Annotated in this window: 92 protein-coding genes (2 of these 92 cut by a window edge); 48 read left to right on the top strand and 44 right to left on the bottom strand. The window is 53.9% G+C overall.

The features are described 5' to 3' along the window. Nucleotides 1-36, top strand: the 3' end of a protein-coding gene (locus ACSHSR_RS05100; RefSeq protein WP_432513833.1) for a DUF4124 domain-containing protein. 408 nt of this gene lie to the left of the window's left edge; only the last 36 of its 444 coding nucleotides appear in the window; the start codon falls outside the window, past its left edge; it ends in the stop codon at nt 34-36. Between the two features lie 78 nt (nt 37-114). On the opposite strand, the gene mdh is transcribed toward ACSHSR_RS05100, so the two are convergent. Continuing rightward, entirely contained in the window at nt 115-1050 is a 936-nt protein-coding gene (gene mdh, locus ACSHSR_RS05095; protein WP_025012092.1) for a malate dehydrogenase, read from the bottom strand. Nucleotides 1051-1335: 285 nt separating this feature from the next. Here mdh and argR point away from each other — a divergent pair, with 285 nt between their 5' ends. Beyond that, complete coding sequence (gene argR, locus ACSHSR_RS05090) at nt 1336-1806, top strand: transcriptional regulator ArgR (protein WP_025012091.1); 471 nt, start codon at nt 1336-1338, stop codon at nt 1804-1806. Nucleotides 1807-1866: 60 nt separating this feature from the next. On the opposite strand, the gene ACSHSR_RS05085 is transcribed toward argR, so the two are convergent. The 5 genes from ACSHSR_RS05085 to ACSHSR_RS05065 all read right to left on the bottom strand — a co-directional run bounded on the left by ACSHSR_RS05085 (nt 1867) and on the right by ACSHSR_RS05065 (nt 8544). Next, nucleotides 1867-2802, bottom strand: a complete 936-nt coding sequence (locus tag ACSHSR_RS05085; protein ID WP_025886988.1) for a Dyp-type peroxidase — start codon at nt 2800-2802, stop codon at nt 1867-1869. Nucleotides 2803-2900: 98 nt separating this feature from the next. Then, nucleotides 2901-4544: a gamma-glutamyltransferase gene (gene ggt / locus ACSHSR_RS05080; protein WP_226685229.1), complete on the bottom strand. Its 1644-nt coding sequence runs from the start codon at nt 4542-4544 to the stop codon at nt 2901-2903. A gap of 272 nt (nt 4545-4816) precedes the next feature. Beyond that, nucleotides 4817-5860, bottom strand: a complete 1044-nt coding sequence (locus ACSHSR_RS05075; RefSeq protein ID WP_025886986.1) for an ABC transporter ATP-binding protein — start codon at nt 5858-5860, stop codon at nt 4817-4819. Then, nucleotides 5857-7488 (bottom strand): ABC transporter permease, encoded by a 1632-nt coding sequence (locus tag ACSHSR_RS05070; protein WP_144167990.1) that lies wholly within the window; start codon nt 7486-7488, stop codon nt 5857-5859. The genes ACSHSR_RS05075 and ACSHSR_RS05070 overlap by 4 nt, the downstream gene beginning before the upstream one ends. Nucleotides 7489-7527: 39 nt before the next feature. Next, nucleotides 7528-8544, bottom strand: a complete 1017-nt coding sequence (locus ACSHSR_RS05065) for a Fe(3+) ABC transporter substrate-binding protein (RefSeq protein WP_101096618.1) — start codon at nt 8542-8544, stop codon at nt 7528-7530. Between the two features lie 215 nt (nt 8545-8759). Here ACSHSR_RS05065 and ACSHSR_RS05060 point away from each other — a divergent pair, with 215 nt between their 5' ends. Next, nucleotides 8760-9215, top strand: coding sequence for a hypothetical protein (locus tag ACSHSR_RS05060; RefSeq protein ID WP_181316387.1), 456 nt, complete (start codon nt 8760-8762; stop codon nt 9213-9215). Here the strand turns inward: ACSHSR_RS05060 and ACSHSR_RS05055 are convergent. From ACSHSR_RS05055 to ACSHSR_RS05045, 3 genes are all read right to left on the bottom strand, one after another. After that, a complete protein-coding gene (locus tag ACSHSR_RS05055; RefSeq protein WP_028780128.1) occupies nt 9177-9767 on the bottom strand; it encodes a glutathione S-transferase N-terminal domain-containing protein in 591 nt (196 codons plus the stop codon). The two genes, ACSHSR_RS05060 and ACSHSR_RS05055, sit on opposite strands and share 39 nt — an antisense overlap. A 13-nt stretch (nt 9768-9780) precedes the next feature. Beyond that, nucleotides 9781-10530, bottom strand: coding sequence for a ferredoxin--NADP reductase (locus ACSHSR_RS05050; RefSeq protein WP_218997134.1), 750 nt, complete (start codon nt 10528-10530; stop codon nt 9781-9783). A gap of 114 nt (nt 10531-10644) precedes the next feature. Further along, nucleotides 10645-11223, bottom strand: a complete 579-nt coding sequence (locus tag ACSHSR_RS05045) for a DUF5610 domain-containing protein (protein WP_144162249.1) — start codon at nt 11221-11223, stop codon at nt 10645-10647. Between the two features lie 137 nt (nt 11224-11360). Between ACSHSR_RS05045 and ACSHSR_RS05040 the strand changes: the two genes are divergently transcribed. From ACSHSR_RS05040 to ACSHSR_RS05030, 3 genes are all read left to right on the top strand, one after another. Then, complete coding sequence (locus tag ACSHSR_RS05040) at nt 11361-11867, top strand: phosphoglycerate mutase family protein (RefSeq protein ID WP_115389134.1); 507 nt, start codon at nt 11361-11363, stop codon at nt 11865-11867. 9 nt (nt 11868-11876) lie between these two features. Then, a complete protein-coding gene (locus ACSHSR_RS05035; protein ID WP_025011511.1) occupies nt 11877-13367 on the top strand; it encodes an FMN-binding glutamate synthase family protein in 1491 nt (496 codons plus the stop codon). 117 nt (nt 13368-13484) lie between these two features. Beyond that, nucleotides 13485-13697 (top strand): hypothetical protein, encoded by a 213-nt coding sequence (locus ACSHSR_RS05030; protein ID WP_174840162.1) that lies wholly within the window; start codon nt 13485-13487, stop codon nt 13695-13697. 13 nt (nt 13698-13710) lie between these two features. Here the strand turns inward: ACSHSR_RS05030 and ACSHSR_RS05025 are convergent, their stop codons facing one another. Next, on the bottom strand, nt 13711-13980 hold the full coding sequence (locus tag ACSHSR_RS05025; protein WP_115389135.1) for a hypothetical protein: 270 nt from the start codon (nt 13978-13980) through the stop codon (nt 13711-13713). Between the two features lie 60 nt (nt 13981-14040). Beyond that, nucleotides 14041-15846, bottom strand: coding sequence for an ABCB family ABC transporter ATP-binding protein/permease (locus tag ACSHSR_RS05020; protein WP_144191206.1), 1806 nt, complete (start codon nt 15844-15846; stop codon nt 14041-14043). 319 nt (nt 15847-16165) lie between these two features. Between ACSHSR_RS05020 and ACSHSR_RS05015 the strand changes: the two genes are divergently transcribed. After that, complete coding sequence (locus tag ACSHSR_RS05015; RefSeq protein ID WP_096142315.1) at nt 16166-16339, top strand: hypothetical protein; 174 nt, start codon at nt 16166-16168, stop codon at nt 16337-16339. Nucleotides 16340-16377: 38 nt separating this feature from the next. Here the strand turns inward: ACSHSR_RS05015 and aroG are convergent, their stop codons facing one another. After that, the gene (gene aroG, locus ACSHSR_RS05010) at nt 16378-17433 is read right to left on the bottom strand and encodes a 3-deoxy-7-phosphoheptulonate synthase AroG (RefSeq protein ID WP_025886981.1); all 1056 of its coding nucleotides are present in this window, start codon (nt 17431-17433) and stop codon (nt 16378-16380) included. Between the two features lie 291 nt (nt 17434-17724). Between aroG and ACSHSR_RS05005 the strand changes: the two genes are divergently transcribed. The 3 genes from ACSHSR_RS05005 (at nt 17725) to ACSHSR_RS04995 (ending at nt 20856) form a co-directional block, all read left to right on the top strand. Beyond that, nucleotides 17725-18468, top strand: a complete 744-nt coding sequence (locus tag ACSHSR_RS05005) for a substrate-binding periplasmic protein (protein WP_479631311.1) — start codon at nt 17725-17727, stop codon at nt 18466-18468. A gap of 230 nt (nt 18469-18698) precedes the next feature. Next, on the top strand, nt 18699-19556 hold the full coding sequence (locus tag ACSHSR_RS05000; RefSeq protein WP_025011517.1) for a lipase family protein: 858 nt from the start codon (nt 18699-18701) through the stop codon (nt 19554-19556). 10 nt (nt 19557-19566) lie between these two features. Beyond that, nucleotides 19567-20856 (top strand): DUF4785 domain-containing protein, encoded by a 1290-nt coding sequence (locus ACSHSR_RS04995; protein WP_342188597.1) that lies wholly within the window; start codon nt 19567-19569, stop codon nt 20854-20856. Between the two features lie 158 nt (nt 20857-21014). Here the strand turns inward: ACSHSR_RS04995 and ACSHSR_RS04990 are convergent, their stop codons facing one another. From ACSHSR_RS04990 to glnK, 4 genes are all read right to left on the bottom strand, one after another. After that, on the bottom strand, nt 21015-22169 hold the full coding sequence (locus tag ACSHSR_RS04990; protein WP_071238608.1) for a tetratricopeptide repeat protein: 1155 nt from the start codon (nt 22167-22169) through the stop codon (nt 21015-21017). 166 nt (nt 22170-22335) lie between these two features. Beyond that, nucleotides 22336-22707, bottom strand: coding sequence for a hypothetical protein (locus ACSHSR_RS04985; RefSeq protein ID WP_236574467.1), 372 nt, complete (start codon nt 22705-22707; stop codon nt 22336-22338). A 269-nt stretch (nt 22708-22976) separates the two neighbouring features. Then, the gene (locus ACSHSR_RS04980) at nt 22977-24227 is read right to left on the bottom strand and encodes an ammonium transporter (protein WP_044733846.1); all 1251 of its coding nucleotides are present in this window, start codon (nt 24225-24227) and stop codon (nt 22977-22979) included. 10 nt (nt 24228-24237) lie between these two features. Continuing rightward, entirely contained in the window at nt 24238-24576 is a 339-nt protein-coding gene (gene glnK, locus ACSHSR_RS04975; protein WP_025011521.1) for a P-II family nitrogen regulator, read from the bottom strand. A gap of 301 nt (nt 24577-24877) precedes the next feature. Here glnK and ACSHSR_RS04970 point away from each other — a divergent pair, with 301 nt between their 5' ends. Next, on the top strand, nt 24878-25420 hold the full coding sequence (locus ACSHSR_RS04970) for a hydrolase (protein WP_167716816.1): 543 nt from the start codon (nt 24878-24880) through the stop codon (nt 25418-25420). A gap of 93 nt (nt 25421-25513) precedes the next feature. Here ACSHSR_RS04970 and nrfA read toward each other — a convergent pair whose 3' ends face one another. Further along, the gene (nrfA, locus tag ACSHSR_RS04965; RefSeq protein ID WP_062793833.1) at nt 25514-26917 is read right to left on the bottom strand and encodes an ammonia-forming nitrite reductase cytochrome c552 subunit; all 1404 of its coding nucleotides are present in this window, start codon (nt 26915-26917) and stop codon (nt 25514-25516) included. A gap of 315 nt (nt 26918-27232) precedes the next feature. Between nrfA and narQ the strand changes: the two genes are divergently transcribed. Together narQ and ACSHSR_RS04955 are read left to right on the top strand one after the other, a co-directional pair. Further along, nucleotides 27233-28942, top strand: a complete 1710-nt coding sequence (gene narQ, locus ACSHSR_RS04960) for a nitrate/nitrite two-component system sensor histidine kinase NarQ (protein ID WP_028780137.1) — start codon at nt 27233-27235, stop codon at nt 28940-28942. Beyond that, nucleotides 28935-29564: a response regulator gene (locus ACSHSR_RS04955; RefSeq protein ID WP_345858399.1), complete on the top strand. Its 630-nt coding sequence runs from the start codon at nt 28935-28937 to the stop codon at nt 29562-29564. Before narQ ends, ACSHSR_RS04955 begins: the two co-directional genes overlap by 8 nt. Before the next feature lie 55 nt (nt 29565-29619). Here the strand turns inward: ACSHSR_RS04955 and ACSHSR_RS04950 are convergent, their stop codons facing one another. After that, nucleotides 29620-29994 carry a YacL family protein gene (locus ACSHSR_RS04950; RefSeq protein ID WP_025011525.1) on the bottom strand — a complete coding sequence of 125 codons (375 nt, stop codon included), beginning with the start codon at nt 29992-29994 and terminating at the stop codon, nt 29620-29622. A gap of 405 nt (nt 29995-30399) precedes the next feature. Here ACSHSR_RS04950 and ACSHSR_RS04945 point away from each other — a divergent pair, with 405 nt between their 5' ends. Beyond that, nucleotides 30400-31368 (top strand): zinc transporter ZntB, encoded by a 969-nt coding sequence (locus ACSHSR_RS04945; RefSeq protein WP_345857814.1) that lies wholly within the window; start codon nt 30400-30402, stop codon nt 31366-31368. Nucleotides 31369-31457: 89 nt separating this feature from the next. On the opposite strand, the gene fkpA is transcribed toward ACSHSR_RS04945, so the two are convergent. Next, entirely contained in the window at nt 31458-32234 is a 777-nt protein-coding gene (gene fkpA / locus ACSHSR_RS04940) for an FKBP-type peptidyl-prolyl cis-trans isomerase (RefSeq protein ID WP_107006055.1), read from the bottom strand. A gap of 205 nt (nt 32235-32439) precedes the next feature. On the opposite strand from fkpA, the gene ACSHSR_RS04935 reads away from it, so the two are divergent. From ACSHSR_RS04935 to ACSHSR_RS04900, 8 genes are all read left to right on the top strand, one after another. Next, the gene (locus ACSHSR_RS04935; protein ID WP_335908780.1) at nt 32440-33414 is read left to right on the top strand and encodes a WD40 repeat domain-containing protein; all 975 of its coding nucleotides are present in this window, start codon (nt 32440-32442) and stop codon (nt 33412-33414) included. A gap of 3 nt (nt 33415-33417) precedes the next feature. After that, a complete protein-coding gene (locus ACSHSR_RS04930) occupies nt 33418-33630 on the top strand; it encodes a SlyX family protein (protein WP_025011529.1) in 213 nt (70 codons plus the stop codon). Nucleotides 33631-33652: 22 nt separating this feature from the next. Next, on the top strand, nt 33653-34141 hold the full coding sequence (gene def, locus ACSHSR_RS04925; RefSeq protein ID WP_025886974.1) for a peptide deformylase: 489 nt from the start codon (nt 33653-33655) through the stop codon (nt 34139-34141). Continuing rightward, nucleotides 34138-35493, top strand: coding sequence for a COG3014 family protein (locus ACSHSR_RS04920; protein WP_335908779.1), 1356 nt, complete (start codon nt 34138-34140; stop codon nt 35491-35493). The genes def and ACSHSR_RS04920 overlap by 4 nt, the downstream gene beginning before the upstream one ends. Nucleotides 35494-35515: 22 nt before the next feature. Next, nucleotides 35516-36109: a penicillin-binding protein activator LpoB gene (lpoB, locus tag ACSHSR_RS04915; RefSeq protein WP_170946744.1), complete on the top strand. Its 594-nt coding sequence runs from the start codon at nt 35516-35518 to the stop codon at nt 36107-36109. Nucleotides 36110-36321: 212 nt separating this feature from the next. After that, nucleotides 36322-38967 carry an aminopeptidase N gene (pepN, locus tag ACSHSR_RS04910; RefSeq protein ID WP_144165113.1) on the top strand — a complete coding sequence of 882 codons (2646 nt, stop codon included), beginning with the start codon at nt 36322-36324 and terminating at the stop codon, nt 38965-38967. 365 nt (nt 38968-39332) lie between these two features. Continuing rightward, nucleotides 39333-39545 carry a coiled-coil domain-containing protein gene (locus tag ACSHSR_RS04905; protein ID WP_025886971.1) on the top strand — a complete coding sequence of 71 codons (213 nt, stop codon included), beginning with the start codon at nt 39333-39335 and terminating at the stop codon, nt 39543-39545. Nucleotides 39546-39730: 185 nt separating this feature from the next. After that, nucleotides 39731-41020 carry a glycerophosphodiester phosphodiesterase family protein gene (locus ACSHSR_RS04900; RefSeq protein WP_129979271.1) on the top strand — a complete coding sequence of 430 codons (1290 nt, stop codon included), beginning with the start codon at nt 39731-39733 and terminating at the stop codon, nt 41018-41020. A 67-nt stretch (nt 41021-41087) separates the two neighbouring features. Here the strand turns inward: ACSHSR_RS04900 and ACSHSR_RS04895 are convergent, their stop codons facing one another. After that, the gene (locus ACSHSR_RS04895; RefSeq protein WP_025011535.1) at nt 41088-41654 is read right to left on the bottom strand and encodes a phosphoribosyltransferase; all 567 of its coding nucleotides are present in this window, start codon (nt 41652-41654) and stop codon (nt 41088-41090) included. A 413-nt stretch (nt 41655-42067) separates the two neighbouring features. Here ACSHSR_RS04895 and ACSHSR_RS04890 point away from each other — a divergent pair, with 413 nt between their 5' ends. The 4 genes from ACSHSR_RS04890 (at nt 42068) to ACSHSR_RS04875 (ending at nt 45859) form a co-directional block, all read left to right on the top strand. Next, the gene (locus ACSHSR_RS04890; RefSeq protein ID WP_025011536.1) at nt 42068-42793 is read left to right on the top strand and encodes a basic amino acid ABC transporter substrate-binding protein; all 726 of its coding nucleotides are present in this window, start codon (nt 42068-42070) and stop codon (nt 42791-42793) included. Between the two features lie 6 nt (nt 42794-42799). Continuing rightward, a complete protein-coding gene (locus ACSHSR_RS04885) occupies nt 42800-43477 on the top strand; it encodes an amino acid ABC transporter permease (RefSeq protein ID WP_146508338.1) in 678 nt (225 codons plus the stop codon). Beyond that, nucleotides 43470-44195 (top strand): amino acid ABC transporter ATP-binding protein, encoded by a 726-nt coding sequence (locus tag ACSHSR_RS04880; protein WP_146508339.1) that lies wholly within the window; start codon nt 43470-43472, stop codon nt 44193-44195. Before ACSHSR_RS04885 ends, ACSHSR_RS04880 begins: the two co-directional genes overlap by 8 nt. Nucleotides 44196-44293: 98 nt before the next feature. After that, nucleotides 44294-45859, top strand: coding sequence for a CehA/McbA family metallohydrolase domain-containing protein (locus ACSHSR_RS04875; protein WP_208165848.1), 1566 nt, complete (start codon nt 44294-44296; stop codon nt 45857-45859). Between the two features lie 13 nt (nt 45860-45872). Here ACSHSR_RS04875 and ACSHSR_RS04870 read toward each other — a convergent pair whose 3' ends face one another. Together ACSHSR_RS04870 and ACSHSR_RS04865 are read right to left on the bottom strand one after the other, a co-directional pair. Beyond that, nucleotides 45873-46619, bottom strand: coding sequence for an RES family NAD+ phosphorylase (locus tag ACSHSR_RS04870; protein WP_054744620.1), 747 nt, complete (start codon nt 46617-46619; stop codon nt 45873-45875). 36 nt (nt 46620-46655) lie between these two features. After that, complete coding sequence (locus ACSHSR_RS04865) at nt 46656-47018, bottom strand: MbcA/ParS/Xre antitoxin family protein (RefSeq protein WP_025011540.1); 363 nt, start codon at nt 47016-47018, stop codon at nt 46656-46658. Nucleotides 47019-47249: 231 nt separating this feature from the next. Between ACSHSR_RS04865 and nfsB the strand changes: the two genes are divergently transcribed. The 3 genes from nfsB (at nt 47250) to ACSHSR_RS04850 (ending at nt 49553) form a co-directional block, all read left to right on the top strand. Then, nucleotides 47250-47903, top strand: coding sequence for an oxygen-insensitive NAD(P)H nitroreductase (gene nfsB, locus ACSHSR_RS04860; protein WP_045283714.1), 654 nt, complete (start codon nt 47250-47252; stop codon nt 47901-47903). Between the two features lie 130 nt (nt 47904-48033). Further along, a complete protein-coding gene (locus ACSHSR_RS04855; RefSeq protein WP_479631507.1) occupies nt 48034-48675 on the top strand; it encodes a DNA-J related domain-containing protein in 642 nt (213 codons plus the stop codon). 140 nt (nt 48676-48815) lie between these two features. After that, on the top strand, nt 48816-49553 hold the full coding sequence (locus tag ACSHSR_RS04850) for a DsbA family protein (protein ID WP_045283713.1): 738 nt from the start codon (nt 48816-48818) through the stop codon (nt 49551-49553). Between the two features lie 382 nt (nt 49554-49935). On the opposite strand, the gene mrcB is transcribed toward ACSHSR_RS04850, so the two are convergent. From mrcB to ACSHSR_RS04835, 3 genes are all read right to left on the bottom strand, one after another. After that, nucleotides 49936-52263 carry a penicillin-binding protein 1B gene (mrcB, locus tag ACSHSR_RS04845; RefSeq protein WP_109248964.1) on the bottom strand — a complete coding sequence of 776 codons (2328 nt, stop codon included), beginning with the start codon at nt 52261-52263 and terminating at the stop codon, nt 49936-49938. Between the two features lie 17 nt (nt 52264-52280). Continuing rightward, complete coding sequence (gene hrpB, locus ACSHSR_RS04840; RefSeq protein WP_479631310.1) at nt 52281-54833, bottom strand: ATP-dependent helicase HrpB; 2553 nt, start codon at nt 54831-54833, stop codon at nt 52281-52283. A 135-nt stretch (nt 54834-54968) separates the two neighbouring features. Beyond that, entirely contained in the window at nt 54969-57158 is a 2190-nt protein-coding gene (locus ACSHSR_RS04835) for a putative bifunctional diguanylate cyclase/phosphodiesterase (RefSeq protein ID WP_144165121.1), read from the bottom strand. A gap of 143 nt (nt 57159-57301) precedes the next feature. Between ACSHSR_RS04835 and thpR the strand changes: the two genes are divergently transcribed. Continuing rightward, on the top strand, nt 57302-57850 hold the full coding sequence (gene thpR / locus ACSHSR_RS04830; RefSeq protein ID WP_109248967.1) for an RNA 2',3'-cyclic phosphodiesterase: 549 nt from the start codon (nt 57302-57304) through the stop codon (nt 57848-57850). A gap of 1 nt (nt 57851) precedes the next feature. Here thpR and ACSHSR_RS04825 read toward each other — a convergent pair whose 3' ends face one another. Beyond that, nucleotides 57852-58310, bottom strand: coding sequence for a GNAT family N-acetyltransferase (locus tag ACSHSR_RS04825; RefSeq protein WP_109248968.1), 459 nt, complete (start codon nt 58308-58310; stop codon nt 57852-57854). A gap of 92 nt (nt 58311-58402) precedes the next feature. After that, complete coding sequence (gene pepB, locus ACSHSR_RS04820; RefSeq protein ID WP_025886963.1) at nt 58403-59680, bottom strand: aminopeptidase PepB; 1278 nt, start codon at nt 59678-59680, stop codon at nt 58403-58405. Nucleotides 59681-59842: 162 nt separating this feature from the next. Between pepB and sfsA the strand changes: the two genes are divergently transcribed. From sfsA to ACSHSR_RS04780, 8 genes are all read left to right on the top strand, one after another. Then, nucleotides 59843-60565, top strand: coding sequence for a DNA/RNA nuclease SfsA (gene sfsA / locus ACSHSR_RS04815; RefSeq protein ID WP_025010052.1), 723 nt, complete (start codon nt 59843-59845; stop codon nt 60563-60565). Nucleotides 60566-60715: 150 nt separating this feature from the next. After that, nucleotides 60716-61159 carry an RNA polymerase-binding protein DksA gene (gene dksA, locus ACSHSR_RS04810; protein ID WP_025010051.1) on the top strand — a complete coding sequence of 148 codons (444 nt, stop codon included), beginning with the start codon at nt 60716-60718 and terminating at the stop codon, nt 61157-61159. A 67-nt stretch (nt 61160-61226) separates the two neighbouring features. Next, on the top strand, nt 61227-62096 hold the full coding sequence (gene gluQRS / locus ACSHSR_RS04805; RefSeq protein WP_025886961.1) for a tRNA glutamyl-Q(34) synthetase GluQRS: 870 nt from the start codon (nt 61227-61229) through the stop codon (nt 62094-62096). 113 nt (nt 62097-62209) lie between these two features. Then, nucleotides 62210-63595: a polynucleotide adenylyltransferase PcnB gene (pcnB, locus tag ACSHSR_RS04800; RefSeq protein ID WP_243893934.1), complete on the top strand. Its 1386-nt coding sequence runs from the start codon at nt 62210-62212 to the stop codon at nt 63593-63595. A 1-nt stretch (nt 63596) separates the two neighbouring features. Then, nucleotides 63597-64085, top strand: coding sequence for a 2-amino-4-hydroxy-6-hydroxymethyldihydropteridine diphosphokinase (gene folK / locus ACSHSR_RS04795; RefSeq protein WP_101058258.1), 489 nt, complete (start codon nt 63597-63599; stop codon nt 64083-64085). Between the two features lie 77 nt (nt 64086-64162). After that, entirely contained in the window at nt 64163-64957 is a 795-nt protein-coding gene (gene panB / locus ACSHSR_RS04790; protein ID WP_028780165.1) for a 3-methyl-2-oxobutanoate hydroxymethyltransferase, read from the top strand. Nucleotides 64958-64976: 19 nt separating this feature from the next. Then, a complete protein-coding gene (panC, locus tag ACSHSR_RS04785) occupies nt 64977-65822 on the top strand; it encodes a pantoate--beta-alanine ligase (protein WP_208159684.1) in 846 nt (281 codons plus the stop codon). Between the two features lie 163 nt (nt 65823-65985). Beyond that, nucleotides 65986-66492: a DUF4124 domain-containing protein gene (locus tag ACSHSR_RS04780; protein WP_051472735.1), complete on the top strand. Its 507-nt coding sequence runs from the start codon at nt 65986-65988 to the stop codon at nt 66490-66492. A 1-nt stretch (nt 66493) separates the two neighbouring features. Here the strand turns inward: ACSHSR_RS04780 and ACSHSR_RS04775 are convergent, their stop codons facing one another. From ACSHSR_RS04775 to mpl, 5 genes are all read right to left on the bottom strand, one after another. Further along, nucleotides 66494-67264 carry an ABC transporter permease gene (locus tag ACSHSR_RS04775; protein WP_025010045.1) on the bottom strand — a complete coding sequence of 257 codons (771 nt, stop codon included), beginning with the start codon at nt 67262-67264 and terminating at the stop codon, nt 66494-66496. Continuing rightward, entirely contained in the window at nt 67261-68199 is a 939-nt protein-coding gene (locus ACSHSR_RS04770; protein WP_208159683.1) for an ABC transporter ATP-binding protein, read from the bottom strand. The genes ACSHSR_RS04775 and ACSHSR_RS04770 overlap by 4 nt, the downstream gene beginning before the upstream one ends. A 126-nt stretch (nt 68200-68325) precedes the next feature. Further along, nucleotides 68326-68856, bottom strand: coding sequence for a hypoxanthine phosphoribosyltransferase (gene hpt, locus ACSHSR_RS04765; protein WP_025010043.1), 531 nt, complete (start codon nt 68854-68856; stop codon nt 68326-68328). A 7-nt stretch (nt 68857-68863) separates the two neighbouring features. Further along, nucleotides 68864-69505: a flavin prenyltransferase UbiX gene (locus ACSHSR_RS04760; protein WP_025010042.1), complete on the bottom strand. Its 642-nt coding sequence runs from the start codon at nt 69503-69505 to the stop codon at nt 68864-68866. Further along, nucleotides 69502-70884 carry a UDP-N-acetylmuramate:L-alanyl-gamma-D-glutamyl-meso-diaminopimelate ligase gene (gene mpl, locus ACSHSR_RS04755; RefSeq protein ID WP_208159682.1) on the bottom strand — a complete coding sequence of 461 codons (1383 nt, stop codon included), beginning with the start codon at nt 70882-70884 and terminating at the stop codon, nt 69502-69504. The genes ACSHSR_RS04760 and mpl overlap by 4 nt, the downstream gene beginning before the upstream one ends. Nucleotides 70885-71138: 254 nt before the next feature. Between mpl and ACSHSR_RS04750 the strand changes: the two genes are divergently transcribed. Both ACSHSR_RS04750 and ACSHSR_RS04745 read left to right on the top strand, forming a co-directional pair. Beyond that, nucleotides 71139-74273: a DUF2339 domain-containing protein gene (locus tag ACSHSR_RS04750; protein ID WP_479631309.1), complete on the top strand. Its 3135-nt coding sequence runs from the start codon at nt 71139-71141 to the stop codon at nt 74271-74273. Between the two features lie 102 nt (nt 74274-74375). After that, complete coding sequence (locus ACSHSR_RS04745; RefSeq protein ID WP_054744608.1) at nt 74376-74837, top strand: DUF1090 domain-containing protein; 462 nt, start codon at nt 74376-74378, stop codon at nt 74835-74837. Between the two features lie 38 nt (nt 74838-74875). Here ACSHSR_RS04745 and ACSHSR_RS04740 read toward each other — a convergent pair whose 3' ends face one another. Next, nucleotides 74876-76153: an O-acetylhomoserine aminocarboxypropyltransferase/cysteine synthase family protein gene (locus ACSHSR_RS04740; RefSeq protein WP_479631308.1), complete on the bottom strand. Its 1278-nt coding sequence runs from the start codon at nt 76151-76153 to the stop codon at nt 74876-74878. Nucleotides 76154-76442: 289 nt separating this feature from the next. On the opposite strand from ACSHSR_RS04740, the gene ACSHSR_RS04735 reads away from it, so the two are divergent. From ACSHSR_RS04735 to ACSHSR_RS04720, 4 genes are all read left to right on the top strand, one after another. Beyond that, entirely contained in the window at nt 76443-77780 is a 1338-nt protein-coding gene (locus ACSHSR_RS04735; protein ID WP_208184447.1) for a Na+/H+ antiporter NhaC family protein, read from the top strand. A 99-nt stretch (nt 77781-77879) separates the two neighbouring features. Next, nucleotides 77880-78554, top strand: a complete 675-nt coding sequence (locus ACSHSR_RS04730; RefSeq protein ID WP_025886954.1) for a hypothetical protein — start codon at nt 77880-77882, stop codon at nt 78552-78554. A gap of 66 nt (nt 78555-78620) precedes the next feature. After that, the gene (locus tag ACSHSR_RS04725; RefSeq protein ID WP_479631307.1) at nt 78621-79334 is read left to right on the top strand and encodes an RNA pseudouridine synthase; all 714 of its coding nucleotides are present in this window, start codon (nt 78621-78623) and stop codon (nt 79332-79334) included. Nucleotides 79335-79461: 127 nt separating this feature from the next. Continuing rightward, nucleotides 79462-80082 (top strand): LysE family translocator, encoded by a 621-nt coding sequence (locus ACSHSR_RS04720; RefSeq protein WP_028780178.1) that lies wholly within the window; start codon nt 79462-79464, stop codon nt 80080-80082. 21 nt (nt 80083-80103) lie between these two features. Here ACSHSR_RS04720 and ACSHSR_RS04715 read toward each other — a convergent pair whose 3' ends face one another. From ACSHSR_RS04715 to ACSHSR_RS04705, 3 genes are all read right to left on the bottom strand, one after another. Further along, a complete protein-coding gene (locus ACSHSR_RS04715; protein ID WP_234503566.1) occupies nt 80104-81711 on the bottom strand; it encodes a hypothetical protein in 1608 nt (535 codons plus the stop codon). Nucleotides 81712-81836: 125 nt separating this feature from the next. Beyond that, nucleotides 81837-82346 carry a hypothetical protein gene (locus ACSHSR_RS04710; RefSeq protein WP_025010031.1) on the bottom strand — a complete coding sequence of 170 codons (510 nt, stop codon included), beginning with the start codon at nt 82344-82346 and terminating at the stop codon, nt 81837-81839. Further along, entirely contained in the window at nt 82339-83085 is a 747-nt protein-coding gene (locus ACSHSR_RS04705; protein WP_028780179.1) for a winged helix-turn-helix domain-containing protein, read from the bottom strand. Before ACSHSR_RS04705 ends, ACSHSR_RS04710 begins: the two co-directional genes overlap by 8 nt. Nucleotides 83086-83511: 426 nt before the next feature. Here ACSHSR_RS04705 and ACSHSR_RS04700 point away from each other — a divergent pair, with 426 nt between their 5' ends. Further along, nucleotides 83512-84333 carry a cytochrome c3 family protein gene (locus ACSHSR_RS04700; protein ID WP_025886951.1) on the top strand — a complete coding sequence of 274 codons (822 nt, stop codon included), beginning with the start codon at nt 83512-83514 and terminating at the stop codon, nt 84331-84333. A 10-nt stretch (nt 84334-84343) separates the two neighbouring features. After that, nucleotides 84344-84889 (top strand): hypothetical protein, encoded by a 546-nt coding sequence (locus ACSHSR_RS04695; protein ID WP_479631306.1) that lies wholly within the window; start codon nt 84344-84346, stop codon nt 84887-84889. Here the strand turns inward: ACSHSR_RS04695 and ACSHSR_RS04690 are convergent. The 7 genes from ACSHSR_RS04690 to ACSHSR_RS04660 all read right to left on the bottom strand — a co-directional run bounded on the left by ACSHSR_RS04690 (nt 84886) and on the right by ACSHSR_RS04660 (nt 91536). Next, nucleotides 84886-85506: a hypothetical protein gene (locus ACSHSR_RS04690; protein WP_071238555.1), complete on the bottom strand. Its 621-nt coding sequence runs from the start codon at nt 85504-85506 to the stop codon at nt 84886-84888. The two genes, ACSHSR_RS04695 and ACSHSR_RS04690, sit on opposite strands and share 4 nt — an antisense overlap. Continuing rightward, the gene (locus ACSHSR_RS04685; protein WP_071238556.1) at nt 85499-86287 is read right to left on the bottom strand and encodes a winged helix-turn-helix domain-containing protein; all 789 of its coding nucleotides are present in this window, start codon (nt 86285-86287) and stop codon (nt 85499-85501) included. The genes ACSHSR_RS04690 and ACSHSR_RS04685 overlap by 8 nt, the downstream gene beginning before the upstream one ends. A gap of 111 nt (nt 86288-86398) precedes the next feature. Next, nucleotides 86399-87853, bottom strand: coding sequence for a sodium:proton antiporter NhaD (gene nhaD, locus ACSHSR_RS04680; RefSeq protein WP_479631305.1), 1455 nt, complete (start codon nt 87851-87853; stop codon nt 86399-86401). A 221-nt stretch (nt 87854-88074) separates the two neighbouring features. Then, on the bottom strand, nt 88075-88812 hold the full coding sequence (locus ACSHSR_RS04675; protein WP_044733810.1) for a DUF481 domain-containing protein: 738 nt from the start codon (nt 88810-88812) through the stop codon (nt 88075-88077). A gap of 150 nt (nt 88813-88962) precedes the next feature. After that, nucleotides 88963-89055, bottom strand: coding sequence for a DUF2474 family protein (locus ACSHSR_RS04670; protein WP_223828965.1), 93 nt, complete (start codon nt 89053-89055; stop codon nt 88963-88965). A 73-nt stretch (nt 89056-89128) separates the two neighbouring features. Continuing rightward, on the bottom strand, nt 89129-90136 hold the full coding sequence (gene cydB, locus ACSHSR_RS04665; protein WP_115389150.1) for a cytochrome d ubiquinol oxidase subunit II: 1008 nt from the start codon (nt 90134-90136) through the stop codon (nt 89129-89131). 2 nt (nt 90137-90138) lie between these two features. Next, nucleotides 90139-91536: a cytochrome ubiquinol oxidase subunit I gene (locus ACSHSR_RS04660; RefSeq protein WP_025010022.1), complete on the bottom strand. Its 1398-nt coding sequence runs from the start codon at nt 91534-91536 to the stop codon at nt 90139-90141. Nucleotides 91537-91677: 141 nt separating this feature from the next. On the opposite strand from ACSHSR_RS04660, the gene ACSHSR_RS04655 reads away from it, so the two are divergent. Then, nucleotides 91678-93093 (top strand): aminotransferase-like domain-containing protein, encoded by a 1416-nt coding sequence (locus ACSHSR_RS04655; protein ID WP_115389151.1) that lies wholly within the window; start codon nt 91678-91680, stop codon nt 93091-93093. 18 nt (nt 93094-93111) lie between these two features. Here ACSHSR_RS04655 and ACSHSR_RS04650 read toward each other — a convergent pair whose 3' ends face one another. Next, entirely contained in the window at nt 93112-93792 is a 681-nt protein-coding gene (locus ACSHSR_RS04650) for an ArsR/SmtB family transcription factor (protein WP_479631304.1), read from the bottom strand. Between the two features lie 115 nt (nt 93793-93907). Here ACSHSR_RS04650 and ACSHSR_RS04645 point away from each other — a divergent pair, with 115 nt between their 5' ends. Continuing rightward, nucleotides 93908-94298, top strand: partial view of a DUF2938 domain-containing protein gene (locus ACSHSR_RS04645; RefSeq protein ID WP_045283701.1) — the 5' portion only. The gene runs 101 nt beyond the window's last position; the window shows 391 of its 492 coding nt (coding positions 1-391); the start codon lies at nt 93908-93910; the stop codon falls past the right edge of the window.

The following is a 94298-nucleotide window of genomic DNA, read 5'->3' as shown; positions in this document are numbered from 1 at the left end:
CAGGAGAGAATTCGGCTGTTTTGCCAAAGAAACTAGCCAGCAAGGCCAGAGTCGAATAAGTTCAAGTAGCAAAAAGGAGCGCCGCGGCGCTCCTTTTTATTCACTGAAGTTGACTTACTTAACGAAGTCTACACCCAGTTTGATATCCGCCTTCAAGGTATCCAGCATGGCGTCACGGGCATTGGTTTCAAACGCACTCAGCTCTCCATACGGCAGAACCTTTTCGATACCATTCTTGCCGAGTACCACTGGCTGGGCAAAGAATTCAGCGTGCTCGCTACCACCATCAACATAGGCGCACTCGATCACATTGGCTTCACCCTGCAGACCGCGGATCAGCGACAGACCGAAACGGAAAGCGGCCTGGCCCATGGACAGAGTCGCGCTGCCGCCACCGGCTTTGGCTTCAACCACTTCAGTACCAGCGTTTTGAATACGCTTGGTCAGGGCAGCAACTTCTTCATCAGAGAAGCTGACACCTTCAACCTGAGACAACAGAGGCAGAATGGTCACACCGCTGTGGCCGCCAATCACATTGACTTTAACATCGGCAACGTTCAGCCCTTTGGCTTCGGCGATAAAGGTTTCAGAGCGGATGACATCGAGAGTCGTCACACCGAACAGACGGTTCTTGTCGTAAACACCGGCTTTTTTCAGTACTTCAGCAGCAATGGCCACAGTGGTGTTCACTGGGTTAGTGATGATACCGATCAGCGCCTTGGGACAAGTCGCGGCCACTTTTTCAATCAGGTTACGGACGATACCGGCATTGATATTGAACAGATCAGAACGATCCATGCCCGGCTTACGGGCAACACCGGCAGAAATCAGCACCACATCGGCACCTTCCAGTGCAGGCGTTGGGTCTTCACCGGCAAAACCTTTAACTTCAACTGCTGTCGGGATATGACTCAGATCCACGGCAACCCCAGGCGTTACGGGGGCGATATCATAGAGTGACAGCTGAGAGCCGGCAGGCAATTGGGTTTTCAACAGAAGGGCAAGAGCCTGGCCGATACCACCAGCAGCACCAAGTACAGCAACTTTCATAGTTATCTCCGTCAATTCTCGGAATTATGTGTGACATAGATCTAATTCTGTGATGGCGCAACATTAAAGGATCGTCACAAAAATAGCAATTATCCCTTAGTCATATGACTCTGTTTCATCAAAAGCTGAATTAACTTCAGCATTTTCTACTGCCCACTGAGGCTTCTTTTACCCACCAAATGACCTGCATTGCATTTTTATGCAGACATCTTGGGTATTTGTTGACACTTATCCGTTTGATATGCAGAATGACCGGGATTTTCTGAATAACGACAGAAGAAGATAATGCAAGCAAGCAAAAATCAGGATGAGCTAATCAGAACCTTCAAGGCTCTGCTTAAAGAGGAGCGCTTCGGCTCCCAGAGTGAAATAGTCAATGCACTGCAAGCCGAAGGCTTTGCCAATATCAACCAGTCCAAAGTCTCGCGCATGCTGAGCAAGTTCGGTGCCGTGCGCACTCGTAACGCCAAGCAGGAGATGGTCTACTGCTTACCGGCTGAACTAGGGGTACCTACCGCCGGCAGCCCGCTGAAGAATCTGGTATTGGATGTGGATCATAACCAAGCCATGATAGTGGTGCGTACCAGCCCGGGGGCGGCGCAGTTAATTGCCAGGCTGTTGGACTCCATCGGCAAGCCAGAAGGTATTCTGGGCACTATCGCCGGTGATGATACTATTTTCATCTGCCCTTCCAGCATCAAGACCATAGATGAAACCCTGGAAACAGTGAAGTCGCTGTTCAATTACACAGACTGAGTTGAAAATGCCATAAAAAAACGCCCTTCAATGAGGGGCGTTTTTGTTTTTATCGCGCTATTAATCATCAAACTGGATCATGAAATCCAGAGATGGGGCAAAGAAAGAGGAACCAGTTACCGCCTGAGTAAAGTGCATCAGGTGATCATGGTGTCCTTCTCCGTCACCGAAAACCATACTGTGAAGCATCTTTTCAAAATGGTTAGGTGTCTTACAGGTGGAAATAAACATCAAACCCTGCTGTTTTACAGAACCATAGGGCATGCTCTGACGCAGGATCTCCATCGACTCACCATTGTCATACTTGAGATTTACCCGCTTGATATGTGCCGTCAGCGGTTTGTCTTCCGAGGCGTACTCTATGTTGTCCTGCTTGGTGCGGCCTATGATGTCTTCCTGCTTTTTCTGCGGCAGTCTGTGCCACTTACTCAGATTATGGACATATTTCTGTACATGAATGTAGCTACCGCCGCGAAATGCATCGTCTTCATCACCTACCAGGGCCACAGCTTGACGGCCTCTGCCCTTGGGGTTTTCTGTGCCATCGACAAAACCGGTCAGATCGCGGCTGTCCATAAAGCGGAACCCGCGCTCCTCCTCTTCCAGTTCAGCCAACCCTTCCAGCATTTCGTTGACCTCATTGGCTACCAGATGAAGAATATCCAGGCGATCACAACGCAGGTGAATAAAAATATCGAACTCTATCGCAGGCGCATCCCGGTTACCCGACTCCATCGCAGGGAATGGCCTGAGTTCAGCCGGTCTGCTTCCCGGATAGAGGTGATCCCAAAAGTTGGCACCAATCGCCACAAAGGCGTTAAAGGCACTGTCGGCATACTGATCTGCCAGCTCATACAAATACTGGGCGACATTGGCCAGGCAAGGACGCAGTTGTGACTCCCCGCCTTCGTTGGCATTGAACATCAGATAAACGCTGTGCAGATTTCCCTCAGCGCAGATTCCCAGTTGTTCCCGTGGCATAACCTGTGTATCCATTTGCAATCTACCCTTTCAGATTAATTCATCTTCGGCCTTATTATCCGCAACTTGAGCATTAATTTGAATTAGCTCACGCACGTTTTTGCCGATTGCTTTCAATAACCTGATGCCTGCCCGTCTTTTCGGGACTCGGACGCTCCCCGATAAACGCCGCTTTCAACATTGACGCCTATGGCCTGATAACCACCAAAAGCTCCGAGAGAATCACTCAAAGTATGCCCCTTTTTCATCAGCTCACGGCGGGTCTCCATGGAAAAGCCCGACTCGAGACTGATATAACCGCCATCTGTCATCTGCTCGCCGGTCGGTTGGCTAGAACCTGTATGCAGTATTCTTGGAGCATCGCCCGCCTCCTGCAGGTTGAGGCCAAAATCAATCAGATTAATCATGATCTGAGCGTGCATCTGGGGTTGGGTGGCTCCCCCCATGACGCCAAAGCTGAGCCAAGGCTTGCCATCTTTGGTGACAAAGGCCGGAATTATGGTATGAAACGGTCTCTTACCCGGTGCATAGGAGTTAGCACGCCCGGGAGTGAGATCAAACAGCTGGCCCCTGTCCTGTAACACAAATCCCAAATCCGGAGGCGTCATGCCTGAGCCCATGCCACGATAATTGCTCTGGATGAGAGACACCATATTGCCTTCTTTATCAGCGGTAGTGAGATAGATGGTATCACCGTGTAAAAGATTGGGATTACCCGGCTCAACACTGGCGGCGGCTTTGTCAGCATCGATAAGCTTGGCTCTGGCGTAGTTGTATTCTTTGGAGATAAGTGAGGCTACCGGCACTTTGGCAAAGTCCATGTCGGCGTAGAACTTGGCTCGGTCGGCAAACGCCAGCTTTTTTGCTTCCACGAAATGATGCACATATTCGGCGCTGTCCAGCCCCATGGCCTTGAGATTAAATGGCTCCAGGGTTTTAAGGATCTGCAGTGCCGCTATTCCCTGGCCGTTGGGCGGCAGCTCCCAGATATCATAGCCCCGATAATTAACCGATACAGGCTCGACCCACTCACTCTTGTGAGAAGCGAGATCTTCATAGGAAAGATAACCGCCCTGTTGTTGCATATAAGCGGCAATACTGCGGGCTATCTCTCCTTTGTAAAAGACATCCCGGCCCCCCTTGGCAATTTTTTCATAGCTGTTTGCCAAAGCTGGGTTTCGAAACAATTCACCGACGGCCGGCATGCGGCCGCCTGGCATATAGGTTTCTTTAAACCCCGGGTATTTGGCCAGCTTGTCACCGCTGCGAGCCAGATAGAAGGCTATGAGCTCGGAAACCGGAAATCCTTCACGGGCATAATGAATAGCCGGTGCCAGGTTATCCTTCATGGGCAATTTGCCGAACTTGTCATGCAGTTCATACCAGCCATCCACGGCACCGGGCACGGATACGGGCAAAGGCCCATAAGGCGGCAGATGCTCAAGCCCTTTGGCCTTGAGCATCTCCAGCGTCAAAGAAGCCGGACTGCGGCCAGACGCATTGAGCCCATAGAGCCGCTGCTCTTTGGCGCTCCAGACAATGGCAAAAAGATCGCCGCCTATGCCTGAACCCGTAGGCTCAACCAACCCCAGCATGGCATTGGCAGCAATAGCGGCATCTACGGCACTGCCTCCTTGCTTAAGAATATCGACCGCCACCTGAGTCGCCAGTGGTTGGCTGGTTGCCGCCATGCCATTGACCGCATAGACTTCAGAGCGGCTCGCAAAGGCCGCGCCCGTGATTCTGTCCATCGCCATGCTTCCCGTGCTGCAGAAAACAGCCAAACTCCCGATGACGCCGAGTAACAGCTGACGACATGAGTTGTTGCTGATATTCCGTATCCCTTGTGCGTCCTGCATTTTATTATTGCTGTAGTTATGCATCTCGCCTCCGCTCTCATCCCGGAGCGGCGCATGGGCGAGTCCGGGGTTCAGTGAATACCTATGATGAGTTCAATCAAACCGATTGCTTGGTATAACACAGAGACAAACAAATTATCACCCACAGCAAACTTATGAAACAATTGTTGTTAACAGCCATTACCGAACAACACCAACGGATGTTCCAGTGCCGACAGCCTGACTCTCTGCCCTGGAGAAAACTGTACCTGATGACTACGAACCTCGAGTATGACGCCCTCTTGCTGCACATCATAATGGCAAACATTGCCCAGAAAACGCCGCTCGGTAACCACGGCCAGGCCCTGTTCGTCGGGTCGTAACTCCAACTGCTGTGGCCGCAGCAACAACTCGCCCTGCCAGTTCAGTGGCAAACCATGGGGCAAAGAGCTTTTAAGTCGACCGATTTGAGTATCGACACAGTGTTCGCAGCTGACCAGGGCCTTAAGATAATTACCGCTGCCGAGAAAGTCCGCCACATAGCGATTGACCGGGTTGGCATAGAGAGTTTCAGCACTGCCTTGCTGCACTATTTTTCCATCTTCAAACAGCGCCAGGGTATCGGCAAAAACAAAGGCTTCATCCTTACTGTGGGTCACAAATACGGCGCTGACGTTACGGCTCTTGAGGATCGCGCGAATCTCCAACATCAGCTCGCCACGTACCTGGGCATCTATGTTGGAGAAGGGTTCATCCAACAACAGCAGTTCAGGCTCATAGGCAAGCGCCCTGGCAATCGACACCCTTTGCTGTTGACCACCGGACAACTCGTGGGGATAACGTTCAGCAAGCCCCGGGAGCTTGACCAGATCCAACATCTCCTCAAGTCTGCTCAGACGCTGCGCCTTATTCAATCCCTTGACACCAAAGAGGATATTCTGCGCGACCGTCAAGTGGGGAAACAGGGCATAGTCCTGAAAGATCATCCCCACGCCACGCTCCTCTCCCGGAACCTGCAGCTTATCCGTGGTTACTGCACTGCCGCTGATATGAATTTCACCGGCGGAGACCGGCTGCAGTCCGGCAATGGCTCTGAGCAAGGTCGTTTTGCCACAACCACTGGGTCCGAGCAGGGCGGCAATTTCACCGGCTTGCAAGGTAATGCTCAGCCCTTTGAGCACCTGTTGGGCGCCATAATGGCTGTGGAGTTGCTTGACACTCAGGGTCGACATCAGTTGTTTTGCTCCAGCGAACGGTTGAGATAAATCAAGGGCACCAGCCCCACCAACACAATGACAATAGCCGCCAGCGCCCCCTGCTCCAACTGCTCATCGGAGACGTATTGGAACACTTGGGTAGCCAGGTTGTGAAACCCGACAGGGCTTAGCAGCAAGGCAGCCGGCAACTCTTTCATCGCCTCGATAAATACCAGTAGCAGAGCCGCAAAAATACCGCTGCGCAGCAATGGCAGATGGATTAATGCCAGTACTTTACCCGGTGTCTTGCCCAGGCTGATGGCCGCCATGTCGAGAGAAGGCGACAGCCGTTTGTAACTGCTCTCTATGCTACCGATGGCGATGGCGGCAAAGCGAATACAAAACGCCAGCACCAGGGCGGCGATACTGCCGGTGAACAAGAGCCCCGGGCCTTGGCGCTCGAACAGGGCATAGAGATCATCGATTCTGAAATCGAGCCAGGTCAGCGGAATAAGCACGGCAATCGCCAGCACAGTGCCCGGCAGAGCGTAGCCGGTACTGACCAGACGGGATGGCAGTATGTCCCACTTTCGCGGACTCAGGCGGCGAATGAACATCAAGAGGATAGCCAAGAGCAAACACAATACACTGCTGATGGCGGCGACTGTTAGGCTGTTGAGGCTGTACTGCCAAAAGTCACTGTTCCAGCTCTGTTGCCAGTAATCCAAGGCGTAACTGCCGAGAATGACAAATGGCAAAACAAAGGCCAACAGCAGCAACAGCGAGCAGTAGCCGAGCGCCAACCACTCACGCCAACCTTTGAGCCGGTAAGGCTCTGGCGCCTCCAGCAACAGCTGCTTTTGAAACAATTGCTGTTTGCGCCTCGCCATACGCTCCAGCGCAAACAGAGTAAAGACACCAAGCAACATCAATAGCGAAATTTTAGCCGCGGCCGCCAAGTCACCATAGGCTCGCCAGGTGTCGTAAACAGCCGTGGTCAGAGTGGATACCGCAAAATAATTGACCGTCGCCAAGTCAGCCATGGTTTCCATGGCCACCAGGGCGACACCGGCCGCCAGCGCCGGGCGCGCCATTGGCAGCGACAAACGCCAGAAACTCTGCCATGGCGAGCAGCCCATCACCTTGGCTGCATGCTGCAAACTTAAGGATTGCTCCAGAAAAGCGGTGCGCCCCAAGAGGTAAACGTAGGGGAAGAGCACCAGCGACAACATCACTGTGGCGCCGCCCAGAGTTCGAATATCGGGAAACCAGTAGTCGGTTACCGATTGCCAACCAAAACTTGCGCGTAAAAACCGCTGCACAGGCCCGGCATAATCCAGTAAATCGGTATACACATAAGCGACAATATAGGCCGGCATGGCCAGCGGCAACAACAGAGCCCACTGGAACAGGCGCCGGCCCCGAAACTCACAGCGCGCCACCAGCCAGGCAACAGGCACCGCCAAAAGCAGACTGCCGACACTCACCCCCAACATCAGCCAGAAGGTATTGGCTATGTATGACGGCAACACAGTGGCAAACATCTGCCCAAAGCGGGTTTCACCCGGTTCGAACGCCTGCATGACCAGCGCCAGCAAAGGCGCCACCATAAGGCCGCAGACGGTAAACCCCGCCCACGACCAGCCCTTGGAGAAGGTCAGGATCACCGCTATTCCCCTACAACCTTTGCAAAAACGCCTTCAAGCTCAGAGATCAAACTTAACCTCATCGAGCAGTCTCAGCGCCGCCTGATGGTGCTCTGCCAATTTGTAGACAGGCAAGTCATCGGCTTTGAAGTCACCCCAGGATGCCACCAGTTCTGAGACAGGCACATCGACCTTGACCGGATATTCCATATTGACCTCGGCATAACTCTGTTGGGCGGCATCCGAAGACAGATACTCCATCAACTTGAGGGCATCGGCCGAGTTAGGTGCATGCTTGGCCAGCGCCATACCCGAGACATTGATATGGGCACCGCGATTTTCCTGGTTCGGGAAGTTGATCACTGCCGCTTCGGCCCATGGCCGCTGTTTGGGGTCTTGCAGCATCTTGCCATAGTAATAGCTGTTACCGATGGCGATATCACACAAGCCTTCTTTCACCGCCTGCACCTGCGCCCTGTCGTTACCCTGAGGCTTACGGGCCAAGTTACTCTTCAGTCCCTGAAGCCAACTCTTGGCATCGGCTTCACCGTGGTGGGCTATCATTGAGGCCACCAGCGCTATATTGTAGGGATGCTTGCCACTACGCATACAAACCTTGCCCTTGTAGCGGGCATCGGCCAGGTCTTCATAGTTGATCGCCAGCGGCCCGAGGCGCTCCTTGCTGGAATAGAGATTACGCACTCTCATGGTTAGGGCGTACCAGTTTCCTTCTGGATCCCGGTATTGGGCCGGAATATTCTGCTTGAGTGTGTCGCTTTCCACCTGTTTGACCAACTGCTTGTCCACCAATTCCTGCAACCGGGAAAAGTCAGACGTCAGCACCAGATCCGCCGGTGATAAGCGTCCTTCACGGGCCAATCTATCGGCGATGCCATCTTTGGCAAACACAAAATTAACCTTCACCCCGGTAGCCTGACTGAAGTCATCCAGAATGGGCTTGACCAAAAACTCCTGACGATAGGAATAAACCGTCACCTCTCCGGCGGCGGCCACCGGCAGCGTCAGGCTGGATGCGGCCAACGCACTGCAAAGTATCAGACCTGTTTTGTAGCTCATATTCTTCGGCACTCCATGTTGGGATGAGTAATTTAATGAGAACTATTTCTAATCCACTTTGTTTTCAGCCTAGTGCAAAAATTCTGGCAAGGGGAATACAAATGAAATAGACAGAATGGCAGCGGCTGGGAGCAAAGCGATTGGAATCGGCCGAATTGTCGCAAACTAAACTAAACTGAACCTTAAAACCCATGCATGGCGAGGGGGAAAACGCCTTGGATATGTTGGAAATCTTGCTGGCTGTGGTGTCTTTGCTGCTGATCTTGTTTCTGTTCCGCCACAGATTAAGGCCAGGAAAGCGACGGCTGGCCAAGCCTGTTACGCCGCAGGAAAAGCAGTATCACTGTGTCTCCATAATGTTGACACCAACTGCCTGCCAGGCGATAAGAGCGCTTGAAGGCAAGCGTTTTTTGTCGAAGGAGGCGCCCAGGCTTCCCTTGCCTGAGTGCGATTGCAGCCAATGCGACTGCAAGTATCAACATCATGAAGATAGAAGGGTTCCCTTCAGCGACCGACGGCTGGATTATGGCATGAGCCATGATCTCTACGGTGCCTTCGGTGAAACCAACCGCAGGGACAACCCCAAAGGTAGGCGTTACTCCGACTTGGCCAAACCGCAAATTACCGAGAAATCATCCAGGACGAGTATCTCGGAAACTCTGCCTGAGTGACGCCGATTCCTGCCAGTGTGCCAAGGCTGGCACTACTTTACGCCAATCGAGATCCGGATGACGAAAATCAAGGTATTCGAGTAGCACCAATAGCAGCACCTGCCTGGCATCGAGTGGACCGCTTGCGATGATTCCCTGACGCTCCACCTCCATCAAGGCTCTGAGCAGGGCCTGCTCGAAACGGCCGCTCCAGAAAGGAGAACGAACCCCCTCCTCTTCACGCATCTGTTCCTGCCTTAAGCCAACGGCGCTATCCAGCGCGCCTTTGAGCAGTGAGAACTGACACTCATAGGCCCAGTTTCTGGATGGCCCAAAGAAACGATCCTGGCCGAATTTGTCGTCCAGAAAGCGGACAATGACTTCGCTGTCGAACATTGCGGCGCCATCGTCCAAAAGCAGACAGGGAATTTTCCCCAAGGGGTTAACTGACAGTAACTCGTCACTGTTATCGAAGGGATTGACCAGCTTTTCATCCAGCGCCAAACCCAGCTCGCGGGCAATGACCCTGACCACGCGGGCATAAGGCGAAGCTGTAGAGTAATAGAGCTGCATCCAGACTCTCCTGTTACCAGTATTTTTCGACTGTTATCTGTCCGGGGGCCCGGCGCAGGTTTTTGGTCAAGCCTTTATCGATAAGTGCCGCCGTAGCCCCCTGGATCATTCCGGGATTACCACAAAGCATCAATTGCGAGTCCTTTGCACTTATGCTCAGCCCGGCCTTGGCCTCTATCTCACCGCTTTGCAACCCATCCGGGATGCGACAACGCAGCGCACCGTCAAAGTCTTCACGAGTGACACTGGGCACAAACACAAATTGCTCGTGATAGGTCTGTTGATAGCCGCGGATCTTATCGAGATAGGCGAGATCCTGCACTTCTCTTACCCCGTAAACCAGAACCACTTTATCAAACCGTTGCCAAGGCTCCTGAGTATCCAGCATGGAAAGAAACGGCCCCACAGCAGTACCTGTTGCCAAAAACCACAGGTGGCGCCCCTGTAATTCCCCTTTAGGGATCTCATCCAGGGTCATAAAGCCGGTGGCTTTGTCTGTCACACTAATACTGTCACCCGGCTGCAAAGATTGCAGGTCTGGCGACAACTGGCCTTGATCTACCGCCACCGCCAGTATTTCAAGATAGTCAGTCCCGGGGGCATTCACCAGAGAATAGGCCCGGGCGATACGTTTATCATCCCGCACCTGACTGAGCTTGATAAACTGGCCGGCAATAAACGGCGCTATCTCGGCGGCTATCCTCAGGCTGAATAACTTGCTGTTCCAATCGATACGCTCAATGACCCGGCCTTCAGTCCACATAGCTTCTCCTTAGGTAACACAAGACGATTATTGCAGCATAACTCCATATTCAGCCAACAAAAACCCCTCATAGTGAGGGGTGTTATCTGCAGGTAAGGTTTCGCGTGAGCTCAATTATTCCTGCTCTGTGCCAAAGCTGTCTCTGAATGCCTGCAACCCTTGCTGTACCAGGGAGTAAGTTTCATCTACCCCGGCCTTGATATCGCCTTCCAGCACCTTGAGCCCGGAGAGAATATCCGTCGCCTCTTTAAAGCCCTGATCTATGGCGCCGCCTATAACGTCCATAAAACCGGACAGCTGACTGTCAAAGTCCATGCTGGAATTTTGCTGCTGGTAGACACTGAAGAACTGAGTGGCAAAACTGACAATTCTGTCGGCCGTGGCCTCGGGAGAAGTATCTATCTGCTGATCCTGCACCTGCTGCAGGGCATTTTCCCCCATGTAAGGTGCCAGTTCTTCATTGATGGCCTCAATCGCGGCGCGATATAAGAGACTCATGGGTTCGTTGCCGCTATTGAGGCTTACCTCCTCCTGCGCCGCCAGAATAGCGTTATTCATCAACTGCTGGCTGACATGGCGGGCGCTCTTGCTGCTGGCGACTTCAGATACCGCCTTGCCATGATTCCCGTCCAGTTGTTGGGTCTTGTCCTTGGCCACCTCAGATACCTGAGCGCCATGATTGCGGATTTCCATCTTGGTTTCCTCGTATGAAAAGCGTATCTCAGGTTAATTATCGACCAGTTCAGTAATTAGTTTAGCGATTGTTTACCCAGACCGATAGTCTGAGCTATGATCCCGCATGCTATTTAAGTATTTGATAGGAAATAAAAATGGTAAGAATTTTCCTACTGCTTTGTCTTTCTGTGTTTTTTAGCTTGCCATCCCTTGCCGCTGACACCAATCAAACCATATTTCTGGTTAGGCACGCGGAAAAAGCCCAGGGAACCGATCCCGGGCTGACAGCCGCCGGTAAAGCGCGAGCCGAGGCTCTAGCCGAGGCATTACGGGACACCCAACTGCAAAGGCTAATGTCGAGTGAGTTTCGCCGTACTCAGGAAACCCTGGCGCCGATTGCAACAGCCAAACAACTCAGGATAGAAGTGTTTCCAGCCAAAGCCGGCTTGGAGGCTCACATCAATGCCATAGCTGATGCGGTTAAAGCCAACCAAGGCAATGTGCTGATCGCCGGCCACAGCAATACAGTTCCGGCCATCATTAAGGCTCTGGGTGGCCCCCTGGTTAGCCTGAATGAGCAGCAATACGACCAACTGTTTATTCTCACCTTGGGAGAACAGGGGCCCACAGGCCTGGTAACCACCCACTTTGGCAGTCAATAAGGATAGAAGATGCGCGAGCAAAACTGGTTTATGTGGGGGCTGGAACTGTTTTCCGGCCTGTTTCTGATAGTCGTCGGCTTAGGGCTTTTGGTGATCACTTACATGTATATCGCCGATGTGATGCAAACCAAGCAGGCGGTGCGGCATAACTACCCTGTTGTAGGCCGATTCAGATATTTCTTCGAGAAAATGGGCGAATTCTTCCGCCAGTACTTTTTTGCCCTCGATCGGGAAGAACTTCCCTTTAATCGCGCCGAGCGTAGTTGGGTATATCGGGCGGCGAAAAATGTTGATCGCACCATAGCCTTCGGCTCCACCAGGCCACTGGAAGCCAACGGCAGTATCATGTTTATGAATACGGCCTTCCCAACGCTGGATCAAGACGTTGTGCCACCAACGCCTGTGGTTATTGGCCCGGACTGTGAACATCCCTTTGCCACCAGCGCCATTTGCCATATTTCCGCCATGAGCTTTGGCGCCCTCTCCCGCCCGGCTGTTACCGCCCTTTCCCATGGTGCGGCTCAGGCAGGATGCTGGCTCAACACAGGGGAAGGCGGCCTCAGCGCCCACCATCTCAAGGGAAATTGCGATCTGGTGTTTCAGATAGGTACCGCCAAATACGGTGTTCGCAATGCCGAAGGCCACCTGGATGATGACAAGCTCAGGGAAGTGGCCGCTCACTCTCAGGTGAAGATGTTCGAAATCAAACTCAGTCAGGGAGCCAAGCCAGGCAAAGGCGGAATTCTTCCCGGGGTGAAAGTAACCGAAGAGATAGCCACCATTCGCGGCATCCCTGTCGGACAGGACTCCATCAGTCCCAATGGTCATATTGAATTTCACCATGTCGGCGACATTCTCGACATGATAGCCAGAGTCAGGCAAGTGACAGGCAAACCCACAGGGATCAAGGCAGTCTTGGGTGATATCCACTGGTTGGAAGATTTTCTGGAAGAGATTAACCAACGCGGCCATGAATCGGCTCCCGACTTCTTCACCCTCGACAGCGCCGATGGCGGCACAGGCGCGGCGCCGCAAACTCTGATGGATTACGTTGGCCTGCCGCTGAAAGAGAGTCTGCCATTGCTGGTGGATCATCTTCGCCGCCATGGATTGAAGCAGAGGATTAAAGTGATTGCCTCGGGCAAGCTGATCACCCCTTCCAGAGTCGCCTGGGCACTGGCTCTTGGCGCAGACTTCATCGCCTCTGCCAGAGGTAACATGTTTGCGCTGGGATGTATTCAGGCATTGCAGTGCAACAAGGATACCTGCCCTACCGGGATAACCACCCACAACAAGAAGCTGCAACAGGGTTTGGATCCCAGAGACAAATCCACCCGAGTCGCCAACTACAACAAGGCATTACACCATGACCTGGGGATGCTGGCCCATTCCTGTGGAGTCAGTGACCCAAGACAGCTCAAGCCACATCATGTCAGAGTCGTCACTCAAAATGGTCTGTCTGTGTCCTTGGATAAATATTACGCTCACTTCGATCAATAAAGATAATTTAGCTGTCACTAAAGTATAATAGTGGGTAGATTGTGCGTTATGTCACAAAAGTGGTAAGATCTTACTCCTAGTCAAGACTTGCCACTTCCAGAGGATTTTGAAGTGAAAATGACATTTGTCAGTCAGGTCCCCAAGCCGGAAACGAGCAAAACTGCATCGCTCAGCTGCAAGAATTGCAGCCGTTTGATTGAGATTGAGGGAGAGATGCTCTGTTATCGCGGCGGTAAAATAACTGAACTGACGCCGGTAAACGAAGCGAAAAATGGTTTCAACCTACTGTGCGACGGCTGGCAAGCCGACCGCAACCAAACCAAGAAATAGGATCAACTCAGGCTCAGCTGCGCAAAACCCCTTGCGACTGAGCCTGCTTTCTTGACTCACTGATAATCCCTTCCAACGCCGCATTAAAGGTTTCCGCAGATACCATAGACAGAGTCAGGCCGCGGGTGGAAACTCTCAGTCCAGCACATAACTCAGTATGCAGTTGATTGAGGGCAACTTCGTCCATACCCCGCTTTTTCAGATTATCTGCCAAACTGTTCCAGTCTGTACGGACTTTGTCCTGCATTCCTTCGATATTGACCTGCAATACAATGTTTTCCATCTGTGCTGCCCCCAGGCTGACGCTACTTCGGAGCATCAAGTATGCGGCAGCCAGCCTGAATCAATGCTGAACTTGCACCGACTCATCTGCCTGTTTTGTGTGCTGGATCCGCCACAAACGAGCATAATATCCATCGGCGGCCAACAGGTGGTCGTGGGTGCCTGACTCAACCAACCGACCTTGATGCAACACTAAGATTTTATCGGCATCCACCACAGTCGACAGCCTGTGGGCAATCACCAGACTGGTATGGCCCTTGGCAACTTCATCGAGCGCCTTGAGAATAGCCCTCTCGGAGCGGCTATCCAGTGACGAGGTGGCTTCATCGAAGATCAGTATCGGCGAGCGCTTCAATATCGCCCTGGCAATAGCCACTCGCTGCTTTTCACCGCCGGAGAGTTTCATACCTCTCTCACCCACCTTGGTCTGAGCCTGCTGTGGTAATGTCTCAACAAACTGCTTCAGATGGGCCAACTCTATCGCCTGCCAAATCTCGGCGTCAGAAGCATCGGGGCGGCCATAGCGAATGTTTTCAAACAGAGTATCGTTAAACAGTACCGTATCTTGAGGAACTATGGCGATGGCCCGGCGCAGTGCATCTTGGGTCATGTCGCGAATATCTATACCATCGACCCGAATCGCCCCTTGGCTGACATCGTAAAAACGGAACAGCAAGCGTACCAACGTCGATTTACCGGCGCCGCTTTCACCCACTACAGCCACCTTCTGCCCGGGTTCTATCTCAAAACTCACGCCCTTGAGTATCTCCCTGTCACCATAGCCAAAGCCAACCGACTCAAAACTGACTCGGCCCTCTGTCGGCACGATATCCTTGGCCGCTGGGTTGTCTTTTACCAGCGGAGTCTTATCCAGCAGCGAGAACATCCTTTCAATATTGGCCAAGGCTCCACGAATTTCACGATACACAAAACCCAGGAAGTTGAGCGGCATAAAGAGTTGCATCATAAAGGCGTTGATCAACACAAAATCACCCACTGTCATCTGTCCCCGGGTCACTTCAAAAGCCGCGAGCCCCAGCATCAAGGTCATGGCAACGGCAATAATTGTGGCCTGACCGGCATTGAGAGCAAACAGCGACAGGCGATTCTTGCGTTTGGCCACCTCCCAATCCGCCAAAGCCTTGTCATACTCATTCGCCTCATAGGCTTCATTATTGAAGTACTTGACGGTTTCATAGTTAAGCAAACTGTCGATAGCACGGGTATTGGATACAGAATCGGCCTTTGCCGCCTCACGTACATAGGCGGTGCGCCACTCGGTGGCTATCACAGAGAACAGGCCGTAGGCCAACACGGAGCAGAAGGTAATCAGCGCAAACCAGATGCCGTAATTCCACAGCAAAATGGCCACCACCATCAGGATTTCCAGCAGGGTAGGCACTATATTGAACACCATAAAGCGCATCAGAAAACTGATGCCGCTGGTGCCACGTTCTATGTCCCTCGATAATCCGCCGGTGCGTCTGTCGAGATGAAACCCAAGATCCAGCCGGTGCAGATGTTCAAATACCTGCAACCCAAGGCGCCGTATCGCTCTCTCTGTTACCCTGCCAAAGAGGGTATCCCTGATCTCCCCCGTGAGTGCATTAACCAATCTCAAGCCGCCATAAGCCAAAACCAGCGCCAAGGGCACGGCCAACAGCTGCGCAGTTTGTTCGCCGCCAAGGCCATCTACCAAATGCTTCAACAGGAAAGGCAAGCCGACACTGGCGAGCTTTCCCACAACAAGACACAACAACGCCAGGATAATCCGGCCCTTGTATTCCAGCAGATAGGGCCAGAGAAGTTTGAGCACTTGCCAGTTGAGCTTATCGACGGGACCTTCAAAGTAGAGAGTTGGACGCATACATCTTGCCAGGGGAAAAGAGTGACTCGAGTGTAGCAGTGACCAGGACTCAAGTCTGCGATCTGTTTGGCTGCCCACTCGGAAATAATCACAGCAACTAGCACTTTAGAATGACAAAAATAACATTAGACCTAGACTAAATGACTAGTAACGGAATTTTTATCGCCAAAATCACCTCAAAGAAGCGAAAGATGGTTATGCATGAAAAAAGAATTTGGTACTCTTTCCAGCTATTGAGTGCGGGCAGCAACAAGTGTTCAAAAAATGTCAAACAAACCGGCCCGCACCGATTTTTACCGTATATTTTGAAGGAAATCTTATGTTGGATTCAAAAGTTCAATACCCGCCCCTGCCGCTGATCCAAACCTGGGTATGGATGATGATCGAATCAGGCAACCCCGAGATCCAGGAAAAAGGCCGTAACAACCTGATAGCTTCCTTTGGCAGTCTGGCCAAAGCCAACGAATACTTGGCACAGCAAGCCCAAAAATAAAGGCGCCGATGGCGCCTTTATCTATGTAGCAGAAACATTCAACCCTGACGGCGTTTAAGCACGCTGTCGTTGAGCATTGACAGCAGCCTCTCTGTATCATCCCAACCTATGCAGGCATCGGTAATGCTCTGACCATAACAAAGAGGCTGTCCGGGTTTGAGATCCTGACGTCCTTCCACCAGATGACTCTCCACCATCACCCCAAAAATTGCCTGCTGTTTGGCGGCAATCTGGCCGCAGACATCTTCAGCTACCAACATCTGACGCCGGAAGTCCTTACTGGAGTTGGCATGGCTGAAATCAATCATCACCTTGGGTTTCAGACCGGCACTCTCAAGCTGAGAACATATCTGGGCCACATGGGCCGAGCTGTAGTTGGGCTCGCGTCCACCGCGCAGAATGATATGGCAGTCGTCATTCCCCTTGGTTGACACAATCGCCGAATGGCCAAACTTGGTCACAGACAGGAAATGGTGTGGCGCACTGGCGGCCCCAATGGCATCTATCGCCACCTTGATGGTGCCGTCTGTACCGTTTTTGAATCCCACAGGGCAAGAAAGGCCCGATGCCAACTCCCGATGAACCTGGGACTCTGTGGTACGGGCTCCGATAGCGCCCCAACACATGAGATCGGCCATATACTGCGGGGTGATCATATCGAGAAACTCACCCGCGGTTGGCACCTGGCTGTCATTCAATTCGAGCAGTAGTTTGCGGGCCGTTCTCAGGCCATCGTTGAGCTTGAAGCTGTTATCCATGTAGGGATCGTTAATCAGCCCCTTCCAGCCCACTGTCGTTCTGGGTTTTTCAAAATAAACCCGCATCACCACTTCCAGTTGATCCTGATAGGCCGTTCTGAGCTTGGCCAGACGCGCACCATACTCCAACGCCGCTTCAGGGTCGTGAATAGAGCATGGCCCTATCACCACCAGCAGGCGATCATCCTGTCCCTGAAGAATTCTGTGAATATTTTCCCTGGCCTTAAAGACAGTTGAGGAAGCGCGCTCGGTTGCCGGAAATCGTTCCAGAATGGCTATCGGTGGCAGTAACTCTTTAACTTCATTAATCCGTACATCATCATTCTGGTAATACATAAATGTCACACTACTCCGGCTATTGATAAGAATCTCTTGTTTTGGATAACAGTTTCAATCTATCCGTTATATTCAACCAATGCAATTGACTTATATGGGTTTACAGGCAAATCTGCCCTTTTATTGTTTTTTGTATGGCAATCTTATGATTTAATAAAAAATTCTTTAAGTGTGGTATTGCAAACGAAAGAGATGTTCAGCAACCAATGGGCAGTAAAACAGGCAAACAGCCTATAGGCCCCAGGAACCGAATTATAATTACACCTGATACCCAGTAACCCAAGGCCAACTGTGATCCGACTCTGTCTGTTATCTGTACTCTTGCTGATGCCTCTTGCCCAAGCCAAGTCGCAGGCCAATCGGTCAGTGACCTTTTCCACCAGTTTCTCCATCGCGCCTTTTTTTACCGAAGACCGCCACAATGGCATCCAATACCAGTTACTGAAACAGGCCTTACAACACAGGCAACTCACCTTGGGAGATATCGCTTTTACGCCCCCCAAACGCGCCTTGCGGCTGCTGTTGGCCGGCCAGGTCGATTGCCTTATCAATGCGCTGCCCGGACTCAAAGGGATGCACTACACCCCGAGCCTACTCAGTTACCAAAACAGCATCTTTCTGCTCGCCGATAACCAGAGAATCATTGAACAAGTATCCGATCTCTCCAATATGCGCCTGGCGGCCTTTCAAAATGCCAGCCATTACCTGGGAGCGGAATTTGCCAAGATGGCACGCCTGAATCCGGATTACAGTGAAATTGCCAATCAGAGTAATCAGGTGGCTATGTTGCTGGGTAATAGAGTTGAGGCAATAGTGTTGGAAAGGCGAATTTTTGCCTATAACTATCAAAAACTTGCTGAGAAAAAGGACTCAATTCCTCCTGTAAGGGAAGTATCGCTGTTCGAAGAGGCCCCACGCTTTCTGGCTTGCCGGGATCCTGAGATAGCCGCCGAAATAACCGCCGGTATCGAGTGGCTTTATGAGCAGGGAGTTGCCGAGCGTATTCTGGCCGAACCACCACAGTTTGATGACTGACAATATTCAAACCCGTGTAGTTTTCCATCAGGCTTTATTTATCTGAAAAAGCAGCAGATAAATAAAGTCAAAACTGAAATTCAAACACAATCCCACATTAAACCCTCTTCAGGCAATCAAATATTCCGCATAAAGTCTTGCCGCCTTAACATATCGAAGTTAGCTTAATTAGCGGATAGGCATACTTATCCGTTCAACAAAATAATGACAATCAACAAGAGAAATGCGACATGAAAATATCCACCACCCTTATGATGTTGGGTCTTTGTAGTGTCTGCTCCCTGAGTCATGGCGCCACCGGCGTCGCCTTTGTCCATGGAACAGGAAAACAAACCGATGCCCTGAACGATTACTGGACCCGCGAGTTTGTCGATTCAGTTCGTCAAGGTATCAGCACCCCGAGTAACTATCAGGTCATCAACTGTGACTTCGAACAATATATGTGGGATGAAGCCGCTGCCGGCTGTCTGGTCGATCAGCTGCAGAGCTTTATCAACGCCCGCAATCTGGATCAACTGATCCTCATCACCCACTCCAATGGCGGCAACATAGTGCGCTGGGTCTTGTCCAATCCCACCTGGGATGGACGTTATCCTGCTGTAATCAACAGCATCAGCCGAGTGATAGCGCTGGCTCCTTCCAGTGCCGGTACACCACTGGCCGATGCCGTCACTCAAGGCAATGTGTTTGAAACCAGTCTCGGCTGGCTGCTCGGTTACGACAGCGATGCCGTCAAACAGCAGCAAGTGGGTTGGATGGCACAATACAACAGTCAATGGCTGTACGGCACAGCCGGGCGCCCTTCTCTGGGTAAGCCTTTTGAAGCTGTTGTCGGCTCGGACGTGGAGTCGGCAGTTTGGGACAGCGACAGCTATTGCGGCGGCTATCAGTATCAGGTCGGGTTGGAGACTACCCAAAACTGGCTGGATAACTGCTCCGACGGTTTTCTTGAGTGCAGCTCCCAGAGTGCCGCCGGCAGTGTCTGGTTTACCGATAAGCAGAAAACCCGTGACAGAGAACCTTTGAGTCACCATCAAAGCCGCCGGGCCTGTTTTAATCTCGACACCCTTCTGCGCAATCATATCTGAGGACGTAAGTATGAAGATGCATATCAGCAAGACACCGCTGCTGGCAGCGATACTCCTGAGCCTCGCGGGTTGCCAGGATGATACCAAGGTAGAACAAACCCAGCAGCCCAAAAGCCTGACCTTGGCCATGGTGCCGCCCCAGGCAAGCGATATCAAGGCTTCAGAAGAGCTAGATACAGGGCAATTGCCGCCCTTGAATACCTCCAGGGAAGATGTCAGCTTTGTCAGGGCGCTGTCAGGGGAGTATCAAGCCCAGCTGCCGGACAAAACCGCCAATGCCAGCAGTGATGAATACTGGTTGATGGTTACAGGCGCCGAGCTTAACCAAGGCATAGAGCTGCCATTAACCCAAGGCAGCAGCGTTATCCGTCTGGCTCCTCGCTGGGATACAAGCAGCGACGCCCCTACTGCCCCCAAGAGCATTGCTCCGGACGCAGTTCAACTCAGCTCGGCCGCAGGCAAAACTGAGAACAAGCGTCTTATCCGCCGCGCCGTAGACTCTGAGTCTCTGGCCAGCGCCGGGATGGATGATGACTCCAGTGCCCTGTTGCTGAGCTCAGATATCAAGCCCGGTCTCTATCGCCTGCAGGTCGCCGCAGCGCTGACCGCCACTGACAACTATCTGGTTAATGTCAAAGAGAAAGGCTCTGCCTATCGTCTCAAGTTAAGCACCCCATCATCACTCGAGGCCAACACCCATCTCGAGTTGGAACTGGCGCTTGAGAACGATAAGGCCATGGGTTCACCTCGTTTGGCCAGTGCCCGGCTGCAGCAAGCAAGCGGTGAGCAAACCCCACTGCGACTCAGCCAAAGTGGCAACAGCTGGCGACTGCAAAATGAGCAGCTGCCCATGCCCTCAAGCAATGCGGGTTTCAGTGAACTGGTGGTCGATATTGAGACACAGGTGGATAACACCTTAGTACGACGTACCGTCAAGACCGCCTTCAAGCAGTTCTATCCATCGGCGCGGCTGGCACCCGAAATCAAAGTTGGTTGGCAAAATGGTCTGCCAAGCGCCCTCAACTTTACGCTGGAGCTGGCCCAAAGTGGTCGTTTTGGGGTGTCGGCAATACTCACAGGGATGGACTCCCAGGGGCGGGAAATCGCCATACTGCAGAGTGAGACTGCGGCCTGGCTGACACAAGAGCAAAACAGTCTGCAGTTGCCTCTAAACCTTGAGCTAATCCAAAATTCAGGCTTAAAGCCGCCCTATGGTGTCAGGGCAGTTGAGCTCAAGGATATGGGGCAGATGGCGCGCTTGAGTTACCGCGACAAGGCGCTGAGTTTCGATGCCCTTTAAGGCCAGCTTTCAGGCAGAGAGAAACTTATAGCCAAAAAGCAACTTATAGCCAAAAAGTAAAAAGCCCGATGCAGATGTCAGCATCGGGCTTTTTACTCTGCTGCTTGGCTTAACCGATTGCGCCTTTATAACCCCACTCTTTCAGCCAAGCTTTTGAATCAATGCCCTTCCATCGCATGCAACTTGGCCTGATAGCGTTTTTTCTGCTCGCCGTCACCGGCCAGCGCCAACGCCTTTTGCAGATTGCTCTTCGCTCGGTCGGAGTCCCCTTTTGCCCAATAGGTTCTGGACAAACCAAAGTAAAACTCGTGGCGATAATCCGCCTTCTCAATCGCTCTTCGATACCAACTCAGCGCCTCATCATATTGGCGATCCATGTAGGCTTGCTGCGCCATATCATAGTAGTAATAAGGATTCCGGATCCGGGCAAGCTCCAGTACCTTGTGCACTTCGGCCCATTCATCCAGTCTATCCTGGCTACTCAGCATGACCGCCAGGTTATAGAGGGTAGTCATGTTTTCCGGCTCAAGCGTCAACGCATAGCGGTAGACCCGCTCGGCCATCTGTTCCATGCCCCTGGCGCGATAGAGCACCGCCAGGCTGTTGAGCGCCGGAATAAACAGACTCTGCTGTTGCAAGCTCTTTTTCAGCAAGCCGTATGCGAGATCCCAATTCTCATTGATCAATGCCTCGGCCGCCGCATTGTTGTAATACATGGCGACCACAGTACCTTGGCTGATCTTATTGACCTTATAGCTGCGCACAGCACGCTCGGGCAGGAAATCCACCAGAATGGAACGCTCGGTGACATGGAAGACATGATTATTCTTGGGCGGGTATAGCTTGAGATTGATATGACCATTGACCAGATAAAAGGCGCCTTGGCGATCCCAGACCGGGGGCACTTCCACATCACGAAATTCAACTTCTATCCCCAGTTGTTGCGCCATGGCCGCCGTCAGGATCACCAGTGACATGCAGTTTCCGGCCCTGTCGTGAAAGGTTTCGGCGGCGGTGCGGGTGTAGTTGTCCTGATAGCGAAAGCCGCCCTTGTCGGCATGGATATAGTCAGCCAACCACTCGTGGGCCAACTCCTGATTGGACATGAGTGCGCTGCGGCTATAGGCACCTCTGAGCAACTGCACCGCCTCGGGAGGCAAGGCGAATAACTCGGCGGGCTCGGGGATATTCCCAACCTCTTTGAATTGGTTATCCTGAAACAGGCTGCCAAGGGCCATCTTGCTTGGCACCGGGGTACTGCTGCAACCGCAAAATAGCAGCAGCAAAACCGCACCAATTAAGCGACTCAACATGGTAGCGGATAGAGCGCCAGAGAGAGCACGAATGAGAGGGCCGGAGAAAGCGCTTGAGAAAGTGCCTGAGAACATAGGGCCTCCTGAGTTAAGGCTTCTTTACTGAAAGCTTAAGTCAGACTGGCCACTCCTGCCGCGCCAAAGGGTGACAAAATGTGAATATCCCCTAGTTCAAGCCTTCATTTCCGGGAGCGATAACTTCGGAACCCGGCTTGGGGATCCCAATATAGAGCTGCTGTTGCCGGTAAAGATAGGGGCGATAAAAATGGCCATCGCAGGAAAAGTAGCGATAGGGGCGCATGTAAGGAACACATATAGCAGGCAGGCTGCGCAGGATCTCCAGTTGCTGCTGCGAGCGCAGTAGTTCCTGCCACTCATGCTGACGCAGTAATTCATCCCTGACGGCAAAGGCATCGAAGGGCTCACTGGCATCACGAACCACCACTTGTCCTGCCTCGGCATTGCCAAGCCACAGCAAGGTACTGAACAAAGTGCAGAGAAAAGTACCGGTCAGCTTCATTACACTGAGAGTCTTCATCGCCATCCCCTTAGGCTCCAGGCTGTTTCTGCTTTCAGTCTGCCCCCAAGAGCGTCTGTCATCAAGCGCCATAGCCCCAAAATGCGCTTTTCCTGGCCGACTCCCGCCAAGCCAGGTAACAACAAGGCCGGTAATCCCAAAGCCAGCTCTAACCAAAAGCCATCTCACAAGAGATGGCTTAAAGATTAAGGAAGCTTGCTTGATCTCTCAAGAACACTCATGGCCTCTCAGTTGGCGTTCTTGGCTTATCAATTGGCGTTCTTGGCTTATCAATTGGCGTTCTTGACAGTCACAAACTCAGGATAGGCATCGATACCGCAATCCGACGCGTCCATACCGTTGTACTCTTCCTCTTCGGTCACCCGGATCCCCATGGTCACTTTCAAGGCGCCCCACACCAGCAATGACGCCAGGAACACCCAGGCAGAGATCACCGCAGCGCCAAACAGTTGCCCTGTCACACTGGCATCGGCATTGGACAGAGGCACCATCATCAAACCGAAGAAGCCGGCGACCCCGTGCACCGAGATAGCCCCGACAGGATCATCTACCTTGATGCGGTCAAAGCCCACGATGGAGAACACCACCAAACCGCCGGCTACCAGGCCTATCACACCCGCCATAGGCAGAGAGGGCGACAATGGATCGGCCGTGATAGCCACCAAACCAGCCAAAGTACCATTGAGTATCATGGTCAAGTCGGCCTTGCCCCACACCATCTTACAGACGATCAGTGCAGATACCGCGCCGAAGGCCGCCGCCGAATTGGTGTTGACGAAGACTTTGGCCACGGCACTGGCATTCTCGGCATCAGAGACCAGTAACTGAGAACCACCGTTGAAACCGAACCAGCCCATCCAGAGGATAAAAGTCCCCAGGGTTGCCAGCGGCAGGTTGGATCCCGGGATAGGGTTAACCTGGCCATTGGCGCCATATTTACCTTTACGGGCCCCCAGCAGCAAGACACCGGCCAAGGCCGCGGCTGCACCGGCCATATGCACTATGCCGCTACCGGCAAAGTCGACAAAGCCGGCTTCGGAAAGGAAACCACCGCCCCAGGTCCAGTAACCTTCCACCGGATAGATGACTGCCGTCATTACCAGGCTGAATGCCAGGAAAGCCCACAGGCGCATGCGCTCGGCCACGGCGCCGGAAACAATCGACATGGCTGTAGCCACAAATACCACCTGGAAGAAGAAATCAGACTCCAGCGCATGGTCGGCGTCGGCAGCTTGAGATCCTATCAAGGTGCTGATGCTCGGCAGCCAGCCGCCCTCGCCATTGTCCACATACATGATGTTGTAACCCACAATCAGGTAGGTGATACAGGCGATTGAATAGAGACAGATGTTTTTGGTGAGTATCTCTGTGGTGTTTTTGGAACGCACCAACCCGGCCTCCAACATGGCGAAACCCGCCGCCATCCACATCACCAGCGCGCCGGAGATCAGAAAGTAAAAGGTGTCCAGCGCAAAACGCAACTCTGTGACCGTAGTACCCAATTTGCTCAGTTCTTCCATCTTCTCCTCCTTACAGCGCTTCTGTGTCTGTTTCGCCCGTACGAATACGGATAACCTGTTCCAGATCTGTCACAAAGATCTTGCCGTCACCTATTTTGCCGGTATGGGCGGCGTTGGTGATGACCTCCAGCAGGTGCTCAAGATTCTCCGCCTTGGTGGCGATCTCGAGCTTAACCTTGGGCAGAAAGTCCACCTGATACTCGGCTCCCCGATAGAGCTCTGTATGCCCCTTTTGTCGGCCAAAACCTTTGACTTCGGTGACCGTCATCCCCTCAATGCCTATGCCCGCAATCGCTTCGCGGACATCATCAAGCTTGAACGGCTTAATGATTGCGCTGACTAATTTCATCCAGACCTCCAGAATCGCCTTGCTGTATTGGTGTTATGCCAAAAGCAATTCAAGCATCAGGCCAAAATGTTAATTTTTTGTTTTATAAAGAGTTAGCTTTTACGGGCCAGGTTGAGAGCTGCAGATATGCACCAATTAAGTGCAAGTAAGGCTTGGGCGCACAAAAAAAGCGCAATCATCTACGACCTAAGGCCTATTGGCTTAAGCCCTGTACTGACGTTAACTGAATGTCCTGTCGTTGACTGAAGTGAAAGAAGGACTCGTTTGCACCTGTCCTAAGACCAACCTGAAGGAGAACAAGATGCTAAAAGCGGAAGAATGTGTGCTGGTCATAGTGGATGTTCAGGGCAAACTGGCGCAGATAATGGACAAGAGTGAACAGTTGCATCAACAACTGGCCATGCTGATAGAAGGCACGGCCTTGTTTGATATCCCAGTGCTCTGGCTGGAACAGTTGCCGCAGAAGCTCGGCCCCACTACAGAGTCGCTGGCCGCCCTGCTATCCAAGACCAATTCGCCGATTGCCAAGCATCACTTCAGTGGCTGGCACTGCCCGGCGTTCCGTGAGGCACTGTTGAGCACGGGCCGCAAACAGGTACTGCTGGCCGGGATAGAGACCCATGTCTGTGTCTATCAAACCTGTGGTGATCTTATTGAGCAGGGTTTCGATGTGCACTTGATAGCCGATGCCGTCAGCTCCCGCAGTGAAAGCAACAAACGCTTGGGAATAGAGATGATGAAGCAGCAGGGAGCCAGGCTCAACAACAGCGAATCTTTACTGTTTGAACTGCAACATCAGGCAGAAGGTGAACGCTTTAAGGCTCTGCTTAAGCTGATCAAATAAGCCTGTAATCACTCACTGGCTACCACTGCTGGCTTGTAAGATAAAAAAATCCCCGCGGTGCGGGGATTTTTCATTTCGTTATGTTAACGACTGTTACTTGTAGGTTGCTTCACGCTTCTTGGCTTCAGCATCCCACTTAGGCAGAACATTTTTCTTGAAGTCTTCCTTGTCGGAAACCATCTTCTTCATGTCCATACCCAGAGCAGCCTGAGCCTTGGCCTTGGTGGAGATATCAGGCAGAGCGACAGGCTCAACGATACCTTTCTTGGCCAGCAGCTGCGCCAGTTTCACCCGGGCATTGGCAGCCTTGTCAACCGCAGTACCCAGTACCCGCAGCGCTTCATCAGGAGCGTGAGCCGCGACACCGTGAGAGGCGATAGCATAATCCCAGCGCCATTGAGCATGACGGATATCAGTCAGGATTGGCTTCATCTCGGCTTCTGTCGCACCGGCTTTCCAGGCGGCAGCAGCTTCGAAGTGTGCCTTGACGATTTGATCTTCAGCCTTCAGCTTCAGCTCTTTAACTTTGGCTTTACGCTCGGCAGTCAGGTTCTCCATAAACTCTTTGCTCTGTGTGTGGCACTGAGCACAGGTTTCTTCGAAGCGGTCGAAAGGATTACCCACTTTGTGATCGGTGAACTTACGACCCTTGTCGTTGGTTACTTTCGGCATGTGACAGTCAACACAGGTCACGTTGTTCTTACCGTGAACCCCCAGCTGCCAGGTTTCATAACCTGGGTGCTGTGCCTTCAGCATAGGAGTCTTGGACAGAGCGTGAGTCCAGTCGGCAAACTCGATGGCATCGTAGTAAGCTTCCATGGACTCCACTGTAGTGCCTTGATCCCATGGGAACTTAACAAAGCCCTTACGGCCTTCCACTTTCTCAAAGTAGTATTCTACGTGACACTGGCCACAAACCATGGATTGCTTGTCTTTGCGGGAAGCCTTATCAAATGGCGTACCCAGGGTCTCCATGGCGCGCTCGGCAAAAGGACGGCCCAAACGCAGCTTGGGCGAACCTTTCTCGTGACAATCGCCACAACCTATGGCGTTAACCACTTCAGGGCCACCTTTGGCCCACTTGCCGGTGAAGTAACCATCTTCACCCTGCTCTTCAATCAGGCGAGGTACATCCGGGCTCTTACAGCTCCAGCAAGCCATTGGCATTGGACCATCTTCGGCACTCTTTGGCGCACCGGTACGCAGGGTGTTGCGCACATCGGTCACGGCATAAATGTGGCCACGAGGAGCATTGTAGTCCTTGGCGAAACCATAACCGGCCCACAGGATCACCAGGTTGGGATCTTCTGCCAATACGTCAACAATTTCAGAACTCTTTGCAGTGTCATGCCAACTGGCATATTGATTTTTGAACTTGTCTTTGTAGACTTCGTTGCGAGGCTCGGTCTTGTCACTCGCAAACGCACCGGCAGCCATTACGCTTGCCGCGACCAATGCACTGAGTGCAAAGGATTTTTGGCTTAATTTTTTCACCATCTCATCTCTGTGTTACTTTATCGTTATTTGCAATAACCACGACATCTCCAAAGTCAAAAGTAGCCGCTTGAATACGCCAAAAATATACCTCTTAGGGGGTATCCGGAGCGAAGTTTGCGCCAGATCAAAATGTGAAGGCGATGTTGTTCACATTTTTGTACTCTTGTTAATGTATTCAAGCGCTGGCTAATGTAGAACTCTGAGACCCAAGTCCTTTTTTATTCTCGACAATCTTATCGGCGCGTTTTCTTTCCGATAATCGAGAGTAATGCTGCAGGGACTGAGGAAATCTTAGCAAAAGTGAGTGAATATTTCATGAAACGAGGCAGTTTGACCTCTACCATTTTAGGCTTAATGCTGACCCTTATCCTGCTCTCAAGCGGTCTGGCCACTTTTGCCATTATCAATCTGTCTTACAGCCTGGGAGATGCCAGGGCGATCAACGCTTCCGGCTCCCTGCGAATGCAGAGCTACCGGCTGATGTTTTATGCCAACTCCGGCAGTGAAGAAGCGCTGCAAAAAATTCGCGAATTTGAAAACACCCTCTACTCAGATGCCTTGGTACGCTCTATGGACTGGTCATCGCCGGCCAGGCTCGGGCAGCAATACCAACTGGTGATCAGCAAGTGGAAGGTCATGAAGTACTACATAGAGCAGGAAGACTCGCGCAACTATGCCTCCTCGCTGAAAGACTTTGTCGATACCATAGATTTGCTGGTATTGGAGATGGAGCACCACGCCGCCTTCAAACTAAGATTGCTGGCCGTCAGCCAGATAGTGGGCTTGGGGTTGATGCTGCTGATTGCCTTTATCGCCGTGCGCTTTACCAAACGCAAGGTGGTGGTGCCGCTGCAACAGATGATGGAATCGGCCAACACTATTTCCAAGGGTAACTTTGCCGTCGAAATGCCGAAGACGGAATATATTGAGCTCAGCGCTCTTTCCGATGCCCTCGACAGTACGGCTCAGGAGCTGGCAACTCTCTACGGCAACCTGGAAACTCAGGTGAAGGAGAAGACCCTGGCGTTGACCCGTGCCAACCGTGAGCTCAAATTTCTTTATGACAATCTGGTGTTGCTGCATTCGGGCAAACTCAATTTCGAGGTGATGCGGCAGTCGCTGCTGCAACTCAAGGAGTATGAGCACCTGCAACATCTGCGGCTGATTATTCAGCAGGATGAAGATGCCATGGAGGTGATCGCCACCGACGAGGATATCTGGCCGCAATCCGGACAGACCATGCAGTTTCCGCTCAAGTTTGAACAACAGGAACTCGGCTTTCTGGAAGTGATAGGCGAGCACGATATCAATGTGCCCCTGTTTGAAAACTTCGCCATCATGCTGGCTCGCTCGATAGTGATTCACAACGCCTCCGAACAACGCCAACAGCTGGCCCTGCTGGAAGAGCGGGCGGTTATCGCCAGGGAGCTACACGATTCTCTTGGGCAACTGCTGTCCTTCCTGAAAATCCAGATAAGTTTGCTGCGTAAAGGCCTCGACCAGAGCTGCAAAAGCCCGGCGGTGACCCAACAGCTCGAAGAACTCAATGAAGGGGTGACCACAGCCTACGCCCAGCTCAGAGAACTGCTGTCTACCTTCCGCCTGACTGTTAAAGAACCCAATCTGCGCAACGCCCTCGAGGCCATGCTGGAGCAACTGCGCAGCCAAACAGACACGGAGCTGGAACTCAGCTATCGCCTGCCGCCACAGTTACTGGCGGCGCACCAACATATTCATATTCTGCAGCTCACCCGAGAAGCCACCCTCAATGCCATTAAACATGCAAATGCGAGTCGTATTTGTATCAGCTGCGAAAAGAACTCTGATAACATGGTGGTTATCAGTGTCGAAGACAACGGCATAGGCCTGGCGCATATCAAGGAAAGGGATCAACATTTCGGCATAGGGATAATGCACGAGCGAGCCAGCCGCCTCTCGGGTATGGTTGAATTTTCCAGCAATGCGTCGGGAGGCACCAGTGTTGTCCTGACTTTCCCACCTCAGCAGGAGCCACATCATGGGTAAACCTTATTCAGTTCTGGTAGTCGATGACCATCCCTTACTGCGTCGCGGTATCTGTCAGTTACTGGCATCCGATCCTGACTTTAGTTTCTTCGGTGAAGCCGGTACCGGGCTCGACGCCTTGGCGGCTACCGCCGAAAACGAGCCGGACATTATCCTGCTGGATCTGAATATGAAAGGCATGACGGGTCTCGATACCCTGAACGCCCTGCGTCAGGAGGGAGTCACCTCCAGAATCGTTATCCTGACGGTTTCCGATGCCAAACAGGATGTTATCCGTTTGCTGCGAGCCGGCGCCGATGGTTACCTGCTCAAGGATACCGAACCCGATCTGCTGCTTGGGCAGCTGAAAGAAGCCATGTCCGGCCACCGAGTGATCAGCGCTGAAGTGGAAGACTATCTGTTTGAATTGAAAAATGCCGCCGACGAGGAAGCCTGGCTTGATAGCCTGACACCAAGAGAGTTGCAGATACTGCAGCATCTGGCTGAAGGCCAGAGCAACAGGGTGATCTCCGAAGAACTGCATATCAGCGAAGGCACGGTCAAGGTGCATGTCAAAAACCTGCTTCGCAAGGCCAATGCCAAGTCCCGCACCGAAATGGCGGTGCGTTATCTCAACCGTTAAGCCACGAAAAAGGGACGCCACTGCGTCCCTTCTCATTGCTGCCAATGCCGCTTGTTCAGCGGCTCTGGTGCAGAAAGTCACACCAACTCTCAAGCACATCCTGAAAGTCTTCCAGGCCGCACCAGGCTTCTGACTCGGCATCATAAAGAGAGAGGGACTCATCCAACTCCTGACTCTCACCGAATTCGAGCACATTGGCGTAAACCCGCACCTGCTCCTGATCCAGTTGCAGCGTCAGATCCCGGCCAATCAACTGCCATTCGCGAATGCGCCCTGACTGTAAATCCGCCAATGCCTGTTTGACCTGAGTGCAGATCTCGGCGTTATCCGCCAACTCTTCAGAGAACCATTGCCCCAGTACATGATGCTCCATACTGAAGCGGGCCATTGCGGTTCCCGTCAGTGAATTGCGCCGAAATTCGTATTCCATGGTGCCACTTCTTTTGCTGTAATCAAACCTATCCTAATTTTAACCCAGAGCCCAGGGGATTGCCCATAGTTATGCCTGGGCTTTACTTTCTATCGTAATATCATTCCCTATAGAAGTTTGACTTGCTCAGAACTGTGTCAACCATTGGGGGTCAAGCCAGATTGGCGATGGCATAGTAATGCTACGGCGAGACAAGTTGGTGTAGTCATCGGGTGGCTGACAAGCTCCCCAAGGGCGAGTTGAAAAAGCACGTATGCGGCGCAAGCCAATGTCGCTTTATCCCGATATCCTTCCATTACTTTACTTGCCTGCCCAGCTTTTCATTGTCACTGAGTGAGTAAATTCCTATGCCCAGTGGTATAACTAGGTTAGCTTGAACTAAAGCAAACCTATGAGAGTGAATCTATGGCCGAAAAACAGTTTTGTGCCTTGCTGCTCAGCGGGGAGATGGCAGGCAAGGAGTTGACGCAGCAACAGGTCAGCGACTGGCGCCCGGAGCAGGGCATACTCTGGCTGCATCTGGACTATAAGAAGAAATCCAACCGTCAGTGGTTGCAACAACACAGCGGCCTGGACGCGCTGGAAGTGGCTGCCCTGTTGGCGCAGGACACTCGCCCCAGGGTGGTACAATCCGGCCAGGGCTTCCTGCTGGCGCTCAGAGGGGTCAATCACAACCCCGGGGCCGACCCTGAAGACATGGTGTCGATACGCCTCTACCTGGACAATCACAGAATTATCAGCACCAGCAGTCGCGAGCTGTTATCGGTCAAAGACATCATCCAGAGCGTCAGCCAGGGAGCTGGCCCCGGCAATACCGGGGAGTTTTTGCTGACGCTGACGCAGCGTCTCACCCAACGTAAGACGGAGTTTATCGACCGGCTGGAAGAAACTGTCGACGATCTGGAAGACAAGGTCATGGCCGGTAACGACAGGGATCTACGCAGCGATATCGCCGAGCTCAGGCGCCAGATAGTGGTGGTCCGGCGCTACCTGGCGCCGCAGCGGGAAGCCTTTACCCGCCTGCTGACAGACTCGGCCAAGGTATTTGATGAACAGCATCGGCTTAAATTCAACGAAATCAATGATCAACTCATTCGTTGCATCGAAGATCTGGACGCAATCAGAGACAGGGCCAGCGTCACCCAGGAAGAGTTGCAAAACCGTCAGGCCGAGGCCGTCAATCGCCGCCTCTATTTCCTGTCGCTGATCAGCGCCGTCTTTCTGCCACTGGGTTTTCTTACCGGTCTGCTCGGGGTCAATATCGCCGGGATCCCGGGCGCCGATGTTGGCTGGGCCTTCGGAGCCTTTTGCCTGTTCCTGTTGCTATTGGTAGGGGGACAGTTGTGGCTGTTCTATCGTTATAAATGGCTTTAGGGTCAATGCCCTAGAAGTGGCTGTAAAAAGAAAGGACGCCGACGGCGTCCTTTTCAATATCGGGTATCCACTTTCCGTGAAACAAGGGATTACTTGGCAGAAGCCTCGGCTTCGGTAGGCTCTACGGGTGCATCGGCCTTCTTGACTTTGAGCAACTCGACTTCAAAGATGAGTGTGGAATTGGCAGGAATAGTGCCCATATCACGCTCGCCATAGGCCAGCTCTGATGGGATAACGAAGCGATACTTGGCACCGACCGGCATCAACTGTACACCTTCGGTCCAGCCCGGGATCACCCGGTTCAGAGCAAATTCTGCCGGTTCACCGCGGGAGTAGGAGCTGTCAAACTCAGTGCCGTCAATCAGAGTACCACGGTAGTGAACAGTCACTATATCTTCGGCGGCTGGCTTCTCACCCTCGCCTGGAGTCAATACTTCATACTGCAGACCTGACTCAGTGGTGATCACACCCTCTTTGGCCTTGTTCTGTTCCAGATAAGCCTTGCTTTCCTGCATCGACTTGGCCGCCATCTCCTGAACCTTGGCCATACGTTTTTCATTCAGCTTCTGGTCCAGACCTTCAAGCACTTTCTGCATCTCGTCTTCAGTTAGTTGCAGCTCGTCTTTCAGCCCCTGTTGGAAACCTGTCACAATCAAAGCACGATCGACTGAGAAACCCAGCTCTTCCTGCTCCTTGATATGGCCGGCCATGTAGCGGCCAATAGAGGCACCCACGCTATAGGCTTCTTTCTGCTCGACAGAGCTCAGTTCCACTTTGTCGGCACTCGCTGTTTTTTGTTCTTGGTTACAGGCGGAAAGGCCGATCAGGGCCAGTGCGACCAGTGAAATTTTGTAAATCGGTTTCATTAAAGGCATCCTCAGGATCTTCAAATGGTTACAATTAACCCAAAATATGTAAGACGACTCACTTTATACCAGTTAACTTTGAGATACAAAGCAGATTATCCATACTGGTTAACAAGGGAAAGCGACCGACAAACCGTTAACCCTTGCATGGAAGCGACAGCGTTTTACCCTTACTCAAAATGACAAGTCGAGGCGGTATAAGTTCATGGCAATAAACAGATTGCTACTTATTTGCACGCTCAGTTTTACTTTGCTTGGCCTTGGTGCCTGCCATCCAGGCCCCAATAGCAGCCAATCCCTGGCGGCAGATCCCAGCTACAGCGCCAGCATCTCTGCCGATGGCCGCTACGCTTTGATAAGCAGCCAGGAGGGGATCAGGCTTTGGGATCTCAAACAAGGCGCAGTCAAGTATCAGTGGGCTCAAGGCAGTGAAGCCAATGATGTCATCGCCACAGATATTTCGGCCAATGGAGAATATGCGGTGACGTTAAGCCGCGATTCAGTTGCACTGTGGAAAATCGCCGACGGCCAGGCGGCGGGTTGGTGGTCACTGCCGGCAGTAGCCCAGACTGTGGCCGTGGCCGACAACGGCCAGTTGCTGGTGGGGCTGGCCGATGGCGCGGTGATGTCGCTGACCCCGACCACAGGTGTGCTGGTGAAATTTCTTGGCCACAGCGAAAAGGTCAACAGCGTTGCCCTCTCTGCCGATGGCCGCCTGGCATTGACCGGCGCCAACGACGCCACCGCCCTGCTGTGGCGCACTCAGGATGCTCAGGTACTGAGGCGTTGGCAGATGGACTCCAGGGTACTGAAGGTTGCCCTCAGCCGCAGCGGTAACCTTAGTTTAGTGTCCGACAGTACCGGCAATGCCGACATTTGGCACAATGACTCAGGGAAACTGGCCAGCTCGCTGGCGATAGTCCGGCGGCAAATGAACTTTTCGGCAGCGCGCTTTATCCAACAGGAGCAGGCCTTGTTGACCGGCACGCCGGCCAGAGAATTGAGTCTGTGGCAAGTCGATTCGGGGAAAAAAGTCGCCAACTGGCAAGTTTCACTGCCAAAAAAGCCTTTGCCCCAAAGCGCCGTAGTATACTCAGTGTCTGAATCCGACAACGGCCAACTTCAGAGTATCAGCAGTGCCAGCTTGCTGGAACGCTGGTCGGCGCCAACACAGAGGTAAGTAATGCAAGCAATCCCGGACAGGATCGAAGAGCTCGAAACCAAGCTGTCATTTCAGGAAGCCACACTGGAAGAATTGAGTCAGGAGATTTTCGAACTCAATAAGGTAGTGGCCGAGCAGCAGTTTCAGATCCAGTTGTTAATCAGTAAACTCAAAGCGGTAGAACCGAGCAATATCGCGTCTCAATCGGAAGAAACGCCGCCGCCTCACTACTGAGTCGAATAAAGGGGGGATAAGGATGTTAGCCATAGCAACCTACGGAGAACGTATTCTGGGGCAGGCTGCCCAGCCGGTTCAACAGTTCGATGAACCTTTGGCGGCCCTGGCCGAGAAAATGCTCGAGACCATGAAACTGGCACAGGGGGTTGGCATAGCCGCGCCTCAGGTAGGCCAAGGTATCCGCTTGTTTATTATGGCATCCCATCCCAACGACAGATATCCGGATGCGCCTTTGATGGCGCCCCAGGTGGTGATCAACCCGCAGATACTCAAACGCTCAGGCAAGATGCTGGCCGGAGAAGAGGGTTGCCTGTCTCTGCCCGGTGAAAGAGTACAGATTCTGCGCCATGAAAGCATTGAGGTACGTTATCAGGATCTCAGCGGCGAGTGGCAGCAAGAATGGTTACAAGGCTTTGTCGCGCGCATTTTTCAGCATGAATATGATCATCTGGAAGGACTCACCTTGAGAGAACGACTGGAGATCCAAAACCAAGGAGCCGACTCTTGAAGTCAGGCAAGTTACTGCTGCCACTGTTGTTGTCTCTGAGCCTCACTGGCTGCGCCTTCAACAGTGTATTGGTCAACTATCCATCCCAACTGGCCGGCGTTCGCGCCGAACTCAACTCATCAATGCCGGGCAATGCCGCCAAGGAATTGGCAGGCGGGATCAACAGCCGAGATGGCCTGCTCTATGCCCAGGAAGCGGGGCGCGCCGCCCAGATAAGCGGCGATTTCACCGCCAGCAAAGACTATTACCAAAGCGCCATAGCCGCCTATCAGGCATTCGACGACAAGGCCAAGCTCAGTTTGTCCGAGCTGGGTTCACTGGGCGGCAGCCTGCTGCTGAACGACAATATCATTCCCTATCGTGGTCCCGGGTATGAGCGCATCATGCTGCACCAATATCAGGCTCTCAATTATCTGTTTGCCGGCGATGCCGAAGGCGCGTTGGTGGAGGTGCGTCGCAGCAATGAACTGCAATCGCTGGAACAGCAAAGGTACGAAAAATCCAGCAGTGCGGTGCAACAGATGGCCAACGGCACTATCAGCGCTGAAATGGATAAACTGGGCAAGGCGGCCGGCAGTGTCACCAGCTCGTTTTTGAACGCCTACAGTTACTACACCACAGGGGTACTGCACGAAATCCTTGGTGAGCGCAACGATGCCTTTATCGACTATCGCAAGGCGGCGCAGATTATGCCGGATAATCCTTATCTGCAGCAGGATCTGGTGCGCTTGGCCAAAGAGCTTGCCATGCCTCAGTATGATGAGTTCAAACGCCGTTGGGGAGAAGCGCCCACGCCCGCCAAGGGGCAAGGTCAGGTCATCTTGCTGCTGGAGCGCGGCTTTGTGCCCGCCAAGGAGAGCCTAACGGTTCCCTTCACCATTCACGGCAACTGGCAAACTGTCTCTCTGCCCACCTATATGCCCTCCAGAGTGCCGGTAAGCAGTGCCAATATCCGCGGCTTGTCAAAACCTATGACTGCAGCCCCGATAGCCAACATAGATGCCTTGGCCATCACGGCGCTCAAGGAGGAACTACCCTATCTGCTGGTGCGCCAGGCCGCCAGGGTCTATGCCAAGTCGGAAATGGCCCGCAAGGCCGAACGCAAAGACGGTTCGGACCTTGGGGTGATCGCCATGCAGATATTCAACGTGGTCACAGAGCAGGCCGATCGCCGCAGTTGGCTCACGTTACCTAGGCAGGCACAGATAGCGAGGCAGTTTGTCGATGCCGGCAGCTATCAACTGACCCTGGACAATCAGGGCACGGAAATTCAGGTTGAGAGTGGCAAGACCACTCTGGTCTGGGCAATAGACACTGGCAATGTCACACGTTTTTATACAAAATTGATTTGATAACCTTGAAATGGAACTGACTATGAAACACTTGAAGCTGATACTGATACTGGCAATGGCTATGGGCATGGCAGCCTGTCAATCCAAAGTGGAATACGGTGATGCCACTGAGGTAGAGACAGTGAATGAAAACTTCGGTTCGACAGATCTGCAAGCCATTGCCGCCAAAATGGTCGACAGCATGCTGACTTTCCCGCCTGTGGTGGCCATGACAGCCAACGACAGACCTATCATCTTTGTCGACAAGATCAAGAACAAGACCTCTGAGCATATAGATACTGAGTCAGTGACCGACTCCATCAGCAACAAGCTGCTGCGCTCAGGCAAGTTCCGTTTTATCGATATGACCAAGGTGGATTCAGTGCGCAAGCAACTGGACTACCAGAACAACGCCGGCATGGTTGACCCATCCACCGCCATCAAGTTCGGTCGTCAGATAGGCGCTCAATACATGCTCTACGGCAACCTTTCCAGCATAGTCAAACAAGATGGCAGCACCCGTGATGTCTACTACAAGATGACCATGCGCCTGATGGATCTGGAAACCGGCTTGATCGAATGGTCCGATGAAAAAGAGATCCGCAAAGTGAAGTCCAAGTCCTTCCTCGGGCTCTAACCAAGCATCACACTCCTTCCCAAAAGCCGCTGTCACAGCGGCTTTTTTGTAACATTTCTCCTTTGTTCTTTGTCGGCAAATAGCGTAATTTATGCCGCGGGCGCCAAGCCTGACAGGGTATTAACTTAAGGCGTATCCCTCCCTTTCATTCCTGTTGTGAGGGAAAACACCGACACCCAATGGTAAAACAATAAAAAGCAAGGAATCTGTTTGTGAAATCTCTTCCCCGGTTGTTTGGTCTCAGCCTGTTGGCTGCCGGACTGCTATCACTCAGCGGCTGCAGCAGCACTCAATCCTCTGCCGGTGTGCGGGATGGCAGCGGTTATATCAGTGAGCAACAGGCGATGGCCCGCTCTGCCAGAGTCAGCAATGTCAGCTATGAACTGGACTTTACCTTGGATGGCAGCGAGCGATTTGCCAACCGCACCCTGGTACGTTTCAGTCTCAGCGATAACCAACAGCCCCTGACATTGGACTTGAGCAAGGCGCAGATCACCAGCCTTAAGATCAACGGCCACAGGCTCTATCCCAAATACAATGGCGCCTATCTGGAGATCAGTGCCAAGTTGCTGCTCAAAGGCGACAATGAGATAGAAGTCAGCTTCACACGCCAGCATTCCAGCAATGGTGAAGGGCTGCACCGCTTTGTGGATCCCGTCGATGGCAAGGTCTATCTCTACTCCCACTTTGAGCCCGCCGCCGCGCAGCAGATGTTTGCCGTATTCGACCAACCGGATCTCAAGGCCAGCTACAAGTTAACTGTCAGAGCCCCCAAAGACTGGCAGGTGATCAGCGCCACCCAAGAATTGAGTGTGACCCCGGAGGGTGACAACCAGCTGTGGCAGTTTCCGGCAACACCCAAGTTGAGTCCCTACAACTTTTCCATGCATGCAGGCCCTTACCATGTCTGGCAAGACAACAGCGGCAAATACCCCATGCGCCTGTTTGCCCGCCAATCAGTGGCGGCCCAGGTCAATGCCGCCGACTGGTTCAGATACACAGACGCCGGGCTTAAGTTTTTTGACGACTATTTCGGTATCGACTACCCCTTTAAAAAATACGATCAACTGCTGGTGCCTGACTTCCTCTATGGTGCCATGGAAAATGCCGCCGCCATCACCTTTGCCGAAGGGCGTTTTCTTGGCAGTGGTGAGATGACAGCCAATCAGCGCCAGCGCTTGGCGTCGGTGATCATGCATGAAATGGCGCACCAGTGGTTTGGCGATCTGGTGACCATGAAATGGTGGAACGGTCTGTGGCTCAATGAAAGCTTCGCCTCCTTCATGGGCATGCTGGCGAGCGCAGAAGCCACTGAGTTTGACAATACCTGGCGCAGTTTTTACGCCAGGGGCAAACAGAGTGCCTATCAGCAGGACTCTGGCGTTACCACCCACCCCATAGAAGTGCCTGTAGCCAGCAGTGCCAACGCCTTCGATAATATCGACGCCATCACTTACCAGAAAGGGGCCGCGGTTCTCATTCAACTGCGCCACCTGCTTGGGGAGCAAACCTTCCGCCGTGGCGTCAGTGAATACCTCAAACGCTACTCCTGGCAAAACGCCACACTGGAAGACTTCATTACCAGTCTCGGCCAGGCCGCCAAGCGGGATCTGAGCCAGTGGACCCGGGATTGGCTCTACAGCGCCGGTGTCAACAGCCTCAAGGCTGAGTTCCAGTGCCAAGATGGCCGCATTAGTGAATTTGCCCTGTTGCAGTCGGCAAGCGATCCCGCCTATCCGACTCTCAGAGAGCAAAAAGTTCAGTTGGCCTTACTGAGCAAGGGCCGCCATGAGATGCACCTGCTGCAAACTCTGGCCGTTACCTACCAAGGTGAAAAGACCTTGGTGCCGCAACTTAAAGGCGCGTCCTGTCCTGATTTGGTTTATCCCAACTATCAGGACTGGGGCTATGTCAAAGTCGAGCTCGACCCACGCTCGTTCGACACCGCCTTCAATCACCTGGCCAAGGTAGAAGATCCCCTGCTGCGCGCGATGCTCTGGCAAAGCCTGTGGGACAGTGTCCAGAGCGGTAACTTGCCCTTGAACAAGTATCTGGAAACAGTGCTTATCAATGCTCCCAAAGAGAGCGATTACACCCTGCTGGGGCAAATTCTCGGCAATATGCGCTACAGCAAGGCCTTACTCGAGTCGATGGCTCCGATTCACTCGGCCTATGCCGAGCGCGCCATCAGAGCGCTGGCGCAGATGAGCCTGCGTCTGACCATGCAAAACGCGGATAATAAAGATCTGCAGCGGCGCTGGTTCGATGCCTATGTGGACTTTGCCCGCGACGGGGACTCGCTGGATCACCTGCTGTCACTGCTGCAAGGCCACAGCAAGATAAGGGGAGTGGAGCTGGATCAAGATACCCGCTGGCAGCTTATCTATCAGTTGAACCGTTACGATTACCCCACCAGCAAACTTCTGTTACAGCAAGAAGCCAAGCTTGATAACAGCGACTCGGGGCAAAAGGCGGCCATCGCCGCCGAAGTGGTGCGCCCGGAAACCGCCGGTAAACGCCGCTGGCTGGAGAAAATCAACCATTCGGCGCTGCCGTTTGCCAAGCTGAGGGTGGCAATGGAAAACCTCTATCCCAGCAGCCAAGGGCAACTCCAGGCCAGCACCGCAGAGCAGCGCTTGAGTCAGCTGGCCACCCTGGACGCCGAAAAAGGCCCGGTATTTATGCGCAGTTACGCACCGGCATTATTACCGCGTCAATGCAGTCACGCCTCAGTGCTGCAGCTCGAAAAAGCCTTACAGGCCAACCCTGAGCTATCGGCCATGACCCAGCGTAATCTCAAGCAAGCCATAGAGAGAGAGCAGCGCTGCGTACTGATAAAAGATACCCTGAAACCTTAGCCGAAAGACAGGACAAGGGTCTCAGGAAGGTGCGAATAAGTCCTCGTGGCACTCTGGCTTGCACAGCAATTGGCGTTCAAGGCATCTGACTGAAGGCATGCCGGGGCATGTCGAAGTCGGATAACGCAGAGAGCCGGTGGCTGTGAAAGCCCCAAAGGGCGTGGCTTACAGGCCTGTCTGCTGTGTTGTGCTTCTTGCAAAGGACTAAGGCCATTTGCGGCGAACCACGCCTTCCATCCAGCCCTGTAAGCCGACGCAGAGCACACATGGGACTTGTGCGCACCTTCCCTCATAGAGGCCCTTGATTTTCCTGTCCCTCTATACTGTGCCAGAATGTTCAACATGCTTAACACCAAGGAGTCGTTATGGGATTAATCAGTCTGATGCTTGTGATAGTCATAGGCATCTTTGCCGTGATACTCATCAAGGATTACAACCGCAAGCAGCAATACCACCAAAATGGCGAAGTTGAAAAACTGCAACGGGAAGTGGATGAATTGAGGCAGCGAATTGCCAATCTGGAAACCATAGTCACGGACAAAAGCTACGATCTGAAGGACAAGATCAATCGGCTCTAAGACTAACGCAATAGGTTTCTCTTCAGTATATCCGGAACAAGATACTGTATTAATTAAGTTAATTGTCATGATTTTGCTATCCGGCTGTCATCAACCGTCTTTAGCTTAAGCGGCCTGTTTATGACTAAATACCATTCTCGCCAAGTGAGTAAACTCCTGTGCGAAATAGTATAAGGATCTGCTTAATGAAGGCTTTTCACTCCAAAACAACGTCGGTATTACTTGGCTCTGTACTGTTTGGCCTGTTGCTCGGTGGCTGCAACAGCAATGACAACAACGCCAATACTTCAACCCCGACACAGGATCAGCAGGAGAAAGTTGGCGCCAATCTGGGCCCCCGCCCCCTGTTTCTGGTAAATGACATGGATGAAGGGCCGCTCAAAGATAAACTGGCACAATGCAGCCAGGGGCCCTTTTATCGCACCGACTTCAGCATAGGCCACCGCGGCGCCTCCATGCAGTTCCCTGAGCACACCAAAGAAGCCTATTTGGCAGCCATAGATGCCGGTGCCGGAATAGTGGAATGCGATGTCACCTTCACCGCCGATAAACAGCTGGTTTGTCGGCACTCCCAATGCGATCTGGCCACAACAACCAATATCTTGGGTATCCCTGAGTTGGCAGCAAAATGCCGTCAGCCTTTCTCTCCCGCCGATGCTGCCAATGGTGTTAACGCCAGCGCCGAGTGCTGTACCAGCGATATAACCCTGAACGAATTCAAACAGCTTTGCGGCAAGATGGATGGCTTTAATCCCAAGGCCACCACGGCGCATGAATTTATGGAGGGCACTCCTGCCTGGCGCACGGATCTCTACGCCAGTTGTGGCACATTGATGACCCACGCCGAGAGCATAGCTCTGTTTAAAGAAGCCAAGGTCAAGATGACGCCTGAACTCAAGGCCGCCAGTGTGCCCATGCCCTTCGATGGCTTTAGCCAACAGGACTATGCTCAGAAGATGATCGACGAATATCAGGCCGCCGGGGTGCCGGCAAAAGATGTCTATCCCCAGTCATTTAATCTGGAAGATGTGCAATACTGGTTGGCCAATAACGCCGATTTTGGCAAGCAGGCCGTCTATCTGGATGACAGGTATGACTCAGACAGCAGCTTTAACCCCAATGATTTGACCCATTGGCAGGCCGATATGCAAAGGCTCAAGGCGCTGGGAGTCGAAATCATTGCGCCGCCCTTGTGGGTATTGGTGGCTCTGGATGACAGCGGCAAGATAGTTCCCTCGGCCTATGCTCTGGCGGCCAAGGAAGCCGGGCTTAAAATAATCACTTGGTCACTGGAACGTTCTGGCCCCCTGGCGCAAGGCGGTGGTTGGTACTATCAGAGCATCAGCGATGGCATCAACAACGATGGCGATGTCTATCAACTGCTGGATGTACTGGCCAAAGAGGTAGAGGTCTTGGGTGTCTTCTCCGATTGGCCGGCAACTGTGACTTATTACGCCAACTGCATGGACATATAACGAGTGTGAGCAACAAAGAGGGCGCCCATTGGCGCCCTCTTCAGTATTTGATGATAGAAACCCTTTATCAGAGGAACAACTCTTTGATATTTCTCAAATCGCCCTTACCTTCAGCCAGTTCTTGCGGGCTCAAACCGGAAACTTCATGGGGGAATACCAGCCATTCATCCGAGGCATGGATATAGTAGTCGGGCTTCAGTGGCACCGCAGTGTTCTGTGGCTTGTAGTAAGGACAAGCGATACGGATATCCTTAGGCATGTTCAGTCGCATTAGCTGACCGAGTTTCTCCTTCAGTGCAAAGATACTGCGGCCGGAGTCAAAAACATCATCAACAATCAGCAAACCATCATCGGCATTGGCATTTTCAACAATGTAGTGCAGACCATGAACCTTGATCTCCTTGCTCTGCTTGTCTGTGCCTATGCCGTAGTAGGATGAAGTACGCACCGCAATATGGTCGGTCTCCACTTTTTTGAAGTCGAAAAACTCCTGTACCGCAATCCCTATCGGGGCGCCGCCACGCCAGATCCCAACAATAAACTGCGGCCGAAAGCCACTGTCATAGACCTGTGCTGCCAGACGAAATGAGTCCTCCAGCAATTCCTGTGCGGTAATAAAGCGTTTTTCTGTCATAGGTATGCGACCCCATCTTGTTCTATTTTGTGTGCTTCGCTGTCTGCTTTTGGCAGGTACTGAATTGGAGGCCGGTTCCAAAATCCGGAGTGGCTTCCACCATTGTAGGCAGGCAGAGGATTTTGGGCGCGCATTTTATAACAAATTTTTCTTTGGCGCTGTGCCAAATGCACATTCTTGTGTCTCAGGCGACAAAAAATCTTCTCTAGTCGCTCAGTCCTAGTTGAGCAATATCTACTTTATTCACTTAAGCATGTTCAATTAATAAATAACAAACTAATTAACAAAGATTTTCTAACAAGACAAAACCAAAAAAAATGAATAATTAGTCATTTTTTATGATTAGTTATTGATTGATGCGTTCGAACTGGCTATAGTGCCAGCCATACGGTTCTTCAAGAGTATCTTCAATGATGAAAAAATCCCTGCTTCTGGCCACTGTCACGGCTTTGCTGTTGACCGGCTGCGGTAAAGATCAAGATGTACTGGTCGTCGGTACCAATGCTGCCTTCCCTCCATTTGAATATATGGGGGGTGCCAATGGTGATGAGGTAAAAGGGCTGGATATCGATATTGCCAAGGCGATTGCCGCCGACGCCGGTAAAACCCTCAAGGTAGAAAACCTCAAGTTCGACTCTCTGATAGTGGCGCTGAACTCAGGCAAAATCGATTTTATCGCCTCCGGCATGACAATCACGGATGAGCGGCAAAAGAGCGTCAACTTCTCCACGCCTTACTACGAAGCCACCCAAGTGGTGATAGTCAATCAGGATAGCCAGATATTCAGCACTCCGGCTGATCTTGCCGGCAAGAAGATTGCGGTGCAGCTGGGCTCTACCGGCGACATCATGGCCAAGGAACTCAAGGCCGAAGTCGTGGCCTTCAATACGGGTTTTGAAGCCTTTATGGAGCTGAAAAACCACAAGGTAGACCTGGTACTGTTCGACAGCCAACCGGCGGCCACTTATCTGGCCAAGAACCCCACTCTCAAACAGCTGGATATCGACTTCTCACCCGAGTTTTACGGTATTGCAGTCTCCAAGAATCAACCCGAACTGCTCGGCCAGATCAATGCCACCCTGTCACGGCTGCAAAGCTCAGGCGAATACCAACAACTCCTTGAAAAGTATCAGAAGTAATCTTAAATGGATGCAATAATCTCTTCGCTGTTTACCCCCATAGGGGAAGACGGCATGATCGGTATTTTGCTGATCCTAAGCGGCCTCAAGGTCACCTTGACTGTGACCTTCTTCGCCATGCTCCTCGGTGCCATTCTCGGGGTGCTCACCACCTTGATGGGTATGTCCGAGCGCTGGTATCTGCGCTGGCCGGCCAAGCTGTATGTCGGGGTGATCCGCGGTACCCCTGTAGTGGTTCAACTGGTGATCCTCTACTTTATCGTGTTGGCCGCCATGGATGTCGACAAGGTGACCGCCGCCATCATCGCCTTTGGCCTCAACAGTGGCGCCTATATCAGTGAGATCATCCGTGCCGGCATCCAGGCGGTCGACAAGGGCCAGGCCGAGGCCGCCCGCTCTCTGGGGATGAGCCATTCACTGACCATGCGTGAGGTAGTGTTGCCACAAGCAATCAAGAATATTCTGCCGGCACTCGGCAATGAATTTATCGTGCTTTTGAAAGAAACGGCCGTCATCGGCTTTATCGGTGGTGTGGATCTGATGCGTGCCGGTGAAATCATCCGCAGCCGAACCTTCGAAGATGTGGTGCCGCTGCTGACTTGTGCCCTTATCTATCTGTTGTTGACCTACAGCTTCACCTGGCTGTTGGGTAAGTTTGAAGCGAGGCTGAAACAAAGTGATTGAGATAACCAACCTGCATAAGTACTACGGCAAACTGGAAGTACTCAAGGGCATAGATCAGCATATCGCCAAGGGAGAAGTGGTCAGTATTATAGGCCCCAGTGGTAGTGGCAAGAGTACTTTTCTTCGCTGTATCAACCTTTTGGAGCAACCGACTGAAGGCGAAATACGGATAGCCGGTGAATCGATAACGGCGCCGGGGGCCTGTGTCGACAAGCTCAGACAGAAAGTGGGCATGGTATTCCAGCACTTTAACCTGTTTCCCCACAAGACAGTGTTGGCCAACCTGACGCTGGCACCGGTCAAGCTGGGGTTGATGAGTTCGGCCGAGGCCGAAGCCAAGGCTTTGGGACTGCTGGGTAAGGTTGGCCTGGCAGATAAGAAAGATGCCTATCCATCCAGTCTTTCCGGCGGCCAGAAACAGAGGGTGGCCATTGCCAGAGCCCTGACCATGTCTCCCGAACTGATGCTGTTTGACGAACCCACCTCGGCGCTGGATCCGGAAATGGTCGGCGATGTGCTGGACGTGATGCAATCCCTGGCTCGCGACGGCATGACCATGGTGATAGTCACTCATGAAATGGGATTTGCCCGCGAGGTGTCTGACAGGGTGATCTTCATGGATGAAGGAGTGATCCAGGAAGCGGGCACGCCGGAGCAGATTTTCAATGCGCCGCAAAATACCCGTACTCAAGGCTTCCTTGCCAAGGTGCTGCGCTGATCCCAGGGTAACTTTTTAGTACAAAAGTGCCATAAATCTGCCATCTTTGTTCTCTATGTTGGGTGCTTTCCCAAACGCCCAATATAGAGAGGTTATTCGTGCGTCAATCCCATCAAGTCGCAGCATTGTCACTGTTGTCTCTGGCCCTGCTGGCCGGCTGTAACTCAGATAACGACACTCAAACTCCCGAGCCGGTAACGGGTCGCTGGCTCAAAGGCGATCTTCATGTTCACACTGCGGTTTCCCAGGATGCCAGAGAGACCCAGGCCGATATTCTCAAGTGGGGCTTCGAGGACTTTGGTCTGGATTATATGAGCCTGACCAACCATATGCGCAACAACAGCCAGGACAATGAAGATAACGATCTAGGCGGCATTCTCTTCTATGATGCCCTCACCCGCTACGAAAAACCCGGACTCGCCAGCCTGATGCCCAACTACCCGGGCAAGTTGGTTTACTCCGGCTTTGAGTGGGATATGCCGACTCACGAACACTTCAATATCGCCATCTTGGCCGATGAACAGCAGACTCTGGATGCGATTAAAACCTTCGAGTACAGCTTCAGTGCCAAGAATGAGCCGAAGGATTTCGCAGCCGAAGATCTCGCCGCCTGGGAGGCCGCCGGCGTCAAGCGTCAGAATCAAACCCATGCAGATGCCGTAGCGGCGCTCGCCTGGCTGCAGCAACACTTCCCCAAACAGAGCTACGGCATGCTCAATCACCCCAGACGCTATCTCGACAGCTACACCATAGCCGAAGTCAGGGAGCTTCACGATGCCGCGCCTGAGGTCTTCTTCCTGGTGGAAGGCATGGTTGGAGGCCAGTTCAGTGGCAACCGCGGTGACTATGGTGACAGATCGAGCGGTGTTTACGGCGGTGTCGATCCCGTCGTGGCCGAAGTCGGCGGTTGGTGGGATGCGCTGCTGGGCGAAGGGCGCAGGATTTGGAACATGGGTAACTCGGATATTCACTTCAAGACCAGGCCACCTTACGCCAGCAGTTATTATCCCGGCGAATACGCCAAGAATTACACCTGGGTTGAGGGTGAAGGCACCCAGGCCCTGCTGGAAGGGCTACGCTCGGGGAACAGCTTTGCGGTATTTGGCGATCTCATCGATGGGCTGGATTTCCAGATGAATAGCGGTAAGCAAACCATCACTATGGGACAAACCTTGAGCGCCAAGGCCGGCGACAAGGTCACTATCAATATCAGGTTCCGCAGCCCTGAGCTGAATAACAAGGAAAGCGATATCGGCAATGAACACTACGCAGGTATTAATCCGGGAGTACATCATATCGATTTAATTGCCGGCAATATCGGTGAGCGGGCCAAGCCGGGAACGGCTGCCTGGCAAAAGGAAACCAACGACAGCACCCGGGTGATCAAGTCATTCACCCAGGCCGACTGGCAAAAAGACAGCGATGGCTTCTACAACATGAGCTTCAGCTTTATCGCCGATGGCAAGCAGTATTTCCGCCTGCGTGGTACTAACCTGGATTACAACGTCAGCGGCTTGACCAACAAGGGCACTCCTCTGCGTTCAGAGGTGTTGCCACAGGCCGAAGGGGAGCAGGTGCAGCAATGGTACAACGACATCAATGAGCGTAACTACGGCGATCTCTGGTTCTATTCCAACCCGCTGTTTATCACCACGCAATCCTGACTAAGTTCTGCACTCAGGCAGGACGCGGCAACTGCCCGTCCTGCAAAAAGTCTTTTAAAAACCAAGTCAATGGCATGCTGCGGCTATTACGACGACTGAAAGCCACCTTGTCGGCCGAGCTTTGGCAGATCCAGTATTCACACTCCTGCGGCTCGGTTGATTGCAACACCAAAGGATCGTGCAGCGCCAGGTTAACGCCCTCTTCGGCTCTGGCCGAAGTGTAGCGGATCATCTGCGCCTGCTGTTGCAGCAGCCAGGCCCCCATAGCCTGGGTATAGGTATAGTTCGACTTGTGAGTCAGTTGCTGCTGCACTTCCTGCCCCTGCAATAGCGTCAGGTCGGCACAATCGCGGGCATTGATATCCACAGAGTACAGCATATGCTCAGAGCGCAGCGGCTCCAGATAAGGCTCCAGCATGTCGGCCATAAAGACAAAACGATAGTAAGCAACTTCGGCCAAACAGGTCTGCCAGGATTCACTGGCATAAAAGAAGCTTTCCATTGTGATACTGCCAAAGCGCGAGCCATGGCGCAGCGGCGGATAACGAAACGGGGTCTTGAGCAGATAATGCAAGTGCTCTGTTCCACTTCGGTAAGGCGGTTTAACCTCATCGAGCAGAGACTCAAGCAGCATCTGTTCGTCAAAATCATCCACCAGGCTCAGGGTGGCGGCTTCTTCCTGGGACTCGACCAGGCGATAACCGCGGCCAAGGTAAGGGCGAGGGAAAAAGTCCTGCGGCTCTAACGCGCTAAAATCCATTTTCAGTTATTTGTCTCCTGTCACCGGCTATGGCTGTCAGACCTTGCCTCGCATCGCATCCAGATATTGGTTAACACTCACCAGGCCAACCACGGTTTGCAATAAAGTCTTGGGGGTCCCATTCAGCGCCTTGTTGGGGCTGTTGAGCCAGTGACGCATAAAGGCTTTCTCACCACCCGCTATGGCATACAACGAGCGATACAGGCGGATAAGCTGCAACTGCAGTTCCCCCTGCTTGGAATCGGGTTTAAACCCCTTGCCGCTGTTACGGCTCAAGGTGCTGGGATTAACACCTATGATACGGCTGGCCTCGGCCTGGGTAAGTTGTAACTCGCTGCAAGCATTGGAAAACGCCTTGAATAATACCTCGGCTGCATTGGCTTTCTCTAGGGTATTCATCTTTGCTGCTCCGCCATAAACCTGTCCATATATTAACCAAGATATACAGCAAACGCAATTTAATAGCCAAAAACATGCAAACGCAATCTTGTTGGCACCGAGAGGTGGTTCCCCACCAGCGTACTTTCAATTTATTTTTGATATAGCTTGCAGCAGAAACACTGTTGTAAAGCGCAACAAAGATCGTAGAATGCCAAAACAATTTCAGCCTCATTTGTCCGGAGCAGTGACATGACAGATCTGACATACCTTGCCAAAAAGCGCTATACCACTAAGGCTTTTGATCCCAACAAGAAGATCCCCCAGGATAAAATTGAAGATCTGCAGAGTCTGCTGCAGTTCAGCCCCTCCTCGGTGAACTCCCAGCCATGGCACTTTGTACTGGCCGCGACAGATGAAGGCAAAGCCAAAATTGCCGAGTCTACCGCAGACTATGGCTTCAACACGCCAAAGATCCTCAACGCTTCCCACGTGGTAGTACTCTGTACCCGCAACAACATGGACGAAGCCCATCTGCTGCGTCTGCTTGAGCAAGAAGATGCCGATGGCCGCTTCGCCGACGAAAACGCCAAGCAAGGCCAACACAACGGCCGCTCTTTCTTCACCAATATGCACAAGTTCGAACTTAAGGATCTGCAGCACTGGATGGAGAAACAAACCTATCTGGCGCTGGGTACTCTGCTGCTGGGCGCCAGCGTATTGGACATAGATGCAACCCCAATTGAAGGCTTCGATGCGACTAAGCTCAACCAGGTGTTGGGTCTGAGAGAACAGGGCCTGACCGCCAGCGTGGTTGTGGCTCTTGGCTACCATGACGAGTCTGACTTCAACGCCAAGCTGCCCAAGTCTCGCCTGCCTCAAGAAGAGCTGTTTACCAAGATCTAACGAGGAACGAGTTTACATCATCCCTTTCAGAACCCGGCTCCACGCCGGGTTCCATTATTTTCACCTTGCACCCACGGACACCTGTGGCATAGTAGATTTTATCGTCAGTTCAGGATGAATGATTGCTACCATGCTGCTTGCCAAACCCGCGCTGGCCCAGCCAGAGACCACTGAGGTCAAGCCGACCCGACTCAAGGGCGATAACCCGCTTATCTGGCCGCTGCTCAGCTTGCTCAAACGCAGCAACCGCTCCTGGAAGGTGCATCACCTCGCCACCGAATTACAGCAACAGGGACTGATGCACAACTTGGATCCTCTGCCCGAGAAAGATCTGTTCAAACGCAACTTCCTGTTGATGAATGCCCTCTACGAACTGCAACACATGCTGTTGCCGGGCCAATGGCTGCAGGTACAGGCCATGGATATCATATTGCTGCGGATCCCACCGGCCAATGTGCTGCAACTGCAACAGGATGACTCGGCACTTAGAGACTACTACCTCGACTGGAACAACTACGACACCTGCGTCAATGTTGTTCGTGAGATGCTGGAGTCCTTCTGGAACAGTTATCAGGATTATATTGGCGTGTGTCCCGGCCGTTTTGCCCAACGAGAGGCACTGCGGGTATTGGAGCTGGAAGCCGACGCCAGCGACAAGGAGATCCGTCGCCAGTGGCGTAAACTGGCGCTGAAGTGGCACCCGGACAGGCAAGGTGGTGATGCCGCCAAATTCAGACAGATCTGCGAAGCCTGGCAAGCCCTGCGAGGTTGAATAACCAGGCAAACCGTCAAAGCTTAGCCTCGCTCACAGAAATGGCCGCCAAAGGCGCCGACGCTTAAGTCATAATTAAGCCAGTCACACTAACCTGACAGCAAAGGGCGCTGCGCCCGGTCAATTCTGAGGAGATTATTTTGCTCAAGCCACTGGTTGCCGCAATGGCACTTACCCTGATCCCGCTGGCCGCCAACGCCGCCGACTTTATCGAAGGTAAACACTATACCCAGATAGCCAAGAAAGGCAGTGAAGAACCCAAACTCACCGAGTTCTTCTCTTTCTACTGTCATAACTGCTTCAGCATGGAAACCCAGTATCTGCCGGACATCAAGGCCGGTCTCAATAAAGAAGTCAGCTTTGACAGCAAGCATGTCGACTTTATGAACAGCGATCTGGGCACTGAGGTGATGAAGTCTCTGGCCATCATGCAAGAGCTGGGCGCGACTGATAAGCTGGTTCATCCTATGTTTGCCGCCATTCAGGGCGAGGAAGGGGCCCATGGCCATGACCATTCCGCCCCTGGACACAAGCACACCTCTGCTATCAATAGCCGCGACGATATCAAGCAATTGTTTGCCGCCAACGGCGTCGATGTCAGCCAGTATGATGCCTTGGCCGACAGCAAGAAAATCAATGATGTCATCGCCTTGTGGCGTAAGCAGCAGAATGAATTTGCCATTCAGAGCGTGCCAAGCTTCGTGGTAAACGACAAATATATGGTTAACCTGGGAGAAATTCGCACCCTGGGCGAACTGACCGATCTGATCAATTTCCTGGCTACCGAAAAAGATGCCAAGCAAGATGAAGGCGGCAGCCTGGGTTGGTTGTTCCTGGCCTTTGCCGGTGTCGCCGCCGTCACCAGACGTCGCCGCTGAAATCAGACGGTATAACGATAACACGCTATATTCTCAAACAAGTCAAAGGCCACCCGGAGGTGGCCTTTTTGCTATCTAGTGTCTATTAGGGAAGGTGCGAATAAGTCCTCGTGGCACTCTCTTTTGTAGAGAGTGGCTTGCACAACAATTGGCGTTCAAGGCATCTGACTGAAGGCATGCCGGGGCCTGTCGAAGTCGGATAACGCAGAGAGCCGGTTGCTGTGAAAGCCCCGAAGGGCGTGGCTTACAGGCCTGCCTGCTGTGTTGTGCCTCTTGCAAAGGGCTAAGGCCATTTGCTGCGAACCACGCCTTGCATCCAGGCCCGTAAGCCGACGCAGAGCACACATGGGACTTGTTCACACCTTCCTTAGCCTCTACACGGTTAACCACCGAGGATCCGCTTCCACCAAGGCAGAGGTTCACCGCAGTTGGGCGCCGGGTGATAACTGTCGGCCAGCGCAGGTACCGCCACCACATTACGGCAATCGGCTTGTTTCGCCGCGCCTGTATCCCGGTCGAAATAGCCCTGCACCACGCCGTTGACCGGCGGCAACCTCAGCCCCAGTGGCGGCCGCTCGGCGAGGAAGCGTTGATAAACCGTCATGGCACCACTGCTGCCATAGAACTGGGTCTTGCCGTTGTCATCGCGGCCAACCCAAACGGCGGCAACGTTACGCTCGTCAAACCCGGCAAACCAGGAGTCGCGGCGGTCGTTGCTGGTGCCCGTCTTGCCCGCCAGCATCACGCCGGGGAAGGCCGCCCCTAGACGCGAAGCCGTGCCGGACTCCACCACCTTGGTCATGGCGTACTGCACCAGATAGTTGGCCGCAGGCGTTATCGCCTCATGGCGTGGCATACTGGCCACAGGCAGGGGCTGGTTGTCGCTGTCCAGCACGGCAGTCACCGCATTGAGCTGACGATAACGGCCACCGTCCGCCAGGGTCTGATATACCTGCGCCACCATCAAGGGGGAACCGTTCACGGCGCCGAGCAACATGGAAGGATAAGCCGATACAGCTTCATTCCAGCCGGCCTCTTTTAGCGTCGCGGCCACGGCATCGACGCCGACATTCATCCCCAAATTAACGGTCGGCACATTCATCGATTTCTTGAACGCCGTCAACAGTGGCACCTGGCCACGGAACTTGCGATCCACATTCTGTGGCGACCAGGTCTTGCCCTGCTCATTCTTGAGGGTAATGGCCTCATCTTTGAGGGGGCTGGCGAGATTGAACTTGCTGCCCTGAGCCAGCGCCGTGGCATAAACAAAGGGCTTGACCAGTGAACCTATGGGACGGCGAATTTCCACCGCCCGGTTGAAACCCTCGTAGCCAGGTACCTTGTCGCCCACCATGGCGGCGATACCGGCGCTGTACTTGTCGGTCACCACCATGCCTACCTGCAACTCTTTATCTTTCTTGCCAAGCTCCTTCAGGGTTCGCTCAACGGCGTTTTCGGCTGCTTCCTGCGCCATGGGGTCCAAGGTGGTATAGACCTTGACACCGGACTGCTTCAGCAGCGCCGCACCGTAGCGATCCTTGAGTTCCTGTTTGACCACGGCAAAGAAGGCCGGCAGTTTCTGGTGCACAGGTTTGTCCGAGCGCCTTAATCCCAGCGGCGACTCCGCTGCCGCCTTGTATTGGTCGACAGAAATTTTGCTGCCTTCCATCAAGAGCCGGAGCACCAGATCGCGCCGCTCCTGAGCCCTGTCAGGATAGCGCCAGGGGTTGTAGTAAGATGGCCCCTTGATGGCGGCGACCAGGAAGGCTTGCTGCGCCAGGGTCAGCTCTCCTACGGGGCGGCCAAAATAGAATTGCGATGCCAGCCCCATGCCATGCACGGCTCTGGATTTGTCCTGTCCCATGTAGACCTCATTGAGATAGGCCTCGAGGATTTCATCCTTGCTGTAACGAAAATCGATAATCAGCGCCATCAAGGCCTCTCTGGCCTTACGGATCAAGGAGCGCTCACTGGAGAGGAAGAAGTTCTTCGCCAGCTGCTGGGTCAGGGTAGAGCCGCCCTGTACCGTGCGACCGGCGCTGATATTGACCAGCAGGGCACGGGCGATGGCAAAGGGGTTCACCCCGTGGTGCTCATAGAAGCTGCGGTCTTCCACCAGAATAAGCGCTTCGACTATGTTTTCGGGGATCTGTTCGGTTGGTACAAAAAGCCTGTCCTCACCATCGCCGGCGATGATCCTGTCCAGCAGTACAGGTTCGAGATGAAACACCGCCAGTTGGCGTTTGTCGCTCATGCGCGCCACTGAAGTGACGCCGTTGGAGTCGAAACTTATCATCACCCGCTGCTCTGCCTGGCTACCCTCAGGATGCAGGAAGGGGCGACGCCACAGCTCGATTCGGGTACTGGAGGCAGAAAACTCCCCCACCTGGCGCGGATTGGCCACCTTGCGATAGCCCAGCAGCTTAAGTTCGGCCATCAGCTGGGCATGGCTCACCGCCGCCCCGGGATAGAGTGCCATGGAGCGACTGAACACCTGCGCCGGCAGGTGCCACTTCTGCCCTTCAAACTTACGGGCGATGATCTGATCCAGGTAGATACAATAGATAGTCAACGCCGCTACCAGAATAAGGGCCAGCTTCCAGGTTATCGACCATAACCTGCGACATAGCCCGGGGTTTTGCTGCGCCGGCTTGCTCTTGCTGCTGGTTTTTCTGGTACTTTTTTTCGTGGTACTTTTCTTGGTGGTCATGCTTATCCCAAAATTTACTACTGGATATTCAAGGTCTTTTTCTTGGTGAATTTAGTCGGCAAAGTATTGGCCGGGTCGTCGGGCCACAGGTGTTTAGGGTAGCGCCCACGCATCTCTTTTTTCACCTCGACATAGGGCCCTTGCCAAAAACTGGCCAGATCGGCCGTCAGCGCCAAAGGGCGCTGCGCCGGAGACAAGAGTTCCATGGTTACGGTCAACTCCCCTTGCAGCAGCCGCGGGCTTTCGGCCATGCCCAGCGCTTCCTGCAGACGCACACTCAGCAGCGCCCTGCCGCCGGCATCATAGCGGATCGGTGCCCGGGTGCCCGTGGCCATTTTCCAATGACTCGGCAGCCATTCATTCAGTGTCTGCTGCGCCTGCCACTCGAGGCGATTGAGCAGCAGCTGCTTGATATCCAATGCCATTAATCCCTTTAGCTGCTTGATATCGCTCAAAAATGGCTCCAACCACTCTTCGAGAGAATCCAGCAGCGCCGGATCGCTGCTGTCCGGAAATAGGCTCGGATCTTTGGATCTTGCCAGTGCCAGCCTGAACTGGAGCTGCCTGACATCCTCATCCATATTGAGCAGTGCCAAGCCTTTACTGCGCAGCAACGCCATAATCGCCTGAGCCCTCAGCTTGGGATCCGCCTCTTTCTCGGCCTCCCGCTTGAGTACTATCTCCCCCAGACGCAGTTGGCGCTCGGCAAAGAAACGTCCCTTGGACTCATCCCAGCCCGCCTGCTGTTGCCATGTACAGAGAAAGGCCAGCTCATTTTCCAGCAACCCCACCGGTAATTCGGCCGCCAGGTAGATACGGCCGGCGCTGCGGCCCTCGGTTTCCTGATAGTCGGCCACCACCAGAAACTCGCAGCCGCTGAGGCTGTCACCGGCATCGAGCACCACGCCGCTGCCATTGGCCAACTGGTAACCCTCGATGCCTCTTGCCTTGGCTATCCTGTCAGGAAATGCCAACGCCAACAACAGAGCACAATCGGCACGATTCGCCAATTTCAGAAAATCCGCCGCCTTGCCATTAAGCCCTAAGCGTCTGAGCCAGTTGCCGACTTGTCTGGTTTCAAGGCCTTGAGTGGCCTGAGAAAGTTTATCCATGATATCGGCGCCGTTGCCCGCTAGGCTTCTGGCCTCCAATAAGGCAGCCAGCAGACAAGCCAGACCGGCGAGCTCAGGCTCGCCGCGCCCCTGCCCCAAACTCTGCGCCCGGAGCAGCATGTGCGCCAACCGCGGCTGCGCCCCCAGTGCATAGGCCGCGCGGCCATGGGCGGTAAGCTTACGTTGCGGGTCAACCAATTGCAGCGACTGTAACAGCTGCCAGGCCACCGCCTCATTGGCTCTGGCCGGTGGTGTCAGTAAAGGCAAGTCACTGAGGCTGCGCACACCCCAGCAGGCCGCATCCAGGGCCATGGAGAGCAAGTCGGCATGCAAGATTTCCGGTTCATCCGCCTGCGGCAAGCGGCCGTGCTCCTCCTGGCCCCAAAGCCTTAAGCAAAAACCCGCACTGGTGCGCCCAGCCCGCCCGGCTCTTTGAGTGGCCGATGCCTGGCTGATACGCTTTAGTCCCAAACGGGTCACGCCGCTGCGGGGGTTGAAACTGGCCTGGCGCTTGTAACCACTGTCCACCACCAGAGTAATCCCCTCTATGGTCAGACTGGATTCCGCCAGGTTGGTGGACAGTACCAGCTTACGCTCACCGGCATTGGCCGGGGCAATCGCCGCATCCTGCTCTTTTGCACTCAATGAGCCGTAGAGAGGACAAATGCGCACATTGGCTGCAACTCTGGATTGCAGATAGTGCTTGAGGCGCTGAATTTCCCCCTGTCCCGGCAGGAAGGCGAGTATCGAGCCCTGTTGCTGCGCTTCGCTAACCCCCAAAGCGCAGGCCTGCTGAGGGTCCAGCAGCGCCAGCAACTGCCGCCCCATATGTTCAAGCCAAGGTGCCATGCCAGAGCCGGAACCCGAACCGCTGCGCCTCTGCGCCGAAGCGGCGCTGTAGGCGATAGTCACAGGGTAGCTGCGGCCCTCACTGACAAGCAGCTTGGCATCCGGCATCAAGGTTTGTAACGGCAAGCCTTCGAGCGTTGCCGACATGGCCAGCAAGTGTAAATCGTCCCGCAATGAGGCCTGCACTTCCAGTGCCAGCGCCAGACCGAGATCTGTGCTCAGATGGCGCTCATGGATCTCATCGAAAATGATCATGGCAACGCCCTTGAGCTCAGGGTCCTGCTGGATCATGCGGGTCAGTACCCCCTCGGTGATGATCTCGAGTCGGGTGTTGCCGCTGACCTGACTCTCACCGCGAACCCTGAACCCCACCTCTTGCCCCAGTGCCTGCCCTCTTTGGCGCGCCAAAAAGCCGGCGATGGCCCGCGCTGCAACCCGCCGGGGCTCCAACATGAGGATCTTGCCGTCGATTTCCGGCCAGTCGAGCAGTGCCAAGGGCAGCGCGGTGGATTTACCGGCTCCGGTAGGCGCCTCGAGGATAACTTGCCGACAAGTGGCCAAGGTTTGGCGCAGTTGAGGCAACAGGGATTGAATGGGTAAGTCGTTCAAGATTCAGGGCATGGCTTACAAAAACAGGCGCTCAGTGTAACCAGTTTCAGCCGCCGTGGCTAACAGGAAGGCCCTGAGCATGTCCTGCAAACTACACCAGGTATCCTGATGTCAGTCTGTGCCAGCCTGTATGAATCAATAAGCATTGGCACAACTGCGGTTGGACTCACTCAGCTCAAGTAAGGGCCTGGGCTTGCCTATGGCGTAGCCCTGAGCATAATCCACCCCCAGCTCCTGCAGTTTCGCCACTATGGCCTCGGTTTCCACAAACTCGGCAATAGTTTGAAACTCCATCTGCCTTCCCAACTGGCACATGGCGGCAATAATCGCCTGATCCACCTTGTCTTCACAGAGATTGAGCACAAACTGGCCGTCAATCTTCACATAATCCACCGCCAACTGTTTAAGGTAAGCAAAAGAGGAAAAGCCGGCACCAAAGTCATCCATCGCCAGCTTACAACCCAGGGGTTTAAGCAGCTCAATCAACCTGTGGGCCTGCTCTAGCTGGCTGAGAACCGAAGTTTCGGTGATTTCGATACACAGCTTATCGACCAATTCGGGTTCGGCCAGCAGGCGCATCTCAAGCCAGTCCATAAACTCCTCATCCTCGAGCGAGGACGCCGAAAGGTTCAGCGACACCAAAGACAGGGATTGCCACAACTCAAGATGCCTATTGCCCCAGAGCAGCAGATGATCTATCACCCAGCGATCCACCCTGGATGCCAGGTTATAACGCTCGGCCGCTGGCAGAAATATCGCCGGAGACAACATCTCTCCCTCCTCCTGATACATACGCAGCAAGATCTCCAGATGCATGCCGCTATCTGTAGCCTCCAGCGGGCGGATCTCCTGGAAATAGAGCTCAAATCTGTCATTGGCAAGAGCCCCGAGGACATCGACAGAGGCGGTCATTTCGCTGTAGAGCCGCTTGAGGCGGGGATCGCTGCTGTCGTAGAGTAACCAGCCGTTGCGCCCCTGCTCCTTGGCCAGGCGGCAGGCGGCATCGGCCTGGCCCATGACGGTATAAATGTCCTGGGCTGCCGGATCCAACTGGGCTATGCCTATGCTGGCCGAGACCCCGTGTTTGCGGTTTTCCCAGTTGAATTCGTGATTGAACAGCTGCTGACAGATACGCTCGGCGATATGTTTAGCCGACTCTGGGTTGCAAAAATGCATCAGGATCCCGAACTCATCGCCGCCGAGCCTAGCCACCACATCCCCCTTGCGCACCAGCTGCTTGAGCCGCTGCGCCACCTGACACAAGAGCCTGTCACCCGCGATATGACCGCTGACATTGTTGATCACCCGAAACTGGTCCAGATCCACAAAGGCAATACACACAGGCGGCGCCTGTTCCTCGCCGAGCACTTTGGCCAGCAGGGCTTCGAAATGCACCCGGTTGGGCAGGCCGGTCAGCGCATCATAATTGGCGTGAAATGACAGCTCGCTGGCCAATCTGTGGCGTTCACTGACATCCTCAGCCATCAGCACCAGGGTACGCTTATCAGCCTTACTGCGGCTGAAACTGAGTTTTTGCCAAGAGAGCTCCTGTCCATGCAGAAAACCAACCTCACACCAGGCCTGATTCAATACCCCATCGCGTACCACGGCCAGGGTATCAAGCAAAATCCCCTTGTCATCCTCACGCACCAACGCCAGCAGATCCTTGCTGTCACCGGCCACCAGTGTCTGCTTGGCTATCCGGTTCATCATGGTCAGTTGGTTGCTGCTGTCCAACTGCCCGCAAGCCAGGGGTAACTGTTGGAACAGCTCCTGATACTTGCGCTCACTGGCCAGCAGCGCCAAGGCGATACGGGTCAGCTCCATTGCCGAGCCTATCATGGCCGCCGCATGGCTGAGTTCATTGACAAAGTCTTCCTGCCAGCGCTTTTCGCCGCCGCATTGCAGGGCGCCAACGGCGATATGGGTATCCCCCAGATGCAGTGGCGGCAGCACCAACAGGCTGCGCACCTGCCATTGGCGTAAGAAACGTTTCTCTTCCTGAGCTTCCTTGGGAAGCTCTTCAATACTGTCCAAGGTCAGGAGTTTGGGGTGGCGTAACAGATTGCGAAAAAAAGGCATGTTCCCCAGCCCCCACTCCCGGGAAGCTTGCTGAGTCTTGAATTGGGGTTTGAGGTAGAGATTGCGGGTCTTGAGTCGCCCCGGTGTCTTACCGGCCGCCAGCACAAACACCCCGTCACAATCCAGTTGTCGGGTGATGATCTCCAGGGCGCGATCAACATTCTGCTCCAAGGTGATCAGCGGAGAATCGCTGAAGACATCCACCAGAGCATGTTGTAATTGATTGGCAAGACTCGCGGGCATAATGGGGTCATTTCCTTACGACTGTTTTTTGATCCGAAGAATCCATCCGATACCATTGCTTTTCATTCTCACCGAGTGAATCGACTCCTGTGTACAATGGTACAAGTCACAGTATAGGCCAAGGTCTTAACCGGGAACGAAAAATGAGCTCAATTACGCCTAAAAGGCTATTTCTGGGATTCGCGCCAACCACGGCAGAAAGAGCGAGCTTACTGACGTTGCAGCAAGCATGTGAACAAGCTGATGAACCGTCAGCCCCCGGTCTCAAGAAAGTGACTGAGGCCAATCTGCACCTAACCCTGGCGTTTCTCGGCCAGGTGACGGCAGAACAGCTCGGGGATTTACTCGCCGCCATTCCCGACTTGCCCTTGAAACGCTTTCGGGTGCGGCTCGAGCATCTCTGTTTCTGGCCCGGGCCGAAAATACTCTGCCTGGCCGGCACAGCCGAAGATCCGGCACTAATGGCGCTCGCCGGGGCGGCACAACAACTGGCGACAAACCTTGGGCTGCATAACAGCGAATATGATTACCGGCCCCATATCACCTTGATGCGAAGGGCCGGCAACCTACCGAAACTCGAACATATTCCAACGCTCGATTTAACGCCAAGCGAGCTGCAACTCTACGAGTCTTTGAGTACTCCAACCGGCGTCGAGTACCGGATATTGGCCAGCTGGCCGTTAAGCAACTGAATCACTTAAGCGCCTTGTGCATCACCACGCAGTCGAGCACTATACCTCTTGGGGAGTGATATTGGCTTATCCCCTCACCGCAAAAGCCACAGCTACGATAGAAGTCGGCGGCATTGAGGGTAGACTCCAGCGTCAGCGCAGTCACGCCTCTTTCACGCGCCAAAGACTCGAGATGAGCGAGCAAGTCACGCCCGAGCCCTTGGCCCATGGCTTGTGGATGCACGAACAGGGCTTCAATTCGGTTGTTATCCAGCATGCCGGTCGCCAGTATTTTTCCCTGATGTTCGAGCAGATAAAAGTCTCTCTCCACCATGGTGATAAAGACAGAGGGCATCTCGCCTTGGGTCCAAATTCTGAGCTCTTCATCTGCGTAAAATCCCCGGCAACCGGCTTGAATAGCCAGATTGCGGATATCCCAGGCAGCTTGTGCGTCTTCCTTTCTTGCCTTGCGTAACTTCATCCTGCACTTCCCTTTGTTGAAAAAATAGCGATACACCGGCATTAAAAAGCCGCCCAGTGGGCGGCTTGGTTTGGGCGTTAATTCCCTATGACTCAGTCCGCCAGCAGTTCGGCTATGGTCAACATACCATGAGTCGTGGCGCCTGCAGCCCAGAGGGCTGAAGCATTGTCTTCAAATGCGGCGGCCAGATCGATATGCAGCCAATCCACACCTTCATTGACAAAACGCCACAGGAAACCGGCGGCATTGGAAGCGCCACCGGCGCCGCCACCTTTTACCGGGCGGCTGTTGGCGGTATCGGCATAGGCAGAAGGGCACATCTCTTTATGCCAAGGCTCCAGCGGCAAAGGCCAAACATTTTCGGCCACTAGAGCCGCCTTTTGCTGCGTCAACGCCAGCAGAGGCTGGCTGGGGGAGAAGATGGCGTTATAGTTGCGGCCAACGGCCATCACAGCGGCGCCGGTCAGGGTGGCGGCATCAATAACCCGAGTCGCACCGCTGGCGCAGGCGGCCTGCAGACCATCGGCCAGCACCAAGCGTCCCTCGGCATCGGTATTGACCACTTCAACCGTGGTGCCGTTCTTGTAAGTCAGTATGTCTCCCAGCTTATAGGCACGACCACTGATCAGGTTCTCGGCGCAGCAGAGATAGAGTTTGACCCGCTTGTCGAGACCGTTCTGAATCGCCAGCCCCAGCGCCGCAGTAACAGTTGCCGCGCCGCCCATATCCGCCTTCATGCCCAGCATGCCTTCGGAAGCCTTGATGCTGTAACCGCCTGAGTCAAAGGTGATCCCCTTACCTACCAGCGCGACGGACACGGGAGCATCTTCACCCAGAGGGTTGAAGTCCAGTTCCAGCAATGCAGGTGGCCTTTCGCTGCCGCGGCCAACCGCATGAATGCCTATCCACTGCTCCTGCAACAAGGCCTCCCCTTCAACTATCCGGTAGCTGACCTTGTCACCGCCGAGTTCGGCCAGCCAATTGGCCGCCTGCTGCGCCAGTTTCAGTGGTGGCAGGTTTTCCGGGGTTTCATTGATAAGACTGCGGGCAAACGATGCGCTGTAAGCCCTGCTGGTCAGCGCGCCCTTGAGTGCCTCATCACCGGCCCACTGGATCTCATGTCCGCCTTTGGCAGTGACAAAGCCCTGGGCAAAGGCCCACTGACTGTTGAGGTCCCAACCCTCTCCCACCAAAGAAACCTGATTGATCCCCTGGTTACGCAGCTTACGGGCAGCCATCTGGATTTGTCGCAGGGCATCGTTTCCCTGCAGGTGGATCTGAGCCTGCTCAGCATTGTAGGTTACATCGGCCTTGCCCCAATGGGCCGCAGGGGCCTCATGGGTCAGCACTATCTTCATGGATTGACTCATTTCGATTCCTTCTTCTTTATGCAGTGAGCGCCTTCGCGCCACAATTGGTCCCAGTGTACTGCATTCCTGCCCGGCACTTGAAGCCCCGCGCCGAATGAGAATTGTTGCCAACTGTAAAGCCTGCTAGGCTTTGGGGTTTTCAACAACTTCAGGGAGATGGGGATGGAGTTTATCCCGCCACTGCAATCCGGCATTTTGATCCAAAGGTATAAACGCTTTCTGGCCGATGTCAGGCTGGATGATGGGACTGAGATTACCCTGCACTGCCCCAATACGGGTTCAATGAAGAACTGCCAGTTCCCCGGCGAGCGGGTTTGGTTCTCCTGTTCGGACAATCCCAAGCGTAAATACGCCCACACCTGGGAGCTGATGCAAACCCCTGAAGGCGACCTGATCGGTGTCAACACAGGGCGGGCCAACGCTCTGGTAGAGGAAGGGATCCAAACGGGTGTCATCAAGGAACTGCAGGGGTACCAAAACCTCAAGCGGGAAGTGAAGTACGGTGATGAAAACAGCCGTATCGATATCTTTCTCAGCGAAGGGGCAGAGGCTGATTGCTATATCGAAGTGAAGAACACCACACTCTTGGAAGAGGGTCATGGTTACTTTCCCGATGCTGTCACCAGCCGTGGTCAAAAACACTTGCGGGAACTGATGTCAGTGGTCAAAAGTGGCCAACGTGGGGTATTGGTGTTTTTAGTGCAACATACAGGGATAAAAACCGTATCAGCGGCCCGCCATATAGATTCAAAATATGCCGACTTATTGAACGAAGCCATAGATGCCGGGGTCGAAGTACTGGCCTATGCCACAAGCCTTTCACCTGAAGGCTTCTGGGTGGAATCAAGGCTCGAATTTGTTCGTCAGACAAGCCCCAAAAAGTGATAAAAAGTTGATTTAATCGGGTTTAGCAGACATATTCAAATAATTAGCAATAAGTAAATCGAAATATTTGCCTAGGTAGAGAGATTCTGATATAGATAGCGGCCGTTCATAAGAATGCCCTACGACGCAAATGGAAACAGGAGATGCGTTATGCCTGAAGGCACTAAAAAACTTGGTGTACTCGCTATCGCTGGTGTAGACCCTTACCAGGAAAAACCCGGTGAGGAGTACATGAACTCACAACAACTGAGCCACTTCAAGACCATTCTTGAAGCATGGAGGAATCAGTTGCGTCAAGAGGTGGATCGCACTCTTACCCATATGCAGGATGAAGCTGCAAACTTCCCGGATCCGGTTGACCGTGCCGCCCAGGAAGAAGAGTTCAGCCTCGAACTGCGCGCCCGCGACCGCGAACGTAAGCTGATCAAGAAGATCGAAAAGACACTGCAGAAAATTGAAGAAGATGACTTCGGTTTCTGCGAATCCTGCGGCGTCGAAATCGGCATCCGTCGTCTGGAAGCCAGACCGACAGCCGATCTGTGTATCGACTGCAAAACGCTGGCAGAGATCAAAGAAAAACAGATGGCAGGTTAATCTAATCTGCCGCAGCGCGGGGCCAAGTGTTACACTGGCCCCGCGTTTTTTTGTCACTCAGCCCTTGATGAACAACACTTCCTACATAGGCCGTTTCGCCCCCTCGCCTTCAGGCTCTTTGCATTTCGGCTCTCTTGTTGCCGCCCTCGGCAGTTATCTACGCGCCCGCTCAAAGCAAGGGCAGTGGTTGCTGCGAATAGAAGATATCGACCCCCCGAGAGAAGTCAGCGGCGCAGCCGATGACATAATGCGCACCCTGGAAGCCTTCGGCCTGCACTGGGATGGCGAAGTGCTGTACCAGAGCCGGCGTCTGCAAGACTATCAGCAACATATTGATGCCTTACTGGAATCCAATCAGGCCTACTATTGTCAGTGCACCCGCAAACAGATCCAGCAAAGAGGTGGTGTTTACGACGGCCGCTGCCGGGAGTTGCAACTCAAGCAAGGTGCCATTCGCATTCACAACCAACTGGCGGTTGCCCGGTTTATCGATGGTCATCTGGGTAAAGTCTGTGTCGACCCAGCCTTCGCCGCAGAAGACTTTATTATCAAGCGCAGCGATGGTCTGTACGCCTATCAACTGGCGGTGGTACTGGACGACGCCTTTCAGGGCATCACTGAGATAGTCCGCGGAGCCGACCTCTTGGAGGCCAGTTGCCGACAGATAAGCCTGTTTCGCCAATTCGGATTTCAGGAACCGAGCTTTTTTCATCTGCCACTGGCCAGCACCCAGGCAGGGCTCAAGCTTTCCAAGCAAAACCATGCCACACCGGTGGATAAACGCCATCCACAACCGGCGCTGCTGGCGGCACTCGAGTTTCTCGGCCAGACGGCTGTCACGCCCCAAGCCGATGTGACTCAGATGTTGGCCCAGGCGGTGGCTCAGTTTGATCCAGACAGCATTCCCAAGCAGACAGAGATCCTCATCGGCCGCTGATATACTCATCGCCTGCTATTTGGTATATCATAGCCGCCAGTTTTTAACCCTTATTTTGCGTTAACGTTCCGAGGTGTCCCATTTTTCGCCGTATCAGTCAGTTTTGTAAGCAGTTGTTTGACGATGGTCAGACAGCCAAGGCTCAACAAGAAGACAACACAGACACAGGTTTGAGCCTGGAGGTTATCCCGCGCGATGGCCACAGCATTTCCCGCAGACAGATTAGCGAGAATGCGCTCAAGGTTTTGTACCGCCTGCATAAGTCTGGCTTTAACGCCTATCTGGTTGGTGGCGGCGTACGCGATCTGCTGCTGGGACTGGAGCCGAAAGACTTTGACGTGGTCACCAATGCCACTCCGGAAGAGATCAAGAAGCTGTTTCGCAACTGCCGCCTGGTTGGCCGTCGTTTCCGCCTGGCCCATATCGTCTTTGGCCGGGATGTTATTGAAGTGGCGACCTTCCGCGGCCACCACGGCAACAGCGAAGAGAAGATTTCCAAGGTCAATTCGGCCGGACGACTGCTGCGCGACAATGTTTATGGTGACATAGATGAAGACGCCGAGCGCCGCGACTTTACCGTCAACGCCCTCTATTACAATATTGCCGACTACTCCATTCGCAGCTATGGCGGCGGTATTCATGATCTTAAGGCCAGAACCCTACGACTGATTGGCGATCCCGAGACCCGTTATCGGGAAGACCCGGTGCGTATGCTGCGGGCCGTGCGCTTTGCCACCAAGCTTGGGATGTCCATCGAAAAACGCACTGCGGCCCCCATCAAGAGTTTGGCTCCGCTGCTGAAAGATATTCCGGCGGCGCGTATGTATGAAGAAGTGCTCAAGCTGTTTTTCGCCGGTAAGGCGCTGAACAACTATCAGATGATGCGCGAATATCAACTGTTTGCGCCCATTTTCCCTCTGGTGGAAAGCCTGCTGCGGGACGACCCCAAGGGCCCGGCTGCCAGACTGCTGAGCGAAATGATGCACAACACAGATGTGCGCGTTGGTGAAGACAAGCCTGTGACTCCGGCCTTCTTCTATGCCGCACTCCTTTGGTATCCGCTGCAAAACCGCGCCCAGGATATCGCCTTGGAGAGCGGTCTCAGCCCCTATGATGCCTTCTTTGCCGCCATGGGCGATGTGCTCGAACAGCAGTGCCGTTCGGTAAGCATTCCCCGCCGCTTCAGCACTCCGGCGCGGGATATCTGGCAGTTACAGATGCGCTTTGAACGCTCTCAAGGGGGCCGCGCCTTTAAACTGATGGAACATCCCAAGTTCCGCGCCGCCTACGATCTCTTGCTGCTCAGAGCCAATGCCGAAGGCGGCAATCTGGCCAAGCAGGCCAGTTGGTGGCAACAGTTTGTCGAGTCTGATGACGAACAGAAGCAACAACTGGTGCGCAGCGGCAGTAAGTCCAACGGCAGCCGCAACCGTAACGCCAATCAACGCCGGCGCCGCAAGCCTCGTCGCCCAAGCGAAAAACCACAGGCGGCCGAGTAAGATGACCGGAGTCTATGTGGCGCTGGGCGCCAACCTGGACTCTCCCGAGCGCCAGCTTGACAGTGCTTGCCTGGCGCTGCAACAGCTGGCGCGGCAAAACAGCTTTCGCGTTTCATCCTACTATCGTTCGGTTCCCATGGGCGATGTTCCCCAGCCGGACTATGTCAACGCGGTGGCCTATTTCGAGACCGAGCTGGCGCCGCTGGAACTCCTTGACGCCTTGCAGGAAATCGAGTTACAGCAAGGGCGACAACGCCTGGTGCGCTGGGGCCCCAGAACCCTGGATCTGGACCTGTTGCTCTACGGCGATAAGCAGATACAGACCCCAAGGCTCACAGTGCCCCACTACGGCATCAAGAGCCGCGAGTTTGTCCTCATTCCACTGGAAGAGCTCAATCCTTCGCTGGTGTTGCCCTGCGGCACCGGCATAGCCACGCTGATCACCAATGCCATGCGCCAATCGCTGCAACTGATCCACCCCTCAGGCTGAGAACCTGAGCCGGATCGTTGCAGTCCAAAGCCGCATGGCATATAACACCACTTCACTCGGTTAATAAGAAGAGCATTATGTCTAAAATCACCACAGCTACCCTGCGTAAATTCAAGCAGGAAGGTAGAAAGTTTACCGCTCTGACCGCTTATGACGCCAGTTTTGCCGCCGCTTTTGACAGCGAAGGTGTAGACGTCCTGCTGGTAGGAGACTCATTGGGAATGGTTCTGCAAGGTCACGATGATACCTTGCCGGTCAGTGTCGAGGAGATGGCCTATCACACCCGTTGTGTTCGCCGCGGCATCAGCCGCAGTTTGTTGATGGCCGATCTGCCCTTCATGAGTTATGCCACTCCCGAGCAGGCGATGACCAATGCTACCAAGCTGATGCAGGCCGGTGCCAACATGGTCAAGATTGAAGGTGGCCAATGGTTGCTGGAAACGGTTTCCATGTTGACCGAGCGCGGCATTCCTGTCTGCGCCCACCTGGGACTGACGCCACAATCGGTGCACGTGTTCGGTGGTTTCAAGGTACAGGGCCGCGATGCCGACAACGCCCAGCGGATCCTGGATGAGGCCAAGGCACTGGAAGGTGCCGGGGCCCAGTTGTTGGTACTCGAGTGCGTACCGGCTTCGCTGGCAAAACAGATAACCGAAGCGCTGCAAATTCCGGTGATCGGCATAGGGGCCGGCAAGGATACTGATGGCCAAATTCTGGTGATGCACGATGTACTCGGGATCTCCAGCGGCTATATCCCGCGCTTTTCCAAGAACTACCTTAAGCAGACAGGTGAAATCCGTGAGGCCGTGAAGGCCTATATCGACGAAGTTCAGCAGGGACAATTCCCCGCAGAAGAGCACACCTTTAACTGAGCCGGGGATTCGCCAGATTATGCTGACCACAGCCAAGATAGATGAGATCCGTGCCCGGGTACGGGAATGGCGCCAAAAAGGGGAAACCGTAGCCTTTGTCCCTACCATGGGCAATCTGCACCAGGGACATGTGAGTTTAATCCTCGAAGCCGCGCGCCGCGCCGATCACGTGGTGTCCTCGATTTTTGTCAATCCACTGCAGTTTGGCAAGAATGAGGATCTCGATGCTTATCCCCGCACCCTGGGCGCCGATCAACAGAAACTGACCGAAGCCGGCTGCGAGCTGCTGTTTACCCCAACACCCGAGCTTATCTACCCCAAAGGGCTGGATGCCCAGACCTTTGTGGAAGTCCCCGGGATCTCCGATGAGCTTTGCGGCGCCAGCCGTCCAGGGCACTTTCGCGGGGTCGCGACCATAGTCTGTAAGCTATTCAATATAGTTCAGCCTGACATCGCCCTGTTTGGCCGTAAGGACTACCAGCAGCTTCTGGTGATCAAGACCATGGTGGCCGACCTGTCGCTGCCCATCGAGGTCATAGGGGTAGAAACCGTTCGCGAGGATTCCGGCCTGGCACTGAGTTCGCGCAATGGTTATCTCACCGAAGCCGAAAAAGCACTGGCGCCCAAGCTCAAGGCAAGCATGGATAAACTGGCCGAGGCGATTGTACTGGGGCAGGATATCGACCAGGCCATCAGCAATGCCAAGGAGTTCCTGCGCGCCGCCGGGCTTGAGCCCGACTATCTGGAAGTGCGTGAGGCTTCAAGCCTCAAACCTGTGAGCAGCGATGACAAGTCGCTGGTGATCCTGGCCGCCGCTTATCTTGGCAAGGCTCGCCTCATAGACAATATGACGCTGTCACGCTGATATCCTTTCTTTAGGGAGGGGGAAATCTTCCCCCTCTTTCTTCCGAAGACCTTTTTCCAGGTCGCCAAAAAAATTTCCTTAGTCAAAAACTGGTCTTCAATAAAGGTTTGAGTCATATTGGTTACACTTGTTTTAGATATGTAACGAAAGGATTCCCGCCCCAATGTTGCCCGGACAGCCCAGACTCTGGCTCTTTGCTGCACTGCTGCTCGCTTCGCAAGTTCAGGCAGGTACCGTCTATAAATGTATCAAAGAGGACAAGGTGGTATTCAGCCAGCTTCCCTGCCCGCAAGCCTTCAAACAGCACAAGATTGAATATCAGTATGGCGTGACCACGGAAACGGCCGAGGGAGAAAGAGTTGATCCGCTGCAATCCCTTTTGGAGAACGACAGCCTGCCAGAAGACAAGCTATTGCAGCGACTGGAAGCCGAAGTCTATCGGCTGCAGCAGGAAAACAGCTATCTGGAAATATTGCGGGCCAGCGAGCTACAAAAGCAGGAGCGGCAACGCTATTGGCAGAAACTGGAGCGGGAAGACCCCGCTTTTGTTGAGCAACGCGGCAAGATAAACGCCCATTTTGATGAGCTCAAACGCGCCAATGATGACAAGATAGCCAAGCTGCAGCAACACAGAAAGTTGCTGCAGCAAAAATCCGAGGCTCAGCCCTGAATCAGCTGCGCAGCCCTATCCCACGGGAGATCAGGTAATAAGCCAGCAACCACAGACCCGCACAAAACCCCAGCATCACGCCAATGGACAGCGGCACGCTCATATCGGCAAATCCCAGGAAACCATAGCGGAACACGTTGATCATATACACCACAGGGTTCAGCGCCGATACGCCACGCCAAAAGTCAGGCAGCAGCGACAGCGAGTAAAACACCCCGCCAAGATAGGTCAGCGGCGTCAACACAAAGGTGGGGATGATGCTGATATCGTCGAAGCTCTTGGCAAACACAGCATTGATAAGGCCGCCAAGGGCAAACAGCACTGAGGTCAGAAACACTGTGACTATCACCAATCCCAAGTGCTGCACACTGAGATCGACAAAGAACATGGCCACCAGGGTCACTATCAGGCCCACCAGCAATCCACGGGCGACACCGCCACCGACATAGCCGGCTATCATCACATAGTGGGGCACAGGCGCCACTATCAGCTCTTCCAGGTTACGCTGGAACTTGGCGCTGAAAAAGGAAGATGCCACATTGGAATAGGAGTTGGTAATCACCGACATCATGATAAGGCCCGGGGCGATAAACTCCATGTAGGACACCCCGCCCATCTCACCGATGCGACTGCCCACCAGATTACCGAAGATCAGGAAATACAGTGTCATGGTGATCGCCGGCGGTACCAGCGTCTGTACCCAGATGCGGGTAAAACGGGTAATTTCCTTGATTAAAATACTCTTGAAGGCAACCAGATACAGACCTCTCATGCCTGGCCTCCTTGGGCATTCTCAACCAGTTTCACAAACAACTCCTCCAATCGATTGGCCTTGTTACGCATGGATAGCACCTCAACCCCCTGCTCGCTCAGTAAACCGAAGACGGCGTTCAGGCTGTGGGACTTCACCAAGTCCACTTCCAGGGTCGCCGGATCGGTAAGCCTGACTGTGATATCGCCAAGTTTGGGTACCTCAACAAGCGGCTGCTTGATATCCAACACAAAGGTTTCCATATCCAGTTTCGACAGCAGGGATTTCATACTGGTGCACTCCACCAGTACACCCTTATCGATAATGCCTATGTTGCGGCAGAGCATTTCCGCTTCTTCCAGATAGTGGGTCGTCAGTATGATGGTGACGCCTTCAGCGTTTATTTTTTTGAGAAACTCCCACATGGAGCGCCGCAGTTCTATATCCACCCCGGCGGTGGGCTCATCGAGGATCAAAAGTTTGGGCTCGTGCATCAAGGCCCTGGCTATCATCAAACGCCGCTTCATGCCGCCGGAAAGCTGCCGGGATTGGCTGTTGCGCTTGTCCCAGAGATCCAGTTGCCTGAGGTATTTCTCGGCCCGCTTGTGGGCTTCGTCTCTGGGCACACCGTAATAACCGGCCTGGTTAACCACGATTTGCAGCACTGTCTCGAACTGATTGAAGTTGAATTCCTGCGGCACCAGGCCGATACACAATTTGGCCTGCTCCAGCTCTTTATCCAGATCATGGCCAAAGACCCGCACACTGCCGCCACTCTTATGCACCAGCGAGCTTATGATACCGATAGTGGTGGACTTACCGGCACCGTTGGGGCCGAGCAAGGCAAAAAAGTCGCCCTGAGCCACATTCAGGCTAATCCCTTTGACGGCTTCGACACCGCCCTTATAGGTCTTCTTAAGATTGTCCAGCTCCAACGCCAGAGCTTTGGTCGTCATAGATGTTTCTCCTAAAGAGCCTCCAATACCTGAGGTATCGGCAGCGGCCCGGGACGCAAAAAGCAAGACTCCCGCCGTGGCGGGAGTCCGTCTTACTATACAAACAAAGCCGAAATCACAGCTTGCTTACTCCTGCGGGATCACCTTGGCGATATAAGGCAGGTTGCGGTACTGCTCGGCGTAGTCGATGCCATAACCGACCACGAATTCATCAGGAATAGTAAAACCGACAAAGTCTACCGGCACGTCGACTTCGCGGCGGTCCGGCTTGTCCAGCAGAGTACAGAGAGTCAGGCTCTTTGGCTCACGCAGCAGCAGCATTTCGCGTACCTTGTTGAGCGTATTGCCCGAGTCAATCAGATCTTCGACGATCAACACATCACGATCGGCGATTTCCGACTGAACATCTTTGAGTATCTTCACGTCTCTAGAGCTGGTCATGGCATTGCCATAGCTGGAAACAGACATAAAGTCGATCTCTACATGGCCCTTAATCCGACGGCAGAGATCGGCCATAAAGACCACTGAGCCCTTGAGCAGGCCGACCATCAGCAACTTGTCGGCATTGGCATAATGCGCATTGATGCGCTCGGCTAATTCATCCAGTTTCTGGTTGATCTCTTCTGCCGAGATCATCACTTCGGTGGTGTGTTTCATATCACTCTCAATTGTCGATCTCACTGTCTTTGGGTTTGTCATAACCCCAGCGATCCGTTAATGCATGTTCGACACCCAGATGATCCAGGATCCGGGCGACCATGAAGTCTATCAGATCTTCAATGGATTTGGGATGATGATAAAAGCCGGGGGCGGCCGGCATTATGATGGCGCCCAGTTGGCTGAGTTTCAACATATGTTCGAGATGAATGGCGTTGAAAGGTGTCTCTCTGGGCACCAACAACAACTGACCGCGCTCCTTGAGCACTACATCGGCGGCCCGCTCCAGCAGGCTGTTACTCATGCCGGTGGCCACCGCGGCCAAAGTGCCGGTTGAGCAGGGACAGATCACCATCTGCTTTGGCGCCGCCGAGCCGGACGCCGGCGGAGAGAACCACTCATCCTTGCCGAGCACCCTCAGCTCACCGCCTTCGGGAAACAGTTTTCTGAGCTGCTCTGTGGCCTTGTCCGGTGCGCTGCTGAGTTTGAGCCCATGTTCCGTTGCCAGCACCACCCGAGCGGCGCTGGACACCATCAGAAAAACCCGAAACTCGGCCTTGAGCAAGCACTCCAGCAGCCTCAGCCCATAGGGCGCCCCGGAGGCGCCGGTCCAGGCGAGGCTGATACTCTTAATCTGCTGATATTTCACGCTTTGACCTCGCCACTTCTGGCTTTAAGGGCCTGGAGCAACTTTTGATGCAGACCGCCAAAGCCGCCATTGCTCATGATCAGCACGGTATCGCCGGGCTTGGCTTCACCACTGACCTTGGCCACTATCTCATCTATGTCGTGCAAAACCTGCACCGGCAGCGGCGCCGCCTCCATGGCCGCGGCAATATCCCAATCGATATTATCCGCCTGATACAACACGGCCTCATCGGCCAGGGCCATAGAGTTGGCCAGTGTGTCTTTATGCACCCCTTGCTTCATGGTGTTGGAGCGGGGCTCGAGCACGACAGTGATTTTGCCCTGGCCCACCTTGGCGCGCATCCCCTGAAGAGTAGTGGCGATTGCCGTTGGGTGATGGGCAAAGTCGTCATAAACGCTGACCTCATCTACGCTGCCCAGCAACTCGAGACGGCGCTTGGGCGGGGTAAAGTCTGCCAGCGCCTTGAGCGCATCTACCGGTAAGACCCCAACATGACGCGCCGCGGCTATCGCCATAGTGGCGTTGTCTATGTTGTGGCGCCCAATCAGACCCCAGCTCAAAACGCCCTGGGATTTACCGCGGAAAAATAGCTCAAATTCGTGACCATCGTCTGCCAACATCCTGGCGCTCCAGTCCCCCTGGCCGGCTTCATGGCTCAAGGTTTCCTGCTCACTCCAGCAGCCCTTGGCTATCACGCCGGCAACCGCCTGGCTGTCTTGCGGCCAGATCACCCGGCCATCCCCCGGCACGATTCTGAGCAGATGGTGAAACTGCTTCTGTATCGCCTTGAGATCGTCGAAGATGTCGGCATGGTCGAACTCCAGGTTGTTGATCACCAAGGTTCTTGGCTGGTAATGCACAAACTTGGAGCGCTTGTCGAAGAAAGCGCTGTCATATTCGTCGGCCTCGACCACAAAGAAGGGCGACTCGCCCAACCTGGCCGAAATGCCGAAATTCTGCGGCACCCCACCAATCAAAAAGCCAGGTTGATAGCCGCAGGCTTCGAGGATCCAGGCCAACATGCTGGCGGTAGAGGTTTTGCCATGGGTACCGGAAACGGCCAATACCCAACGTTCGGGCAATATATGGTCATGCAGAAACTGCGGACCCGAGGTGTATTTCAGGCCACGGTTGAGTACGGCTTCCACACAGGGGTTGCCGCGGCTCATGGCATTGCCTATCACCACGAGATCCGGCTTGGGATCCAGCTGTGACGGGTCAAACCCCTGAATAAGGTCTATCCCCTGCTGCTCAAGCTGGGTACTCATGGGTGGGTAAACATTGGCATCGGAGCCGGTGACCTTATGTCCCATGGCGCGAGCCAGCAACGCCAAGCCCCCCATAAAAGTGCCACAGATCCCCAGAATATGTACGTGCATTAAGGCCATCCTTCTGCAGTGAGTCCGCTCACCCCACGTTGGGCGAGTTTGCATGCCGCTCATTGTACCTATGCCACCGGCAAGACGCGAGAGGCCTCTGCCTGCTGTTCAGTTTTCTCTCATCTTCCCATGACAAATACGATAAATGGGTAGCGGAAATTTCCCAAAACCTGAGCCGATCGCTGGTCAGGACAGAGCCGCGCGTTTAAAATGCCCGCAGCCTACGCAAATGCGATTAGCATCAGGAAAGCAGCATGCAGTTAACGGAAGAACTCCAACATCTCAGGCGCGAGCTTGAAGATCTCAAACTCAAAGAGACTAACCTGGAAATCAGGACAGATATCCGCCTCGACGCGATAGAACAAAGAATCGAGGCGCTGTTTGCGGCCGTCAATCAGCTTGCCGAAGAGCAAGCTCAGCCTTTGGCGCCCAAGGTTGCCGAGCCGTCAGCAATACCTGGGCCCAATGAGCCTCAGGCCGAGCCCAAAGCTGCCGACTTCTTCTCGGAGTCACAGACCCAGCGCCAGGACGCCTGGCAGCGTAAGGCCGATATAAAACCTATCGAGCACACCAAACCGGCAAGGGTGGAGATTGCAGCAACGCCAGTTGCAGCCAAAGCGCAAACCGCTTCTGAATCCTTCGCTTCGAAATCTTCCGCTTCGAGACCCTCTGATTCGAAATCCTCCGCCGCCCAAAGAGTATCGCCCCAAACACAAGAGGGTCGAGGGCAGCAGACTCCCAACTGGGGGCGTAAGTTTGATCAGGCTGTGGCCGCTTTTTTTGCCGCTATGCTGAGCCCCCTGCTGGGACTCTTCGCACAAGCCAAAGATTTTTATCAGCACTATCAAGCCAAAGGTCAGGGCCCGGTATTTATGATGACCCTGGCAGGGATTATCGCCATGACTCTGGGCTTTGGTTATCTGCTGCAGTATTCCATGAACCACTGGCTGTCGGACACAGGAAAGGCCTTGACTGGCTTTGTCTGCGCCAATGGCATTCTGGCTTTGGGGGCCTTTATCCGCAAACGGCAACGAGCGATGGCCGATTTCGGCTCGGGTCTGGTGGGCCTTGGGCTGATTATCAACTATCTGTGTGCCTATTTTGTCGGTCCCTACTTCGAGCTGGTACCGGATGGCGTCAGCTATCTGCTGCTGTTACTTATCACTGTGGCCGGTTACAGTCTGGCGCTGAAACTGGAAGCCAGAGTCATCAGCATAGTCGCCTTGCTGGGTGGCTCCCTGGCACCACTGATGCTGCTTTCCGGCAGTCAGGCGCCTTTGATGTATCTACCCTTCCTGCTGCTGATTGGTGGCTGCTCTTTACTCTTGAGTCACAAGATACGTTGGCCTGTGCTGCTGGAAACGACAGCCATACTGCACATCGCCTGTATCGAGAGCCTGAGTTTCTTTGTCGAGCTGCCGCTGCAAGGGCAAGGGATAATGGGAGTTCTGGCGCTCATCTCCCTGCATGGCCTCTTCTATGGTTATGGCCTTGGCAGCCTTTGGCTGTTTGGCCGGGAAGGCCTCAGCCACAGACTGCTGGCTCTGCCGGCGGCCTTGCTGGCCTTTTTGGTCTATAGCCTGAGTCAGTTCAGCCCCCATGCCGGCGAGCTGCTGCTGGCCAACGCCGCCGTGCTTATCGGCCTGTCGCTCTGGCTTAAACAAGACAAACAGCTGCAGACGCTATTGTGGCTGGCGACCGGTGCCTGTCTCGGTTTTGCCGCGCTCAGCCTGCTCAGTGGTGAGCTGCTGGGGCTGGTGTTACTGCTCGAAGCCTTGCTGTTGATGTGGCTAGGTTGCCGAGAGCAGCAAGCCTCGCTGCGAATCGAGGCCATCACCCTGCTGGCTCTTGGACTGGTCATCAACCTGTTGGCCCTTGGCGATATGATCAATGAAGCGCCGGCGCTCTTGTCACTGCCGCTGCTGGCTTGGGGGCTAAGCACGCTTACGCTGTTTGGCTTTAACCAACTGCTGGGCAAACAGCCCGAGCTCAGCCGCTGGGAGCAACAACTGCTGCAGCTGGGACGCGAGCTTGCCAACGTGCTGCTGGTGTCTTTAGCCCTGGTTAGCGCCTGGCTGATAAGTGAAAGCTACTTCCTGGTGATAATTCCCGGATTGAGTCTGACCTTGCTGCTACTCGCACGCAGGCAACAACTCAGGGTCAGCGAGACCTTGGCCTGGGCCTTGTTGTTACCGCTGGCGGCTCAGGTCATCTTCGCTGCCGTGGATGTGCATAGCCTGAGTTTCCGCGCTCAGCCGCTGTATGCGCAAATCGCCAGGGTAGAGCTGTTCCTCTGTCTGTTACTGGCCTGGTATGCATACCGGCGCTTCCATCCCAAGGGCGAACTTAGGCGTTTGGCCTGGTACACTCGCCTGGCCTGCCTGGTGCTATTGCCACTGCTGTGGCTGCCCAAAATCGCCCTTCGCTTTGAAGATTGGCTGGCCCCGGCCTTGTGGTTATCCTGCTTTGTCAGCTTAGTATTGGCCCGCAAGTTCAGGCAGCCGATACTGAAACGCGAAGCGGATGTACTGTTGGTGCTGGCTATAGCCCAAACCGCTTTTGCTTGCCTGGCAGGACAATGGCCTGGGCTTATCGCACTGCTGCTGGGCAGTCTCTATTCCGGTCTGCTGCTGTGGCGCTATCCGTCCCTGCCAAGGCTCTGGCAAGGCCCCTGCCGATTCGGCTGGCAGTTGTCACCCTTCTATGGCGCCCTGCTGCTGGCGGTGGTCAGTCACAGCCTGGAGGTCTTGTTCAGCCACACTCTGGCACTTAGCAGTGTGGTGCTGAGTGGCTACTTCTTTATCCTGCTCAGCCGCAAACCGCTCAAGGCCCTGCGCCCGGGTTACCCCTTTGCCTTTGCCAGCTTCTTTATCGCCTTGCTGCTGCCCTGGATTACCTGGCTCGACAGCCTGCAATATTTGCAGCTCGATGTCCTGACCCGGCCCTCCGAACCTTGGCTGATGGCGCTGGCACAAGCTTGCAACCTGGCCTTGCTGGCGCTGTTTATCCGTAAACGGCCATTGGCCATGAGACGCTATCGTCAGCAGTTGCCGACCAATATGGTGTTTATCGCCTGGCATGCCCTGTTGCTGCTGGCCTATCTGCCACTGGCCTACCAGATGCCAACCGGATTCGATGCCACCTTAAGCACAGTGCTCATGGTGTCCCACGGCTGCTGGCTGATGTTCCTCAGCCTGCGTCCCGGCTGTCAGATTATGCTCAAACTGGCCGCAGGTCTGTTTGCCATCAGTTGCCTCAAGGTATTACTGCTGGATATGGCCGCCGCCGAGCTGCTGCAAAAGATCATCGTCTTCATGCTGATTGGTGCCTTGCTGCTCGGGGTGGCTTACTTCTACCAGAAGTCCAGAGCCCGGCTGCTGTCACAATAAACCAACTCAAAGGCGCCTGCGGGCGCCTTTGGGATAGGTCTGACAGCCATAGATTGAAGGTTTTGCTAGAATGGCGGCCTCTTACTCCATCCTTGGTGATTTATGAAACTGACCCACATAGCCCTATTTTCCCTGGCTCTGTTTTCGCTCCCCGCCCTGGCCGGTGGTCATTGCGCCAAAAAAGAAGCCGAAATCGAAAAACAGATCTCTTATGCCAAAGAGCATAACAACAGCCACAGAGTACGAGGGCTGGAAACGGCGCTGGCCGAAGTCCGTGCCCACTGCACTGAGGCCGGTGAAATTAAAAAACAGCAAGATTCACGCGATGAATTGGCAAACAAGATCCGTGACAAGCAGGATGATATTCGCGAGTTACGTGAAGAGCTGGCTGAAGATCGCGCCGAACTGAAGGCAGATATCGCCGAGGCCGAGCGCAAGGGCAAAGTCGATAAGGTCGCCAAATATCAGCGAGAACTGGCCGAGGAAGAGGCTAAAACAGCCGCCAAGATCAGTGCCAAAGAGGCTGAAATACGTGCATTGAAGTCCGAGCTGGACGCCAGATAAGTATTAGCCCCGCTTGGCGGGGCTTTTTGATGATGTCATCAAGCCTGGGAGGCTTCCAGCGCCTGGGCCACATCGCTGATGATGTCGTCTATATGCTCAATTCCCACAGAGATCCGGAGCAGATCTTCACTCACCCCGGCGCGAGCCAACTCCTCGGCGTTGAGCTGCCTGTGGGTCGTGGTGGCAGGGTGACACGCCAGTGACTTGGCATCGCCTATATTCACCAGACGCAAGATCATCTGCAGCGCATCGATAAAGCGCCCGCCGGCCTCTTTGCCCCCCTTGATACCAAAGCTGATAATGCCGGACGCCTTACCCGAGGTGATTTTGTCGCAATCGGCCTTATAAGGGCTGTCTGTCAGGGCGCCATAATTGACCCAGCTCACCAGCGGATGGGACTGCAGGTAACTTGCCAGCGCTTCGGCATTGCTGCAATGACGCTCCATCCGCAGGCTCAAGGTCTCCAGCCCCTGCAACAGTAAAAAGGCGCTGTGTGGCGATAGAGCCGCGCCGGTATTACGCAGCGGCACCACCCGGCAACGGCCGATATAAGCGGCCGCGCCGAAGGCTTCGGTATACACCACCCCATGGTAGGAGGGGTCCGGCTGATTGAGCACAGCAAATCTGTGTTTATTGGCGACCCAGTCAAACTTGCCCGAATCGATGATCACCCCGCCCACTGTGGTGCCGTGGCCACCGACATACTTGGTGAGCGAGTGGACGACGATATCGGCGCCATGTTCGAAGGGGCGGCACAGCACAGGGGTCGCCACAGTGTTATCCACCACCAAGGGCACACCATGTTTGTGGGCAATTTCTGCCAGACGCGCGATATCGACAATATTGCCGGCGGGGTTGCCTATGGATTCACAAAATACCGCCTTGGTGCGTTCATCAATAAGCGACTCCAGGGTATCGAAGTCATCGAACGACGCCATGCGCACCTCAACCCCCTGGCGCGGCAGAGTATGGGCGAACAGGTTATAGGTGCCGCCGTAGAGCTGGCTGCTGCTGACTATGTTGTCGCCCACTTCCGTCAGCGCCTGCAGCGCATAGGTGATGGCCGCCATTCCAGAGGCCAGCGCCAGCGCGCCAATGCCGCCTTCGATGGCCGCCATTCTGGCTTCGAGCACGGCGTTGGTGGGGTTCATGATGCGACTGTAAATATTGCCGGGCACCTTGAGGTCAAACAGATCGGCGCCGTGTTGAGTATCGTCGAAGGTATAGGACGTCGTCTGATAGATGGGCACCGCCGCCGACTTGGTGGTGGCTTCCGATTCATAACCATGGTGCAACGCCAGGGATTCCAGTTTCATCTCGCGCTCCTTGATGACGAGTAATGCAGTTTTAAGTTTGATATCAAGCTAGCAAACAGACATCCAGATGTCTAAATTTTTTTCAAGCAGTTTTCCCTGAGTCGTGCTCAGTGCACAAAATCAACATAGAAGTAAAAACATCTAGACGTCTAAATTGACAGACGACTGGCTATCCCCTATTCTTTCGCCTAATTTGTCAGGAGATGATGCCGTTAAGACAATGCAATTCAGCGAGTTTGGCTGCTGCGGAGGGAATCCCCGGCCGAACGTGATTCACAGAGAGTAGATTTTGACCCAGAACAACACTTCTCCGGCCGTTAAAGCTCCGGCCTCATTTGTGGCACTACTGCCATTGTTTCTGTTTCTGGCGCTGTTTATCGGTGCCGGGGTCTATTTCCAAAGCCAAGGGGTAGACTTTGCCTTCTATCAGTTGCCGAGCCCGATAGCGATATTACCGGCGATTGTACTGGCCATTTTGCTGTCCAAGCAAAAGCTCAACCAGACCATGAACACCTTTATGGCGGGGATAGGCCACAACAACATCATCGCCATGTGCCTAATCTATCTACTGGCCGGTGCTTTTGCCGCCGTGGCCAGTGCCACTGGTGGGGTTGATGCCACAGTTGCCTTAGGGCTTAAGCTGATCCCGGCCAATCTGCTGCTGCCCGGCTTTTTCATTATCGCCGCCTTTATCGCCACCGCCATGGGCACCTCCATGGGCACGATTGCCGCCGTGGCTCCTATCGCCCTCGGGGTTGCCGATCAGGCAGGGATTGAACTGCCACTGATGGCGGGCTCTGTGATGTCAGGCGCCCTGTTTGGTGACAACCTGTCTATTATCTCGGATACCACTATTGCCGCGACCCGCACCCAGGGCTGCGAAATGAGAGACAAGTTCCGTGAAAACCTGATCTTTGCCATTCCGGCGGCGATTGTGACCCTGTTGCTGTTCGGTTTCCTCTCTTCCGGTCAAGCCGAACTGCCACCACAGGAGGTCGACTTTGTTAAGGTATTACCTTACTTGAGTATTCTGGTGCTGGCCGTCGCCGGGCTGAACGTGTTTGTGGTACTGGCCATCGGCATTTTGCTGGCCGGGATAACAGGGTTTGTCACTCAGGATTACTCGCTGCTGACCTTCAGTAAGGATATCTACAAAGGCTTTGGCAATATGCAGGAGATCTTTATCCTCTCCATGCTGGTTGGTGGCCTGGCGGCCCTGATGCAGCAGCAAGGTGGCCTGAGCTTTGTCAGCCAGCAGATAGAGAAGCTGATAGCCCGTTTCTCCCGCGCCAAGGGTGAAGCCTCCTGCCGCGCCGCCGAGCTGGGGATGGCGGGGATAGTGGCTTTGACCAACTCCTGTGTGGCCAACAATACCGTCTCTATTGTGGTCAGCGGCGATATCGCCAAAGATCTGGCAGCCAAACATGGGGTTGCCCCAAAACGCGCCGCCAGTATTCTGGACATTTTCGCCTGTATCATTCAGGGGCTTATTCCCTACGGTGCCCAGGCATTGCTGATAGCTTCCCACTTCAAGATCTCTCCCCTGGAAGCCGTTGCCAACACCTGGTACTGCATGATCCTGGCCTTGGTTGCCGTGGTGATTGTGATACTGCGTCCCCGCAGTTAAACTAGCGGGCGCAATAGCCAAACCGGTCCCTGCGACCGGTTTTTTGTCGCCGTCATTTGGCGACTATTATTGAATGCAGGTATTCAAACGAGTCATTCCATGCCCCTGTACGAGCAATACCATAAGCAAGATCCGCAGCGCCTGGCATTTATGATGTCTCTGGTGGGCGTCAGCATAGCGGCACTGGGCATGGGCTCCTCCTTCTGGGCCGCCTATGACAACTTGGGCAGCGCCATTTTCAGCATGCGCATGGACAGACTGGGCGACTACTTGAGCTCGCCGCTGGCCTATGTCTACAATATCTCGCTACTGCTCGGCGGCGCCTGCTTCATCTTGGCCATGGGTGGCCTCTGGTGGCAAAAGCACAGCGCGGCAGCCAGCTTGTTGTCAAGATCTGGCATAGCGGTTGGCTTGGGGATAGTGGCGCTGGGGGTCTTCCCCTACAATGAACTCTTTGCCCACCAGCTGGCTGCTATCTTCTTTATTGCCAGTACCTTGGTGATGTTCACCCTTTGCTGCTATTGCTTTGTCTCCCACAGAGCGCTCTGTAACCTGCCGCTGTGCCTGTTCAGCCTTCTGGGGATAATGTCTGCCATCGGCCTGTTATCCCAGTTACAATGGCCATCGATGAACTATGCCTCTTGTTCAGTGCAAACCCTCTGCCCTTCGGTATGGTTTATGTGGCTGCATTCCATTGCCACTGTGTTTGCCGGTCTCAGCCTGTCGGCCACCGTATATCGACTGTGGCACTGGTCGCAACCGCTCAACGACTGATGACTGATGACTGAAAAACCGTATAGGGCTGACGCAACAGCGCCAAAAACAACCCTGCAAGCCACAATGCGCCTTGCCCACTATTTGGCGCAATCCGGTCTGTGCTCAAGACGCGAAGCCGCCAGACGCATCGAAGCCGGAGAGATTTTTCTGGGTGACAGGCCAGCCAAACACACAGACAGAGTCACCCTCGCCGCCGGGCAGCGACATTGTCTTGAGAAGCTGTTTTATCTGGGCGAACCCGTCGCCGCCCCGGCACCTTACGCTTATCTGCTATTCAATAAACCCGTCGGGATAGATTGCCGCTTGCTCAAGGATGACCCGAGCAGCCTATTGCATCTATTGCCCCAGGATAAACGCCTGTATCCGGCCGGAAGGCTGGATAAAAACTCCCGCGGCCTGTTGCTGCTCAGCAACGACGGCGAGCTGACCCAGCAACTGATGCATCCGGATTTTTGCCACAGCAAACACTACCGGGTCACTCTGGAGCGGGCATTTACTGACGCGTTTATCCATGCCTTGAGAAACCCAATGGATTACGGGTATGGCCAGGTGCAGGCATCACAAGTCACGCCAATTTCGGCAAACAGTTTTGAAATCATTCTGACTCAGGGCAAGAAGCGGCAAATTCGCCGTATGTGTCGGCATTTGGGCTACAGAGTCACAGATCTCTGCCGTACCCGGATAATGGAGTTAACACTTGATAGGCTTGCTGAAGGGGAGTTTAGAGAGCTCAGCCGTGCACAAATCGCCGCGCTCAAAGTGTCACTTCAACGCTGAACAAACCACATAATCTTTAGTGCGATTCCTGATTGGTTTATTGCTAAACTAAGCGGCTTGTTGGCCCTGCCCCCAATCCCCACAGGGAAATAGGCAACCATACTCATCACTCATTTCAGGAGACATCATGCTAGAACTCTTCGCCGTCGCCAGTATCACTATGTTGGCCGTTATCAGCCCTGGGGCTGATTTTGCTATGGTATCCCGCAATAGTATGGTACTCGGACGCCGGGCCGGTCTGATGACGGGTGCCGGTATATCACTGGGCGTATGGGTACATGTGCTCTACTCCATTGCCGGTATCGGACTGCTGATCTCCCAGTCACTGTGGCTGTTCAGCCTGATCAAGTTTGCCGGGGCGGCTTATCTGATCTATCTCGGCATCACCATGCTCAGAAGCAAGGCGGTTGAAGCATCTGAATTGCAGACCCAGGAAGTGATTTCCGATTGGGCGGCACTCAAGAGTGGGTTTCTGACCAATGCCCTCAATCCCAAGACGACATTGTTTGTGGTAGCACTCTTTACCCAGGTTATCGATCCCCAGACCAGCACTCTGACCCAAATAGGTTATGGTGCCTTTATGTCAGCCGCCCACCTGCTGTGGTTTTCATTGGTGGCTTTATTGTTTTCCTCGCAAGCTGCCCGTCGCTCCGTGGCCCGTTGTCGCCACTGGGTTGAACGCGCCATAGGCGGCGTTTTGGTCAGCCTGGGGCTGGGATTGGCCTTTTCCTCTGTGGGACGTTCCTGAGCAGTTTCACGGTGAAGGCCGTCAGGGTTGACTGCCTTCACCGTTTTTAGGCTCGCTTGCCCGGGAGGAGATGGTTTTATCTTCCTTCCCGCCGGGTTGCAGCTCAGACAGAAGATCGGCGGCCTGAGTCACGGCCGCCAGATTAGCCTGATGTTCCTCTTCAGCCATAGTCTTGGATTCGGCGCGCTCTTCCTTGCTGCGTCTGGACTCTCCACTGGCCTTGACCTCTGAATCATAGGGCAGGTCCTCAATTCCCGGCAGTGAATCCGGAATATCGCTGGGGCTGACATCCACTATCTGTGAACGGTTCATGGTGATCTTGTATCTGGCATAGCGCGGCGCCTGCTTGCCCTCTTTGAGCACAGCCACCAGGTTTATCTGATAGCGCCGCTCCACCGACTCATTGCTGATCCGGCCATCGGTTTCGGTGTAAATTTTGGCCTTGCCGCGCTCCAGGTAGCGAGCAAAGGGTACTAAGCTGAACACCACCTGTTCCTGCAACGTGTTGTAACCGGAGAGAAACTCGGTATCTGCCACCTTGGTCTGGATGCCATAGTGAAGAATTTCGGCATCGACCTTATTCTGGCTGTGGCGCCGCCTGAGGATCTCTTTGACATCTTTGGGAAGATCCTGGCTGCGCATAAATTCAAGCCAAACCAGCTGCTTGGCAATGAACTTTTGGTTGGTGGTGTCTCTCAATATCCGGCTCCAGCGCGGTCGTCCCCGTTGGATATAGCGCCACAGGGCATTGCGTACATCGTCTTTAAAGATCTCCCGCGCACCGTAAATCAGCGCCAGCACCAGCACCAATACCAGGGTCACACCGCTGAATACCCCTTGGGCCTTGATGATCAGTGCCGACACCACCAACATTACCAGGGCCGTAGCCAATCCTGTGGTCAGCTTCTTGAGCCCTGTGCCCAGAGGTTTGATCTCCTCTTTGAGTACCACCCCTTGCTGAATAAGCCTTCTGAGCAGCAACATCTTGTTGGCAATGCGATTGGGATCCTGCAGGGTCTGCGCCGAATTGTAGTGCCGCTCCGCCCGATAGTTATTCTCCACCCGGCAGAGGGTGATCACCTTGTCCGAGATATGGCTGAAGTCGCTGTTTCTGGGGCCATGGGCCAGCAGCTTCAGCAGTTGCTGTTCACAGAACCAGGACAGGTAGTTATCGGCATTCTCGAAATAGTGCTTCCATTTGGCATCGGCCGGTTCGTTGCGGCGAAACTTCTTCAGCAAAATCGCTGTCTGCTCGGTTAACTCCTCCAGCAAGGGATAGAAATTTTCCGGCTCGGATTGCCGCGAAATCTCTTTGGCATCGTTCTCCATCGCCACCACAAACTGGTAGGCAAACAGGTTCAGATAGAGGCGAAACTCTTCAACGGTACGCTTCTTCTGACTCACAAACCTGGATTGCACCAAGGGCAGATGCAGGCCATCCGAGTAGTAGGAACGCCGACCGAGAATGGCGCTGAAGTAGTATTCCTCTTCATTCAGGCTCTGCGGCCCTATGCCCATCTCCTTGGGCAGGGAAAAGTAGAGATCCAGCTTGCGCTGCTCCCCGACATCCATCAGATGGCTGAACTTGATGGATAGATTTTCTTCCTGCTTGATACGTAGTTTGGACACAATAATGGAACACTATCAATGAATTGATGAAAGATCCTGACTATAGCCCAAGCAACACGGGAATGGGATAGCGCACCGGCGTTAACTGAGTGGAAATGGTGAAATCGTCAGCAAAAATTCAGCCGTCAATGGATCAGGCGACAGCCACATACTGTGTTGCTCGGTTGGAATAACACAATAGCATAGTCTTTGGCTTCATCGGCATCGAGGATCTCCAGAGCCAAATGGTGCAGGCCTTCGTTGCTGAGGTTGAAACTGGAAATATAGGAGAGGTATTGCATGTGGGCGGGCCTTGCACCCTTGCCGGAGAGTTCCTGTTTGTCCGTGACCAGAATTTGATAACGGCCGGCTTCTTCCGAAGCCAGTTGCCCCTGCATCAAGATACTGCCGGCGGGGGTGCCATCCATGTTGAAGTAGCGATAGTTGACCAGGGCTCGCTTGCCTTTGGTCTGCAGATCCAGCAGCAGGTAGTGCTGCGCATCTTCGCCCTCATTCAACTGCCGGTCGTAGAGCTCGGAGCTGCAGTTAAGCGCCAAAGCGGGCGCTGTCTGGCTGAAACGATAGATCACCAGCAAACAGCCGAGCAGAAAGATCAGGATCAGCAGATTTATCATCCAAAGCCAACGTCTAGCCACAGAGATCAACCTCCTTGAGCCAAGGTACGCTCACAAATGCCTTCACCTGACGGCCATCGCTGATCTTGAGATTACGCACCACGGATTGTCCCAGATACTCGCCTCTCAAGGTGAGGTTAAGCACCTGCTTATCATGGGACAGCGACACATATAACTTGCGCCAGGGGCTGCTCTTGCACTGGGCCAATGCCGAGGCCAACACCTTACCCTGCTCGGTCAACAACTGGTTGTTGGTGCGGGAGTTGGAATAGAAAAACAGCTCCATTCTCTGACCCGAAAGCAAGGTCAATTCCTGCTTGTTCAGCGGAATGGTGGGCGCCACTCTGGGCAAGCGATACAGATAGAAGAGACTGAGGCCGAGCATGAATATCAGCACCAAGCCTACCAGCAGTTGTTTGGGACCTGCATTCAACCTGGACTCCAGCACTCCTGCAGGTTTACGGGCCACAGATGAGCGCAGCAGATACCCCTGCCCCTTGACCGTTTCAATCAAAGACTCATATTCGGGCCCCAGAAAGGCACGCAACATACAGACAGCACGGGCTACGGACGAATCGCTCAAAGGGGGATGATTGTCATCACCGGCGCGCAACTCGATACGGGAAACCAAACGCCCCTGATTGGCGAGCAGGAGTTTCAGTACCTGTAACTCCGCCCGGGGAAGATGCCAGCTATCCCCCCGGCCCCTGTGTTGTAACTCACCGCTGGCTTCATCAAACCAGCAGTCGCCTATCTGCATTATATTCCTCCTGTTTTATATGGTTATGAGTCTATGCAAGAAATCTAATCACTACTGTGATCCTCTTAACCCTGACACAGGAAAAAGTTTAAAAAGTGATCCAACTCAGGCGAGGCGCCGACCAAGAGGGAAGCAAGTGGCATTTTGTGAACCAGTACCCAGGATTGAAGCCACTGAAGACTGAGGGAAAAAGCCATGAAGACGCCATTAATCAACATGAATGCAACAAATAAAGTGACCCATATCAAATGCTAATCCTCAATGGGTATCAAGATGCAAGCCGTCAATCGTCTTTGCATGTCAAAAATCCGTTTTCGGCCAACTCAGGATTCATGCGCGCTGAATCACAACCTTCATCAGACATCCCCCTAAGCTGAAGACAACCGACCAGGTCGGGAAAAACAAAGACAACAAAGGGTGATAAATATGAGCATTAACAGACGTCAGGCCCTCGGCCAGATCATTGGAATTAGCGCCGCAGCAGCCGGAGCCGGCCTCACGGCCACTTGTGCCTTTGCAGCCACGGATGAGTCAGGAAACTACCGCCTGGAACTGGGGGAAAAACTCAAATATGCCCCATTGGATCCCATGGCGACCGCCAAACTCGCTTATGAAACCGGCGGTGGCTGTATGCATCAGGTATTTCACGCTACTGTGACCATGCTGGCGCAGTCCGCCAGTGTCGATGCCGATAAGTTTGCCACTATTCCAACGGCGCTGGCCGGTTATGGTTTTGCCGGGGTCACCGGCCAGGGCACGCTTTGCGGTAACCTCAATGCGGTAGGTATGCTGGTCAATATTCTCGATGACATCAATGGCCAAAATGCCGCCGTCATCGGCGCCCTGTTCCGCTACTACGAGAATACCGAACTGCCTTTGTCCAGCGATGAGTTCGTTGCCGGAATCGGCTCCACCGCCGAAAAGACCGCCCTGGTGGTCAAGTCCTCGGTTGCCAACAGCGTGCTGTGCCACTCCTCCATCAGTAACTGGTCCAAGGCCTCAGGCAAGACCTTCTCCGAAAAAGGCGAACGCTGCTATCGTTTATCGGCCTCCATTGCCTATCATCTGGTGGAACTCCTGAACCGAGCCCACAAGGGCGAAGACTTGGCCGCCCTGCCGGAGAGCAAACCCAGCACCGAAGCCCAGAGTTGCCAAAGCTGTCATGGCTCCAGCAGCACCATGGGGCCAGCCGCCAGCGTCAAGACAGATATGGAATGTACCACCTGTCATACCGGGCACTTTAACTGAGGATTATCCGATGAAAATCAGCTATCTGAGCCTGCTGCTCAGCTCGGCCCTGCTCTTGGGAGGCTGTGGCAGCGATGATGACAACAGTAATGGCGGTGGCGAGATCACCCCTCCGCCGCCGGTCGAGAAACCCAGCCAGGATATTGCCGAGGCAAGCAGTATTGAGTTGACCCTCAATAGCTTCGATCCCGACTCAGGCCAGGTCACCTTTGCCCTGCAAAACGCCGAAGGCAAGGCGCTCACCAATGCCGCCAAGTACCGGATCACCTACTTTGGTTATCCGGCAGAAGAGCAAGCTTCCACCAAACCCAAGGCCTGGAAACGCTGGCATGTGACCTATGGTTACAGCTGCGATCCGGCGACCGAGTGCGCTGAACCGCTGCAGGCTCTGGACAGTGCCGGCAGCTACAGCTTCAGTCCATCTGGACTGGATTGGGATGCCAATGCCGCCAGCGGTGCCGTCAGCCGTTATAAGGTGGCCATAGAGGTGTTTGGCACAGAGATCAGCAATGAGCTGACACTCTACTCTCCCACCACAGGGGAAGGTGCGAACTAACCCCCGAAAACTGCCCCATCAAATAAGCCGCTGATCAGGGAGAGCAGCGGCTCTTGGGCCTTATCCTCCTCAAACTCACTCATACGACAGGCCCAGAGGTGATCTCCAGGCGTCACCTGGATAAGTGCATAGTCGGCCAGAATATCCATCTCAAGTACATGCAGCCTGAGATCCAGTTTGCCTGACTGAGCCAACACCTTATTGATACTGTCCCGCATCGCCAGCAGATATGGGGGCAACTCTGCTTCATCCACTTGCAGCTTTTCCTGTCGCTGCTCCAGGCTTATCAAATAGCTCAGGGAGCCAGGCTCAACCCCTTTGATGAGCCCTGTCAGTTCGATGCTGGCCCAAGGCTCAGAGTCGTGACGATAGCTCACCCGCAGTCTGGCATGACCATTTTCTGTGGCTATCCTGAGCCTGAGCTTTTCAGTGTTGGCCTGATCCACAGCCATGCCGGGACGGATCAAACTCGCTTCACAGTTGAAATTAGGGCTAAGACGTTTGGAAATCAGGGTATCGGCCCAGAGAATGCCGGCAGCAAACAACAGCAGTAATAACAGCAGCAGTATCCAGATCCGGTTTTGGCGTAACCGCCGCCGCAGAGTCGATTCAGTCACAGCGCAGTGCCTCCCTCAGCCAGGTATATTCGGGGGCGCAGGCGTTCATCTGGACCATGGTCAACTTATAAGCCTTGAGGTATTCGCCTCGGTCGCCTTCTCCCTTGACCACCATACTCAACACCTTATTGTCATCGCTGAGGGAGATGGAAATGGTGCGCCAACTATCGGGGCAGCGTGCCAGCCAGTCTTCAATACCTTGAGTCAAATCTTTCAATGCGGCCAATGCTTTGGGTTCGCCGTAGAGACGCAAAAAGGTAGTACTGCCCGAAGGATGTACGAGTTTAATCACCTCATCCGGCGTTTCCAGATAGCGCAGTGGCCCAACCCTGGATGACAAAAAAACCAATGCCAGTGCGCTCAGCAGTAACATCCAACAATAGTGACGCCAGGGCGTTTGTCCCTTGGGGGACAAAGAGATAGGCCTGCGGCCTCGGGTCTTGCTGTGCAGCAAAAAACCTTGCCTGTCTACGGATTCCAAGAGGTCGCTGTGCTCGGGTCCCAGGTATTGGCGGATCCTGGCCACCGCCTGCTCCAATAAATGCCCTTGATTGGCGGGAATGGCGGCCTCCTGCAGCAGTTGCATTCTGGATACCACCTGCCCCCTGTGAGCCAACAAAATATTCAGCACACACTGCTCTGTTTCAGACAGTGTCCAGCTCATCCCGGATCCAGTATGTTTGAGCGTGCCGGTATCGGCATCAAACCAATAGCAACCTATCTGCATGGCGTGGCTCAGCAGCAAATGAATGGCGGCAGTATAAGGGAAAAAAACACCCATCCAGAGTGATCTGTATGGGTGTTTTTAGGCTTTTGGCAAGAAGCGTGAACCGTCTCTCAGACTTTTCCCACAATTAAAATTTTGTTAATTAACAATATGATACATTCTTATCTAGAATGTAGAACTGTTAATCCAGAGGTGCACCAGAATGCTGGCTACGTAACCCAGGGCGATCACGGGTGTCCACCTGAGGTGAGCCCCAAAGGTGTATACCCCTCTCGCCTGCCCCATCAGCGCCACCCCGGCGGCACTGCCGATGGACAACAAACTCCCCCCAACCCCGGCGGTCAGGGTTACCAACAGCCATTGTCCCAACGCCATATCCGGGTTCATTGTCAGTACGGCAAACATCACTGGAATGTTGTCTATGATAGAGGACAGCACCCCAATGGCGACGTTGGCATAGGTGGGATCCCACTGGGTGTACATGGCATGGGATACCATGCTCAAATAGCCCATAAAGCCCAAACCGCCGACACACAGCACCACACCATAGAAGAACAGCAAAGTGTCCCATTCGGCTCTGGCAATACGGCTGAATACATCGAAAGGCACCACGTTACCCAGTTGCTCCAGACGCTTTTCATCCTGCATCAGGTGCGCCTTCTCCTGCGCTCTTGCCAGCGCTTTGGGGAAATTCTTCCTCAGGTAGAAGCCAAAACACTGCAGCAGTCCAAGGCCTGTCATCATGCCAAGCACAGGCGGCAGACCCAGCAGTGAATGGGTACACACAGCCATGGCTATGGTGAACAGGAACAGCAGCACTATCCGCTTGGCGCCTGTCTTGGTGTAAACCTTTTCAACCAGGGCATCAGATTTTTCCCTGGAAATAAACAGGCTCATGATCACCGCCGGCACCAGGAAATTCACCAGTGATGGCAGGAACAGCTTGAAGAACTCGGAAAAGTGCACCATACCCTTTTGCCACACCATCAGAGTGGTGATGTCCCCAAAGGGGCTGAAGGCGCCACCGGCGTTGGCCGCCACCACTATGTTAATGCACGACAGGGTGATAAAACGGCGATTATCGGCGCCCATTTTCATCACCACGGCGCACATCAGCAGCGCAGTGGTCAGGTTGTCGGCGATGGGCGAAATAAAGAAGGCCAGTAAACCGGTAAGCCAAAATATCTGGTATAAACTGAAGCCCTTGCTGACCATCCAACAACGCAAGGCGTCGAACAACTTACGTTCTTCCATGGCGTTGATATAGGTCATGGCCACCAGCAAAAACAGCAACAACTCGGCATATTCGAGCAGGTTATGTTTGAAGGCGGCTTCGGCCACTTCCGACATACCATTCTGGGTATAGACATAACCTATCATGCCCCAGATGAGACCGGCAGCGACCAACACAGGCTTGGACTTTCTCAGGTGCAGCTTCTCCTCCCCCATCACCAGTAAATAGGCGATGGCAAACAGAGTCAGAGCCAGATACCCCACGGTTGAGTCTGTCAGACTCAGGTTATTTGTGGCTTCCGTGCTAGCCAGGACCACAGGCGAAAACAGTCCTGACAAAATTCCCCCTAAGGCTGCGCAGCCCCCATGCAAACGCATTAACTTCATCTCTTTCTTCTCTTGGTAGGAAATTAACTAAAACCTAGCACAGAGAATGGAAAGCGAATCTTGATAAAACGCAAATTTCTGCAATTTAAGTGAGCGAGACCCGGCTCTAAGTGGCAGACCGCAGCAGAAGAGTTGAAAAAGACTGGTAAAAAAACACCATAGATCACAAAAGCGCCCGCAGGCGCTTTTATCTGGTTCACACTTTTTATGTCACGGCTTTTTTAGAAAGAATACAGCAGTGTCATATTGGTTTCAGTGTCAGTGCTCTTTTTGTCATCCAGCGGATCACTGTTATAACGCACAATCACGGCAAACTTCATTGCCAGGGCGCCGATGATGTTGGCGGTCAGCGAAGTCTCGGAGCGGGCGTCGAGCTTGTCGCCATAATCGGCAATAAACATCTGGCGGAACTTGGAGGTCTTGCTGATCTCCAGCTCATAGTTGATCACTCCGTGAGCGACCCAGCTGGCATCAGAGTTATAGCCCAGAATGGCGCTTTGCTCACTGTCCAGACGCTGATACTGGTAACCAGGACCTATCTCAGCATCCAGGAAGCTTTTGCTGCCCTGGAATACACGGTAGCCGTAACCGGCCGCACTGTTGAACTTGTAATCGTAACCAGTGAAGGGATCGGCTTCGTAGCTGGTGTTGGCAAACAGATAGCTGCGCTCATCCAGACGGTAGTTGCCCTGAACACCACCAAAATAACGTTTGGCAGTAACTTCTTCAGAATCTTCCTTGTACAGACCTTCGAGCAGGTACTGGTTTTCCCAGTTGCCCAGTTCGTGTTTCATCGCCAGGCGAGCCTTCACCGAAGAGGTTTCAGTGTTACCTGTGGTCAGGGTTGCCCCCAACTCCGCCTCACCGGCAAATGTTTTATCACCTTCGACAAAGTCAGCCCCAGCGTGAGCAAATGGTGCGACCAGCAGAATGGCTGCAGCGCTAAGCAGTTTTTTCATTCTTGTGCATCTCCGTTCAAAGCAATCCCCTAAAAAAACGGGCGCCATCTTAACATCTATGGCGAAAAATACGAAACAGCTCGCATTTTGCAGCTGAAAAAACCTGATTTCCGACACCGGTAACCGTTTTGTCTGACAGAGACAAGGCTATCAGGCCTTCAACCCGGCCGCAGACATCAGCAGTCGCAACAGCGAAGAGACACTCAGTAAAGAAAGAACACTCAAGCACCAAAGCAGCAGCATCCAACAGCCTGGCCGGCTATCGAGCCAATTCTTAGCCGGGGCCAGCAGCCGGATGGCCCGGCCCCTCAAAGCGTCAATGATAGGCTTCATCGGCGCTCACCTTGCCGCGGAACACATAATAGGTCCAGCAGGTATAAACCAGAATAATGGGGATAATAAACAGAGCCCCCACCAGCATGAAGCCTTGGCTCTGGGGTGATGCCGAAGCCTGCCAGATGCTGATGCCCGGTGGAATAATATAGGGCCAGATGCTGATCCCAAGACCGCAAAACCCCAGTAACACCAAGAGCAGCGTCATCACAAAGGGTTGGTAAGTATCTTGCCTTTGCAGGCCCAGATACAGATTCCATCCCAGTAGTGCCGTCAATAAAGGCACGGGTGAGAGGAAAATCAGGTTCGGCAGTGAAAACCAACGCTCGGCGATTTGGGGATGTGCCAAAGGCGTCCAGATACTGACCAGCACTATTGCCACCAGCAAGCCTATGAGCAAAGAGCGGCTCAGCAGAAACATCTGTTGCTGCAGATGCCCCTGGGTCTTCATGATTAGCCAGCTGCTGCCAAGGAGTCCGTAAGCGACCACCAGCCCGACACCGCATAAAAGCGGGAAAGGCGCCAACCAGTCGAGCTGCGAGCCGGCAAAGCTGCGATCTATGACAGGGAAACCGGATATCACAGCCCCCAGCACCACTCCCTGGAAGAAGGTCGCTGCCACAGAGCCGATGGCAAATGCCCTGTCCCAGGCTTTTCTGTGGCCTTCAAACGCCTTGAAGCGAAACTCAAACGCCAGGCCTCGAAAGATAAGCGCCACCAGCATAAAGGTCAGCGGAATCGCCAAGGCATCGATAATCACCGCATAAGCCAGCGGAAAGGCGCCGAACAGCGCAGCCCCGCCCAGTACCAGCCAGGTTTCATTGCCGTCCCACACAGGTGCCACTGAGTTCACCATGATATCTTTGTCATGCCTGTCTTCAACCAAGGGCAGCAGTATCCCCACGCCCAGGTCGAAACCATCCATGACTATGTACATCAAGGTGGCGAAAATAATAATCACAAACCAGATAACAGCCAGATCAATGCCCATACTCAGCTCTCCTTATGCAGCTCGTCGCTGTGAAACTGTGAAATACGCCCGACCAACGCAGGGCTTTCGGATAAGACTTCCTCGACCTTGGGCCCCTGACGGATAAGATTGAGCAGATAGAGATACCCCAAACCAAACACCAGGCTGTAGACCACAAAGAACCCCAGCAGGCTCAGGCTCATATGCAGCTCGCCATGGGCGGAGACCGCATCCCGGGTGCGCATTACCCCATGAATGATCCAGGGTTGCCGCCCCACTTCCGTGGTTATCCATCCGGCCAACAGCGCTATGAGTCCCGATGGTCCCATGAACAGACTGAAGCGCAGAAACCAGCGGCTCTGGTAAAGGCCACCACTGCGTCTGAGCCAAAGGCTGACGACACCGAGCAGCAGCATCAGCATGCCCAGTCCGACCATGACCCGAAATGACCAGAAGACGATAGGGACATTGGGCCTGTCTTCCACGGCAAACTCCTTCAGCGCTGGCACCTGGGCCTGGCTGTCGTGCATCAGGATCAAACTGGCCAGCGCCGGGATCTTGAGGGCATAGTCAGTGGTTTCTGTCTCCATATTGGGCCAGCCAAACAGGATCAGCGGTGTCGGCTCCCCCGAGCTGTTGTCCCAGTGCCCTTCCATGGCGGCGACTTTGGCCGGCTGATGCTCCAGGGTATTGAGCCCGTGAATATCCCCAAGCAAGGCCTGCAAAGGTGCACAGGCGAGGATCATCCACAACGCCATGGAGAACATCTTGCGCACCGCCGGGTTGTCGTTGCCTTTAAGCAAATGCCAGGCGCCCGATGCCGCCACCATCAAGGCGCAGCAGATAAAGGCGGCCACCGCCATATGCGAAAGACGCGGTATAAAGGAAGGGTTGAAGATGACAGCCAACCAGTCTGTCGGTACCACTTGGCCGGCTTCAATGACAAAGCCCTGGGGCGTGTGCATCCAACTGTTGGAGGCCAAGATCCAGAACATGGACATTATGGTGCCGAGGGCGACCATGCAGGTGGAGAAGAAGTGCAGCTGATCGCCGACTTTTTTCCAGCCAAACAACATCACCCCCAGAAATCCGGCTTCGAGGAAGAAGGCGGTCAACACTTCATAAGTCAGCAGAGGGCCGGTAATACTTCCGGCAAACTCGGAAAAGCCGCTCCAGTTAGTGCCAAACTGGTAAGCCATCACCAAGCCGGAAACCACCCCCATACCAAAGTTGACCGCAAATACCTTGGACCAAAAATGATACAGCTGCTTGTATACCGGATTACGCTTTTTGAGCCAAAGCCCTTCCAGTACCGCGAGATAACTTGCCAGGCCAATGGTGATGGCCGGGAAGATAATGTGAAAAGAAACCGTGAAGGCAAACTGTATGCGTGCCATTTCGAGTGCATCCAGTCCAAACATGAACCACCTCAAAGGGTCAATAAACCTGGCTGGCATCTTAAGGACTGAGACAAAACTATAATAGATACAGAAAATACGATTTTATATATAACAGATTGAATAATTGTTATGCTGGGCACGGGCAATAAAGCAGAGTAAACCATGGCCAAATATGAAACCCTGATCCAGCAATTGAGGCAGCAGATACAGAGCGGTGTCTGGCAGGTGGGTGACCGCTTACCTTCACTCAGGGAGCTGACTCAGCAGAGCCAGATGAGTTTGATGACAGTGATGCATGCCTATCAGGTGTTGGAAAGCCAGGGCTGGATAGTTTCCCGCCCCCGTTCAGGTTACTTTGTCGCCCCGAAAGTGGCTGCCCCCAAGCCCCAAGGTCTGCATCAGTCCAGTGCTGTGACCCGCGCCGAGTCGGTGGATATCAACGCCTTTATCTTTGAGGTGTTGCAGGCCAGTCGCGATCCGGGGATCACAGGGTTTGGCTCCGCCTATCCGGATCCCGGGCTGTCGCCCCACAAACAGTTGAACCGGGCCTTGATTTCAAGCGCCAAGACCCTGGATTCCGCCAGCGCTCTGGACAATCTGCCTCCCGGTAACCCGGCGCTCAGGCATATCTTAGCCCAGCGCTACGCGGCGCAGGGAATGAGCATCTCGCCGGATGAAATAGTGATCACCGCGGGGGCACTGGAGGCATTAAACCTGAGCCTGCAGGCGGTTACCCGTCCCGGGGATTGGGTGGTGATAGAAAACCCCGCCTTTTACGGCGCCCTGCAGTCGCTGGAGCGCCTCGGTCTCAAGGCGCTCGCCATCCGCACCCATCCCCAGGAAGGGATAGATCTACAGTCTCTGGCCCAGGCGCTGCAAACTCACAGGGTCAAGGCCTGCTGGTTGATGACCAACTTTCAAAATCCCTTGGGCTGCAGTATGAGCGATGACAAGAAGCGTCGTTTGCTGAAACTCTTGCAGGAACACGACTGCTTTTTGATTGAAGACGATGTCTACAGTGAACTCTATTTCGGCAAGGAGAAGCCCCTGCCGGCCAAGGCCTTCGACCCGGACAACAGAACCCTGCACTGCGGCTCCTTCTCCAAGTCTCTGGTGGGCGGTTTTCGCGTCGGTTGGGTGGCCGCCGGCAAGATAGCGCTCAGTATTCAAAAACTGCAACTGATGAGCACCCTGGCCACCAGCACCCCGGTGCAATTGGCGCTGGCTCATTACCTGTCGACCCGCAGTTATGAGACCCACCTGCGACAATTGAGGCGCACCCTGGAGCAGCGAAAGTTTGCCACCTGGCAGGCATTGAAGAACCGCTTACCCGACAGTGTCAGAGTGCATTATGGCGATGGCGGCTATTTTCTCTGGGTAGAGTTACCCGAGGGGCGGGACACCACAGAGCTCTATCGCCAGGCACTCTCTCAAGGGATAAGCCTGGCGCCGGGACAGATGTTCTCGGCACACCGGGAGTTCAGCCACTGTTTTCGCATCAATGCCTCACTGCCTGGCGGGCCAAAGTTGGAGCAATCGATAGCCAGCCTGGCCAAGCTGATAAAAGGCGTTTTGTGATAGGTTCAACTGTCCAAGTCAGACTTCCACCGCCAAGCCGGCCGCCTTCCAGTCGGGGAAACCGGCATTGAGTCGCTTGGCATTAAAGCCCTGTGTCTGCAGCAAGGCCACCGCCTCATCCGATAGGGCGCAATAAGGGCCGCGGCAATAGGCCACTATCTCTGTGTGCTTGGGCAGACGTGCCAGTTCCGCTTCCAACAGAGGCAATGGCAGGTTGAGAGCCCCCGGCAGATGGCCGAGTAAAAACTCCTCTTCGGGACGCACATCCAGCAGCAATACATTACCACTTTCAAGCCGCGCCAACAACGCCTCCCGGGAAACCCCTTCACCGCTGCCCGGCTCCGGCTTATGGCGCGCCACCAGTTGATTAACCCGGGAACGCTGAAAATCGGCCAGCTGCGCCAGGCTCTGCAGCAGCACCAACAAGGGACCATCGGCCAGAGAATAGAGTACCTGTTTGCCTTCACGGCGACTGTCCACCATGCCGGCGCGTTTCAGTTGCTGCAGGTGTTGGGAGCAGTTAGCCAGAGTCAGACCGCACTGCTGGGCCAAACGCTCGACCGGCCATTCCCCCTGCGCTATCTGCTCCAGCAGCCTTAACCTGTGGCCATGAGAGAGCACCTTGGCAATATCCGCCAGTTCCCGGTAGTGACTATCGAGCTGCTGCCCCTGTGTCTCGGTCAGATTGTCGCTTGACATTTTTTCTTCACCAAACAATCATTCAATTAATTTATTGAATGATAGATTATCATCATCCATCAGGGGCGACAACCGCCCAGCCCGGATGGACAAAATACGACAAGGAGTAAGATAGATGCAGGAATTTCCCTTTTGGCTCAATGCGCTGCTTTTAGGTGTTGGTGCAACTCTGGTAATGGATATTTGGGCCTTGGCGCAAAAAATGCTGTTGGGGATCCCCTCACTGAGCTATCCCATGGTCGGTCGCTGGATAGGCCATTTACCCAAGGGGAAACTGATCCACAGCCCTATCGGCGCCTCGGCAGCCATCAAGGGCGAAGCCTGGCTTGGCTGGGGAGCGCATTATCTGATAGGCATCATCTTTGCCGCCATCTTGCTGGCGATCTGCGGTTCGCAATGGCTGCAAGCACCGAAGATCATGCCGGCGCTGCTGCTTGGCATTATCAGTGTATTGGCGCCCTTTCTTATTCTGCAGCCGGGACTGGGTGCCGGCCTTGCGGCCAGAC

Source organism: Shewanella sp. VK101 (genome assembly GCF_056497865.1).
The sequence above is the reverse complement of the archived record's forward strand: the minus strand, read 5'-3'. Positions and strand labels throughout refer to the sequence as shown.

Coding starts and splice junctions, on each gene's coding strand:
- mdh (WP_025012092.1), bottom strand. CDS start 1,050: ATGAAAGTTGCTGTACTTGGTGCTGCTGGTGGTATCGGCCAGGCTCTT.
- argR (WP_025012091.1), top strand. CDS start 1,336: ATGCAAGCAAGCAAAAATCAGGATGAGCTAATCAGAACCTTCAAGGCT.
- ACSHSR_RS05085 (WP_025886988.1), bottom strand. CDS start 2,802: ATGGATACACAGGTTATGCCACGGGAACAACTGGGAATCTGCGCTGAG.
- ggt (WP_226685229.1), bottom strand. CDS start 4,544: ATGGCGATGGACAGAATCACGGGCGCGGCCTTTGCGAGCCGCTCTGAA.
- ACSHSR_RS05065 (WP_101096618.1), bottom strand. CDS start 8,544: ATGAGCTACAAAACAGGTCTGATACTTTGCAGTGCGTTGGCCGCATCC.
- ACSHSR_RS05055 (WP_028780128.1), bottom strand. CDS start 9,767: ATGCAGCTCTATTACTCTACAGCTTCGCCTTATGCCCGCGTGGTCAGG.
- ACSHSR_RS05050 (WP_218997134.1), bottom strand. CDS start 10,530: ATGTGGACTGAAGGCCGGGTCATTGAGCGTATCGATTGGAACAGCAAG.
- ACSHSR_RS05045 (WP_144162249.1), bottom strand. CDS start 11,223: ATGGAAATCCGCAATCATGGCGCTCAGGTATCTGAGGTGGCCAAGGAC.
- ACSHSR_RS05040 (WP_115389134.1), top strand. CDS start 11,361: ATGGTAAGAATTTTCCTACTGCTTTGTCTTTCTGTGTTTTTTAGCTTG.
- ACSHSR_RS05035 (WP_025011511.1), top strand. CDS start 11,877: ATGCGCGAGCAAAACTGGTTTATGTGGGGGCTGGAACTGTTTTCCGGC.
- ACSHSR_RS05030 (WP_174840162.1), top strand. CDS start 13,485: ATGACATTTGTCAGTCAGGTCCCCAAGCCGGAAACGAGCAAAACTGCA.
- ACSHSR_RS05025 (WP_115389135.1), bottom strand. CDS start 13,980: ATGGAAAACATTGTATTGCAGGTCAATATCGAAGGAATGCAGGACAAA.
- ACSHSR_RS05020 (WP_144191206.1), bottom strand. CDS start 15,846: ATGCGTCCAACTCTCTACTTTGAAGGTCCCGTCGATAAGCTCAACTGG.
- ACSHSR_RS05015 (WP_096142315.1), top strand. CDS start 16,166: ATGTTGGATTCAAAAGTTCAATACCCGCCCCTGCCGCTGATCCAAACC.
- aroG (WP_025886981.1), bottom strand. CDS start 17,433: ATGTATTACCAGAATGATGATGTACGGATTAATGAAGTTAAAGAGTTA.
- ACSHSR_RS05000 (WP_025011517.1), top strand. CDS start 18,699: ATGAAAATATCCACCACCCTTATGATGTTGGGTCTTTGTAGTGTCTGC.
- ACSHSR_RS04995 (WP_342188597.1), top strand. CDS start 19,567: ATGAAGATGCATATCAGCAAGACACCGCTGCTGGCAGCGATACTCCTG.
- ACSHSR_RS04990 (WP_071238608.1), bottom strand. CDS start 22,169: ATGTTGAGTCGCTTAATTGGTGCGGTTTTGCTGCTGCTATTTTGCGGT.
- ACSHSR_RS04985 (WP_236574467.1), bottom strand. CDS start 22,707: ATGAAGACTCTCAGTGTAATGAAGCTGACCGGTACTTTTCTCTGCACT.
- ACSHSR_RS04980 (WP_044733846.1), bottom strand. CDS start 24,227: ATGGAAGAACTGAGCAAATTGGGTACTACGGTCACAGAGTTGCGTTTT.
- glnK (WP_025011521.1), bottom strand. CDS start 24,576: ATGAAATTAGTCAGCGCAATCATTAAGCCGTTCAAGCTTGATGATGTC.
- ACSHSR_RS04970 (WP_167716816.1), top strand. CDS start 24,878: ATGCTAAAAGCGGAAGAATGTGTGCTGGTCATAGTGGATGTTCAGGGC.
- nrfA (WP_062793833.1), bottom strand. CDS start 26,917: ATGGTGAAAAAATTAAGCCAAAAATCCTTTGCACTCAGTGCATTGGTC.
- narQ (WP_028780137.1), top strand. CDS start 27,233: ATGAAACGAGGCAGTTTGACCTCTACCATTTTAGGCTTAATGCTGACC.
- ACSHSR_RS04955 (WP_345858399.1), top strand. CDS start 28,935: ATGGGTAAACCTTATTCAGTTCTGGTAGTCGATGACCATCCCTTACTG.
- ACSHSR_RS04950 (WP_025011525.1), bottom strand. CDS start 29,994: ATGGAATACGAATTTCGGCGCAATTCACTGACGGGAACCGCAATGGCC.
- ACSHSR_RS04945 (WP_345857814.1), top strand. CDS start 30,400: ATGGCCGAAAAACAGTTTTGTGCCTTGCTGCTCAGCGGGGAGATGGCA.
- fkpA (WP_107006055.1), bottom strand. CDS start 32,234: ATGAAACCGATTTACAAAATTTCACTGGTCGCACTGGCCCTGATCGGC.
- ACSHSR_RS04935 (WP_335908780.1), top strand. CDS start 32,440: ATGGCAATAAACAGATTGCTACTTATTTGCACGCTCAGTTTTACTTTG.
- ACSHSR_RS04930 (WP_025011529.1), top strand. CDS start 33,418: ATGCAAGCAATCCCGGACAGGATCGAAGAGCTCGAAACCAAGCTGTCA.
- def (WP_025886974.1), top strand. CDS start 33,653: ATGTTAGCCATAGCAACCTACGGAGAACGTATTCTGGGGCAGGCTGCC.
- lpoB (WP_170946744.1), top strand. CDS start 35,516: ATGAAACACTTGAAGCTGATACTGATACTGGCAATGGCTATGGGCATG.
- ACSHSR_RS04905 (WP_025886971.1), top strand. CDS start 39,333: ATGGGATTAATCAGTCTGATGCTTGTGATAGTCATAGGCATCTTTGCC.
- ACSHSR_RS04900 (WP_129979271.1), top strand. CDS start 39,731: ATGAAGGCTTTTCACTCCAAAACAACGTCGGTATTACTTGGCTCTGTA.
- ACSHSR_RS04895 (WP_025011535.1), bottom strand. CDS start 41,654: ATGACAGAAAAACGCTTTATTACCGCACAGGAATTGCTGGAGGACTCA.
- ACSHSR_RS04890 (WP_025011536.1), top strand. CDS start 42,068: ATGAAAAAATCCCTGCTTCTGGCCACTGTCACGGCTTTGCTGTTGACC.
- ACSHSR_RS04885 (WP_146508338.1), top strand. CDS start 42,800: ATGGATGCAATAATCTCTTCGCTGTTTACCCCCATAGGGGAAGACGGC.
- ACSHSR_RS04870 (WP_054744620.1), bottom strand. CDS start 46,619: ATGGATTTTAGCGCGTTAGAGCCGCAGGACTTTTTCCCTCGCCCTTAC.
- ACSHSR_RS04865 (WP_025011540.1), bottom strand. CDS start 47,018: ATGAATACCCTAGAGAAAGCCAATGCAGCCGAGGTATTATTCAAGGCG.
- nfsB (WP_045283714.1), top strand. CDS start 47,250: ATGACAGATCTGACATACCTTGCCAAAAAGCGCTATACCACTAAGGCT.
- ACSHSR_RS04855 (WP_479631507.1), top strand. CDS start 48,034: ATGCTGCTTGCCAAACCCGCGCTGGCCCAGCCAGAGACCACTGAGGTC.
- mrcB (WP_109248964.1), bottom strand. CDS start 52,263: ATGACCACCAAGAAAAGTACCACGAAAAAAAGTACCAGAAAAACCAGC.
- ACSHSR_RS04835 (WP_144165121.1), bottom strand. CDS start 57,158: ATGCCCGCGAGTCTTGCCAATCAATTACAACATGCTCTGGTGGATGTC.
- thpR (WP_109248967.1), top strand. CDS start 57,302: ATGAGCTCAATTACGCCTAAAAGGCTATTTCTGGGATTCGCGCCAACC.
- ACSHSR_RS04825 (WP_109248968.1), bottom strand. CDS start 58,310: ATGAAGTTACGCAAGGCAAGAAAGGAAGACGCACAAGCTGCCTGGGAT.
- pepB (WP_025886963.1), bottom strand. CDS start 59,680: ATGAGTCAATCCATGAAGATAGTGCTGACCCATGAGGCCCCTGCGGCC.
- sfsA (WP_025010052.1), top strand. CDS start 59,843: ATGGAGTTTATCCCGCCACTGCAATCCGGCATTTTGATCCAAAGGTAT.
- dksA (WP_025010051.1), top strand. CDS start 60,716: ATGCCTGAAGGCACTAAAAAACTTGGTGTACTCGCTATCGCTGGTGTA.
- gluQRS (WP_025886961.1), top strand. CDS start 61,227: ATGAACAACACTTCCTACATAGGCCGTTTCGCCCCCTCGCCTTCAGGC.
- folK (WP_101058258.1), top strand. CDS start 63,597: ATGACCGGAGTCTATGTGGCGCTGGGCGCCAACCTGGACTCTCCCGAG.
- panB (WP_028780165.1), top strand. CDS start 64,163: ATGTCTAAAATCACCACAGCTACCCTGCGTAAATTCAAGCAGGAAGGT.
- panC (WP_208159684.1), top strand. CDS start 64,977: ATGCTGACCACAGCCAAGATAGATGAGATCCGTGCCCGGGTACGGGAA.
- ACSHSR_RS04780 (WP_051472735.1), top strand. CDS start 65,986: ATGTTGCCCGGACAGCCCAGACTCTGGCTCTTTGCTGCACTGCTGCTC.
- ACSHSR_RS04775 (WP_025010045.1), bottom strand. CDS start 67,264: ATGAGAGGTCTGTATCTGGTTGCCTTCAAGAGTATTTTAATCAAGGAA.
- ACSHSR_RS04770 (WP_208159683.1), bottom strand. CDS start 68,199: ATGACGACCAAAGCTCTGGCGTTGGAGCTGGACAATCTTAAGAAGACC.
- hpt (WP_025010043.1), bottom strand. CDS start 68,856: ATGAAACACACCACCGAAGTGATGATCTCGGCAGAAGAGATCAACCAG.
- mpl (WP_208159682.1), bottom strand. CDS start 70,884: ATGCACGTACATATTCTGGGGATCTGTGGCACTTTTATGGGGGGCTTG.
- ACSHSR_RS04750 (WP_479631309.1), top strand. CDS start 71,139: ATGCAGTTAACGGAAGAACTCCAACATCTCAGGCGCGAGCTTGAAGAT.
- ACSHSR_RS04745 (WP_054744608.1), top strand. CDS start 74,376: ATGAAACTGACCCACATAGCCCTATTTTCCCTGGCTCTGTTTTCGCTC.
- ACSHSR_RS04740 (WP_479631308.1), bottom strand. CDS start 76,153: ATGAAACTGGAATCCCTGGCGTTGCACCATGGTTATGAATCGGAAGCC.
- ACSHSR_RS04730 (WP_025886954.1), top strand. CDS start 77,880: ATGCCCCTGTACGAGCAATACCATAAGCAAGATCCGCAGCGCCTGGCA.
- ACSHSR_RS04725 (WP_479631307.1), top strand. CDS start 78,621: ATGCGCCTTGCCCACTATTTGGCGCAATCCGGTCTGTGCTCAAGACGC.
- ACSHSR_RS04720 (WP_028780178.1), top strand. CDS start 79,462: ATGCTAGAACTCTTCGCCGTCGCCAGTATCACTATGTTGGCCGTTATC.
- ACSHSR_RS04705 (WP_028780179.1), bottom strand. CDS start 83,085: ATGCAGATAGGCGACTGCTGGTTTGATGAAGCCAGCGGTGAGTTACAA.
- ACSHSR_RS04700 (WP_025886951.1), top strand. CDS start 83,512: ATGAGCATTAACAGACGTCAGGCCCTCGGCCAGATCATTGGAATTAGC.
- ACSHSR_RS04695 (WP_479631306.1), top strand. CDS start 84,344: ATGAAAATCAGCTATCTGAGCCTGCTGCTCAGCTCGGCCCTGCTCTTG.
- ACSHSR_RS04685 (WP_071238556.1), bottom strand. CDS start 86,287: ATGGGTGTTTTTTTCCCTTATACTGCCGCCATTCATTTGCTGCTGAGC.
- nhaD (WP_479631305.1), bottom strand. CDS start 87,853: ATGAAGTTAATGCGTTTGCATGGGGGCTGCGCAGCCTTAGGGGGAATT.
- ACSHSR_RS04675 (WP_044733810.1), bottom strand. CDS start 88,812: ATGAAAAAACTGCTTAGCGCTGCAGCCATTCTGCTGGTCGCACCATTT.
- ACSHSR_RS04670 (WP_223828965.1), bottom strand. CDS start 89,055: ATGCTGCTGCTTTGGTGCTTGAGTGTTCTTTCTTTACTGAGTGTCTCT.
- cydB (WP_115389150.1), bottom strand. CDS start 90,136: ATGGGCATTGATCTGGCTGTTATCTGGTTTGTGATTATTATTTTCGCC.
- ACSHSR_RS04660 (WP_025010022.1), bottom strand. CDS start 91,536: ATGTTTGGACTGGATGCACTCGAAATGGCACGCATACAGTTTGCCTTC.
- ACSHSR_RS04655 (WP_115389151.1), top strand. CDS start 91,678: ATGGCCAAATATGAAACCCTGATCCAGCAATTGAGGCAGCAGATACAG.
- ACSHSR_RS04650 (WP_479631304.1), bottom strand. CDS start 93,792: ATGTCAAGCGACAATCTGACCGAGACACAGGGGCAGCAGCTCGATAGT.